Raw genomic sequence first — 113,492 nt, 5'->3', positions numbered from 1 at the left:
TTGATCTGCACGACGCAGGTCACCGACTCGTCGACCACGTACGCCGGGTCGGCGACCGGGTAGTCGGTGTGCGCCAGCGACTCGCCGTGGCCCAGCCGGCGCCACAGCTCCTCGGCGATGTGCGGGGCCAGCGGCGCGACCATCAGCACCAGCTGCTCGGCCACGGCGCGCGGCGTCGAGCCGCGCTTGACCAGGAAGTTGTTCAGCTCGATGGCCTTGGCGACGGCCGTGTTGAAGCGCAGCGCGGCCATGTCGCCGCGGATGCCGTCGATCGCCTTGTGCAGGGCGCGCAGCGTCGCCTCGTCCGGCGTCTCCTCGGTGACGACCAGTTCGCCGGTGGTCTCGGAGACGACGTTGCGCCACAGCCGCTGCAGGAAGCGGTAGGAGCCGACGACGGCGCGGGTGTCCCACGGGCGGGAGACGTCCAGCGGGCCCATCGACATCTCGTACAGGCGCAGCGTGTCGGCGCCGTACTCGTCGGCGATGTCGTCCGGCGCGACGGCGTTCTTCAGGGACTTGCCCATCTTCCCGGCCTCGCGCTTGACCGGCTCGCCCTGCCAGGAGTACTGGCCGTCGCGCTCCTCGACCTCGGTGGCGGGCACCGGGAAGCCGCGCTCGTCGCGGTAGACGTCGGCGGTGATCATGCCCTGGTTGAACAGCTTGTGGAACGGCTCGACGGAGGAGACGTGGCCCAGGTCGTGCAGCACCTTGTGCCAGAAGCGCGCATACAGCAGGTGCAGCACGGCGTGCTCGGCACCGCCGACGTACAGGTCGACGCCGCCGGCCGGCTTGGTCTCCGTCGGGCCCAGCCAGTACTGCTCGTTGGCCGGGTCGACGACCGCCGAGGAGTTGGCCGGGTCGACGTAGCGCAGCTCGTACCAGCACGAACCCGCCCAGTTGGGCATGGTGTTGGTCTCGCGGCGGTACTGCTTCGGCCCGTCGCCCAGGTCCAGCTCGACGTTGACCCAGGCTTCGTTGCGCGACAGCGGGGTCTCGGGCGAGGAGCTGGAGTCGAACGCGTCGTAGGTGCGCGGCGAGTAGTCGTCGACCTCGGGGACCTCGACGGGCAGCATCGAGTCGGGCAGCGCGTGCATGACGCCGTCCTCGTCGTAGACGATCGGGAAGGGCTCGCCCCAGTACCGCTGGCGGCTGAACAGCCAGTCGCGCAGGCGGTAGTTGACGGTGCCCTCGCCGATGCCGCGCTCGGCCAGCCAGGCGGTCACGTGGGCCTTGGCGTCGACGACGCTCAGGCCGTCCAGGGTCAGCCCGTCACCGGAACCCGCGGAGCCCTGCTCCCGGGCGGAGTTGACGATGACGGAGTCGTACGTGTCGAACGCGTCGTCCCACTGCGTCGGGTCCTCGCCGCGTCCGTCGGTCGGCTCGACGACGCAGCGCATCGGCAGGGCGAAGGCGCGGGCGAAGGCGAAGTCGCGGTGGTCGTGGGCGGGGACGGCCATGATGGCGCCGGTGCCGTAGCCCATCAGCACGTAGTCGGCGATGAACACCGGGACGGACGCGCCGCTGACCGGGTTGACGGCGTAGGCGCCGGTGAAGACGCCGGTCTTGACCTTGGCGTCGACCTGGCGCTCGACGTCCGACTTGGCGGCGGCGGTGGCCCGGTAGGCGGCGACGGCCTCGGCGGGGGTGGCGGCGCCGCCGGTCCACTCGGCGGGCACGTCCTGCGGCCAGGCGGTGGGGACGATCGAGTCGACCAGGCCGTGCTCGGGCGCCAGCACCATGTAGGTGGCGCCGAACAGGGTGTCGGGGCGGGTGGTGAAGACGGTGATCTTCTCTCCGGAACCGACCGCGAAGTCGACCCGGGCGCCTTCGGAGCGTCCGATCCAGTTGCGCTGCTGCAGCTTGATGGCCTCGGGCCAGTCCAGCAGGTCCAGGTCCTCGATCAGCCGGTCGGAGTACGCGGTGATGCGCATCATCCACTGGCGCAGGTTGGACTTGAACACCGGGAAGTTGCCGCGCTCGGAGCGGCCGTCCGCGGTGACCTCCTCGTTGGCCAGTACGGTGCCCAGGCCGGGGCACCAGTTGACCGGCACCTCCTTGGCGTACGCCAGGCGGTACTCGCTCAGCGCCTCGTCGCGCTCGGCGGCGGACAGGGACGCCCACGGGCGCCCGTCCGGGGTCTGCCGCTCGCCGGACTCGAACTGCGCGACCAGCTCGGTGATCGGACGGGCCTTGCGGGCGGCCTCGTCGTACCAGGAGTTGAAGATCTGCAGGAAGATCCACTGGGTCCAGCGGTAGTACTCCGGGTCGATCGTGGAGATCGAGCGGCGCGGGTCGTGGCCCAGGCCCAGCCGGCGCAGCTGGTGGCGCATGTTGGCGATGTTGGCCTCGGTGGAGACCCGCGGGTGGGTGCCGGTCTGCACCGCGTACTGCTCGGCGGGCAGGCCGAAGGCGTCGTAGCCCAGCGTGTGCAGCACGTTGTGGCCGGTCATCCGCTGGTAGCGGGCGAAGACGTCGGTGGCGATGTAGCCCAGCGGGTGGCCGACGTGCAGGCCCGCGCCCGAGGGGTACGGGAACATGTCCATGATGAAGCTGTGCGGCTTCGCGGCGACGTCACCGGCCGACGGGTCGGCCAGCGCACCGGTGGGGTTGGGGGCGTGGAAGGTGCCCTCCTTCTCCCAGATGTCCTGCCAGCGGGACTCGATCTCGGCCGCCAGCGCGGCGCTGTACCGGAACTGCTCGGTCGCGGTCTCGGCCGCGCCGGACGCAGGGGTCGTCTCGCTCATGGTCCTTCAAGCTCCATCGATGTCGGTTGGCGAACCGCGCAGGAGGCCGGCCCGTGGGCCCCGCCCGGGACGGGGTCGGGGGCGGAAAACAAAAAAGCCCCTCGCAGGAGGGGACGCCACGCCGACTCCGGCACCGCCCGAGGGCTCAGCCGGTCCTGGTCAGCGCGGCCGGCTAAGGAGCAGGCGCACGGTTCGCATGGGCTCAGGGTACCGCAAGCGACTCAGCGCGCTCCCGGGTATACCCGCCGGGACGGCCGCCCCGCACCAGCCTCGCCGAGCAGCCGGACCGCCACCACGGCAGCCCCACGGCGACCGTCCCACCAGGACAGCCCCACGCACCCGGAACCAGCGGCCAACCGCCGCACCACCGCCCCAACACCCCACCGCACCCGCACCCGCACCCGCACCCGCACCCGCACCACCACCCCGCCACCCTCACCGCGCTGCCGCCACCCGCCCCGCCGCGTCGAAGTCCCGCAGCGCCTTAGCCAGCCGCTCGGACTGCATCCCCGCCGCGAGCGAGCGCGCCAGCGCCGCCGTGCGGGCCGCCTCCCGCTGGTCGCCGAGCCGCCGGTGGGTCTCGGCGAGGCGCACCATCAGCAGCACCTTGGAGCGGGCCCGCCCGGGGCCGAGTCCGGCCACGGCCTCGGCGAGCAGGGCCTTCGCGAGCCGGTTCCGGCCGAGCGCCAGCCACGCTTCCCCCACCATCCCGGCGAGGGAGGCACGGGCCTCCTCCGTGCCGGGCACGCCGTCCAGTTCGGCGAAGGCGCGGGCGGCGGCGGCCTCGGCCCGCTCCGGCTCGTCCCGGCGGCCGTACGCGCGGGCGAGCCGGCCGAGCTGGCGGGCCCGGCCGGTGGGGCCGAGCGCGGCTCCGTGGGCCTCCAGGGCGGTTTCGAGTGCGGAGACGGCGTCCAGGCCGCGTCCGCCCGGGCCCTGGGTGGCGAGCACGACCAGCGCGCCGAGCACGGCGACCCCGAGCCGGGGGTCTCCGCTGACGTGGGCGGCGCGCAGGGCGGCGACGAAGGCACGCTGGGCGGCCGCGTCGTGGCCGAGGTCGTACGCGGCCCAGCCGGCCAGCCGGGCGAGCCGGCTGGCCGTGCCGTAGAGCTCGCGTCCCAGCCGTTCGTCGTACGCGCCGAGTTCCAGCAGTTTGGCCAGCATGGCGAGTTCGGCCCGGGTGGGGCCGAGGACAAGGCCGCCGCCGCAGGAGCGTTCGAGCCGCTGCTTGCTGCGGTAGGACAGGCCGAGTTCGCCGACGAGTCCGGCTTCGACGCGCAGCGCGCCCTCGCCGCCTCCGACGGGTGGCGGCGGGGAGGCGAGCCGGGCGGCGGCCTGGTCGAGGTCGGCGTTGCGGAACAGGTCGGTGAGGCGGACCGGTCCGGCGTCGGTGGCGGCTTCGCGCAGCGCGGTCTGGGCGGTGTCGGCGGTCCACGGGTCGGTGAGAAGCCGGGGCGAGAGGATCTTGGCGCCGCGGTGGCCGCCCATCCGGCCCCAGAGCTGCTCGTAGGTGACGGCGATGCCGAGGGTGCGGCTGAGGACCTCGCAGACCGCCTGGTCGTGCGGGCTGCGTGGCACCATGCCGCGGTCGCGCCACTTGTACGGGGCGGTGGAGCTGATGGCCAGGCCCGGCGGCAGCGCGAGGCTCACTTCACGGGCGAGCCGTTCCGGACTCCAGCCGAGTTGGTGGAGTATCCGGGCCAGTTCCTCGTTCCGCCTTCGCTCCAGATCGGCCATGGCACGACGGTAGCGGGATTTTGGGTGCTCCCGCCGGTGGCGGAGGCGAAACGGCGAAGAGCCGCCTCCCGAAACGGGAGGCGGCTCTCGACTGCTGTGGAGCTACGGGGAATTGAACCCCGGACCTCTTGCATGCCATGCAAGCGCTCTACCAACTGAGCTACAGCCCCTTGACCTGCGATGTCACCGGGTTCTTGGCCGTTTCCGTCCGGTTTCCCTCGGCGACATCGACTACTTTACACGGTCGGGGGCGTGCTCCAGAAATCCGTTTCCCGAGGTCCCGGCGGGGGCTCCCGAGGAGCGGCGCTCCGCGCCCCCGAGTCCGCCCCCCGCCCCCCGCCTTCCACCCTCCACCCTCCGTCCCCTGCCGCAGGACCGTCCCCTATGCACGACGGCGCCTTCCCCCTGCCGCACGACGGCGCCGCCCCCCTACCGCACAGCAGGGCCGTCCCCCTACCGCACGGCCCGCCGGCTGCGCGCGGCGAAGCCCGCGGCGGCCAGGACCGCGACGGCGTTGACCAGCAGCGTGGTCTGCAGCGCGTGTCCGGAGTCGGCGGCCGGTGCGGGCAGGTCGACCTGCCCGAGGAACACCGAGCCGAGCACCGCGACCCCGATCACCTGCCCGAGCTGGATGACCGTCACCATGACCCCGCTGGCGTCGGCCGCGTCCTCGGGCGCCACCCCCGCGAGCGCCCGGCCGAACAGCGGCGCGTACGCGCAGCCGGCGATCAGGCCGAGCGCGGCCATCTCGGCCAGCGGTCCCGCGCCGATCTCGGCGCCGCCGCCGAGCAGGACGCCCAGCAGCAGGTAGCCACCGCCGAGGAGCACCGCGGCGAGCGTCGGCAGGGCCGCGTGCAGCCGTCCGGGCAGCCGGTGCCAGTGCATGCTGGACATGCCGAAGCCGATGGCGACGGGCGCCGAGCAGAGCCCGGCCTTCAGGGCGGTGTGGCCGAGCGCGGCCTGCTGGTGCAGGGCGAAGGAGAACATGAAGCCGGCGAAGGCGGCCATGATCGCGAACAGTCCGGCCGCCGCCGGCCGCAGCCCGGGGGCGCGCAGCACCCGTCCGGGGATCAGCGGCTGCCCGCCGCCGCGGGCGATCCGGCGCTCGACCACGACGAACAGGCCGAACAGCAGCACGCTGCCCGCGATCATCGCCCAGCCCCAGGCGGGCCAGCCGAGCTCGTGGCCGAGGACGAGCGGCACCACCAGCAGGCCGAGTGCCGCGCCGAGCACCACCAGGCCGGGGATGTCGAAGCCGCGCGAGGCGTCGCCGGGGGTCCGGGGCAGCAGCCGGGCGCCGGCGGCCAGCAGCAGCACCCCGATCGGCACGTTGACGAGGAACACCGGCCGCCACCCGCTGCCGAACAGGTCGGCGCTGACCAGCACGCCGCCGAGCACCTGGCCGAGCGCCATGCCGCCGGCCAGCACCGCCGAGTAGAGGCCGAGCACCCGGGTGCGGGCGGCGCCGGTGAAGGTGCGCTGCAGCAGGCTCATCACCTGGGGCACCATCAGTGCCGAGCCGGCGCCCTGGAGCAGTCGGAAGGCGATCAGCCAGCCGGTGGACGGGGCGAGGCCGCAGGCCAGCGAGGTGGCGGTGAACGCGGCCAGGCCGATCTGGAACAGTCGGCTGTAGCCGTACCGGGCGCCCAGCCGGGCCCCGGTGATGAGCAGCACGGCGTAGGCGATGGTGTAGCCGGCGATCACCAGTTGCAGGGCGGCGCCGGAGGCGCCCAGGTCGGTCCGGATGGTGGGTACCGCGACATTGACGATGGAGACGTCGAGGACGGCCATGAACTGCCCGCACAGGACGAGCGTGAGGAGGAGCCCGGGCCGTACGGCCGGGGCCCCGGTGGTGCGTCCGGCCACGCCGGGCCGGATCTGAAGGTCCGTCATGGCCACCAGCCTGCGGCCGTGCCGGTACTGGTGGTTAGAGCCTGCTGATCCTGGTACTGGCAGCACCTGTATCGCCCGGCGGACCTGCGGCACGATGGTGGCCATGACCGTCCTGGAGGAACTGCCGACCGCCACGGGCGGGCGCGACCGCCGCCGCACCGAGCTGGCCCGTTTCCTGAAGGCCTGCCGGGCGCGGGTCACTCCCGAGGAGGTCGGGTTGCCGCCCGGGCTGCGCCGTCGTACGCCGGGGCTGCGGCGCGAGGAGGTCGCGCAGCTCGCCGGGGTCGGGGTCACCTGGTACACGTGGCTGGAGCAGGGGCGGCCGATCAACGCGAGCGAGCAGGTGCTGCTGGCGGTGGCCCGGGCACTGCGGTTGGACGGCACCGAACGCGAGCACCTGTTCCGGCTGGCCGGGATGTCCCCGTCGCCGCACGCGCAGCCGGCCCCGCCGGAGCTGAGCCCGTCGATCCAAGTGATCCTGGACTCGCTCGCCCCGCTGCCGGCGGCGGTCTCCAACACCCGCTTCGACGTGCTGAGCTACAACGGGCCGTACCGCTCGCTGTTCGGCGCCGAGCGGATGCGCCCGTCCCGTGGGGTCGCCTTCAACAGCCTCTGGTGCATGCTGACCGCGCCGCCGTGCTGCAACCCGTGCGAGAACCGTGACGAGGCGCTGCCGCGGATGGTGGCGGTGCTGCGGTCGGCCTACGGCAAGCACGTGGGCGAGCCGGCCTGGGAGCAGCATGTGCAGGAGCTGTCGGCGCGCAGTGAGCTGTTCCGGGAGCTGTGGGACCGCCAGGAGGTCGCGCCGCCGGAGACCTGGCTGCGGTTGTTCCGTCATCCGGAGCTCGGGGTGCTGCGGCTGAACGCCACCTATCTGACGATGCCGGGCGTGCCGGAGTGCTACATCGTCGTGTACGTGCCGGCCGGCCCGGAGGACCGGGAGCGGGTCGAGCTGCTCGGTTCGCTGCCGCCGGGCGGCTGGACGCACATCTGCGTGTAGCGGGGGCTTAGGGCCCGGAACGCCGGAAGGCCGCCACCCGATGGGTGACGGCCTTCCGAACTCCTGTGGAGCTACGGGGAATTGAACCCCGGACCTCTTGCATGCCATGCAAGCGCTCTACCAACTGAGCTACAGCCCCGCGACACGGGCGACCCTGGATGACCACGACCGCCGATGCGGAGTGGAGCTACGGGGAATTGAACCCCGGACCTCTTGCATGCCATGCAAGCGCTCTACCAACTGAGCTACAGCCCCGCACTTCACCGGATCTTCCGCTTCCCTTTCGGGCCGCGTTCCCTTCCGTGCGAACGAGGAAGACTCTAGCTGGTCAGGGCCGGAACTGCGAAATCCGGCCCTTCGAGGCCCCCGCACGCCCGTGTCAGACGACCGCGGCGGAGCCTCTCAGGCGTCGCCCCAGGTGTCGCCTCAGGTGTCGTCGCCGATGACCGGCTGCGGGAGCGTGCCCGCGTTGTGCTCCAGCAGGCGCCAGCCGCGCGCCCCCTGGCCCAGCACCGACCAGCAGCAGTTGGACAGTCCGCCGAAGCACTCCCACTGGGCCGGCTCCAGGTCCAGCAGCCGCCCGAGCATGGTGCGGATCGTCCCGCCGTGGCTGACCACGACCAGGGTGCCGTCGTCCGGCAGCTTGGCCGCGGCCGCCAGCACCACCGGCACCGAGCGGTCGGCGACCTCGGTGGCCAGTTCGCCGCCACCGCCGCGCCGCACCGGCTCGCCGGCCGCCCAGGCCGCGTACTCCTCCGGGAAGCGTTCGCGGATCTCGGCGTTGGTCAGGCCCTGCCAGGAGCCCGCGTAGGTCTCCCGCAGGCCCTCGTGGTGGGTCACGTCGAGTCCGGTGACCTTGGCGAGCTCGTCGGCGGTGCGTCGGGCGCGCTCGAGGTCCGAGGAGATCAGCAGGTCGGGGTGGAGCCCGGAGAGCAGCCGGGCCGCCCGCTGGGCCTGCAGCACGCCCTGGCCGGTCAGCTCGATGTCAGTGGTGCCCTGGAACCGCGATTCGAGGTTCCAGGAGGTCTGACCGTGTCGCCAGAAGACGATGCGCGGGCCGCGCGCGCCGCGGCTCAGTGCAGGTCCTCGGGCTTGCCGAAGTCGTCGGCCGGGGCGAGCGCGTTGCCGGCCTCGTCGGTGTGCGCGTCGGGGCGGTTGCGGGAGGCCAGGGCGTCCTCGGGCAGCGGCAGCTCGGGGCAGTCCTTCCAGAGCCGGTCGAGCGAGTAGAAGGAGCGCTCCTCGGAGTGCTGGACGTGCACGACGATGTCCAGGTAGTCGAGCAGGATCCAGCGGCCGTCGCGCTCGCCCTCGCGGCGCACCGGCTTGATGTCCAGCTGCTCGCGCAGCTGGTCCTCGATCTCCTCGGCGATCGAGCGGACCTGGCGGTCGTTGTTCGCGGAGGCGATCAGGAAGGCGTCGGTGATCGACAGCACCTCGCTGACGTCGAAGGCGATGATGTTGTGCGCGAGCTTGTCGGCCGCCGCCTGGGCGGCGACGGTGATGAGCTGCTGGCTGTGGTCGGTGACGGTCACGGTGTTCTTCCGGCTCGGCGGCGTGGGGCGGCGCCCCGGCACACGGCCGGGGTCGCCTTCCAGGATCTCACGCCGCCAGGGCGGGCCCGGAACCGTTTTCCGGGGCCGCCCGGCCGTGGCACCACCGCGGGCCGGGCCGTCGAACGGCCCGGCCGCCGGCTCTACTGGTTCTTCGGCGCCTGGTAGTCCTTGCCGAGGACGACCAGCAGGTCCGCGTTCTGGGTGTCCCCGGTGACCTTCTTCACCGCCGTGTCCGGCAGGCCGAGGCTGGTCGCCAGCGACTTCGCCGTGCCCTGCCGGGCGTCGTCGGTGTAGCGGATCTCACTGCTTGCCTGCGCGGCGGTCTTGGCTCCGCCGGGGATGAACGTCAGGCCCGAGTTGACGATCTGGACCTGCGCGGCGGCGGCCGCCGCGTCGTTGCCGCTGGCGTCCTGCAGCGCGACCCGGGCCGGGGCGTCGCCGACGGCCGCGGACTTCACGGTGCCGCCCAGGACGTCCTTGACCTGCTTGCCGGCGGTCGCCTCGTCCAGGCTGCCGTCCGGCTTGACGGTCAGCGCGGTGGTGCCGACGTGGCCGTCCTTCGCCTGCTGGGCGAGCTGGGCGAGCACCCCGGCGAGGGCGTCCTCGGGCAGCGAGGGGTCGAGCACCGCGTTCATCCGGTGCACGTCGTCCTTGGCGTCCTTGAACTCGGTCGGCATGGTGCGCAGCACGGCCTCCATGACCTGCCCGAACCGGGCCAGCTGGACGTCCCGGCTCTCGCCGGGGTTCTGCAGCGTGGCGTACGCGACCGCGGCCTTCCCGCTGAGCATGGTGTTCTTCCCGGCCGCGGACAGCAGCTTGCCGTCCGGCTTGCCGCCCTCGTGGGTCTCGGCGTTGGTGTCCACCCGGACGCCGCCGAGCTGGGAGACCAGCAGTTCCAGGTACGGGGTGTCCAGGCGCCAGGTGCCGGCCACCGGGGCGCCGAGCACGGTGGACAGGCCGTCCCGGGTCGCCGAGGCGCCGATGGCGTCCATGGCCTGGCCGACGGTGGTGACCGGCGGGTCGGCGGGGCCGGGCAGCCGCAGGGTGTCGGGCAGCAGCAGCACGGTGCCCTTCTTCCCGGAGGCGTCGTCGACCAGCAGCGCGCTGGACACCTTGCCCTGCAGGTCGCGCAGGTGGACGACGTTGACCTGGCGCCCGCCGGCCGCGGCGGCCGCGGTCGGCTTGTCGCCGCTGAACCACAGGTAGCCGCCGACGCCGCCCGCCGCGAGCGCCAGCACCACACCGAGGCCGATCAGCCGGTTGCGCAGCTTGCGGCGGCGCTCGGCGCGCACCTCGCTGCGGGACTCGGCGAACTTCAGCCAGTCGATGACGTCCTCGGACTCCTCCGGCTCCTCGTCGACGAAGGTGAACTCGCCCGTGGTGTAGCTGTCCTTGGGCGCCTTGCTCCCGGCCTTGCCACCGCGCGCCCCGGCGACCTGCTCGGACGGCGCCGCGGGCTCGGCTGGCGCCGCCTCGGCGGCGGGCCTGGGCACCCGCGGACGCGGCGTCACGGGTGCGGAAGGAGCGACGGGCGCAGCGGCGACGGGCGAGGCGGCCTCGGGCTGCGCCTGCGGCTCGGCGACCCCCGGGGCGGCGGCCTGGTACGGCTGCTGGTAGCCCTGCTGCCCCTGGTACCCCTGCTGCTGGTAGCCGTACGGGTCCTGGGTGTACACCGGCTGCCCGTACTGGTCGTACTGCGGCTGCTGCCCGTACGACTCGTAGGACTCGTACGACTGCTGCTGCGGGAACTGCCCGGCCTGACCGACCTCACCGGTCTGCCGGGCCTGCTGGTACCCCTCGTAGCCCTGCTGCCCCTGGTACCCCTGCTGCTGGTAGCCGTACGGGTCCTGGGTGTACACCGGCTGCCCGTACTGGTCGTACTGCGGCTGCTGCTGCTCGTACGACTCGTACGACTGCTGCTGCGGGTGCTGCCGGTACCCCTGGCCCTGGCCGTGGCCCTGCCCCTGGTACGGCTGCTGGTACTGCCCGGTGGACCAGTCCTCCGGCCGCTGCTGGCCATCGCTGCGTTCGGTCATGCGCCGCTCCTGGCTCAGGTCCCGCGCGGCGCGTACAGCGCCCGCTTGTCGATGTAGCGGACCACGCCGTCCGGAACGAGGTACCAGACCGGCTCGCCCTTGGCGACCCGGTTGCGGCAGTCCGTGGAGGAGATGGCCAGCGCCGGGACCTCCACCAGGGAGACCCCGCCCACCGGAAGCCCGGCGTCCGACAGAGTGTGCCCCGGGCGGGTGCATCCGATGAAGTGGGCCAGCGAGAAGAGTTCGTCGGAGTCGCGCCAGGACAGGATCTGGGCGAGCGCGTCGGCGCCGGTGATGAAGAAGAGGTCGGCGTCCGGGTGCAGGGCGTGCAGGTCGCGCAGGGTGTCGACGGTGTAGGTGGGGCCCTTGCGGTCGATGTCGATCCGGCTGACGGAGAACTGCGGGTTCTCGGCGGTGGCGATGACCGTCATCAGGTAGCGGTCCTCGGCCGGCGTGACGTGGCGGTCGCTCTTCTGCCACGGCTGCCCGGTCGGAACGAAGATCACCTCGTCCAGGTGGAACGCGCTCGCGACCTCACTGGCGGCGACGAGGTGGCCGTGGTGGATCGGGTCGAAGGTCCCGCCCATCACCCCGAGTCGCTTCTTCACCGGCTCCGGTCCGCCGGGATTCCCGGCCTGCTCTCCCATGCCGCCACACCTTACGCGACGCCCGTTACGGTGCGGGAACGCCCGGGTGGGGGTTGCTCGCAGACCCGGTGGGGGTTGTCCGCAGATGCGTGAGGGAGCGGCCGGCCGGTGGCCGGACGCTCCCCGAGCGGTCCCCGAACCGGGCTCAGCGGTCCCGGTTGAAACGGGTGGTGATGAAGAGCAGGAGCAGCAGGATCACCAGGGCGGCGCCACCCGTCAGGGCCGGGTTCAGGCTGTCGTGGTTGCCCCCCTCGCCCTCGGCGAGCAGGTTCAGAACGGGGAGTGCGGCAGCAGTGCTCATGGTCGTCGGGACCTTCTCGGCTCGGTTGAACGGACCTGGGGGTTGTTCCGGGCCGGTGAGGGCCCACCCGTCATCGTACGGGGGGTGGCACGGCAACCGCTCGGCGGCCCACCGCCGCTGACCGGACGTGAGCCGGTACGAGCCACCGGAAGGCGGGAGGCCAAGAACCGATGCCCGGCCGAGAGCGAGGCCGGGGGCCAGGCCGGGAGCCAGGCCGTGGGCCTAGTTGCCGCGGAAGGCGCGGGCCATCAGCCAGACCAGCAGGCCGATGCCCACGAAGGACGCGATCACGATGATCCGCAGGAAGAGGCCCGGGCCGGCCTCGTCGGAGATGGGCGCGGCCAGGCTGACAAGCGTGTCGGTGGACATCTGCGGGGCTCCTCGAACTGCTCGGTACCGCGGCCGGGTCCGGTCTCGGTGGTCCAGGGCATTCAGGGTAAACCGGCCTCACACCGGCGCCGCCCACCGACCCCTTCGGCGCGGCCGGGCCCGCACGTACGCTGGCCCGCGGGGACGAGTACGCAACCACGGACGTTGCACAGACAGTCGTTTCAGGCGAAGACCAGCGGGGGGCCGGCCAGCGGGCCGCGGCCGCCGTCGACCAGGAGGTACTCAGACCATGACCGACACGACCGCGAAGACCCCGAGCCGCCGCCGCGAGCGTTTCCCCGGGATCTCCACCCGGGCCTGGGAGCACCCGGCGGACCGCTCGGCGCTGGTCGCCCTGCGCAAGCTGTCCGGCTTCGACGACATCCTGAAGAAGCTCGCCGGGCTGGTCTCCGAGCGGGCGATCCGGCTGATGTTCCTGGCCACCGCGGTGAAGACCTCCGAGCGCCAGTTCCCCGAGCTGTACGACATGGTGCGCGACACCGCCTACGTGCTCGACCTGGAGCAGGTCCCGGACCTGTACGTGACCCAGGACCCGACGGTCAACGCGTTCACCATCGGCATCGACACCCCGATAATCGTGGTCACCAGCGGCCTGGTCGAGCTGCTCGACGAGGAGGAGCTGCGCTCGGTCATCGGCCACGAGGTCGGCCACGCGATGTCCGGCCACGCCGTCTACCGGACGATGCTGATGATCCTCACCAACATCGCGGCCCGGATCGCCTGGGTGCCGCTCGGCAACCTGGCGATCATGGCCCTCGTCACCGCGCTCAAGGAGTGGTTCCGCAAGGCGGAGCTGTCCAGCGACCGGGCCGGCCTGCTCGCCGGGCAGGACCTCCAGGCGTCCATGCGGGCCCTGATGAAGCTGGCCGGCGGGCACAACCTGGCCGAGATGAACGTCGACGCCTTCCTGGAGCAGGCAGCGGAGTACGAGAGGGCCGGCGACCTGCGCGACGGCGTGCTCAAGCTGCTCCAGCTGCTGCCGCAGACCCACCCCTTCGCGGTGGTCCGGGTCGCCCAGCTGAAGAAGTGGGCGGAGAGCGACGAGTACCGCTCGATCATGACGGGCGCCTACCCGCGCCGCGCGGACGACTCGGACACCTCGGTCGGCGAGCAGTGGAAGGCCGCCGCCGACCACTACACGACCTCGGTGAAGGAGAGCAAGGACCCGCTGATGGGCCTGCTCCGCGACGTCGCCGGCGGCGCCGCGACGGTGGGCGGCAAGCTCCGCGACACCTTCACCGGCGGCAACCGCGGCGCCTCGAACGGCTCGACCGCTTCGACCGACCACAGCGACAACTGACGGCTGACGGCTGACGGCTGACCCCAGCGGCCGCTGACCGCTGAGCACCGACGACGGCCGGTGACCCGCCCGGGTCACCGGCCGTCCGCCTCCGCGGCTCCGGCTCCCCGTCCCGTCAGCTCCCCGCCAGCACCCCGCACACCTGCCACGCCGGCCGGGCGTGGTTGCCGGGGTCGACCGCCGTCGGCGGCGTGACCACCGTGCCCTGCCCGGTGGCCAGCACCGGCTGCAGGAAGCCCGCCATCGAGGTGCCGCAGGGCGCCGGCCCGGCCTGCAGCACCGAGTCCACCAGCCGCAGCTGCGCCGAGGCCAGGTCGACCCGGTCGAACTGGAAGGTCAGCTGCCGCCGCACGGTCTCCAGGGTGACCGGCGCTCCGGCCGGGGCTCCGGCCGGCTTCAGCGCGTAGACGAAGGTGTGGTCGGTGGTGATCTGCAGCGTCCCGCTGTCCGCCTCGTCGATCCGCATCGCGCCGACCACCTTCACGGTGTCCGAGGCCAGTGCGACCTGCGCGGGGTCGAACCGGACCAGCCAGCCGGTCACCGCATGGTGCCGGTCGTCCACCGGCTGGGTCACGCTCGCGTCGAACTCCGCCTGCTCACCGGGTGTGACGAAGGCCCGCACGTCCGCGGTGGCGCCCTGGACCAGGGCGGTCGGGGCCAGCGAGGAGGAGACCAGGTAGCGCTGGACGGTGTCGAGCGCCTTGGTCACCTCGACCCGGCTGAAGTGCTCGGTGGGCGCCCCGGTCGGGGTGTTCAGCCCGACCGTGCCGTCCCCGTACCCGGGCGGCAGCGCGGCGAAGGGGTTCGCCGGGTCGGCTACCGGGTGGACGGCCGAAGCCGGGCTCAACGCGACCAGACTGACGGTCAGTTGGCTTCCCTCGGGCCGTGCCGCGAGCCCCTTCGGCGAGGTGACCCCGAAGTACACCGCGGCCCCGAAGGCGAGCAGGATGAGCAGCAGCAGGGCGAGTGCCTGGCGCGGCACGGTGCCCAGCGGGCCCAGCCGCACCCGCTTCCGGGTGGCCTTGCCGAAGGAGCCCGCCAGTCGCTCCCGGGCGGACAGCTCCTGGATCCGGGCGGCCCGGACGAACGATTCGTCGAACACGACGGACCGGAATTCGTCCTCGTTGCCGGAGCCGCCCTCGGGCGTACCCTCAGGAGGCTCTCGCGGGTCACCCATAACACCAGGGTAGGCGGACACCCGCGCCGCCACGAGGGCCCCTGCGCAGATTCCTGGGGACGCTCCGTGACCACCCGCCCCGGGCGTGCGCCCGCGCGGCGTCCCGGGCGGCGACTAGCCCGCCGGTGCGCCGACCACCAGCGACGGCTCGGCCGGCGCGGGGCGCAGGTCCACCCCGGCGCTGCTGTTGCCGGACTCCGGTCTCCGGGGCGTGCCCGAGGTGCCGCCCGTGCCCTGGTAGATCGCCGCGACCGCGACCGCCACCAGGCTCACGCCCATGATCACGGCGAGCACCCAGGCCACCGGCCGGTGCCAGCGCTGCTGGGCCACGTACCGGCCGCGGGCGCGCACCGGGTCGTAGCCGGGCCGCCACCGGCGCCGGCCCCGGCGGTCGGCCGACCGGCCCGGGCCCGACCAGGGGTCGGGGTAGAGGTGGTCCGCGTCGAGTCCGCTCGGGTACGGGCGCAGCTCCAGCGGGAGCCCGTCGCCGGCCGAGACCTCATAGCCCCAGCCCGGGCCCGCCGTCTCCGGCTCGAACCGGGCCTCGGCGGCGGCGAGTTGCCGCTCCTTGGCGGTCGGCTCGTGCACGGCGGCGGACCGGACGAAGGCCTCATCGAAGACCACGGTGGCGAACTCGTCGTCCGCACCACCGTGGTCGGCGCCGTCGGGGTACGGCAAGCCCCCCACATCCTCAGCCACGGATTCAGCGTATTACCGGTCGGGCGTTTTGTCTGTGGCTCCCGGCAGTTGGTCCGTCACACGTGTGACGGACCAACTGCCGGGTCCCGCTCAGCGGGCGTCCGGGGCCCCGCCGACAGTCTGCGCCGCCTCGCCCCGCACGTGCCCGTCACCGGTGACGATGTACTTGGTGCTGGTCAGCTCGGGCAGGCCCATCGGGCCGCGGGCGTGCAGCTTCTGGGTGGAGATGCCGATCTCCGCGCCGAAGCCGAATTCGCTGCCGTCGGTGAAGCGGGTGGAGGCGTTGACGGCCACCGTGGTCGAGTCGACCAGCTGGGTGAAGCGCCGGGCGGCGGCCTGCGAGGTGGTGACGATCGCCTCGGTGTGGCCGGAGGACCAGCGGCGGATGTGCTCGACCGCCGCCTCCAGCGAGGGCACCACGGCCGCGGCCAGGTCCAGCGAGAGGTACTCCGCGCCCCAGTCCTCGTCGGTCGCGGGCACCACGGCGGCCGGGCCGCCCTCGGCGGCCTTGAGCACCGCCTCGTCGCCGTGCACGGTCACCCCGGCCTCGGCGAGGGCGGTCAGGGCGAGCGGCAGGAAGGCGTCCGCGACGTCCTGGTGGACCAGCAGCGTCTCGGCCGCGTTGCAGACGCTGACCCGCTGCGCCTTGGAGTTCAGCAGGATGCCGACGGCCATCGCGAGGTCGGTGTCGGCGTCCACGTACACGTGGCAGTTGCCGGTGCCGGTCTCGATCACCGGGACGGTCGAGCCCTCGACGACAGTGCGGATCAGCGAGGCGCCGCCGCGCGGGATCAGTACGTCGACCAGGCCGCGGGCGCGCATCAGCTCCTGCACGGAGTCGCGGCCCTCCCCCGGCACCAGCTGGATCGCGTCGGCGGGAAGCCCGGCCGCGGCGACGGCGTCCCGCAGGACGGCGACCAGCGCGGTGTTGGAGCGGTAGGCCGAGGCCGAGCCGCGCAGCAGCGCCGCGTTGCCGGACTTGAGGCAGAGCGCGGCGGCGTCGGCGGTGACGTTCGGGCGGGCCTCGTAGATGATGCCGACCACGCCGAGCGGCACCCGGACCTGCCGCACGTCCAGGCCGTTCGGCAGGGTGTAGCCGCGCACCACCTCGCCGACCGGGTCGGGCAGTCCGGCCACGTCGCGCACGTCGGAGGCGATCGCGGCGATCCGCTCGCCGGTCAGGGTCAGCCGGTCGATCACCGACTCGGGCGTCCCGGCCTCCCGGGCCCGGGCCACGTCCTCGGCGTTGGCCGCGACGATCTCGGCGCTGCGGGCCACCAGCGCGTCCGCGATCGCCAGCAGCGCGGCGTCCTTCGCCTTGCGCGGCAGCGGGGCGAGCGCCGCGGCGGCCTCCCGGGCTCGGCGCGCTACGGCGAGGACGGGGCTGTCGGCGGTGGCGAGGTCGCTGGTCATGCCGCCAAGGGTAGCGACTGTGCCCGCCCCGCCCGCCCGCGTTTCGCCATCCGAACAGGGCCGGTCGGTACGGGTACGTGCCGCCCGTGCGAACGCGCGAACGTGCGAGGAGGTCCGGTCGGTACGCGTGGTCCGGTCAGTACGGGTAGACGCCGCCCAGTTTCGGCGACGGGGTGCCGAAGCCCTCCGCGACCCGCTTGTGGTACGTCGCCCGGTCGACCACTTCCAGCCCGACGATCTCCCACGGCGGGAGGTTGGCGGTGACCTTGTGCTCGCCCCAGAGCCGCAGCGCGATCGCCGCCGCGTCGTGCAGGTCCCGGGCCTGCTCCCAGTACCGGATCTCGGCGTGGTCGGCCGCGTAGCGGGCGGTCAGGAAGAACGAGTGGTCGTGCGCCAGCTGCTCCAGTGAGGCGCGCAGCGAGGACAGCGGGGTGACCTGCCCGGCCACGCTCAGCACCACGTGCCACAGCCGCGCCTGTTCGGGCACGGTGGGCGGCTCCGCCGCGTCCGCGCGCTGGGACCGCAGTCCGCGCGACCCGCCGGGTCCCTGCAGCGGCGGACCGGCCGGCTCGGCGGGGCCGTCCCCGCGTCCGCCGTCGATGCTGGTGAGCCGCCGGCCCGCCGTCCCTCCGGTCAGCGCTGCCTCGCGCCTGCGTTCCACCGGCGGCCTCCTGTTCGGCGATCTCGTGTCGTCCCCACCGGCCCCGTCGGCCCTTCGGCCGACCGGTTGGGCTGCGCCCCTCCTCGCCCGCGGCCGGGCCGTTCCCGGTACGGAACGGCCCGCCGTCCGCACTGTGCCGATCGGCCGGCGGCCGGTGCCGGCCCGCCGGCCGGTCAGCCGCGCAGAACGACCAGGTCGTCGCGGTGGACGACCTCGCGCTCGTATGCGGCGCCGAACTCCTGGGCCAGGTCGCGGGTGGACCGGCCGAGCAGGCGGGGCAACTCCCTCGCATCAAAGTTGACCAGTCCGCGAGCCACGATGTGGCCGTTTTCGGCAAGAAGGTCCACCGGATCACCCGCGGCGAACTCCCCGTCGACCTTGGTGACCCCGGCCGGCAGCAGTGAGGCGCCGCCGGAGACGACCGCCTCGACGGCGCCCGCGTCCAGGTGCAGGGCGCCGCGCGGGCTGCTCGCGTGGGCCAGCCAGAGCATCCGGTCGGAGGTGCGGGCGCCGGTGCGCAGGAAGAGCGTGCCGGTGGGGCGGCCGGCCAGGGCGTCGGCGGCCTGGCTGGCCGCGGTGAGCACGACCGGGATGCCCGCGCCGGTGGCGATCCGGGCCGCCTCGACCTTGGTGACCATGCCGCCGGTGCCGACCCCGGCCTTGCCCGCGCTGCCGATCTCGATGCCGTCGAGGTCGTGCGGGCCGCCCACCCGGGCGATCCGGCTGGTGCCGGGGCGGGACGGGTCGCCGTCGTAGAGGCCGTCCACGTCGGAGAGCAGCACCAGCAGGTCGGCCCGGACGAGGTGGGCGACCAGTGCGGCGAGCCGGTCGTTGTCGCCGAATTTGATTTCGGCGGTGGCGACGGTGTCGTTCTCGTTGACGATCGGCATCGCGCCCATCGCCAGCAGCTGGTCCAGGGTGCGGTAGGCGTTGCGGTAGTGGGCGCGGCGGCTGGCGTCCTCGGCGGTGAGCAGCACCTGGCCGACCCGGATGCCGTACCGGGCGAAGGAGGCGGTGTACCGGGCGACCAGCAGTCCCTGGCCGACGCTGGCGGCGGCCTGCTGGCGGGCCAGGTCCTTGGGCCGCTTGTCCAGGCCGAGCGGGGCGAGTCCGGCGGCGATGGCGCCGGAGGAGACGAGTACGACCTCCGGGGCGTCGGGGCGGTTGCGCACCTTGGCGAGCGCGTCCACCAGGGCGTCGACGCGGTCGGCGTCCAGGCCGCCGGCCGCCGTGGTGAGTGAGGAGGAGCCGACCTTGACCACGATCCGCCGTGCGGTCAGCACCTCCTCCCGCAGAGAGTCCTCGCTCATCTCGCTGTACGCCCTTCCGGTGTGGTGCGGGTACGGCGGGCCCGGGCCCGGTCGTCACTCCCGAAATCTACGCGATTCGTGCGGGTCCCCCGCAGGCTGTTTCACCGGCTGGACCCGGCCTGGTCACGGGCTTGCCACAGACCGTCCGCCAATCCGGATGGCTGGTATGGTCCCTGACCGAAAGCCAGATCGGGGGACGGCTTCTTGCCCGCTGGACCCATTTTCGTCTTCGACTCTTCGTGTCACGAGAAGGCGGCGGCGCCGCACTGGGCAGGCCGGCAACGGTTCGCGGCCGCACGCCCAGGAGAAAAGCGCATCATGCGTTCGTACACCACCAAGCTGACCGTCGCCGCCCTTTCGGTGGCCACCGCCCTGTCCCTCGCGGCCTGTGGCCCGGACAACGCCGACCCGGCCGCTCCGGCGGGCGGCTCCACCGGTGCCGCTCCGGCGCCGACCAGCGGCGCCCCGGATGCCACCGCCGGCGGTGCGGCCACCGGCGGAGGGGCGGCCACCGGCGGTGCGAGCGGCGGTTCGACCGCCGCCCCGACCGGCGGGGCCACCGGCGGCGCGGCCGCGGCCGGAGCGACCGGCGGTGCGGCCACGGGCGGTGCCGGTACGGCCGGCGCCGCGGGCGGCGGGGCCGGTGGCGGCAAGCTGCCGCAGGCCGGCACCTCGGTGAAGTTCGGCCAGCCCGCCACCGTGGACTTCGCCGACAAGACCTTCAACGCCGCCGCCAAGCTGGAGATCAACGTCACCGGCGTCGCCCCGGGCTCGCTCAAGGACTTCCAGGACGCCAAGGCCAACACCACCGGCCTGGACGGCCGCGCGCTGTACTACGTCAGCTGGACCATGAAGAACCTCGGGGACACCAAGCTGACCTTCGCCGCCCCCGATTCCAAGTTCAGGGTCTACGACGCCTCCGGCAACCTCGGGATGTTCGCCAACCCGGTCGGCTCGACCCCGATCGCCAAGTGCACCACCCCGAGCTTCTCGGGCGCCACCAAGGGCGTCGAGTTCAAGGGCTGCGACATCGTCAGCTTCCCGGCCGGCGGCTCCCCGGCGATGGTCGGCTACGGCGACTCGACCGACGTCTCCAAGGTCCAGGCGGCCTGGACCAAGTGACGCCGCGCCACCCCTGAGCACGGGAACGGCCCCCGCCACCTCGACAGGTGGCGGGGGCCGTTCGCGTCAGCCGGTCCGACCGGCTCAGTCCTCGTCGTCGTCGCCCTCGACGGCGGCCTGGCGGCCGCTGGACAGCGCCTCGAAGGCGAGGAACTCGGCCTCGGCCGCGTCCCGGCCCTTCTGCTTCTCGCGGCGGCGGTCGACCGCCGGGCGCTGGGTCTCCATGCGGTGGTCCTCACCGCGGCGACCGAGCATCTCCGCGCCGGCGGCCATGGTCGGCTCCCAGTCGAAGACGACGGCGTTCTCGTCCGGGCCGATGATGACGGTGTCGCCCTCGTGCGCCCCGACCTTCCAGAGCTTGTCCTCGACGCCGAGGCGGGCCAGCCGGTCGGCGAGGTAGCCGACGGCCTCGTCGTTGGAGAAGTCGGTCTGGCGGACCCAGCGCTCCGGCTTGACACCGCGGATGCGGTACGCGCCCTCCTCCTCGGTGATGGTGAAGCCGGCGTCGTCGACGGCCTTGGGCCGCAGCACGATCCGGGTCGACTCCTCGACCGGCTTGGCGGCGCGCGCCTCGGCGACGATCCCGCCCATCGCGAAGCTCAGCTCGCGCAGGCCCTTGCGGGAGGCGGCGGAAACCTCGAACACCCGGTAGCCGCGCTCCTCCAGGGAGGTGCGGGTCAGGTCGGCGATGTCCTGGCCGTCCGGCACGTCCACCTTGTTGAGCGCGACCAGGCGCGGGCGGTCGTCCAGGCCGCCGTACTCGGCGAGCTCGGCCTCGATGGTCTCCAGGTCGGTCAGCGGGTCGCGGCCGGGCTCCAGGGTGGCGCAGTCCAGCACGTGCACCAGCACCGAGCAGCGCTCGACGTGCCGCAGGAACTCCAGGCCCAGGCCGCGGCCCTGGCTGGCGCCGGGGATCAGGCCGGGCACGTCGGCGACGGTGTAGACGATCTCGCCCGCGGTGACCACCCCGAGGTTGGGGATCAGGGTGGTGAACGGGTAGTCCGCGATCTTCGGCTTGGCGGCGGAGAGCACCGAGATCAGCGAGGACTTGCCGGCGCTCGGGTAGCCCACCAGGGCCACGTCGGCGACGGACTTGAGCTCCATCACGATGTCGCGGGCCTCGCCGGGCTCGCCGAGCAGCGCGAAGCCGGGCGCCTTGCGGCGGGCCGAGGCCAGCGCGGCGTTGCCGAGGCCGCCGTGGCCGCCCTGGGCGGCGACGAAGCTGGTGCCGTGTCCGACCAGGTCGGCCAGCACGTTGCCCTGGCGGTCCAGCACCACGGTGCCGTCCGGCACGACGAGGACGAGGTCCTCGCCGGCCGCGCCGGTGCGGTGGCCGCCCGCGCCCGGCTTGCCGTTGGTGGCCTTGCGCTTGGGCGAGTGGTGGTACTCGAGCAGGGTGGTGACCTGCGAGTCCACGGTGAGGATGACGCTGCCGCCCTCACCGCCGTTGCCGCCGTCCGGGCCGCCGAGCGGCTTGAACTTCTCGCGGTGCACGGAGGCGCAGCCGTGGCCCCCGTTACCCGCGGCGACGTGAAGTTCGACGCGGTCCACGAAGGTGGTCATGGGTGTGCCTCCAGTGCGCGAGAGTCTGCTTGCTACCTGCGTAAAGCGTGAAGGGTGGACCGGAGAATTCCGGCCCACCCCTCACAGTGAGTCTTTATACGACTCGGGAGTCCGCGGGGACTCAGGCCTCGACGGCCACGATGTTGACGACCTTGCGGCCGCGACGGTTGCCGAACTGCACGGCACCGGCGGTCAGCGCGAACAGGGTGTCGTCGCCACCGCGACCGACGCCCGCACCCGGGTGGAAGTGGGTGCCGCGCTGGCGGACGATGATCTCGCCGGCCGAGACGACCTGGCCGCCGAAGCGCTTCACGCCGAGGCGCTGGGCGTTCGAGTCACGGCCGTTACGGGTAGAGCTTGCGCCCTTCTTGTGTGCCATATCTCGCTATCCCCTTACTTGCTGACCGAGTCGATGCTGGTGATGCGCACCGCGGTGTGGCGCTGACGGTGGCCCTGACGGCGGCGGTAGCCGGTCTTGTTCTTGTAACGCAGGATGACGATCTTGTCACCCTTGGTCTGGTCGACCACCTCGGCGTGAGTCTTCACGCCGGCCAGGACCCACGGGTCGGAGGTGACCGCGTCACCGTCGACGATGAGGATGGTCGAGAGCTCGACCGAGTCACCCGGCTTGGCCTCGATACGGTCGATCTCCAGCACGTCGCCGACGGCGACCTTGTGCTGGCGGCCGCCTGCGCGAACGATCGCGTACATGCGGTACCTGCTTTCCTTGCTCGGTCGGAACCCCCGACGCCAGCCACCTGGGTACGGACACAGGAGCCTCTCCCCGGCCCTCCGCGCGGACGCGGCGACCTCGGGAAGGTGATGTGCTCGGGAGCAATGGCGTAGACACGCCGATGGTCAAGAATACGGACCGGCAGCCCGAGGGGCAAACCGGCCCGTACGGCCCGGGGCGGGATGGCTCCCGCCCCGGGCGTGGGCACTACTCGGCCGCCGTATCACCCTCGGCGGCCGCGGCCTTCTTGGCCGCCGCACTGGTCCGCTTGGTCGCGGTCTTGCGGGCGGTGGTCTTCTTGGCCGCCGTAGCCGTCTTCTTGGCGGCGGTCTTCTTGGCGGCGGTCTTCTGCGTGGCGGTCTTCTGCGCGGCGGTCTTCTGCGCGGCGGTCTTGCGGGCGGCCCGCTTCTTCGGCGCCGGCGCCTCCTCGGCGGCAGCCTCCTCGACCGTGGCCTCGACGGCGGGAGCCTCGGCGGCCTCCGCAGCCGGGGCCTCGACGACCGCGGCCTCCGCGACGACGACCGGCTCACCCGGCGCCTCGGCGGCGGCCTCCACGGCGGCCTCCACGACGACCGGGGCGGCGGCCTCCAGTGCCGCCTCCAGCGCCGCCTCGGCCTTGGCCTGCAGCACGACGATCTCGGCGCTGCCCGGCGAACCTGCCGGAGCCGTCGCCTTGCGCACCGCGCGGCGACGCGGACGGCCCGCCGGAGCGGCCACCGGGGCTTCCTCGACGACCGGCGTCGGGGCGGCCGGAGCCTCGGCCTCGGCCGCGGCCTCGACGCCCGGGACCTCCAGGGCCAGCTGGCCCTCGATCTCCTCGCGCACCGGCTCGGCCGGCAGCTCGGCGACGGCCGCGACGGCGGCCTGCGCGACCTGCTCGGCGGCCTCGGCCACCGCCTCGGTCACGACGGCCTCGACACCCAGCGGCTCCTCCTGGCCCGCGCCGCCCTTGCCCCGGCGACGGCGCTTGCCGCCCGAGACGGCCTCGCCCGCCGGGGCGGACGGGGCGTGGACGTGGACGCTCGGCTGCTCCATGTGGACGATCACACCGCGGCCGTTGCAGTGCACGCACGGCTCGGAGAAGGACTCCAGCAGGCCCTGGCCGACCCGCTTGCGGGTCATCTGTACCAGGCCCAGCGAGGTGACCTCGGCCACCTGGTGCTTGGTCCGGTCCCGGCCCAGGCACTCCAGCAGGCGGCGCAGCACCAGGTCGCGGTTGGACTCCAGCACCATGTCGATGAAGTCGATCACGATGATGCCGCCGAGGTCGCGCAGCCGCAGCTGGCGCACGATCTCCTCGGCCGCCTCGATGTTGTTCCGGGTGACCGTCTCCTCCAGGTTGCCGCCCTGGCCGACGAACTTCCCGGTGTTGACGTCGATGACGACCATCGCCTCGGTGCGGTCGATCACCAGCGAACCGCCGCTGGGCAGCCAGACCTTGCGGTCCAGCGCCTTCATCAGCTGCTCGTCGATCCGGTAGGTGGCGAAGACGTCCACCTCGGAGGTCCACCGCTGGAGGCGCTCGGCGAGGTCCGGGGCCACGTTGGAGACGTACTCGTGGATGGTCTTCCACGCCTCGTCGCCGGAGACGATGACCTTGGTGAAGTCCTCGTTGAAGATGTCGCGGACGACCCGGACGGTCATGTCCGGCTCGCCGTACAGCAGCGCCGGAGCGTTGCCGGTCGCGGCCTTCTTCTGGATGTCCTCCCACTGCTGCTGCAGCCGCTGGACGTCGCGGGTCAGCTCCTCCTCGGAGGCGCCCTCGGCGGCGGTGCGCACGATGACGCCCGCGTCGTCCGGGACGATCTTCTTGAGGATCTGCTTCAGGCGGGCGCGCTCGTTCTCGGGGAGCTTGCGCGAGATGCCGGTCATCGAGCCCTCGGGCACGTACACCAGGTAGCGGCCGGGCAGCGAGATCTGGCTGGTCAGGCGGGCGCCCTTGTGGCCGATCGGGTCCTTGGAGACCTGCACCAGCACGGACTGGCCGGACTTCAGCACCGACTCGATCCGGCGCGGGCCGCCGTGGCCGAGCGCGCCGAAGTTGACCTCGCCGGCGTACAGCACCGCGTTGCGGCCCTTGCCGATGTCGACGAAGGCGGCCTCCATCGACGGCAGCACGTTCTGGACCTTGCCCAGGTACACGTTGCCGACGTACGAGGTGGCCTGCTCCTTGTTGACGTAGTGCTCGACCAGCACGCCGTCCTCGAGGACGCCGATCTGGGTGCGCTGGCCGTTCTGGCGCACCACCATGACGCGCTCGACCGACTCACGGCGGGCCAGGAACTCGGCCTCGGTGATGATCGGCACCCGGCGGCGGCCCAGCTCGCGGCCCTCGCGGCGGCGCTGCTTCTTCGCCTCCAGACGGGTCGAGCCCTTGATGGACTGCACCTCGTCCGGGTCGAAGGACGGCTCGGTGGAGCGGCGGCGCGGCTCGCGCACCTTCACCACCGTACGGACGCCGTCCTCGGTGGTCTCGGCGGTCTCGACGGCGCCGGCCTCACCGCTGCGACGGCGGCGGCGACGGCGGCGACGGGACGAGGACAGGCCGGCGGCCAGGTCGTCGTCGTCCTCGTCCTCCTCGTCGGCCGCGGCCGGCTCCTCGGCGGCGGGCTGCTCGACCTCGACGGCCTCGGCGGCCTCGAACTCCTCCGCCTCGCCACGGCGACGGCGGCGGCCGCCCCGGCGGCGACGGCGCGACGGACGGCCGTCCTCCTCCCACTCGCCCTCGGTCTCCGGACCGGCGGCGGGGGCCTCGACGACGGGCACCTCGACGGCCGGGGCCTCGATCGGCGCGACGGCGGCCGGCGCCTCGGCGACCGGCTTGGCGGGGGCCGACTTGGCGGGGGTCGGCTTGGTGGCGGCTGCCCTGGCGGTGCTCGGCTTGCCGGCGGCCGACTTGCGGCGGCCCGGCTCGACCCGGGCACGGACCCGGCGGCGGCGGCCGACGCCGCTGTACTCGAACTCGTCTTCCTCGTGCGCGGCGGCGGCCGGGGCCTCGACCGGCGCCGGGGCCTCGGCCTCGGCGGGCTGCTGCGGCGCGGACACCGCGGACGGCGCGACGTAGGGGGCCGGCTCCTGGAAGACCGGGGCCTGGAAGACCGCGGTGGCCGGGCGGACGGCGCGGCGGCGCACCCGGTGGTGCGGCTCGGCCTCGGCGGCCGGGGCGACGACGGGGGCCGGGGCGACGGGCTCGGCCGTCGGCGCGGCGGCGGCCTCGACGGCCTCCTCCTCGGTCTCCTCCGCGACGGCGTGCTCCTCGGCCTGCGGCTCCTCGACCGGGGCCTCGACGACCGGCGCGGCTTCGACCACGCGGCGGCGGCGGGGGCGGCGGGCCGGAGCGGCGGGGGCCTCCTCGGCCGCCGACTCGGCGGCGACGGGGGTCTCGACGGCCGGTGCCTCGACGACGGGGGCTTCGGCAGCGGGCGCCTCGACGGCGGGCGCGCCCGCCGGGGACTCGGCGCGCTTACGGGTGCGGCGGGCCCGGGCGGGCTTCTCCGCGACCGGCTCGGCAGCCGGAGCCGGGGCGGCCTGCTCCGCCGCGGGGGCCTCTGCGGCCTCCGGCGCGGTGGTCACGATCGGGGTCGCCTCCGGCGCCCCGGCCGGGGCCTCGGCGCGCTTGCGGGTCCGACGGGCCCGGACCGGCTTCTCGGCGACCGGCTCGGCGGCCGGGGCCGGAGCGGTCTCGGCCGCCGGCGCCTCGGCCGGCAGGACCGTCTCGGCCGCCTCGGCGGCCGCACCCTGCGGGGTGCCCGCCGGGCGGGAGACCGCGCGGCGACGACGGCGCGGCGGCGCGGCGGACGCGCCCTCGCTGCCGGTCGCGGCGGTTTCGTTCTGTTCCGTGGCCGCAGTCTGCTGCGGATCGGTGTTATCGAGCATGCGGGTGGATCTCCCGTCAGGCCCCCGGGCTCCGCATCCGGGCACGGCGCGACACCGGTGGGCGGCCGGCATCGCGAGATGCTCGGGCCGGACCCTTTCACGGTGCCGCCGCGCGGACGCGAGGCCGCACAGGGGCTCGTAGTCTCGCTCGGCGCCCCACGCTCGGCGGGGTGTCGAAAGTCTTCTGGTTCTGACCAGTCTTCTGAGGTTTTCCCAAGCTGCGCCGTCCCCCAACCCCGGGTGGCTCCCGGACGGGGCCCCGGGCCCACCGGCCGTCCTGGCCGGCAGGCCCCGGGTGGCAAGGCCTGTGCTGCGACGACGCTCGCTCCCCTGGGGAGCCGCGGGAACCCTGGAGAGACCATCGGGTCCAGTGAGTCACTGGACCCGGCCTCCGCCCGCTAGGCGGGCGCGGTAGCGCGCGGCCCGGCGCCCGGCTCCGAGCCGGCCTGGGCCGCGGCGCGGTCGAGCGCCAGCGGGTCGGTCACCGTGCCGGTCCCCTCGTCGAGCGGCCCCTGCGCCAGCCTGGTCACCTCTGCGGGGACCGGCGGCGCCAGGTCGGCCGTCGCACGGAGACCGGACAATACGTCGTCAGGTCGTACGGCGGGTGTGGCGTGTCGTACTACCAGGCGCAGTATCGCACAGGGACGGCCGGTCCGAACATCGAGGTCGGTTCCGGCCTCCGTGTCCGCACCGCCGTCGACCTGGGACGGGACGATCTCGAGCGCCGCCACCGCACCGCGCGCGTCGAAGACCCGCACGCCGTTCTTGGTGAGGCGTTCGACCTCGACCCGCTCCTCGGCGAGGAAGCGCGCCACCGCGCCGGCCGCCTCGTCCGGCTCGACGCCGTCCAGCCGGACCAGCCACTCGGAGGCCTGCAGGCGTTCCACGAAGTTCGGCGTCCGCACCTCGACCGCGTCGATCACGTCCAGGCCCGTCGGCAGTGACTCGTCCAGCTGCGCCCGCAGCTGTTCGGGGTCGCGGAAGGCGGCCAGGCCGATCTCCAGGTACTCCGCCTCGCTCGCCACCCCGGTCGGGGCCGCGTTCGCGTAGGAGACCTTCGGGTGCGGGGTGAAGCCGGCCGAGTAGGCCATCGGAACGGCGGACCGGCGCAGGGCGCGCTCGAAGGCGCGCTGGAAGTCGCGGTGGCTGGTGAAGCGGAGCCGGCCGCGCTTGGTGTAGCGGAGACGAATCCGCTGCACCGTCGGCGCGGGCGGCGGACCGTCGGGCGTACGGCGTGCCAGGGTCGCTCAGTCCTTAGTCAGTTGTCCCCGTCCGGCGTGGCGTGTTCCCGCCACTGTCCGGACTCTGTCACCTCAAAGGGTACGCGCCCCGCCGACCCGCTCGCTCCGCCCCTGGTCAGCCACATACCCGAGACCCCCGGCCGAAGGTTCCGGCCGGGGGTCCAGGGTGTGGGAACCGTCACCCGCCGACGACCGCCCGCCGACGACCGACGGCTACTTGTTGACGACGGTCAGCGGCAGCAGCTTCTTGCCGGTGGGGCCGATCTGGATCTGGGTGTCCATCTGGGGCTACATGGATACGGCCCCAAAACCGTGGACAGGTTCCCTGACATGGCGAAACGCTCCCGTACCGCACGTGCCGAGCACCAGAAGGCCTACACCGTCGAAGCCGAGTGGACCGCAGCAGATCTGGCGCTGCTGGAAGAACTGAAGAGAGCCGAGGCCGCCCTCCCGGTGGACGCGCCCCGAGCCCTGCTCTCGGTCCGTCTCTCCGTGCTCACGGAAGACACCACCTCCCCCGTCCGCCAGGAGCTCGACCTCCGCCGCGAGGCCCTGAACCGGGGCTGCCGGGTGGTCGGCGTGGCCAGCGACCTCAACGTCTCGGCCACGAAGGTCCCGCCGTGGAAGCGGAAGCAGCTGGGCGACTGGCTGAACAACCGGGCGCCGGAGTTCGACGTCCTCCTCTTCTGGAAGCTCGACCGCTTCATCCGCCGGCTGTCCGATCTGAACACCATGATCGACTGGGCGCTGAAGTACGGGAAGAACCTGATCTCCAAGCACGACTCGATCGACCTCACCACGGTCGTCGGCAAGATCATGGTCACGCTCATCGGCGGGATCGCCGAGATCGAGGCCAGCAACACCAGCACGCGCGTCGCGAGCCTCTGGGACTACGCGAAGACCCAGTCCGCCTGGCTGGTCGGCAAGCCGGCGTTCGGGTACACCACCGCGGAGGACGAGAAGGGGAACGTCGTCCTTGTCATCGAGGCCGACGCCCACAAGGCCCTGCACTGGTGCCGGCGGATGGCCCGCCGCGGTGTGTCCGCCCGCCGCATGGTGCGGCTGCTGAAGCGCGCGGGTCTCGCCAGCGACGGCCTCACACCGTCCACCCTCCTCCGGCAGCTGCGGAACCCCGCGCTGATGGGCTACCGGGTAGAAGAGGACAAGGTGGGCGGCGTCCGCCGATCCAAGCTCATCCTCGACAAGGACGGGAAGCCCATCCGGGTGGCCCCGGCGATCTTCGAGGACGACGACTTCCACGAGCTCCAGGCCGACCTCGACAGTCGCAGCAGGAACCAGCCGCAGCGCAAGCCGGGCGGAGCCACCAAGTTCCTCGGCGTCCTCATCTGCATCGACTGCACGACGAACATGACGGTGCAGCTGAACCACGTCAAGGGCCGGGACTACGCCTACCTTCGGTGCCAGGGCTGCAAGGCCGGGGGCGCGGGCTTCCCCAACCCCGAAGGGGTCTACGCCAAGCTCGTCAGCGACGTGCTGTCCGTCCTCGGCGACGAGGCCGTGCAGGTCCGGGAGTACGCGCGAGGTGCCGAGGCCCGGGCCCAGGTGACGCAGCTGGAGAAGTCCGTCGCCTACTACATGAAGGAGCTCGAACCCGGCGGCCGCTTCACGAAGACCCGGTTCACCCGTGAACAGGCCGAGGCGACGCTGGACAGGCTGATCGCCGAGCTCGGGGAGATCGACCCCGAGACCACCGAGGACCGGTGGGTGAACGTGGCCAACGGCAAGACGTTCCGACAGCGGTGGGAGGACGGCGGCGTCGAGGCCATGTCTGCCGACCTGCTCCGGGTCGGCGTCCGGTGCGAAGTCACCCGCACCAAGATCAAGGGCCAGCGCGCGCCGGAGGTGAAGATGAGGCTCATGATCCCCAAGGACTACCGGGAGCGCCTGGTCGTCAAGGAAGACCACTTCGCGAGCAAGCTCTGACGGCGGCGGCAGACACGCGGCAGCCCCCGGTCATCAAGGCCGGGGGCTGCCGTCGTCAGTGCTTGGCGGGGTCGTACGGCTCCTCGTTGCCGTCGTCGTCCACGATGATGATCTCGCTCCTGACGATCGGCGCCTTCGCCTGCCCCGAAGGCCCGGCCCGCTCGGCAGGGCCTCTCGGCACAGGTGCCGCGCTGGTCACCTTGTCTCACCGGACCGGTCGGAGCGGTTCACGGCGTCACGGGCCACCTCCCGGTTGGCGGCGAGATCCTCAGCGATCCCCGCAGCGATGAGCGCTTCGGCCGGGGTGTGGCCGGTTCCGACGAAGCGCCAGACGCCTTCGGCTACGGTCTCGCCGTCCCAGTCGGCGTACAAGCCGCGGGCGTGTTCGGCGCGGGCGGCTCTGAGCTGTCCATATGTAGTGGAGTAAGCCCGCGTCTTGGTGAGGCAGTGGCCGCGGTAGCCGAGCATGTGGGCCCAGGCGCGCAGGCGCAGGTGTCGCAGTTCGGGCAGACCACCGAGTCGCCAGGCGGTGGCGATGAGCGCTCGGACGTGCGGGTCGACGCGCAGCGCCTGTATCTCCGCCAAGGATTCGATGCGGCGGTCGACAGCGCCAGCGGCTTCCACGCTCTTGCTCGTGTACTTGGCGACGTAGGCCGCGACCGCGTCGTCCGTGAGTCGTCCGCCGTCCCCGTTGGTGAGGGGATGCGCGTCGAGCTGAGTGCCGAAGCGGAGCCGTCCGCCGTTGTAGGCCGCCGAGTCGGGGCACGGCAGCGCCACGGCAGCAGCTGCGGAGTGGACGGTCTCCAGAAGGAGGTCTCCCGTTGCCCAGGGCTGGGGCGGAGCAGCGGGGCCGTCCGGACCGTCGAGGCGGATGACGGCGTGGAAGTGGACGGCGCCGCGCCTCTGGTATTCGGCGACTTTGGCGGCGGAGACCCGGATCAGGGTGCGCACCTCCGACCGGCCGACGCTCCTCCGGGCGGCGAGGTGGTTGTAGAGGTTGTCGCGGAAGGCCTTCCACAGCGCAGGGGCCATGGCGTTCCACAGGATGTGGCCCGGGTAGTCGTAGCAGTCGGCGCAGAGCGGCTGCCCGATGAGCGGGTCCGTGTCCGGGTGGGTCCGGCCGCAGCCATGTCGGCCGCCGTGTTCGCAGGGTCGGCGCCGGGTGGAGTGACACATCCCCGCACGGTGAACCGGTCCGAAGGAGGGCGCGGTCAGGGTGATGAACAACCGCGGGTGCGTTCGCACCGTTTCAGGGATCCCCTTGCCACCGATGAGGCCGGAGCGGACCAGGTGGAAGGTGTCGCCGCTGTGCTCACGTGAGCAGGGCACGCAGCGGGTGGCCCGGCGGTTGCGGCAGCGGACCGCGAGCCGGCCGCCGGGTTCGGTGGCGGTGGTGAAGTGGCGCAGGACTTCGCCGGTGGCGGAGTCGATGGTGGTGGTGTACCCGGCAAGGTGGACAGGTTCGGCGCAACCACCGGTAGCGCGGATCTGCTCCAGCCAACGGTTCAGGCCGGGCATCTCACCGAGGCGAACCAAGTCTCTTTCTACGATGGGGAGTTGGCGCAGCCGCGCCTCCCGGTCGAGGAAGGCGCGGCGTGCGGCGGGGTCGTTGTACGGGTTGGTGCGGGTCATGGTGGGTGTCTCCAGGGCCAGGGTTCACCGGGCCCCGGCCGGGCCACGGGTGTGGCGGCTCGGCCGGGGGCTGCGTTGTGGTGGGTGGAGCCGGTCCGGCGGTCGGGGGTCGGGCCGCCGGTGGGGGTTGGGTGAGTTGGCACGGTGATCACGTCTTTCAGGCGGTGTGGGTGAGGCCTTGGAGGATCCAGGTGACGGCGTGGACGACGGGGTCGGTCCAGCCGATGCGGTCGAGGTGGATGCCGAGGAGGCCGACCAGGACGATGTGCCAGGTGCGCAGTTCGCCGGAGCGGACCAGGAGATAGGTGACGACGGCGAGGAAGGCGATCAGCACCGCGGTCATGTCCATCAGACGTAGACCCCTTCACTCGGTTCGTCCGTCTGGTGAAGGCCGGGCCAGGTCGGCGCGAGCCGAGCGTGCTTTCTGGCGGCTCGACGGGCCTGGTCGGGGGTGATGTGGATCGAGCGGGCCCTGATCCACCTACCGTCGGTGTCGGCAGTGATGGCGACACCCTGCTCCCCGAGGGTGATCCGCTGCGCTGCTTCCAGGGCGTCCTTGTTGAGATCGCCGAGCGCCATCTCCGCCGTGCCCGGGTCACTCACTCGGTGACAGATGCGGCCGGCCAACTGGGCACGCAGAGCGGTGACGCCGGGACCGAGGTCGGAGCCGACCCGCTGTCCGGCGATGACCAGGTGGACGCCGAGGGCCGCGCCGAGCTGGGCGAGCCTGAGCAGGTTGGTGGAGATCTCCCCGACTTCCGCCTTGTCCTCCTTGGTCGCGACCAGGTACAGCTCCGCGACCTCGTCCACGATCAGGACGACGGGTGTCTTGCGGAGCTTGGCCGGCAGATCCCAGACTGATCGGGCCCCGACCGACCGGCAGAGCTCCATCCGGGCCTCTGTCTCCGCCACCAGTTCCGCGAGCAGGTGAGCGGCTTCCGCCCGGTTGGAAGCCAGCGCCGACAGCCGCTCCTCGAACAGGGACAGCTCCATGCCGCCCTTGAGGTCGATGCCGAACAGGGCGACCCGCTGCGGGGCGAGTTCCTTCACCAGCGCGGCGATCAGGGTCGACTTGCCGGAGCGGGTCGCACCGACGATCAGCCAGTGCGGGGCGCGCCGGAAGTCGATCGCCCAGGCCCGGCCGTCCTCCAGCAGGCCGACCACCGCCCGCAGCGCGCGCTGCTTCAGCTGGTAGGGCACGACGGGTGCCCGGAGCGGGTCCCAGGCGAGCGCGGACAGGGTCACGAACCCGCGCTCATCCGAGAACACCCGGACCGCGTGGACCCGCCAGGCGTGCGTGAGGGCTTCCGCGGCGGAGACGAAGTGCTCCGGCACCTGACCGGGATGGAGCCGCACCGCGACGTCCAGGCCGCCCCGCCTCAGCTTCGGCATACCCAGCCGGGGCGGGACCGGTCGTAGCGGGTCACCGCGAACGACCATGTCTCCGACCAGGGCACGCCCGGGACGCTTGGCCGCCGCGAGGCCGAGGTTCGTGGTCAGCCTCCGCCACGTCACCCGGACCCGGACGACCGTGACCGGGTAGCCGAGCAGGCACCACCACACGTACGGGTAGCTGCGCCGCAGCCCCGGAGCCGTACTGAGCAGGATCAGCACCGTTGCCAGCAGCGCCACCCAGAGAAGCTGGAGAACGATCACCGCCGTCCCCCGTTCTCCATGGCCGCGTTGTACGCCTCGGTCTCCAGGTCCCGGGCGTGGCCGGCGGCCTTGGTGGCGACGATGGCGATGTGGTGGAAGAGCTGAGCGCCCTCGTCGTCCCGGCCGAACGGGTCGACCTCTTCGCTCAGGTCGCCGAGTTCGCGCAGCAGGCCGCGCAGCTTCACACGCGTCGCGCCGCTCATCAGGCGTCGCCGCCCTTGCGCGGGGCCGCGGGGGCCGCTGCGGGGACCGGGGTGATGGCGTCGGCGCGGAAGGACAGGCCGTGCCGGTCCCCCATCGCCCAGGAGAAGGCGGTCAGGCCGGTGACGTGCACCCGCACGCCCTCCACCACGCCGGCCGGTTCGCCGGACACGCTGATCTCGATGATCGAGGCCCGCCGGCCGTCCTGCCGGACCGCAACCCCGACCGTGTAGACGGTCTGGCCCTCCCGGTCCTTCCTCACCTCCCCGGTCTCCCGGTTCGCCACCCGCGCTTCGGGGGCAACGATGCAGGTCATCGTGCCCAGCCTGGTTCCGTCGACGGGAATGGACTGCATGAGCGCACGCTCCTTCGACACCAAGGCCGCCTGACATCAGTCGTCAAACGTACTTACCTTTGGTGAGCCGATGATGCTCCTCCTTGACGCCCCAGCGCAAGCGATTCATGCTTACGTTTAACGGCTACTGACTGACGACAGACCTACAAACGCCGCCCGAGCTGGGCAGACACCACTGACGAAGCAGCCGACCACGACACGGCACACGCGAAGCGGGCCACCCCCGGCGCCCGCACCAAGGGGTCAACACGATGGCGATCATCCGGAACGAGGCACTGCACAAGCAGGTGGCCGCAGCCATGCGACAGTCCATCGCCACCGGCGAGTGGCCGCCCGGAACGCAGCTGCCGACGGAGACCGATCTCGCCCAGAAGTACGGCGTGTCCCGACCGACCGTCAGGCTCGCCGTCGCCGCGCTCCGCAGCGAGGGCCAGTTGGACGTGAAGCAAGGCCGCGGCACCTTCGTCCGCACCGCCGTCCACGGCCCGGCCGGCAGCCTGGACCGCACCATCACCACTCAGGGCAGCACTTACTCAACGCCCATCGACGCCTGGTTCGGACACTCCGAGGAGCCCACGGTCTACCGAACCCGCACCGACGCGATCACCGCGCCGCTGCTGGAGATGGACCAGGACGAACTCATGCTCGGCTGCGACCGCCTCATCACCGACCCCACCGGCGACGGCCGCGCCCTCCACCGCCTCCTGCTCCCCATGGAACGCATCGAGGCCACCCCACTCGCCCAACAGCCCGCCGCCATCCCGGCCGAGGCCTACGCGCTCCTCGCCACCGCCGGCCACAACATCGCCTGGCACGAGCGAGTCACCGCCCGCATCCCCCAGCCCGACGAGCGCGAAGCCCTCCACCTCTCCGAAGCCGCCGTCCTCCTGGTCGCCCACCGCATCACCTACGACCAGGCCACCAGCCGCCCCCTCATCCTCGAAGAGACCCGCCTCGGCGCCGAAACCACCGCGCTCACCTACGCCATCGAGGCCCGAACCGCCAAGGCCACCAGCTAACCACCAGGCACAACCCAGCCCCCACGTCCACACCGGGCGCGGGGGCTGTCGCAACTCTTCTTCACTTACTCAAGGGGCGCGCACAGCGCGCCAGCGCGCGGCCCTGCCGCTCGCCGTCGCTCCTGTCTGCGCCCCGCTTCGGCGGCGGCCGGCCGCGCCCACCGAACGTGCAGCGGCCCAGAAAACGCCGAGGTCAGAACCCGTCGTGGCTGGGGCCGGGCGGCTCCGCGGTTTTACCCACCTCCCCGGACCGGGACCCGCGTCGAGCAAGACCGGGGGGCCACTCGGCCAAACTGCGGTCAGGCCCAAAAGCCCTGACCGAGTCGCAGCAGCTTACGGCCCCCCGATCATGCTCGACCCCAGCCCGGGCAGGACACCGGCCAAAACCGCTCCGCCGCCCGTATCTGCGGCAGCGTAAGTTTAGGAGGCCCTTCCTTGCTGGATTCTTCTGCGCGCAAACTCGAATGAGCGGTTGGGTACTGGGGAGTCAGTGGACACGATTTGAAGATATTCCGAATTCAGCTTCTGCAGCCTGTCCAGGGCGCCAGGCAGGTCGATTTCTGCCGAAACAAGCCGCAACTCAAGCTTTATTTTATGGCGCAATGTTGTGTAGGATCTTGCAGAGCTGAGAAAGTCGGTAGCCTTTTTGGTTCCGCCAAGGAAAGAGGCGGTTGCTGCTACCGCTCCAGAAACTGCAGAGAGCGCGCCCCATTCGGGGTGTGAAGCCATTGCAGAAATAAACCCAGAAATAGCAGAGGTACATGCCGGCAGGAAAGTCATGAGCCTGCCCCAAAGCTCGGCCCGTTTCGATGCCTCAAAGTACGCCTGGGCACTATACAGGCAGTTTTGATGCATTTCCTCCAGCTGGGAAATAATTGAATCAGATTGAGCTTGAGTAGGCGGTGTCGTCATGAGGACTCCTAGGAAACTGGGATGCGCGGCCCGCTGCGCAGATATCTGCACACCCATTTAAGCTCTGGAAAATATTCTTCAACGTCATTCAAGTAGCGCTCGGAGAGGTTTCCGGATTCATAAAGGGCCATCAGCAGAGCTCTTCGCATTGTGATGCTCGGCTCTTCCTCGAACTTGTGCCGAAGAAGCTGCGACTCCGCAAAGGAAGCGGCTCTGCCGAGGTACCTCCCGGCGAACTCGCGTGGAAAATCCTCACGATTTCTGTCTTCGAGGATATTCCAAGCCGAATCCTTGATTCGGGCATCGGTGAGCCCATGTCCCGTGGAGAGGAAGTAGCGGAGAATCCGCTGCTCCAGATAGGGGAAGCTTGAGCTGGCTCCGGAGGTCAAAAACCCAGAAAGCTTTCGCTGAATTTCTAGAGTCCGTCCACGGCATGCTTTCAGGTACCGAAATACTTCACCGGATACGTGTGCGAGGAAGGGGAGAGAATCCAGGCACCAGCTGACAGCGTAGTCATCCTTAAGCTTGGCCAGCCGATTTATGACAAACCGTATTGCGCTGGTGTCCAGTGAGTCGCTCTTGCTGATCTCATCGAAGTATTGGCGTACGTCGTCGCGCGCGCTAGGGGTGCCCAAATCGCAAGCCGAAGATAGGGATGCTTTGCGAGGGTCGTGAATTCGCCTCAAAGCATCCTCTGGCTCTAGGATTTCAGTTTTATGAGCAGATATAGAAAGTCGGCGCGCGCGAAGGATTCTATTGATTTCGCCGACTACATCCCGTAGCTCCGTCCAGTCCCGATGAAATATTCTCATATCGTCGGAATAGCGAAGAAAGGAAACCTCAATCTTTGCCAGAAATTCGTCGATAGGGGCAAGGTAGAGATTTGCTAGAATTCCGGAAGCATTGGAGCCCTGCGGCAAGCCCCAAGCATGATTGATCCGTTGAAAGCTAGTGAGGAACCTTGTCAGGTTCTGCGCCGTATGCCGACTTTGCATTAGGCAAGAAAGGTCATCTGCGAGAATATCGACGTCTATGTGTTCATAGAAGGATGACACGTCCAGGGTGGCCATGCGAAGCCAGCTGTCTGCCTCCAGCCGCCGCCGCGAGATTCTCTGCATGCGCCGCCAGGGTTGCAGCCAGAATTCAAGTCTATTGAATCTGTGATTCCAGCGATAGCTAAATACTTCTTTTCTGATCTGCTGATCGACTTTGGGTGCTATGGAGAAGACGAGGGCATCGTAGATCAATCGATCCCTGGCTGAGAATCGAGCAAGCGGCCGGAAAGTAATTGAGTTCTTGGGATAGTCAACAATTTCGGTATGCCGGGGGATGCAGTCGCCGTTGCGAATTGAGGACTCCAGGGTTTCCTTATATCCCTTTGACCATTGATCATCGATGTCCGCATAGCCGGCGACGTCCGGGATTTCCGAGAAATCTTGATCGCTGATCAATAGATGCTTGGCGGTAGTGAGCGCCTGGGCCAGCACCGTCTCTGCCGCTGGCTTCCCCATCGCGCACTCCCCCTGACTGAGCAATCGATAGGATGATAGAGGAATATGTGGGTGTCCAGGGCAAGAACCTTGCGGCCACGGTGGGCCTGCGTGGAGAAACGGTGACTGAGGCAGGCATCGGTACGAGGGCGGCTCTGGAGTGGGACAGCAGTCTGCCTGCTTGCGAGTGGAGTGGAAGCCGTGCCAACCAGTACTCGACTGGACTTGACCTCATCTCACGTCCTGCGTACTCGCGCGGAGCGCAGGCGTGGTTGTGGTGTAGTCGAGGGTGCGGTCGTGCCACTGGCGTGCCAGAACGGGTGGTGCGTGGCGGTCAGTCGCGGGCGCCGGCGGGGCGGCGGCCGAGGAACGTGCAGGTCGGGCGCGGCTCAGGCCAGGGCGGGTGGGCACGCCAAGCCTTGTAAAGCGGGGGTCGAGACGGTCTCCTTTCGTCTCTCATCGCTGGACCTCGACATGGTCTGAAAGACCAGGGCAGGCGAGATGCGTGCCCTGGCCCCTGTCACGTCAGCTCGTCGCGGGCGTTGGCGGCAAGACAGAGCAGCTCCTTGAGGCTCATCCACCCGTCCAGTACGCCCTCCAGGCGGACCAGCGCGCCGCCCTGTACGTCGGTGTCGGCGATCGCCCGCAGCTGCAAGCGGTCCACGCCGCACGCTGCCAGCAGAGAGTTCACCTCGTCGGCCGTCCGTCTCGCCACGCGCCAGCCGGCGGCGTAGTCCACCCCCGGCAGCCATACCCACGAGTCCGGGTCGAGGCTCGCCGCCAACTCCGCACCGAAGTCGTCGTCCCCGTCCAACTGTTCTTCAACTCCCCTGGTCAAGAACCGAACCGGCCATCCGTGCACAGACATGCCGAGGAGCCCGATACCATCGGCATCGGGTTCCGACCCACCGGACCACCCCTCTCCCGCCAAGGTTCCGGGGTGGTCCGGCACGTCTTCAGTTGTCCCTGATCAGGTCAGGTACGGTCCCGGGTCGGCTGCTCGCAGCCGAAGATCCGTCGGAACAGCTCCGCCTCGGTCAGGTCGAGCAGCGGGTCATCAACGCCAGCCATCTCCCGCCAGATCTGCCGCGTGAGCAGCAACCGCTGTTCTTCGGCGAACCCAGGCTCGGCGAACCACGCCACGGCGTCACGGTGCGCAGCCCGCCGACTTGGCGAGACGGCCCGCGCCGGCCAGGAGAACTGGCCGTTCAGCAACCACCAGGTCGAGATCCGGTCCCGCCAGGCCCGCAGGTGCCGGATCACCGGGACGTCCCGGGGCCGGCGGGGTACAGGCGGACCACGGTCGGGGTCAGGTCGAGGAAGGCCAGGGCCCGCACCTCGCCGTACGTCGCGAGCCGGTGACCGACCGACTGCGTCTCCGACGGTCCGAACAGCTCGGCGAAGTAGCCGTGCTGGTCCGGGCTGAGCGGAAGCGCGTCGAGCGTCTTCAGCAGCGCGGCCATCGCGTCCGGCAGCCTGCTGAAGCGCGCGGGCGCCGTGACACCTCGAACTTCCGCGATCACGGGGAAGGGGTACGGGGAGGCCGCCTCAGCCGCGGGCCCGCCGTGCTCTCCAAGCGGCATCACTTCCCCGACACCTCCCCCGCGCGGCGCGGGTGCCACCTGTGGACGCCGACCGTCTGACCGTTCACCACGATGGTCCGGGTCAGCGCCTTGCTCAGCCCCGCACCGCAGTAGAAGCACCGCGACGCCGCCCCGGACGCCCTCCTGCTCATTCCACACCGCCTTCCGGGCCCACCAGGGCCCAAACGATCTTTCCGATGCCTTCGGGCCTGGGCTCGAAGCCCCACTCCAGGGACAGGGCTTCCACCAGGAACAGCCCTCGTCCCGAGAGGTCTTCCGGGTCGGTGGCGCGTCGGATCGCGGGCTTTTCGCTGCTCGCGTCGTGCACCTCGATGCGCAGGTGATCGCAGACCATCTCGAACCGAACGGCGATCTCGCGCCCGGGCGAAACCCGCGCGTGCACAACCGAGTTGGTCACCAGTTCCCCCAGCACCAGCTGGCCGTCGCCCATGAGGGCCATGCCGCCCGGTACCTTCTGCAGGAACTCACGCAGGTGGTTCCTGGCCACCTTGGCGGACCGCCTGTGTCGCGTGAGCTTCTTCTCGAACGCGGGTATTCCATCGGCCGGCTTGTAGGGTTCGGAGCCGTCTTGGGGTTGTCCCGAGCTGATCACGTGCACCGCCTCCCGATGCCCAAAGGGCGGCCCGAACCTGGACGTTCCGGCCCTTGACGCCAGGTTGCCGGGAGGGAATGCGGACTTCGTACCCAAGCTGGTTACCCAATGTGGGTAAACTCACAGGTAATCAACTTCCTTGCAGCGGCTGCTGATCGACAGCGGGGGCAGTGGTGACCGAGGCTCGCGTACCGGACCGGCTCCCAGCGGGTCTGCTGTCCAACCCCGAGATGATCGCCGCGTGTCGAAGACGAGACTTCGCCGCCGTGTTCCGGTCGCTCAAGTTGGCGGGGATCTACCCGTCGCTCATCGCTCGCGCCTGTGACATGACACCGAGCCGGGTCGGTGAGGTCATGTCCGGGAAGCGCAAGATCGAGAAGATCGATCTCATCGAGCGGATCGCCGACGGCCTTCACATCCCAGGCGGCATGCTCGGCTTGGCTTCTCGGACATGGGAGCAGGAAGCCCTGGTCCCGCAGCCCCGTCGCCGCCCACCGGAGCCATCCGCCGGCGGGCAGGGCCTCAACGCGCCGATCGACCCCGAACTCTTCGTCAGTCACCTGCGCGGTGCGATGCCCGGCCACTACAAGGCCGCGAACCTGCTCGGTTCCCGCCACGCGCTCGACGCCGTGACGCGGCACGTCCAGCTGCTCGACCGTCTCCAGCAGGACGCCGGCGGTCGCGCCCGCGACGAACTCCTCACCATCGGCGCCCGCACCGCCGAGTTCCTGGGCTGGCTGAACCAGGACCTCGGGCACTTCGAGCGGGCCCTGTACTGGTCGGACCGCGCGATGGAGTGGGCTCAGGAGGCCGGCGACGACGTGATGGCCGCGTACGTGCTCTTCCGGAAGAGCAACCAGGCCACCGCCCAGCGCAACGCCCAGAAGGCCGTCAGTCTCGCCCGCGCGGCCCAACGGTCCGTCGGGGCCACACACCGAATCCGGGCACTGGCCGCGCAGCAGGAAGCGCAGGGCCACGCGATGATGGGCAACCCGCGCTTCGCGCAGGCGAAGTTCGACGAGGCTCACGAGGTCGCCGCCGCGCCGGACGACTCGCACGCCGCCGACGACGCTCTTGATCTCGCGTACTGCACGCCGACCTACATCGAGATGCAGCGTGCGAACTGCCTGATCGAGCTGGGCGACCCGCACACGGCCGTGGGCATGTTCGAGGCGGAGCTCCGGGTTCTGCCACCGGTCTACCGCAACGACCAGGGTGTCTATCTCTCCCGGCTGGCACGCGCCTACGCGGTGTCCGGTGAACCCGAGCAAGCGGCCGCCGCGGCGGACCGCGCGCTGTCGATCGCCGTCGACACCGAGTCGGCGCGCGCGATGTCAGAGCTCTCCTCCGCCGGCAAGGCCCTCCAGCGGTGGAGCGCCGTACCCGAAGTAGCCACCTTCATCAGCCGCTTGGCCCTGATGAGCAGCGGGAGCCCTCTCGACCGCTGACGGCCCTATGGGAGAGGCTGAGCCCATGGACGCACTGATCACGGCCGCCACCTCCGCAGACGAGCGTCGGCGCGGCGCCAAGATCGCCGTGCTGCCGGTCGGCAGCTTCGAACAGCACGGCGACCACCTGCCGCTGACCACCGACACCGTCGTCGCCAGCCTCATCGCCCAGCGGATCGCCACCGACTACGACCTGTTCCTCCTGCCACCCATCACGCTGTCCTGCTCCCACGAGCACGCCCACATGCCGGGGACCGTCAGCATCAGCGCCGCCACGCTCTACGCCGTGATCAACGACACATGGAAGTCCCTCCGGGGGTCCGGAGTCCCCGGCCTGTTGATCGTGAACGGCCACGGCGGGAACTACGTGCTCTCGAACGTGGTCCAGGAGGCCAACACCGAGGGCCCGCGCCTCGCCCTCTTCCCGGTCCGTGAGGACTGGCACCAGGCCCGCGAGGCCGCCCGGCTGGAGAGCAGCGGCGCCGAGGACATGCATGGCGGCGAGTTGGAGGTGTCCCTCCTCCTCCACGGCGCGCCCAACCTTGTCCGCGAGGGCATCGAGGGCGACGACCACGACGCCCCGGAGCGCCCTCACCTCCTCACCCTGGGCATGGCCGGCTACACCCGGAACGGCATCATCGGCCGCCCCTCGCTCGGGACTGCCGAGAAGGGCAAGGCACTCCTGGAGAGCCTGTCCCGCTCGGCCGCCGCCCACCTGTCACTCATCGGTGGTAGCTGAGAGCTACGGGTCATCGCTCAAAAGTGGGTGTTCGAGCCACACGAGCAAACCGCCCACCACGGTTGCGGAGTAGAGCGCAGGGCACTCCTCTGACATGGATTCAGGGTTAGCCGCTGTAGTCGGCGCGGCCATCGGCATGCTCGGGGGCGCCGGGGGTGGGTGGCTCACAGTCGTCGGTCAGGCCCGACATCAGGAGCGCCAGCAGCGCATAGATCAACAACATCGGCTGGAGGAGGTTCGCCGAGAGGCGTACAGCGCGTGCATCAGTGCGTCGAAGCAGGTGTCGGCTCGCTGGTGGCGGGTCGCGGACCGGCTCCGCACGAGCGGCACCACACCAGACCAGTGGGAGACAGAGGTTGCCCAGGCACACGCGGCCTGGGTTCCATTCAGCGCCGCGGTATCCACGGTCGCGGTCGTCGGGCCAGGTCACGTGGCAGAGGCTGCTGAGATCCTCCGGCGTGCCATGTACACGCTGGATCAAGCAGCTACCGCATGGCACGAAGCGGCACGCGAAGCAGGCCACGGCCATCTGGCCGACTTCGATAGTCGCTACATGGACGCGGTGGCCGGAAAGAGGGAACCCGGACGGATCTTCCAGCGGGCAGCCCGGGAAGCTCTCAACGCCGAGACGTGATCCGGCACGGCGACGAGCGGGCTGTGCGATCCACGGAGCAGCGACTCGCGGCCGCCCGGACCGAGTAACGCAGGAGCCCTCCCCGAACGAATCGGGGAGGGCTCTACGCGTGCTCTCAAGGGGTCAGACCCACTCGATCGAGGACTCGATGCCCGGGGCACTCCGGGCGGCGGGCAGAGGGGTCCTCCGGCCGCCTTGCCGGGCCTCCCCGGGGGTGGGGGCGGGCCCGTCCGGGGCGCGCGTCATGCCGAGCGCGCCCAGGACGAACTCCCGCTCCCCCTCCGAGAGGCTGTGAAGTAAGTCACACAGATCGCTGACCGTGTCACTCACGCCAGCCGCCTACTTCTGCTGGTCAGCGCCGCCGACTACAGTCAGCGGGAGCAGCTTCTTGCCCGTCGGGCCGATTTGTATGGCCGTGTCCATCTGCGGGCATACGCCGCAGTCGAAGCACGGCGTCCAGCGGCAGTCGTCGACCTCGACCTCCTCCAGCGCGTCCTGCCAGTCCTCCCAGAGCCAGTCCTTGTCGAGGCCGCTGTCCAGGTGGTCCCAGGGCAGCACCTCCTCGTAGGTGCGCTCGCGGGTGGTGTACCAGTCGACGTCGACGCCGGTGCCGGCCAGGCCCTTCTCGGCGCAGGCCATCCAGCGGTCGTACGAGAAGTACTCGCGCCAGCCGTCGAAGCGGCCGCCGTCCTCGTAGACCGCGCGGATGACCGCGCCGATCCGGCGGTCGCCGCGGGACAGGAGGCCCTCGATGATGCCCGGCTTGCCGTCGTGGTAGCGGTAGCCGATGTTCTTGCCGTACTTGCGGTCGCCGCGGATCGAGTCGCGCAGCTTGGCCAGGCGGGCGTCGGTGGCCTCGGCGGACAGCTGCGGGGCCCACTGGAACGGGGTGTGCGGCTTGGGCACGAACCCGCCGATGGAGACGGTGCAGCGGATGTCGTTCTGGCCGGTGACCTCGCGGCCCTTCTGGATGACGTTCTTCGCCATCTCGCCGATCTGGAGCACGTCCTCGTCGGTCTCGGTGGGCAGGCCGCACATGAAGTACAGCTTCACCTGGCGCCAGCCGTTGCCGTAGGCGGTGGCGACGGTGCGGATCAGGTCCTCCTCCGACACCATCTTGTTGATCACCTTGCGCATGCGCTCGCTGCCGCCCTCGGGGGCGAAGGTGAGGCCCGAGCGGCGTCCGTTGCGGGACAGCTCGTTGGCGAGGTCGATGTTGAAGGCGTCGACGCGGGTGGACGGCAGCGACAGGCCGATCTTGTCCTCGGTGTAGCGGTCCGCCAGGCCCTTGGCGATGTCGCCGATCTCGGTGTGGTCGGCGCTGGACAGCGACAGCAGGCCGACCTCCTCGAAGCCGGTCGCCTTCAGTCCGCGCTCGACCATCTCGCCGATGCCGGTGATGCTTCGCTCCCGCACGGGGCGCGTGATCATGCCGGCCTGGCAGAAGCGGCAGCCGCGGGTGCAGCCGCGGAAGATCTCCACGGACATCCGCTCGTGCACGGTCTCCGCGAGCGGGACGAGCGGCTGCTTGGGGTAGGGCCACTCGTCCAGGTCCATCACGGTGTGCTTGGACACCCGCCACGGCACACCGGGGGCGTTCGGCACGACACGGGCGATCCGGCCGTCGGCCAGGTACTCCACGTCGTAGAACCTCGGCACGTAGAACCCGCCGGTCCGGGCGAGGCGCAGCAGCACCTCGTCGCGCCCGCCGGGGCGGCCCTCGGCCTTCCAGGCCCGGATGATCTCGGTCATGTCGAGGACGGCCTGCTCGCCGTCGCCGACCACCGCGCAGTCGATGAAGTCCGCGATCGGCTCCGGGTTGAAGGCCGCGTGGCCGCCGGCGAGGACGATCGGGTCCTCGTCGGTGCGGTCCTTGGCCTCCAGCGGGATGCCGGCCAGGTCGAGCGCGGTCAGCATGTTGGTGTAGCCGAGCTCGGTGGAGAACGAGAGGCCGAACACGTCGAAGGCCTTCACCGGGCGGTGGGCGTCGACGGTGAACTGCGGGACGTCGTGCTCGCGCATCAGCGCCTCGAGGTCCGGCCAGACGCTGTAGGTGCGCTCGGCGAGCACGCCCTCGCGCTCGTTCAGCACCTCGTAGAGGATCATGACGCCCTGGTTGGGCAGGCCGACCTCGTAGGCGTCGGGGTACATCAGCGCCCAGCGGACGTCGCAGGCGTCCCAGTCCTTGACGGTCGAGTTGAGCTCGCCGCCGACGTACTGGATCGGCTTCTGGACGTGCGGGAGGAGGGCCTCCAGGCGTGGGAAGACCGATTCGACAGTCATGTACTAGGAACCCTTACGACGTGATTCGGTGCCGCGAGTCGGCACGGGAGGGGTGACCCTCAAGGGTAGCCCAATCCGGGGACGGGCCGGTTTGCCCCGGAGCACGGGCCCTCCGTGCCCCGGCGCGACCGGCCGTTCGGCACCCGCCCCGGCACGCGCAGTGCGCGCCCGCCGCCCGGCGCCGTCCGCCGTTGACATGCCCGGACGGCCCGTGCGGTACTGACGGGGCTCCGCCAAGGAGGCCTGTGCCCCTTCCGGACAAGGGAGTTGGGTCGTACGCTCGGCCCTCGTCGGAGTTCCCCCCGGCGCTGCCCTCTCCCGCCCCCCGCACACGGCCCCGTCCACCCTCACCAGGCCCGTCCCGTGTCCGCCCGGCCGCCGTCCCCGGCCCGCGGTGCCCCGTCCTCCGCCCGCGCTCCGTGCCCGGCGGCGCACCACCGCGTCCGCGCCCCGGCGGCCGTACGATCCGTACGACCGGCGCAAGGAGAACCATGACCGACACCGGTCGGCGGATCCGCCCCCTCCGACCCCTCGACGCCCGGCCGGCCCGCTACCCCACGCCGGCCCAGGCCGAGTGCGCCGCCCGGCGGCTCGCCCTGCGCCATCCGGACCGCTGCCGGCTGCGCGAGGTGGGCCGCTCCCGGGCCGGGCGCCCGCTGCTGCTGCTCTCGGTCGACCGCGGCCCGCGCGCCGTGCTCGTGGTCGGCGGCCCGCACCCCAACGAGCCGGTCGGCACCGCCGGGGCGGTCCGGCTGGCGGAGCTGCTGCTGGACCGCCCCGCCCGCCCCGGCCTCTCCTGGCACCTCCTGCTCTGCCTCGACCCGGACGGCGCCGCGCTCAACGCCGGCTGGCTGGACGGCCCGCTCTCCATGCGTCGCCACTACGAGCACTTCTTCCGCCCCGCCTTCGAGGAGCAGCCCGAGCTGCTGCCCGCCCCCGGCTCCGGCCGCCCGCCGATGCCGGAGAGCCTGGCGCTGACCGGCCTGATCGACGAGTTGCGCCCGTTCCTGCAGTGCTCGCTGCACGGGGTGGACTTCGGCGGCGCGTTCGTCCAGCTCACCGGCCCGGTGCCGGGCCTGGCCGAGCGCTTCGCGCGCTCCGCCGAACGGGCCGGCCTCCCGCTCGACGTGGATTCCTACGACGCGATCGGCTGGGCCAGCCCCGCCCCCGGCACGTACCTCATGCCCGCCCCGGGCAGTTCCGGGGTCTCCCGGGCGCTGCCGGACGAGCCCGAGCTGTCCACCTGGTCCTACGCCGCCCGGCACGGCGCGGTCACGGCCGTCCTGGAGGTCCCGATGTGGGCCGTGGACGCGGTCGGCGACGCCCGCCCCCACCCGGCCGGAGCGCGGGCCGTGACCGCCGCCGCCCGCGACCTCACCGCACGCGCCGAGGAGCTCACCGCCCTGCTCCCGTGGGTCCCCGCGCACGGCCACGAGGCGTACGGCCCGCTGGTGCGCACCGCCGAGTTCAGCCTGGCGGTGGCCCCGCGGGTGGCCGAGGAGTGGCTGGAGCGCTGGCGCCCCGAGCCGCTCTCGTCCTCGCGGGTGACCACCGCCGGGCTGGTGGCGGCCCGTCTGCCGCTGCGGGTCGCGTCGATCCTGCTGCGGCTGCTCGCGGACGCCCGGGGCCCGGGCGCGGAGGCCGCCCGCGAGCGCGCCCGCGCCGTCGTCACCGACAGCCTGGAGCGGCTGCGGCACCGCTTCGGCGCCCGCTGGGTGCCGGTCCAGGAGCAGCTGGCCCACCAGACCCGGGCCGTCCTCACCGCCGCCGACTGTCTGCTCCAGTCGACCTGACGCGCCGTCGGCAACGCGCTGGTCCGGCTCACCCGCGAGGACGCGAAGGGGCCGGCCCGGGATTCCCCGGACCGGCCCCTTCGCACACCCGCTCAGGCCCCTCGGACTGCTGCGACTGCTGCGACTGGTGCGACCGGTGCGACTGCTCAGGCCGCTATCGGCCGTTGGCTGCGAACCGCCTGGAGCAGCCCGATGGCCATCCAGTTCGCGAACATCGAGGACCCGCCGTACGAGACGAACGGCAGCGGGATGCCCGCGACCGGCATGATGCCCAGGCACATCCCGATGTTCTCGAAGGCCTGGAAGGACAGCCAGGCGATGACCCCGGCCGACACGATCGTGCCGTACAGGTCGGTCGCCTGCCGCGCGATCCGGCAGGCCCGCCACAGCACCACGCCGACCAGCAGGATGATCGCCAGTGCCCCGACGAAGCCCAGCTCCTCACCGGCGACGGTGAACACGAAGTCGGTCTGCTGCTCCGGCACGAACTGCCCGGTGGTCTGCGTCCCGTGGAACAGCCCCTTGCCGGTCAGCCCGCCGGAGCCGATCGCGATGCGGGCCTGCGCGGTGTTGTAGCCGACGCCGTTCGGGTCCAGCTGCGGGTTGGCGAAGGCGGCGAAGCGGTCGATCTGGTACTTGCTCAGCAGGCCGAACTTCCAGATCGCCACGCATCCGGCGGCGCCCATCACCAGCAGCCCGAGGACCCAGCGGTTCGCCGCGCCGGAGCCGAGCAGGATGCCCAGCACGATCGCGGCCATCACCATCACCGAGCCGGCATCCGGCATCAGCAGCACTATGCACATCGGCAGCCCGGCCCAGACCAGGCCGCGGAACACGGCCCGGTGCGAGGGGAACTCCCGTTCCCCCGCGTCCACCTGGTCCGCCAGCACGACCGCCATCGCCAGCACGATCCCCAGCTTCGCGAACTCGGCGGGCTGGATCGAGAAGCCGCCGCCGAGCTGGATCCACGAGTGCGCGCCGTTGATGGTCGAGCCCAGCGGGCTGAGCGTCGCCAGCAGCAGCAGGATCACGGCGACGTACAGGAACGGCACGATCGTGCGGAAGCGACGACTCCCTATCGCTATCACCACGGCGCACAGCACCAGCCCGACCACGAAGTTGGTCAGGTGCCGGTACAGGAAGTACTGCGGGTCCCCGTGGGTGAGCGAGTCGCGTCCGCGGGTGGCCGACCAGACCAGCAGCGAGCTGCCGGCCGAGAGGGCCAGCGCGGCCAACAGCAGTATCCAGTCCAGCCGCCAGAGCGGGGAGTCCTTGGCGAGGGCCTTGGAGACCCCGCGGCGCTGCGGGGCCAGCCGCAGCTGGCGGTAGGAGCCGTAGGAGGTCATGCCCGTCCCCTTCCCGGGCTTCGGCCGGGTTCGAGCGCGGCGTCGGCCGCGGTGTAGATCGCCGGACGGTCGGTCGGCGGTGCCTGGTCGAGGAAGGCCGCTGCCGGGGCCGGGTCCGCCTGCGCCGACGCCGCGTCGAGCAGCACCGGAGCCGGAGCCGAAGCCGGGGCCGGCACCAGGGCCGAAGCTTCCGCCACCTGGTCGGCAGAGGCCGACACCGGGGCCGACACCGGGGCCGGGTCGCCGGTGTAGGACGCCGGCTTGATGATCGCGGTGCCGTCCGGGTTGAACTTCGGCAGCTCGCCCTGCGGGACGGGCAGCAGCGCCTTGCCGTTGTCGATGTTGCCCTTGTCGTCCACGCCGTACAGCGCCTGGTAGATCCGGCGGACGGAGTCACCGGAACCGCCGGAGCCGGTGCCGCCCTGGCTGATCGTCATGATGATCGCGTAGTCCTTGCTGTACGTGGCCAGCCAGGAGGTGGTCTGCTTGCCCTCGACCTCGGCGGTGCCGGTCTTGGCGTGCAGCGCGATCTTGTCCTGCGGCCAGCCGGCCTGCGAGAACTTCCAGGCGGCAGTACCGCTCTTGACGACGCCCTCGGTGGCCTGGTTGATGTAGCTCAGCAGCTTCTGGTCGCCGGGGAACTTGGCGTCCGCCTGCGGGGCGATCTCGCGGACGAGATCCCCGCCCGGGCTTATCACCGCCTTGGCGATGGTCGGCCGGTAGAAGGTACCGCCGTTGGCCAGCGCCGAGTAGATCCGGGCCATCTGGACCGGGGTGACGAGGGTGTCGCCCTGGCCGATGGCGAAGTTGACGGCGTCACCGGCGCGCATCTGGTAGCCGTCGACGCAGTTCTCCCGGGCGATCTGGTCGGAGAAGCTGTTGCCGCCCTTCTTGGCCTGCGCGCACCAGGCGTCCTTGTTGTTGTCGTAGAAGGACTGCTTCCACTGCCGGTCCGGCACCCGGCCGGTCACCTCGGACGGCAGGTCGATGCCGGTCTTGGCGCCGAGGCCGAACTCGTGGGCGGTCTTGAAGAACCAGTCGCCCGGGTCCTTCTTCGGCTTGATGCCGCCGTCCTTCAGCCACTGGTCGTTGGCCAGACCGTAGAAGACGGTGTCGCAGGAGACCTCCAGCGCCTTCTCCAGCGTGATGGAGCCGAAGCTCTCGCTCTCGAAGTTCTTGAACTCGCGGCCGCCGATGGTCATGCTCTTGGGGCACGGGTAGGTGCCGTCCAGCGAGTAGCCGGCCTGCACGGCGGCGGTGGTGGAGATGACCTTGAAGGTCGAACCGGGGGCGGACTGACCCTGTATGGCCCGGTTCAGCAGCGGGAAGTTGGACTCCTTGCTGGTCAGCGACTGGTAGTCCTTGCCGCTGATGCCGCCGACCCAGAGGTTCGGGTCATAGGTCGGGGCGCTCGCCATGGCGATGATCCGCCCGGTGTGCACGTCCATCACCACGGCGGCGCCGGAGTCGGCCTCGTAGTTGCGGTTGGTGACCTTGTCGAAGGTGTTCCGGGCGTCCGCGATGGCCTGCGCCAGGTTGTCCTCGACCACCTTCTGCACCCGGGCGTCGATGCTGGTGACCAGGTTGTCGCCGGTCTGCGGGGCGACGGCACCAGCAGTGCCGATCACCCGGCCGAGGTTGTCCACCTCCAGCTTGGTGATGCCGGCGGTGCCGCGCAGGTCGCGGTCGTACACCGACTCCAGGCCGGCCCGGCCGATCTGGTCGGCCGGCAGGTAGCGGTCCAGGCCGCTCTTGTCGGCGGTCTTGCTGACCTCGTCGTCGGTGACCGGCGAGAGGTAGCCGAGCACCTGGGCCAGGTTGGCGCCCTCGGCTCCGGTGTAGCGGCGCACGGCGGTGGGCTGCGCGGTGATCCCGGGGAAGTCCTCGCGGCGCTCCATTATCTGCATCGCCTGCTGGGTGGTCGCTTCCTTGGTGACCGGGATCGGCTGGTAGGGCGAACCGTTCCAGCAGGGCTGCGGGGTCTTGGCGTCGCAGAGCCGGACCTTCTCCTGCACGTCCTTGGCGGGCATCCCCAGCACCTCGGCCAGCCGGGCCAGCACCGCCTTGCCGCCGTCCTTCTGCTGCAGCAGCGAGGTGCGGCTGACCGAGACCACCAGCCGGGTCTCGTTGCCGGCCAGTATCCGCCCGGAGGCGTCCAGGATCTCGCCGCGGACGGCCGGCTCGACCACCTCGCGGATGTGGTTGCCGGTCGCCTTGGCGGTGTACTCCTTGGCGTTGCGGATCTGCAGGTACCACAGCCGCCCGCCGAGGGTGGCGAGCAGCGACAGCACCAGGATCTGCAGCACCACCAGACGGATCGTCACCCGCCGGGTGCGGCCGGTCTCGGGGATGTTGCTCACGTCTCGTGCGCTCCAGGATGCGGGGAAGTCGGGAGGTCGGGGGCCGGGCCGGTTACGGGCGGCGGGCGAAGCCGGGCACGCGCCGCTTCTTGTAGGACGGGCCGGACGAGACCTCGCGGGTGGTGCGGTAGCGGGCCAGCGAGCCGAGGCCCAGGCCTGGGCCGCTCTGGTCGTCGTCGGCGGCGGTCACCGGGTCGCGCCCGAAGCGGCGGCCGAGCAGCATCACCAGCGGCACCACGAACGGCGCCAGCAGCAGGTCGTACAGCAGGGCGCTGATCACCAGGCCGACGAGGCCGACGTGCCGGGCCGCGGTGTCGCCGACCAGGGCGCCGACCATGGCGTACAGCAGGGTGGAGGCGACGGCCGCGGCGCCCACCACCAGCAGCGAGCTCGCGACGGAGCGCTGGCGGCCGTGGTCGGGGCGCAGCAGCCCGGCGGCGTAGCCCATCAGGCAGAGCACGAGCGCGTAGCGGCCGATCGCGTGGTCGGAGGGCGGCGCGACGTCGGCCAGCAGGCCGGCCGCGAAGCCGACCAGGCAGCCGCCGGTGGGCCCGTAGACCATGGCGAGGCCGACCACGACGAGCAGCAGTATGTCCGGGGTGGCTCCCGGGAGCTGGAGTCGGCCGAAGACGCTGACCTGGAGGATCAGGCCGAACAGGATCAGGCCGGCGGAGACGGGGATGCGGGCGAGGCGCATGGCTCAGTTCCCCCCAGTGGGCTTGGCGGGCGCGGCGGCGGGGGCTTGTCCCGGGGTGGGCGCGGCGGGGGCGGGGGCCGGCGGCAGGACGGCGTCGCGCGGGTCGGCGCGCGGCGGCACGACCACCACGCCGACCAGGTCCAGGCGGGTGAACTGGACGAAGGGCTCGACCAGGACGGTCTTGGTCAGCTGGCCCGCGTTGGCCTGGACCTCGGTGACCTTGCCGACCGGGACGCCGGGCACGAACGGGCGGCCGCTCTGCGAGCCGAAGGTGACCAGCCGGTCGCCGGCCTTGACCTGGGCCTTGCCGTTGAGGAGGGAGACCTTCATCGGGCTGTCGCCGCCGCCGGAGGCGAAGCCGATCTCGCCGGTGCCCTCCAGGCGGGTGCCGGCCGAGAAGCCGGGGTCGGAGGCGAGCAGCACGGTGGCGGTGGTCGGGCCGACGGTGGTGATCCGGCCGACCAGGCCCTGGCCGTTGATCACGGTCATGTCGCGGGTGAGGCCGTCGTCGCTGCCGGCGTCGATGGTGATGGTCCAGGAGAAGCCCTGGGCCGGGCCGATCGCGATGACCTGGGCGGCCTTGACGGTGTAGCCGCCGGCGCCGGCGGTGCGCAGCAGGTCGTCGAGTTGCTTGGTGCGCCCGGTGGCCATGTCGGAGGAGGCGAGCTTCTGCCGAAGTTCGGTGTTCTCGCGGGCGAGCTGGTCGGTGCGGCCGTTGTTGGTGGCGGCGTCCCGGAAGGCCCGGACGGTGTTGGCGACCGGGTCGACGACGGTGGCGGCGCCGCGCTCGACCGGGCCGAGGACGCCGGCGGCCGCGTGTCGGGCGGGGCCGAGCGGGGAGTCCTCACCGCCCTTGATGTCGACGGTGATCAGCGCGAAGGCGACGGCCACCAGCAGGATGAGCAGTAGCCGGCTCTCTCGTGTGTCCCTCACGGTGCTGGTACTGCCCCTTCGTACCTGGCGGCCGCCCGGGGCTGTGGGGCCCGGGCGGCGGCCCGTTCAGTCGTGTCGGATGTTGTGCTGTGGTGCTAACGGCGCGGCTGTGCGTCGAGTACCTGCTGGAGCGCCTCGAACTCCTCGACGCACTTGCCGGAGCCGAGTGCGACGGAGTCGAGCGGGTTCTCGGCGATGTGGATCGGCATGCCGGTCTCGCGGCGCAGCCGCTCGTCGAGGCCGCGCAGCAGGGCGCCGCCGCCGGTGAGCACGATGCCGCGGTCCATGACGTCGCCGGCCAGCTCGGGCGGGCACTGGTCGAGGGTGGTCTTGACCGCGTCGATGATCGAGTTGACCGGCTCGTCGATGGCTTCGCGGACCTCGGCGGCGGAGATGACGACGGTCTTGGGCAGGCCGCTGACCAGGTCGCGGCCGCGGATCTCGGCGTGCTCGTCCTTCTCGCCTTCCAGGCCGAAGGCGCTGCCGATGCTCATCTTGATCTGTTCGGCGCTGCGCTCACCGAGGAGGAGCGAGTACTCCTTCTTGATGTGCTGGACGATCGCGTTGTCCAGTTCGTCGCCGGCCACCCGGATGGACTGGGCGGTGACGATGCCGCCGAGGGAGATCACCGCGACCTCGGTGGTGCCGCCGCCGATGTCGACGACCATGTTGCCGGTGGGCTCGTGGACGGGCAGGCCGGCGCCGATGGCGGCGGCCATCGGCTCCTCGATGATGTGCACCTGGCGGGCGCCGGCCTGCGAGGAGGCCTCGATGACGGCGCGGCGCTCGACGCCGGTGATGCCGGAGGGGACGCAGACGACGACGCGCGGGCGGGCGAGGTAGCGGCGGCGGTGGATCTTGAGGATGAAGTACCGCAGCATCCGCTCGGTGATCTCGAAGTCGGCGATCACGCCGTCCTTGAGCGGGCGGATGGCGACGATGTTGCCCGGGGTGCGGCCGATCATCTTCTTGGCTTCGGCGCCGACGGCGAGGATGCCGCCGGTGTTGGTGTTCACGGCGACGACCGACGGCTCGTTCAGGACGATGCCCTTGCCCCTGACGTACACCAGCGTATTGGCAGTTCCGAGGTCGATCGCCAAGTCGCGGCCGATGAACGACAGGTTGCTCGCCATGGGGTGTGGGTGCCTTCCCGGGCTCGGAGTTCATGAGGGGTGGACGACTGCGTGCGCCCACGCTTGGGCGGAGACCAGCTGAGCTGCCTTACCGGGCCCTTGAGTCGCGTCCATCGTAGTCACGCCGCACGGTACGGACGTCGACGTGGGGCATACCGTCCATTGTCCGGAGCGTGATCGCTTCTCCGAGGATTGGGACGCCGTGTCGGCCCCCCCAGTTCCCTATTTCACGATAAGAATGCCCCGGCCGGGCCAATGGTCCCGACCGGGGCAGTCCCAAGGTCCTCCGGGCGTTGTCGCCCGGCCCGACTCAGGCGTGCGCCGGGAAGAAGATCTTGATCTCGCGCTCGGCGGACTCCGGGGAGTCGGAGGCGTGGATCAGGTTCTCGCGGGTGATCGTCGCGTAGTCGCCGCGGATGGTGCCGGCCCCGGCCTCCAGCGGGTTGGTGGCGCCGGCCAGCATGCGGATGCCGCGCACGACCTCCTCGCCCTCGACGATCAGCGCGAGCGACGGGCCGGAGGTCATGAACTCCAGCAGCGGCTCGTAGAACGGGCGGCCGACGTGCTCCGCGTAGTGCTGCTCCAGCGTCGCCCGGTCGAAGGTGCGCAGCTCGATCGCGGCGAAGCGCCAGCCGGCCTTGCGCTCGATGCGGCTGATGATCTCGCCGGCCAGGCCGCGGCGGACGGCGTCGGGCTTGAGCAGGACGAGAGTGCGCTGGGACACGGTGCGTCTCCTGGGGATTCGGTTCGGCAGACAGTCGGGTCGACGAGTGGGCCGACACGGCAGAGATTACCTTGCGTACACGGCGTGTCGGTGCGCTGGTCCGGGGCCCTAGGCGGGTACGGCGGCGGCCTCGGTGGCGGCGGCGCGGGCGGCCTTGAACGCGTCCACCTTGCGGCCGTAGTGCACCGAGCACCACCACAGGCCGGCGAAGACCACGCCGAGGCCGAACATGGTCGGCAGGACGAAGCCGCTGGCGATCAGGCCGATCTGCAGCGCCCATCCGATCTGCACCGCGCCGGGGCGGTTGATCATGCCGCAGAGCGCGATGCACAGGGCCATCGCAATGCCGCTGACCGTCCAGATCTCCCCGGTGGAGACGTCGGTGAGCCGCATCGCGACCAGCGCCGCGAACATGACCAGGAGTGCCTCGCCGATCAAGGTCGAGGAGCAGAGCGTCCTCATGTCACTTCCTCCCGAGCAGCAGGCGGGCCTCGCCCACCGTGATGACCGATCCGGTGACCAGCACGCCGGCGCCGCCGAGGTCGCCCTCCTCCTCGGCCAGGGTGACGGCGGCGGCGATGGCGTCGTCGAGGCGGGGCTCGACCTGGACGCGGTCCTCGCCGAAGACCTCGACGGCCAGGGCGGCGAGCGCGTCGACGTCCATCGCGCGGTGGGTGGAGTTCTGGGTGATGACGACCTCGGCCAGGATCGGCTCGAAGGCCTCCAGCACGCCGGCCACGTCCTTGTCCCCGGAGGTGCCGATCACGCCGACGAGCCGGGTGAAGCCGAAGGACTCGGTGAGGGCGGCGACGGTGGCGCGGGCGCCGTGCGGGTTGTGCGCGGCGTCCAGGACGATCGTGGGGCTGCGGCGGACGATCTCCAGGCGGCCCGGCGAGGAGACGCCGGAGAAGGCGTGGCGGATCTTGTCGACGTCGAGCTGTCCGCCGCGGGCGCCGCCGACGCCGAAGAAGGCCTCGACCGCGGCCAGGGCGAGCGCCGCGTTGTGCGCCTGGTACTCGCCGTGCAGCGGGATGAAGATGTCCTCGTACTCCTCGCCGCCGAGTCCGCGCAGCGTGACCAGCTGGCCGCCGACGGCGAGTTCGCGGCGGATCACGCCGAACTCCAGGCCCTCGCGGGCGACCGTGGCGTCCACCTCGACGGCGCGGCGCAGGATGATCTGGGCGGCGTCCAGCTGCTGCTGGGCGACGACGGCGACGGCACCGGACTTGATGATCCCGGACTTCTCGACGGCGATCTCGCCGGTGGTCTCGCCGAGCTTGTCGGTGTGGTCGAGGCCGATCGGGGTGATCACGGCGACGGCGGAGTCGATGACGTTGGTGGCATCCCAGGAGCCGCCCATGCCGACCTCGACCACGGCGACGTCCACCGGGGCATCGGCGAAGGCGGCGTAGGCCATGCCGGTCAACACCTCGAAGAAGGACATCGGCACCGGCTGCGCCGCATCGACCATCTGCACGTAGGGCTCGATGTCGCGGTAGACCTCGACGAAGCGCTCCGGGCTGATGGGGGCGCCGTCCAGGCTGATCCGCTCGGTGACGGACTCCACGTGCGGGCTGGTGTAGCGGCCGGTGCGCAGCTCGAAGCCGTTGAGCAGCTGCTCGATCATCCGGGCGGTGGAGGTCTTGCCGTTGGTGCCGGTGATGTGGATGGAGGGGAAGGACCGCTGGGGCTGGCCCAGGATGTCCATCAGCGCCTCGATCCGGTCGAGCGAGGGCTCCAGCTTGTTCTCCGGCCAGCGCTGGGAGAGTTCCGTCTCCACGTCGCGCAGGGCGTCGCCGGTGCCGTTGTCGGCGGGGCGGATGGTGTACGGGTTCGGGTCGGCCTTGTCGCTCACGACCACAGTCTACGGAGCGGTGGCGGGCCGTCCTCACAGGGTGAGAGCCGGGGTGAGAACGGCCACTTTGCCCCGTCTTTGCCACTACCGCCCAGTTTGATCCCTTTACTATTCATTTAGCGATCTGCAATAAAGCATCGATTCGCAACCAACAGGAGTCGCCAGCCTTTGATTACGAGGAGCACCGCGCCATGCCCGACGCCCTGCACGACTGGATCACGCTGCGCCAGGACGCCATCGTCTGGGTCGCCGGACTGATCTCGCTGGCCCTCGTGGGCTACATGGTGCTCGTCTTCGGACGCTTCCTCGTGTACTGGGCCGGCTCCCGCCACGCCTTCCGGCACAACCGGCCCGCCGAGCCCGGCGACCCCGCCGCCTTCCGCTGGCACCTGGTGATCCCCTGCCGCGACGAGGAGGCCGTGGTCACCCAGACCCTGGACGGCCTGCGGACCAGGGCGCCCGAGGCCCACCTGTGGGTGATCGACGACGACAGCGAGGACGCCACCCGCGACCTCGTGCTCGCCGCGGCCGCCCGCGACCCGCGCGTCCACCTCGTCCAGCGCCGCCGCCCGCACGCCCGGATCGGCAAGGGCGCCGCCCTCAACGCCGCCTACCGGGAGATCTCCGCCTGGCTGCCGGAAGGCACCGACCGCTCCCGCGTGGTGATCGGCGTGGTCGACGCCGACGGCCGGCTCGACCCGGGCACCCTCGCCCAGGTCTGCAACGACAAGGCACTCGGCCGCCCCGACACCGGCGCCGTCCAGATCGGCGTCCGGATGCGCAACGCCGACGACGAACACCCGCTGCCCGGGCGCGGCCGCGCCGCCAACGCCCTCGCCCGCGCGCTCGTACGGATGCAGGACGTCGAGTTCCAGGCCAACAACGCCGGCATGCAGCTGCTGCGCCGCCGCACCGGCAGCGTCGGCCTCGGCGGCAACGGCCAGTTCGTCCGGCTCACCGCCCTCGACTCGCTGACCGTCGAGGAGGGCCGGGCCGGCCGCCCCTGGCCCGAGCGCGCGCTGCTGGAGGACTACGAGTCCGGGCTGGACCTCCGGCTGGCCGGCTGGCGGCTCACCCACGTCACCGAGACCCAGGTCTCCCAGGAGGGCCTGGTCTCGCCGCGCCGCTTCCTCACCCAGCGCACCCGCTGGGCCCAGGGCAACATGCAGTGCCTGCGCTACACCGGCCGGGTGCTGCGCTCCCCGCACTACACCTGGTCCGGCAAGGCCGAGGTGATGTACACCTTCCTGCAGCCCGTGGTCTGCGTGCTGCTGGTGCTGCTGGTCCCGCTCTCGCTCGGGATCACCACCGCCGGGCTGGTGCTCTTCCCCGCCGAGACCGCCGACTTCCGGCTCCGCTTCGGGCCGTGGATGCTGCTCGCCTTCGTCCTCGCCACGCTGCCGATGGTCTTCTGGGGCCTCGCCTACCGCAAGGCCGTCCACCCCGACCGCGGCCGGCTCACCGGGCTGCTCTGGGGCGTCCTGGTCTGGCTCTACGCCTACCACCTCTTCGTGGTCGCCGCCCGGGCCGCCGTCCGGCTGCTGCTCGGACGCAACGGCTGGGCCAAGACCCGCCGCAACGCCGAGAAGGTCACCCTCGGCGCCCCCGCATGAGCATGTGCCTGCCCCCGTCCAGCGTCGCCGTCGTCCTCGGGACCCGCCCCGAGCTGGTCAAGCTCGCCCCGCTGATCCACGAACTCGGCGACGCCACCCGACTGGTGCACACCGGCCAGCACTGGGACGAGGCGATGTCCGGCCGCTTCCTGCGCGACCTGGACCTGCCCCGGCCCGAACTGCTCACCGGCGTCGGCGGCCGCCCCCGGGCCGGCCAGATCGCCCAGTCCCTGGGCCAGCTGGACGCCGCCTTCGCCGAGGACCGCCCCGCCGCCGTGGTCGTCCAGGGCGACACCAACGCCACCCTCGCCGGGGCACTGGCCGCCAACGCCCGGGAGATCCCGCTGGTCCACGTCGAGGCCGGGCTGCGCAGCTTCGACCGAGCGATGCCCGAGGAGCACAACCGGGTGATGGTCGACCACGTCTCCGACCTGCTCTGCGCCGCCACCGCGGACAACGTCGCCAACCTGCGCGCCGAGTCCCTGGCCGAGGACCGGATCGAGCTCACCGGCAACACCGTCGTCGAGGTGGTCCGCCGTCAGCTGCCGGACGAGGCCGCCCGCGCCGCGCTGCTCGCCGCGTACGGGCTGCGCCCGGACGGGTACGTCCTGGCCACCGTGCACCGCCCGGAGAACACCGACACCGCCGAGGCGCTCGGCGCCGTACTCGCCGAGCTGGACCGGACCGCCCGGGCCGGCACCCCGGTGCTGTTCCCGATGCACCCGCGCACCCGGGCCGCCGTCGAGCGCTTCGGCCTGGACGGCCTGCTCGCGCGACTGGCCGTCACCGGCCCGGTCGGCTACGCCGACTTCCTGGGCCTGGCGAGCCACGCGGCACTGCTGGTCTCCGACTCCGGCGGCGTGCAGGAGGAGTGCACCGTGCTCGGCCGTCCACTGCTGGTGGTGCGCCGCTCCACCGAGCGCCCGGAGGCAGTGGCGGCCGGCTTCGCCGCGCTGGTGGCGCCCGGCGAGGAGCTTGGCGGACTGGCCCGCGCCTGGCTCTCCGACACCCCCGAGCGCCTCACCCGGCTCGCGGCCACCCCGAGCCCGTACGGCGACGGCCTGGCCTCGGCCCGGATCGCCGCGCTGACCGCCGCGCTGACCGCCGCGCTCGCCGAGTCCGCGCCTGGGTCCGAGTCCGGGTCCGCCGGGGCCCCGGCGCCGCTTCTGGCCGCCTAGCTCCCTCTTGACAGCCGGATTGGTCTACTCCACCTTGTGAGGCAAGTCTCCTTTCCCGACAGGGACTTGAGTTGTCGGTAGCTCCCGCAATCGCACCATCGACACCCCGGACCGCGCTCCCCCACGAAGCGCCGCCGGGCCTCCCCCACTGGAGACGGAGTCATGCCACCTGCCCGACACCGGCGCCCGCGCGCCGTCCACTCCCTGCTCGCCGGAGCGAGCGCCGTCGCCCTCGGCCTGAGCGGGCTCGTGCTCGCCGGCGGCACCGGCGCGCACGCCGCCGACACCGACCTGATCACCAACGGCGGCTTCGAGACCGGGAACCCGACCGGCTGGACCTGCACCGGCGGCACCGTCCAGAGCACGACCGCGCACTCCGGCCGGTACGCCCTGCAGTCCACCCCGGGCGCGGGCGACACCGGCGAGTGCACCCAGACCGTCGCGGTGAAGCCCTCGTCGTCGTACACGCTGAGCTCCTGGGTCCAGGGCTCGTACGTCTACCTGGGCGCCCGCGGCACCGGCGGGACCGATCCGAGCACCTGGACGTCCTCGCCGGGCTGGGCCCGGCTGAGCACGAGCTTCACCACCGGCCCCGACACCACCGGCGTCACCGTCTACCTGCACGGCTGGTACGGGCAGCCGGCCTTCCTCGCCGACGACGTCTCGCTGCTCGGCCCCGGCGGCCCGCAGCCCTCCCCGAGCCCGACCGCCACCGCCACCCCGAGCCCGAGCCCGAGCCCGACCGCCACCCCGACCGGCACCACAACCCCCACCGCCACCGGGAGCCCGACCGCCACCTCGACGGGCCGGCCGCCCGACCTGCCGAAGCACATCCTCACCGGCTACTGGCAGAACTTCGACAACGGGGCCACCGTCCAGCGGATCAGCGACGTCCCGGCCGCCTACGACGTCATCGCGGTCTCCTTCGCCGACGCCACCGCCACCCGCGGCGGGCTGAGCTTCACCCTCGACCCCGCCCTCTCCTCCCGCCTCGGCGGCTACACCGACGCCCAGTTCAAGGCCGACATCGCCGCCAAACGGGCGGCCGGGAAGCGGGTGGTGCTCTCGATCGGCGGCCAGAACGGCACGGTCTGGGTCGGCGACTCCGCCTCCGCCGCGAACTTCACCAGCACCGCGTGGGCGCTGATGCAGAGCTACGGCTTCGACGGGATCGACATCGACCTGGAGAACGGCATCAGCGCCACCTCCATGAGCCAGGCTCTGCACGCCCTGGCGGCGAAGGCAGGCAGCGGATTCATCCTCACCATGGCGCCGCAGACCATCGACATGCAGTCGACTGGTATGGAGTACTTCAAACTGGCGCTGAACGTGAAGGACATCCTCACCATCGTCAACATGCAGTACTACAACTCCGGCGCGATGAACGGCTGCGACGGCAACGTCTACGCGCAGGGCACCGAGAACTTCCTCACCGCGCTGGCCTGCATCCAGCTCAAGGGCGGGCTGCGGCCCGACCAGGTGGGCCTCGGGGTGCCGGCCTCGACCAGCGCGGCGGGCGGCGGCTACCTCGGCGCCGGCACCGTCGTCAACGCGCTGGACTGCCTGGCCTCCGGCACCGGCTGCGGCAGCTACAAGCCCGACGCCACCTGGCCCGGCATCGGCGGTGCGATGACCTGGTCCACAAACTGGGACGCCAGGGCGGGCAACCCGGTCGCCGGCACCATCGGCGCCCACCTGCACGCCATGCCGTAGGCGCGGCAGGCAGCAGCCTGCGGCGGGCCCGGCGCGGGGCTCAGACCCCGGCCCGGGCCTCCGGCACGTGCGCGGCACCGCCGTGCCGACGGCGCAACTCGGCGGTGATCTCAGCCAGTTCACCCTCGGGCAGCAGCGGCAGCATCATCGCGACGCCCTGCAGCAGACCGCCCAGCAGGAAGGTGGTGTCGGCCGTCGAGGCGACCAGGCCGCGGACCTCGGCCACCTCGCCGGCCGCCACCGCCTCGATCAGCCTGGCGGCGTCCGCGCCCTCCTCGTCCACCGCGACCGCGCCGGTGTCGGCCGGGGCCCGCCGGGCCATCGCCCGCAGCACCCTGTCGCCGACCTCGGGGGCGTACGCCTTGCGGACGGCCTCGGCGGCGATCCAGGTGAGCAGGGTGGTCACCTCGCGCTCGGCCTGCTCGGCGAACAGCAGGTCCAGCTCCTGGTCGAACGCGAGCTGATTCCCGTGCCGGAAGGCGAGCAGCAGGGTCGCCGCCCTGGCCTTCGCCTCCTCGACCATCTCGGCAGGCAGTTCGTCGGCCAACTCCTCGGTCACCACCACGCCGTGCCCTCCCGTCCGTCGCCCATCAGGGACACCCCGCAGGAACGCTCAGCGGAAACGTCCTTCGGAAACTCCGTGCACACCGTACACATCCGAACCTGCAAACTTCCGCGAACGCGCGCGGGCAAGACCGGAATCAATTCGCTCGGAATAGGACCTCACCCGGTCCAGGATGAATATTCGCCGGAAGGGAGCAATGTTCCTGCGCTATTAGGCGTAATGAAAGCGTCCCGCAGCGGAACCGGCAGCGGAGACCGCGAAACGCCGAGGGGCCGCACCCCGCGCGTCGCGGAGTGCGGCCCCTCACGGGCCGGTACGGGCTCAGCCCTGCGGCAGCGCCGCGAGCTGGGCGGTGATCCGGGCGATGTCGGCCTCGGCCGCCTCCTGGCGGACCTTGATCTTGGCGACCACCTCGTCCGGCGCCTTGGCGAGGAACGCCTCGTTGCCGAGCTTGGCGGTGGTCTGCGCCTTCTCCTTCTCGGCGGCCGCGAGGTCCTTGGCGAGGCGCTTGCGCTCCGCCGGGACGTCGATGGTGCCGGAGAGGTCCAGCGAGACGGTGGCGCCGGCGACCGGGAGCGAGGCGGTGGCCACGAAGCCCTCCTCGGGGACGGTCAGCCGCAGCAGCGAGCGGATCGCGTCCTCGTGGACGGCCAGCACGGTGCCGTCGAGGTCCAGCTGGGCCGGGACGCGCTGCCGGTCCTTGAGGCCCTGGCTCACGGCGAACCGGCGGACCTCGGTGACCACCTGCTGCAGCGTGGCGATCTCCGCCTCGGCCGCGGCGTCACGGTAGCCGCTGTCGGTCGGCCAGTCGGCGATGACGACCGACTCGGCCCCGGTGAGCGTGGTCCACAGCGTCTCGGTGACGAAGGGCACGATCGGGTGCAGCAGCCGCAGGGTGACGTCGAGGACCTCGCCGAGCACCCGGCGCGCGGCGTCGGCCTGCGGGCCGCCCTTGGCCAGGGTGGTCTTGGAGAGTTCGACGTACCAGTCGAAGACCTCGTCCCAGGCGAAGTGGTACAGCGCCTCGGAGAGCTTGGAGAACTGGTAGTCCTCGTACAGCCCGTCCACCTCGGCGACGGTGCTGTTGAGCCGCGACAGGATCCAGCGGTCGGCCGCGGTCAGCTCCTCCGGCGCGGGCAGCGGGCCCTCGACGGTGGCGCCGTTCATCAGCGCGAAGCGGGTGGCGTTCCAGATCTTGTTGGCGAAGTTGCGGGCCGCCTGGACCCAGTCCTCGCCGATCGGCACGTCGACGCCCGGGTTGGCACCGCGCGCGAGCGTGAAGCGCAGCGCGTCGGAGCCGTACTTGTCCATCCAGTCCAGCGGGTTGACGACGTTGCCGAAGGACTTCGACATCTTCTTGCCGTTCTGGTCACGGACCATGCCGTGCAGCGCGATGGTGTGGAACGGCGGGGTGCCGTCCATCGCGTAGAGACCGAACATCATCATCCGGGCGACCCAGAAGAACAGGATGTCGTAGCCGGTGACCAGGACGGAGTTCGGGTAGAACTTCGCGAGGCTGTCGGTCTGCTCCGGCCAGCCGAGCGTGGAGAACGGCCACAGGCCGGAGGAGAACCAGGTGTCCAGGACGTCGGTGTCCTGGTGCCAGCCCTCGCCGGTCGGCGGCTGCTCGTCGGGGCCGACGCAGACGATCTCGCCGTTCGGGCCGTACCAGACCGGGATGCGGTGGCCCCACCACAGCTGGCGCGAGATGCACCAGTCGTGCAGGTTGTCGACCCAGTCGAAGTACCGCTTCTCCATCTCCTGCGGGTGGATCTTGACCTTGCCGTCGCGGACCGCGTCACCGGCGGCCTGGGCGAGCGGGCCGACCTTGACCCACCACTGCATGGACAGCCGCGGCTCGATGGTGGTCTTGCAGCGCGAGCAGTGGCCCACCGAGTGGACGTACGGGCGCTTCTCGGCGACGATTCGGCCCTCGGCGCGCAGCGCGGCGACGATCGCCGAGCGGGCCTCCAGGCGGTCCAGGCCGAGGAAGGGGCCGTGCACGGTGATGACGGCGTGCTCGTCCATGACGGCGATGTTCGGCAGGTCGTGCCGCTGGCCGATCTCGAAGTCGTTCGGGTCGTGCGCGGGCGTCACCTTGACAGCGCCGGTGCCGAACTCCGGGTCGACGTGGGCGTCGGCGACGATCGGGATCCGGCGGCCGGTCAGCGGCAGCTCGATCTCGGTGCCGACCATGTGCTTGTAGCGCTCGTCCTCCGGGTGGACGGCGACCGCGGTGTCGCCCAGCATCGTCTCGGCGCGCGTGGTGGCGACGACGATGGAGTTCTCGCCCTCGCCGTAGCGGATCGAGACCAGCTCGCCGTCGTCGTCCTGGTACTCCACCTCGATGTCCGAGATGGCGGTCAGGCAGCGCGGGCACCAGTTGATGATGCGTTCGGCGCGGTAGATCAGCTCGTCGTCGAAGAGCTTCTTGAAGATGGTCTGGACGGCCTGGGACAGGCCCTCGTCCATGGTGAAGCGCTCGCGGGACCAGTCCACGCCGTCGCCCAGGCGCCGCATCTGACCGGAGATCTGGCCGCCGGACTCCGCCTTCCACTTCCAGACGCGCTCGACGAAGGCCTCGCGGCCCAGGTCGTGGCGGGACTTGCCCTCCTTGGCGAGCTCGCGCTCGACCACGTTCTGGGTGGCGATGCCGGCGTGGTCCATGCCGGGCTGCCACAGGGCCTCGAAGCCCTGCATGCGCTTGCGGCGGACCAGGGCGTCGATCAGCGTGTGCTCGAAGGCGTGGCCCAGGTGCAGGCTGCCGGTGACGTTCGGCGGGGGGATGACGACGGTGAACGGCGGCTTCTCGCTCTTCGCGTCGGCCGTGAAGTAGCCACGCTCTACCCAGCGCTCGTACAGCTCGCCCTCTACGTCCGCGGGGGTGTAGGTCGTCGGGAGGGTTGCTGCTTCGTCCCCGGTGGTGCTCACGGGGCGCTGGTTCGTCGTGTCGGTCACGACGCACAGTTTACGTAACCGGGGGGGCGGGTTACGAACCGCTTTCGGTCCGCGGACGCGCCACGCCCGAACGGGCCCCGGACGGGCACCGTGCGGTACCGTGCCCGGGCACTCGTCCGGTTGACCGGACGTGCACGGAACGACTCCACACCACGACAGGCCGCGGGTGCGGCGGGGGAGCACAGAGCAGATGTACGGCCAGGGACAGCAGTATCCGCAGGGTCAGCCGCAGCCGCAGCCTTACGGGGGCCCGCCGCAGTACGGCCAGCCGCCGCAGCAGCAGCCCTACGGCGCCCCGCAGCCCCAGTACGGCTACCCGCCGCAGCAGCCCTACGGCGCGCCCCAGCAGCCGTACGGCGTGCCGCCGCAGGCGCCGTACGGGCAGCCGGGCTACCCGGTGGCGCCGCCGCCGAAGGGCAAGGGCGGCCTGGTGATCGGTCTGGTGATCGGCGCGCTGGTGCTGGGCGGCGGCGGTTTCGCCGCCTGGAAGTTCCTCGGCGGCGACGCGGGCGGCAAGTACAAGATCACCGCCCCGCAGACCCTGGCCGACGGCTACGTCCAGAAGTCGGCCAAGGAGCAGGCCGCCGACATGAGCAAGCCCGGGGCGTCCAAGTTCGGCACCGACCTGCAGGTCCTGGTGGCCAGCTACAGCAAGGGCTCGGACGCGCTGGACACCTTCTCGGTGGTCGGCGTCTACGGCAACCTCAACGACCCCGCGCAGATCATCGAGGACTCCAAGAAGGACGGCGACGGCCTGTCCACGACGATGACCGACTTCCCGGCACAGGACGCCAACAACTCCTCGGCGAAGCTCTCCTGCGGCACGTCGACCATGCTCGGCAAGCCCGGCCCGACGATCTGTGTGTGGGCGGACAAGTCCACCACCGGCCGGGTCTCCTTCACCAAGGTCAGCCTGAGCGGCAGCAGCGGCCAGCCGCTCACCGCCGAGCAGGCGGCCGCCAAGACGCGGACGATCCGCGACGCCATGGTCGTCGCCAAGTAGCACCCCCCTTCGCATGACCGGCGTCGGTGCGTGACGGGCGTCGGTCAGGCGCTCTTCTCGCGGCGCTCGCGCTTGATCATGTCGCGCGGGACGAGGGTGGGGATGGCGTGCTTGGAGACGACGTCCCCGGTGACCACCACGCGGGCGACGTCCTGGCGCGAGGGGACCTCGTACATCACGGACATCAGCACCTCCTCCATGATGGCCCGCAGACCGCGCGCGCCGGTGCCGCGCAGGATCGCCTGGTCGGCGATCGCCTCCAGCGCGTCCCGGGAGAACTCCAGCTCCACGCCGTCCAGTTCGAAGAGCTTGCGGTACTGCTTGACCAGCGCGTTGCGCGGCTCGGTGAGGATCTGCAGCAGCGCCTCGCGGTCCAGGTTGTGCACGCTGGTGATCACCGGCAGACGGCCGATGAACTCGGGGATCATGCCGAACTTCACCAGGTCCTCGGGCATCACCTGGCGGAAGTGGTCGCTGGCGTCCGACTCCCGCTTGGAGCGGATGTTGGCGCCGAAGCCGATGCCCTTGGCACCCGCGCGGCCCTCGATGATCCGCTCCAGGCCGGCGAACGCGCCGCCGACGATGAACAGCACGTTGGTGGTGTCGATCTGGATGAACTCCTGGTGCGGGTGCTTGCGCCCGCCCTGCGGCGGCACCGAGGCGGTGGTGCCCTCCAGGATCTTCAGCAGGGCCTGCTGCACGCCCTCGCCGGAGACGTCCCGGGTGATCGACGGGTTCTCGCTCTTGCGCGCGACCTTGTCGATCTCGTCGATGTAGATGATCCCGGTCTCGGCCTTCTTGACGTCGTAGTCGGCCGCCTGGATCAGCTTGAGCAGGATGTTCTCGACGTCCTCGCCGACGTAGCCGGCCTCGGTCAGCGCGGTGGCGTCCGCGATCGCGAACGGCACGTTGAGCATCCGGGCCAGGGTCTGCGCCAACAGCGTCTTGCCGGAGCCGGTGGGGCCCAGCAGCAGGATGTTGGACTTGGCCAGCTCGATGGCGTCCTCGCGGCCGTTGCCGCCGCTGCGGCCCGCCTCGCCGGCCTGGACCCGCTTGTAGTGGTTGTAGACGGCCACCGACAGCGCCTTCTTGGCGAGGTCCTGGCCGACCACGTACTGGTCCAGGAACTCGTAGATCTCGCGCGGCTTCGGGAGTTCCTCGAAGCGCACCTCGGAGGTCTCGGCGAGTTCCTCCTCGATGATCTCGTTGCACAGGTCGATGCACTCGTCGCAGATGTACACGCCTGGGCCGGCGATCAGCTTCTTCACCTGCTTCTGCGACTTGCCGCAGAACGAGCACTTGAGCAGGTCGCCACCGTCTCCGATGCGTGCCACGAGGTGCTTCCCCTTCGCCAGGGGCCCCGCAGGGGTTCCGGGGCCTGGTGCTGTGGACCGTCAACGCCGACGGCGCTCGGTCTCGCTATCCGACGGTACTCTGCCGGGCCCGTGATTCCGTCCTCTTCGCCGGGTCTGCCCTACGCCCTGGGCGAATTGATACCGAACAGATGCCGTGCCACGGACCCGCCGACGGGTTGGGGCGGGACGCGCACCAGGGGTGCGCGCCCCGCCCCGGGGGTTCCCTCCCGCCCGTCTGCGGGCGCGGAGGGAGCCGACCTCAGGAGGTCAGCGACGTCTTGCGGGTGGAGATGATCTGGTCGATCAGGCCGTACTCGGCGGCCTCCTCGGCGGTCAGGATCTTGTCGCGCTCGATGTCCTCGCGCACCTGCTCCACCGACTTGTTGGAGTGCTTGGAGAGCATCTCCTCCAGCTGCTCGCGCATCCGGAAGATCTCCTTGGCCTGGATCTCCAGGTCGGACACCTGGCCGCGGCCGGTCTCGGTGTACGGCTGGTGGATCAGGATCCGGGCGTTCGGCAGCGCCATCCGCTTGCCGGGGGTGCCGGCGGCGAGCAGCACGGCCGCGGCGGAGGCCGCCTGGCCCATGCAGACCGTGGTGATGTCCGGCTTCACGTACTGCATGGTGTCGTAGATGGCCGTCAGGGCCGTGAACGAGCCGCCGGGCGAGTTGATGTACATCTGGATCTCGCGGTCCGGGTCCATCGACTCCAGGCACAGCAGCTGCGCCATGATGTCGTTCGCCGAGACGTCGTCGACCTGCGAGCCGAGGAAGATGATGCGCTCCTCGAACAGCTTGGCGTACGGGTCGTACTCGCGGATGCCCTGCGTGGTGCGCTCCACGAAGCGCGGGACGATGTAGCGGCCCTCGGCGCGCATGTCCTCGACGCGGGCCTGGGCGGCCGACAGGCTGGGGATGTTCATGGGGGTTCTTGTCCTCCGGGGCGTTGGGGCTGTGGTCTCGTTGGCCGGGCCGAGGCTCAGGCGCCCGTGCCGCCGCCGCCGGGGACGTCCGCGGCGCTGTGCATGATCGCGTCGATCAGGCCGTACTCCAGGGCCTCCTCCGGCGTGAACCAGCGGTCGCGGTCGGAGTCCCTGGTGATCTGCTCGAAGGACTGGCCGCTGTGGAAGGCGATCAGCTCGGACATCCGCTTCTTGGTGCGGAGCAGCTGCTCGGCCTGGATACGGATGTCCGTGGCGGAGCCGCCGAGGCCCGCGGAGGGCTGGTGCATCAGGATGTTGGCGTTCGGCAGCGAGAAGCGCTTGCCCTTGGCGCCGGCGGTGAGCAGGAACTGGCCCATCGAGGCGGCCATGCCCATCGCGATGGTGACGACGTCGTTCTTGATGTACTGCATGGTGTCGTAGATCGCCATGCCGGCCGAGATCGAGCCGCCCGGGGAGTTGATGTAGAGGAAGATGTCCTTGTCCGGGTCCGCGGCCAGCAGCAGCAGCTGGGCGGTGATCTTGTTGGCGATGTCGTCGTCGACCTGCTGGCCGAGGAAGATGATCCGCTCGTTGAGCAGTCGGTTGTAGACCTGGTCGCCAAGGCCGCCGAGTACGTCACCAGCGGCGGCGTGCGGCGCCATCGGGCCAGGCATCTGCATCTGCGGGAACGTCACTTAGCCACCTGCTCAGTCGATTTGGACGGTCGATCCACGGCCGTCACGATGTCGCACAGCTTCCGGGTATCACGTCGTGATTGTTGCTGTCCAAGGACCCTAACGCGCAGGCCCGGCCGCAGAATCCCTCACGCAGAACTGTTCGCTGTGAGCGCAGGGTCGCGGCGTCCCGCGGGAGGGAAGACAGCGGGCCCGGACACCATGACGGCGTCCGGGCCCGCTGTGTGCCTCAGGAGGCTGCCGGGGCTCAGGCCTCGGTCTTCTCCTCGGCGGTCTCCTCGGCGGCGGCGGCCTCGACGGTCTCGCCCGTCTCGTCCTCGTCGTCGAAGTTGATCTCGTTGCCCTCGGTGTCGACGACCTTGGCGGCCTCGACCACGGTGGCCAGCGCCTTGCCGCGGGCGACCTCGCCGACCAGCAGCGGCACCTGGCCACCCTGGACGACCTGCTGCGCGAACTGGTCGGGGGTGAGACCCGAGCCGGCGGCGCGGCGGATGAGGTGCTCGGTCAGCTCCTCCTGGTTAACACCCAGCTCCTCGTCGGCGACGATCTGGTCCAGGACGAACTGGGTCTTGATGCCCTTCTTCGCCTGCTCCTCGATCTCCGCGTCCCACTCCTCGCGGGACTTGCCCTGGGTCTCCAGGTAGGCCTCGATGTTCAGGCCCATCGGCTCGAGCTGGTGGTGCTCGACGTTGTGCTTGCGGGTCTCGATCTCGTCCTTGAGGAGCTTCTCGGGGTACTCGATCTCAACCAGCGCGAGCAGCGCGTCCAGCACCTTCTCCTGGGCCTGGGTGGCCTGGTCGTACTCCTTCATGCGCTCCAGGCGCTTGCGGGAGTCGGCGCGCAGCTCCTCCAGGGTGTCGAACTCGCTGGCCAGCTGGGCGAACTCGTCGTCCAGCTCCGGCAGCTCCTTCTCCTGGACGGCGGTCACGGTGACGGAGACCTCGGAGGTCTTGCCCGCCTGGGTGCCACCCTTGAGCTCGGTCTCGAAGGTCTTCTCCTCGCCGGCGGACAGGCCGATGACAGCCTCGTCGATGCCGTCGATCAGGCGGCCCGAGCCGATCTCGTAGCTGACGCCGGTGGCGGTGCCGTCCTCCGGCACCTCACCGTCGACCTTCGCGACGAGGTCCACGACCACGATGTCGTCGGCGGCCGCGGCGCGCTCGACGTCCTTGACCGACGAGAAGCGCTCGCGCAGCTGCTCCAGCGACTTCTCGATGTCCTCGTCGGAGACGACGATCGGGTCGACGGTCACCTCGATGGAGGAGAACTCCGGCAGGGTGATCTCCGGGCGGATGTCCACCTCGGCGGTGAACTTCAGGTCACCGCCGTCGGCGATCTGCTCGACACCCTCGATGTTGGTGATGTCGGGCTGGCCGAGGACCTCGATCTTGCCCTCGTCGACGGCCTGCGTGTAGAAGCGCGGCAGGGCGTCGTTGACGGCCTCCTCCAGCACGGCGCCACGGCCGAAACGCTGGTCGATGACGCGAGCCGGGATCTTGCCCTTGCGGAAGCCCGGAACCGTGACCTGCTGGTTGATCTTCTTGTACGCCGCGTCGAGGCTGGGCTTGAGCTCCTCGAAGGGCACCTCGACGGTGAGTCGAACCCGGGTCGGGTTCAGAGTCTCGACGGCGCTCTTCACGGTTAGGTCTCCTAGGGGCTTGCGGTCAGGTTGTCTCCGCCCGGCCCCCGCCGTCCGGCCGGAGCCGTACGGGTGGGTCGGACGAGACGGGCGATGGGCGGTTGGAGCTGCATCTCCCGTGGGGTGGACGGTGAGCTTGACTCCTCGCCCTCGTGCGGTTGACCTGGGTGGACGCCGCAGGGACTACCGCCAGCGCCCCATCCTACCGGTACCACGAAAGGCGCACGCCAGGCGCCGCCGTACCGGCGAACAGAACAGGGCCCCGCCACGGTTGGCGAGACCCTGCCGCACTGTCGGGGTGGCCGGATTCGAACCGACGGCCTTCCGCTCCCAAAGCGGACGCGCTACCAAACTGCGCCACACCCCGTGGTGCCGAGAGGAAGCGTACACGGCGGGCCTGTTCGGCTCGCCGCACTATTCGCGCGCGGGCGCGACGGCGGCGACATTGCGCGCGGGCGCGCAGGGGGTGCTCGAAATGGGGTGTGCACGCGGGGCGCCGGACCAGGTACGCTGTTCCCCGAACTTCCGGCCGGTCACGGCTGGGGGATCGCGCGGGCGTAGCTCAATGGTAGAGCCCTAGTCTTCCAAACTAGTCACGCGAGTTCGATTCTCGTCGCCCGCTCCTCGTCCGGCCCCGGTGCGCATTCCGCGCACCGGGGCCGGCTGCGTTTCCGGGGCCTCACGGGCCTCACGGGCCTCCCGCGGCCTCCCCCGGCCCTCCCCCGCGCGGCTCAGAGCCCGAGGCGGGTGGCCCGGGCGGCGGCGCGGTCGAGCAGCAGGTGGACGTCGCCCTCCCGGGTGGCGGGGCGGTCGTTGTACTCGTCCGGGGAGCGCGCCGGGCGGCCGGTGCCGTGCAGCACCTCCATCAGCTGGACCCGGGCGGTGCGGACGGTGACCGGGGTGCCGTAGCCGTACGCCAGCACGGCGGCCTGGGCGCCGAGCAGGCAGACCCGGCCGGCCTCGTCCCACATCGCGCCCTGCAGCCAGCCGTGGGCGCCGATGTAGCGGGAGGCGAGCCGGAGGTGGTCGGCCGCGGTGACCGGGACGGGGCGGGCGGGGCGGCGCAGCGCCCGGTCGAGCAGGGTGGCCCGGGGGACCGGGTGGCCGGCGTGCCAGGGCTGTGGGGCACTGCCGTACGGGCAGACGTACGGCAGCAGGGTGCGGGCGGGGGCGGGCAGCGAGGCGAGGTAGGCCTCGATCTCGGCGACCAGGCCGGAGCCGTCCGGGCCGGACAGCAGTGGTCGGGCCGGGGGCGGAGGGGTCGTCAGGTCGGTGGTGCGGGGCATGCGGGCTCTCCGGGCGGAAGGCTTGCGGGTTCCGCTGCCCAAAGTGGGGCATTCAGAACATTTCCGCGACCGGAGGGCCGGAGAGTCCGGATGGTTTCCCCGCTGGGTTCCGGGCCGATAGCCTCGGCGGCGTTCGAGCGCAGTTCGAGCGCGAGCTCAGCGGCCGCGCTCCCGAAGTGGAGGAGTCCCGGTGCGTCCACACGAGCGACTGGCCGTCATACAGCTCTGTGTGGTCCGGGAGATGGCGCGACTGGGCCAGGTGTTCCGCCTGGACGGCGAGGTGGTGCGCGGTCCGGGCACCACGGCGGTGGCGGTGCGTGAGCACCCGGGGGACGGCGGCGCCGGGCACGTGGACCTCGGCTTCGTGCTGCAGCTCGGCCGGGCGGACGCGCCGGTGGTGTGGGACTGCGCGGCCGGCCTCGGCAAGACCGAGGAGGAGAAGCTCGCCAACGCGGTGAAGATGTGGGCGACCACCACCGCCTCGGTGCTGGTCGAGCTCGCGGAGGGGCGCGGGGTCCATGCCGACCGCCCGGACCTGCCCGAACTCCCGGGCTGGCGCGCGGTCCAGGGGCCGGCGGCGGTGTTCGGCTTCGGCAACGAGCACTTGGCGGGCTGGCTCGCCGAGAACCGGGTGCTGCCGGCGCTGGCGCCCGCGCTGCGGTCGGAGCTGGCCGGGCCCGGGCCGGTCGGGGTGAAGCTCTTCCTGGGCGGGAAGGCGGGGGACGACGTCGCCGAGGTCCGGGTGGGCGGCGAGGTGTCGGAGGCGGCGTCGGCGGCGCTACGCGCGCTGGACTGGCCCCGGGGCGAACGGCTGTGCTGGGCACGGATGTTCGTCCTGTTGACGGCCGAACGGGAAGCACCGGAGCAGGCCGCGTCGGCGGGTGCCGTGGCACCCGCACGGATGCGTGTCCCGGCCCCGGCGGCGGCGCGCGCCCGGGGTCTGTTCGCTCGCTGGCGGGAGGCCAGACGGGTCGGCCGGTGACTGTTGTTCGCCCGCTCGCCTCCGGGCGCTCGGGATCCGGTGCCGACGGTCGTCGGCACCGGCGCGCTCTTCGGTTCGGGGTGGCGATGCGCCCGGATCAGCCTCCGGTGATGCTGGAGATGCTGTGCGCGAGGTTCGCCAGCAGGGAGTTGATTGAGGTCGCGACCGTGGTCTCGTGCAGCATGAAGCCGAACAGGGCGGCGACGATCGCGTGCGGGATCTTCAGCTGCTTGTTGCGGATGAAGATGATGCACAGGATCGCGAACAGGACCAGCGCGGAGACGGAGAGTGCCACCCGGACTCACTTCCTCGTTTTCATAGCGGGGTGCCACCACCCGGCGACACCAGCGAAAGCCGGACCCCGGCATGTCCCACGGTCCCGAGGCGGAATCGCGGACCGTCCGACACACCGCCGGTGAGGGAGCCCACGGTCGACCGCTGTCTGTCGTGCCGCACGTGCCGCCCCCTATCCCCCGAATCCTGAACAGTCCCGCCCGGACTCAGTGTGGTCGACCGTGCCGATTGCGTAAAGGTCTGACAGTCAGCCCAACGCCGTTATCCTGCGATGCGAGACGAGTTTCCGCCGACCGGGAGGATAGCCGAGCCGTCCTGACGGATCGTCGGCGGGGCTGTGCTGAGCGGCCGGGAAGCGGTCGGGGGCGGTGAACGGAAGCCGCTGGTCCGGTCTGCCGACGGGCCGTCCGATTTGGCCGAAGATCAGCTGCCCGGCTTGACAGTCACTGCCCGCGGCATGTGCCCGGAGACCCGCGGTCGCGCGGACGCTCAGCCGCTCAGTCGCGCCAGAGCAGCAGCACCGCGCGGTCGTCGTTGATGTCCCGGGCGACCGTCTCGATCAGTCCGGCCGCGGCACCCGCGCCCGCGCCCCCGCCGCCGCCCGGCACCAGCCGGTCCGCCTCCCCCATCAGCCGGTCCATGCCCTCCGTGAGGTCCCGGCCCGGCGCCTCGACCATGCCGTCGGTACACAGCAGCAGGACGTCGCCCCGGTTCAGCCGGCCGCGCACGCCCTCGAACTTGGCGCCGTCGTAGATCCCGAGCAGCGGGCCCTCGGCCTCCTTGACCTCCCAGCGGCCGGCGCCCGCGAGGCGCTGCATGCCCGGCAGGTGCCCGGCCGACAGCAGCTCGTACTCGCCGGTGTCCAGGTCCAGCACCAGGTGGACGGCGGTGGCGAAGCCCTCCTCCCAGCACTGGCGAAGCAGGTAGCCGTTGGCGGCGGGCAGGAAGTCGTGCGCGGGCAGGGAGCCGACCAGGCCGCCGAAGGCGCCGGAGAGCAGCAGCGCGCGGGAGCCGGCGTCCATGCCCTTGCCGGAGACGTCCGCCAGGACCACCTCCAGCAGCCGCCGGCCGGGGCCGGTCCGGGCGGCGACCACGAAGTCCCCGGAGAAGGACTGGCCGCCGGCCGGGCGCAGCGCCATGTCCGCGTGCCAGCCGTCCGGCAGCTCGGGCACCCGGCTCTGCACCCGCAGCCGCTCGCGCAGGTCGAAGAGCATGGTGGAGCCGCCCCACCAGGGCACGCCGACCCGGGCCCGGAACTGGGCCAGCAGCAGGCCGCCCACCCCGGCGGCGCCGACCACCAGGGCCGCGCCCGGGGTGACGCCGTAGACGTAGGCCTCCGGGTTGTCGCTGGCGACCCGCTGGCCGGTGTGGATCACGGACTCGGCGGACAGCCCGAGCGCGGCCAGCGCGTAGAGCACCACCAGGCTGCCGGGGCGCAGCAGCAGCGCGCCGGCCAGGATCGGCAGGACCAGGGAGGTGGGCGGGGCCCAGTCGGGGAGCCAGATGTTGAGCAGGATCAGCAGCGGGACGAGCAGGGCGAGCGCGCAGAGCACCGGCCAGTCGGCGGCGCCGCCGCGGAAGTAGTCGACACCGGCCGTGCGCAGCCTTCGGCGGACCCGGCGGAGCTTCTTGCGCAACCGGGCCGTCACGGGGTCGGACGCCGGGGCGGCGCCGGGCCTCGTCGCAGTCGTCTGGGGCGGTGCGCCCGGCGGTCTGCCAGCCATGGGGCACGACCCTATCCACGGGCACGGCCCGGCGTCGACGGCTCGGACGCGGACGGGGGCGCCGGAGTGCGGGGCGCTCGGCGGGATTCGGCCGATGGACGTGGTGGCGGGCGGGCCGTCAGGAGGCGTACGCCCGTTGGGCGGACGAAACCTGCGGGCGGCGTGTGCGCCCCGCGCGCGGGATCGTGCGCGCGCCGGTGGCCTGTGGCCGATCCCACAGGGCGGGCAGGGCCGGGGCGCCCGGGACGGCGGCGGCCGGCCGCACGGGAGGGTGCGGCCGGCCGTGGAGGACGGGGGTGGGGGGAGATCAGCCCTGGGGGTGGTGGGCCGGGATCGGCGGAAGCTCGCCGGTGGTCTCGTACTCGCTCAGCATCTCGATCCGGCGGGTGTGCCGCGGCTCGCCGCTGTAGGGGGTGTTGAGGAAGACCTCGACGAACTTGGTGGCCTCCTCCTGCGTGTGCATGCGGCCGCCGATGGAGATCACGTTGGCGTTGTTGTGCTGGCGGCCGAGCTCGGCGGTCTGGGTGCTCCAGGCCAGCGCGGCCCGGACGCCCTCGACCTTGTTGGCGGCGATCGCCTCGCCGTTGCCCGAGCCGCCGATCACGATGCCCAGCGCCTCGGGGTCGGCGGCGGTGCGCTCGGCGGCGCGCAGGCAGAACGGCGGGTAGTCGTCCTCGGCGTCGTAGATGTGCGGCCCGCAGTCGACCGGCTCGTGGCCCGCCTCCTTCAGCCACTCCACGAGGTGGTTCTTCAGTTCGTATCCGGCATGGTCGGAGCCCAGGTACACGCGCATGCCATGAGTGTGGCATGCGCGTGCGCCCGGGCCCGACAACGGGGGCCGGGGCCCGCCCACCGGACGGACGACGCGGGCTTCAGCGCCGGCCGAGGAGCTTCCAGGCCAGCGGCAGGGCACCGGCGGCGAAGGCGGCCTTGAGGGCGTCGCCGACCAGGTACGGGTAGAGGCCGAGCTCGGCGGCGCGGGCGAGCGACACGTGCAGCGACAGGGCCAGGTACGGGACGCCGACCGCGTAGATGGCGAGGCTGCCGAGGACCATGGTGACCGCGGTGTTCACCGGGGTGCGGTCGGCGCCACGGCGGGCCAGCGCACCGGTCAGGGCGGCGGCGAGGACGAATCCGAGCACGTAGCCGAACGAGGGCATCGCCCAGCCGGAGGTGCCCTCGGCGAACCAGGGCAGGCCGGCCATGCCGGCGAGCAGGTAGAGGGCGAGCGAGGCCACGCCGCGGCGGGCGCCGAGCGCGGTGCCGACCAGCAGGGCGGCGAAGGTCTGGCCGGTGACCGGCACCGGCGAGCCGGGGACGTTCACCGACAGCTGGGCGGCCACGCCGGTCAGCGCGGCGCCGCCGGCCACCAGGGCCAGGTCGCGGACCTGGCCGCCGAGGCGGGTGGCGGCGGCGGGCAGCAGGTCGGCGAGGACGGCGCGGCGCCCTATCGAGGTGCCGGCAGTCGGGGTGGTGGCAGTGGCCATCGGGGGGCTCCTCCGTGGGGCCGGGTGAGTGAACACCTGTGAACCTACGTGGTGATCCACTGCGCGACCGTTCACGGTTTCGGACAAAGCCCCGCCCTCGGGTGTTGTCGGAACCGGCCCGAAACGACGCGCGGTCACGCCTCGGCCACTCCGTGTGGCCGCCCGGTCCGCAATGTGGGCCCGGGCCGGACGTGCTTGGCATGGACAGAGGTGGCCCCGGATATTGGACAACTCATGCCGCATACCGCACAGTCTGGAACCGCCCCTATGGCCCCCACCTCCGCGCCCCCGGCGTCCGGGACCGCCGATGCCACCCAACCGGCGTCGGGTAGCCAGCAGCTCTCCCACGGGCTGAAGCAGCGCCACCTGTCGATGATCGCCCTCGGCGGTGTGATCGGCGCGGGCCTCTTCGTCGGCTCCGGCGCGGGCATCGCGGCCGCCGGCCCGGCAATCATCCTGGCCTTCGTGCTCTCCGGCCTGCTGGTCATGCTGATCATGCGGATGCTCGGCGAGATGTCCGCGGCCCGCCCCGCCTCCGGCTCGTTCTCGGTGCACGCCGAGAAGGAGATCGGCCCGTGGGCCGGGATCACGGCGGGCTGGATGTACTGGGTGATGCTCTGCTGCGGCGTCGCCGCCGAGGCCACCGCCGCCGGGAAGATCGTCAACGGCTGGGTGCCGGGCGTCTCCTCCTGGGTCTGGGTCGCCCTGTTCATGGTCTTCTTCTGCGCCAGCAACCTCACCGCGGTGAAGAACTTCGGCGAGTTCGAGTTCTGGTTCGCCACCGTCAAGGTCGCCGCGATCATCGCCTTCCTGGTGCTCGGCGGACTCGGCATCGCCGGGGTGATCGGCCCCGGCACCCCCGGCACCGGCAACCTCACCGGCCACGGCGGCTTCCTGCCCACCGGCGTCAGCGGACTGATCGTCGGCCTGCTCGCCTCGGTCTTCGCGTACGGCGGTCTGGAGACCGTCACCATCGCCGCCGCCGAGTCCGACGACCCCAAGAAGAACGTCGCCAACGCCGTGCGCACCGCGGTGTGGCGGATCGCGATCTTCTACATCGGCTCGATGGCCCTGGTGGTCACCCTGGTCTCCTGGAAGGACCCGGCGGTCGTCGCCGACGGCCCGTACGTCACCGTGCTGCGCCACCTCGGGGTGCCCGGCGCCGGGGCGATCATGCAGGTCGTGGTGCTGATCGCACTGCTGTCCGCGATGAACGCCAACATCTACGGCGCCTCCCGGATGGCGTACTCGCTGGTCGGCCGCGGCCAGGGCCCCAAGGCGCTGGCCAAGGTCAGCGGCGGGGTGCCGCGCCGGGCCGTGCTCGCCTCCTGCCTGTTCGGCTTCGGCGCCGTCCTGGCCGCCAAGTTCTGGCCGGACACCGTGTTCACCTGGCTGATGAACACCACCGGCGTGGCGATCCTGGTGGTCTGGCTGTTCATCTGCGTGGTCCAGCTGCGGATGCGACGCCGGCTGGAGCGCGAGACGCCCGAGCTGCTCACCGTGAAGATGTGGGGCTACCCGTACCTGACCTGGGTCGCGATGGCCGGCGTGGCCGGCATCCTCGCGCTGATGACCACCACCGAGGGCAACCGGCAGCAGCTGTACGCGGCCGGCGTACTGGTCGCGGTGCTGGTCGTCTCCGGTCTGCTCAAGCAGCGCCGGGACGCCGCCGCCGGCTGAGTCCCGCACATGCGACAGGGCCCGGTACCGACGCTCGGTACCGGGCCCTCTCGCGTCGCCGTCGCCGGCGTCACAGCCACTCGACGCCGGGGCTACCCGAAGCCGGAGCTGCTCGACGCCAGGGCTACTCGAAGGACGGGCCTGCCGTCCGGGTGCGCTTGATCTCGTAGAAGCCGGGGGTGGAGGCCACCAGCAGGGTGCCGTCCCACAGGCGGGCCGCGGCCTCGCCCTTCGGGGCGGGGGTGACCACCGGGCCGAAGAAGGCGACCCGGTCGCCGTCCACGCCCTCGACCGCGATCACCGGGGTGCCGACGTCCTCGCCGACCAGGGTGATGCCCTCCTTGTGGGAGGCGCGCAGGGCTTCGTCGTACTTGTCCGTGTCGGCCGCGTCGGCCAGCTCGGCGGGCAGGCCCGCGGCCACCAGGGCGGCGGTTATGGTCTCCCGGTTCTGCGGCAGGCCCTGGTTGTGGAAGCGCAGGCCCAGCTCGGTGTAGAGCCGGCCGAGCACCTCCTCGCCGTGCTGTTCGGCGGCGGCGATGCACACCCGCACCGCGCCCCAGGCGTTGTCCAGCAGGGCCCGGTAGTTCTCCGGGAGGTCCCGGTGCTCGTTCAGCACCGACAGGCTCATCACGTGCCAGCGCACGTCGACCGGGCGCAGCTGCTGAACCTCGATCAGCCAGCGGGAGGTCATCCACGCCCACGGGCAGGCCGGGTCGAACCAGAAGTCGGCGGTCTTGCGCTCAGCGGCAGTCGTCACTGCGAGTCGTCCTTCGTCAGGTGATCCGGGCAGGGGTGAACTCCCCCAGAGGCTCAACACCCGCCCGGCGCCGCTGATTCCGGTACCGACGCGTCGGTCTGTGCAATGGTACCGACGGCGAGGAGCGTGAAAGGATGTCCCCGCGTGCGCGGAGGACACCGCGCACCGAGACCGCACCACCCACCCGCGCACCACCGTGCGAGCCGGACAAAGGAGTACCGCCGTGCCGGGCAAGAACCTCAGCCGCGACGAAGCCCAGCAGCGGGCCAGCATCCTGGCCGTGGACGGCTACCGCGTCCGGCTCGACGTGACCTCGGCCCCGGACCCGGCCGCCGCCACGTTCCGCTCCGCCACCACGATCACGTTCCGCTGCTCCGAGCCCGGCGCGGACACCTTCCTCGACCTGCTGGCCCCGGCCGTCCGCGCGGTCACCCTCAACGGGCGCGCCCTCGACCCGGCCACCGCCTACGACGGCGCCCGGGTGCACGTCGACGGCCTCGCCGCCGAGAACGTGCTGACCATCGAGGCGGACTGCGCGTACAGTCGCACCGGCGAGGGCCTGCACCGCTTCGTCGACCCCGTGGACGGCGAGACCTACCTCTACACCCACTACGAGCCGGCCGACGCCCGCCGGGTGTTCGCGACCTTCGAACAGCCCGACCTGAAGGCCCCGTTCACCTTCACGGTGACCGCCCCGGCCGCCTGGGACGTCTGGTCCAACGCCCCGCACGAGGGCGTCACCGCCGAGGACGCCACCGGGCAGGACGGCACCGGGCAGGGCGGCGGTCGCACCTGGGAGTTCGCGCCGACCAAGCCGATCTCCACCTACCTCACCGCGGTCGTCGCCGGCCCGTACCACGTCGCCCGCGACCACTACAGCCGCGAACTCGCCGACGGCACCACCCTGGAGATCCCGCTCTCCGCGATGTGCCGCAAGTCCCTCGCCCCGTACTTCGACGCGGACGAGATCCTCGGCGTCACCAAGCTCGGACTCGACTTCTTCCACGAGGAGTTCGACTACCCGTACCCCTTCGGCAAGTACGACCAGGCCTTCGTCCCCGAGTACAACATCGGCGCGATGGAGAACCCCGGCTGCGTCACCTTCCGCGAGGAGTTCGTCTTCCGCTCGAAGGTCACCGACGCCGCCTACGAGGGCCGGGCCAACGTCATCCTGCACGAGATGGCGCACATGTGGTTCGGCGACCTGGTCACCATGCGCTGGTGGGACGACCTGTGGCTGAAGGAGTCCTTCGCCGACTTCATGGGCTCCTACGGCCTGATCGGCGCCCGCACCCGCTACTCCTCCGCCTGGGTCACCTTCGCCAACCAGCGCAAGGCCTGGGCCTACCGGCAGGACCAGTTCCCCACCACGCACCCGATCACCGCGGACATCCGCGACCTCGAGGACGCCAAGCTCAACTTCGACGGCATCACCTACGCCAAGGGCGCCTCCGTCCTCAAGCAGCTGGTGGCGTACGCCGGTTCGGAGGCCTTCTTCGAGGGCGCCCGCCGCTACTTCAAGCGCCACGCCTTCGGCAACACCGAACTCACCGACCTGCTGGACATCCTGGAGGAGACCAGCGGCCGCGACCTCAAGGCCTGGGCCGCCGCCTGGCTGCAGACCGCCGGCGTCAACGCGCTCACCCCGCAGGTCACCACCGATGCCGAGGGCCGGATCACCGAGCTCGCCGTCCTGCAGGACGGCGATGTCCTCCGCCCGCACCGGATCGCGGTCGGCCTGTACGACCGGGACGCCGACGGCGCCCTGGTGCGCACCGCGCGGATCGAGCTGGACGTCACCGGCGCCCGCACCGTCGTCACCGAGGCGGCCGGCCGCCCCCGCCCGGCGCTCGTCCTGCTCAACGACGACGACCTGACCTACTGCAAGATCCGCTTCGACGGGGACTCCCTGGAAACCCTGCGCACCGGCCTCGGCGACATCCACGACGAGCTGTCCCGCGCCCTCGCGTGGTCCGCCGTCTGGAACCTCACCCGGGACGGCCTGATGCCGGCCCGCGACTACGTCGCCCTGGTGCTGCGCTTCGCCGGCCAGGAGGGCAACATCGGCGTGCTGCAGTCGCTGCACGGCCAGGCCAAGACCGCCGTCGACCTGTACGCCGACCCGGCCTGGCGCGGCGAGGGCGGCCGGCTGCTCGCCGACGGCGCCCTGCGCGAGCTGCGCGACGCCGTCCCCGGCAGCGATCACCAGCTGGCCTGGGCCCGCTTCCTCGCCCAGACCGCGGGCGGCGCCGAGCACCTCGGCCTGGTCCGCGGCCTGCTGGCCGGCAGCGCCCGGATCGACGGCCTGGACGTCGACCAGGAGCTGCGCTGGTCGCTGTGGCTGGCCCTGGCCGCCGCCGGCCAGGCCACCGACGAGGAGCTGGCCGCCGAGCTGGCCGCCGACAACACCGCGAGCGGCAGGCGCCAGTACACCCAGTGCTTGGCCGCCCGGCCCACCCCGGAGGCCAAGGCCGCCGCCTGGTCGGCCGTGGTCGACTCGGACGAGCTGCCGAACGCCCTGGTCGAGGCCAACATCGCGGGCTTCGCCCTGCCCGCCCACCGCGACCTGACCACCCTCTACGCGGCCCCGTACTTCAAGCTGCTGGAGAAGATCTGGGCCGATCGGACCATCGAGATCGCGATCCGCTTCGTCGCCGGCTTCTTCCCGGGCGCCCACACGGACGAGCAGACCCTGGCCGAGGCCGACGCCTGGCTGGACGGGCACCCGCAGGCCGCGCCGGCGCTGCGCCGCCTGGTGCTGGAGCGCCGTGACGACCTGGCCCGCGCGCTGCGGGCGCAGGCCTGCGACCGGGCCTGACGGTCCTCGCGCGAAGGGGGCCCACCCGTGCGGTGGGCCCCCTTTTGCATGGCGTGCCCAAGGCGGTGCTGCCTGCGGAGGCCGGTGCGGCACGCGGAAGTCGGTGCCGGTGCTGCCTGCGGAGGCCGGTGCGGCATGCGAAAAGGGCCGGACCGCGGTGTGCGGTCCGGCCCCTTCAGGCGCTAGGCGTCGGCTCAGCCGATGAGCGAGCGCAGCACGTACTGCAGGATGCCGCCGTTGCGGTAGTAGTCCGCCTCACCGGGGGTGTCGATGCGGACGACCGCGTCGAACTCCTTGACGGCCCCGTCCGCGGCGACGGCCGTGACCTTGACGGTCTTCGGGGTGCGGCCCTCGTTGAGCTCGGTCACGCCGGTGAAGGAGAAGGTCTCCTCGCCGGTGAGGCCGAGGGAGTCGGCGTTCTCGCCCTCCGGGAACTGCAGCGGCAGGACGCCCATGCCGATCAGGTTCGAGCGGTGGATGCGCTCGTAGGACTCGGCGATGACGGCCTTGACGCCGAGCAGCGCGGTGCCCTTGGCGGCCCAGTCGCGGGACGAGCCGGAGCCGTACTCCTTGCCGGCCAGGACGACCAGCGGGGTGCCGGCGGCCTGGTAGTTCTGCGAGGCGTCGTAGATGAACGACACCGGCGCGTCGGCCTGGGTGAAGTCGCGGGTGTAGCCGCCCTCGGTGCCCGGCGCGATCTGGTTGCGCAGGCGGATGTTGGCGAAGGTGCCGCGGATCATCACCTCGTGGTTGCCACGACGGGAACCGTAGGAGTTGAAGTCGCGCTTCTCGACACCGTTGGCGGTCAGGTACTGCGCCGCCGGGGTGCCCGGCTTGATGTTGCCGGCCGGGGAGATGTGGTCGGTGGTGACCGAGTCGCCCAGCTTGGCCAGGACGCGGGCGCCGGCGATGTCGGTCACCGGGCTCGGGGTCTTGGCCATGCCCTCGAAGTACGGGGGCTTGCGGACGTAAGTGGACTCGGCGTCCCACTCGAAGGTGTTGCCGGTCGGGACCGGGAGCGACTGCCAGCGGTGGTCGCCGGCGAAGACGTCCTGGTAGCCCTTGTCGAACATGGCCTCGTCGATGGAGCCGGCGACGGTGTCGGCGACCTCCTGCTCGGTCGGCCAGATGTCGGCGAGGAAGACGTCGTTGCCGTCGGCGTCCTGGCCCAGGGCGTCCTTGGTGATGTCGACGTTCATGTTGCCGGCGAGGGCGTAGGCGACCACCAGCGGCGGGGAGGCCAGGTAGTTCATCTTGACGTCGGGGTTGATCCGGCCCTCGAAGTTGCGGTTGCCGGAGAGCACCGAGACGACCGCCAGGTCGGCCTCGTTGACGGCGGCCGAGACCTCCTCGGGCAGCGGGCCCGAGTTGCCGATGCAGGTGACGCAGCCGTAGCCGACCAGGTTGAAGCCCAGCTTCTCCATGTACGGGAGCAGGCCGGCCTTCTCGTAGTAGTCCATGACGACCTTGGAGCCGGGCGCCAGGGTGGTCTTGACCCAGGGCTTGACGTGCAGGCCCTTCTCCACGGCCTTCTTCGCCAGCAGGGCGGCGCCCAGCATGACGGAGGGGTTGGAGGTGTTGGTGCAGGAGGTGATCGAGGCGATCACGACCGCGCCGTTGTCGATCTCGTAGGTCGAGCCGTCGGGGGCGGTGACGGCGGTCGGCTTCGAGGCCTCGGCGGAGTAGGTCGGCAGCGCCTCGGCGAACTTGCTCGCGGCCTCGGCCAGGATCACGCGGTCCTGCGGGCGCTTCGGGCCGGAGATCGACGGGACGACGGTGGAGACGTCCAGCTCGAGGTACTCGGAGTAGACCGGCTCGACCGACGGGTCGTGCCAGAGGCCCTGCTCCTTGGCGTAGGCCTCGACCAGGGCGAGCTGCTGCTCGTCACGGCCGGTCAGGCGCAGGTAGTTGATGGTCTCGGTGTCGATCGGGAAGATCGCGCAGGTCGAGCCGAACTCCGGCGACATGTTGCCGATGGTGGCGCGGTTGGCCAGCGGGATCGAGCCGATGCCGTCGCCGTAGAACTCGACGAACTTGCCGACCACACCGTGCTTGCGCAGCATCTCGGTGATGGTGAGCACCAGGTCGGTGGCGGTGGTGCCGGCCGGCAGCTCACCGGTCAGCTTGAAGCCGACCACGCGCGGGATCAGCATGGAGACCGGCTGGCCGAGCATGGCGGCCTCGGCCTCGATGCCGCCGACGCCCCAGCCCAGCACGCCCAGGCCGTTGACCATGGTGGTGTGCGAGTCGGTGCCGACACAGGTGTCCGGGTAGGCCTGGCCGCCGCGGACCATGATGGTGCGGGCCAGGTGCTCGATGTTCACCTGGTGGACGATGCCGGTGCCCGGCGGGACGACCTTGAACTCGTCGAAGGCGGTCTGGCCCCAGCGCAGGAACTGGTAGCGCTCCTTGTTGCGGCCGTACTCGATCTCGACGTTCTGGGTGAACGCGTCCTTGGTGCCGAACTTGTCGGCGATGACCGAGTGGTCGATGACCAGCTCGGCCGGGGCCAGCGGGTTGATCTTGGCCGGGTCGCCGCCCAGCTCCTTGACGGCCTCACGCATGGTGGCGAGGTCGACCACGCACGGGACACCGGTGAAGTCCTGCATGATCACGCGGGCCGGGGTGAACTGGATCTCCTGGCTCGGCTGGGCGTTGTTGTCCCAGTTGCCGAGGGCGCGGATGTGGTCGGCGGTGATGTTCGCGCCGTCCTCCGTGCGGAGCAGGTTCTCCAGCAGCACCTTGAGGCTGTACGGCAGCCGCTCGGAACCCTCGACGGCGGAGAGCTTGAAGATCTCGTACGACTCGTCGCCCACCTGCAGCGAGCTGCGGGCGTCGAAGCTGTTCGCGGACACGACTGACTCCTTCTGGGTGCTTCGTGCGATATCCGGCCGCCACGCGGTGGTAAGGTCAGCCTTACTTAGGCCGACCTTGCCCGCATCGCCGGTGAGCGCCTCTCGGCAAGTATCTTGATGTCGAGATATATCGTAAGGGGCAGTTATCTCGATGTCGAGATAAACCATAGTGCATGCCGTGACTCACTCGTCGTCCGGGCCGCGCCGCTTGCGCTCCAGCCTGATCAGCCAGACCGCACCCGCCACCACCGCGGCTGCCATCAGCAGCACCACCACAAGCTCACCACCGGAACCGCCGGTCGGCGAGGGGGCGATGTCCGCCAGCAGGATCGTCCTCATGTCTTCACCTCCGCTCCATCCGCGCTCCGATCGGTAGGCGCCTGCTCCGCGCCGAGGCCCAGAACCAGCATCAGCAGCACCGGGAACTCCAGGTACGCGTGGTAACCGGCCAGCGCCGCATACAGCGACCGGCCCTGCGCGTAGTCCACCGCGAACAGCAGCGCCAACAGCACGCCGGCCCCCGCACCCAGCGCCCACGCCCGCACACCGCGCAACGCGGGCACCCGGGCGTCGAAACGCTCCGCCGCCTCCGGCGCGTACCGGGGCAGGAACCAGACCCAGACGACGTAGTGCATCGTCTGCAGGAAGGCGAACACCGCCAGGAAGCGCAGGCCCGCCTCCGGCGTCAGCCAGGCCGGCGGGGTGTAGGCGGCCGCCAGCCGGTCCGTCCAACCGCCCGGGCGCTGCGACAACAGGCCGTCCAACAGGCCGCTCAGCAGCAGGGCCGGCACCAGCAGCACCCAGACGCCCTGCAACACCAGGAACGCCGCCCGCCCCCGCCGCAGCCGGCGCGACCACTCCGCCAGGAACAGCAGCGGCACCACGTTGTGCAGGTGGGCCAGCACCACGAAGTGGTACGCCGGAAAGGCCAGCGAGGCCGCCCCGGCCCCGACCAGCAGCACCGCGCTCCCCGCCAGCAGCCGCGGCCGACCGCGCAGCCCGTACCGGCAGGCCGCCGCCAGCAGACCGTAACCGAGCAGGATCTCCGCCCCCTGGGACACCCGGGAGGGCGGCAGCAGACGGCACACCACGATGCCGGTCACCAGCGCCAGCAGCAGCCGCAGCAGCGGGCCGGCCAGCACAGTGGCGAAGCGGCCCGCCACGTAGCGCAGCTCCAGCACGTTGTGCAGCAGGCCGAAGGCGGCCAGCCCCAGCACCGCCAGGCCGGTCGGCGCCCGCAGGGCCAGCGTCAGCGCCACCGCCGCCGACAGGGCGAAACCCGCGAACGGCGCGACGCCCAGGCGGGCCGCCGGCCCGGGCGCGGGCCACACCGGCGCGGCCGTCGACGCCGGTACGGGTGCGACCTCGGTGGCCATGGTCCCCTCCCCGTGGCACGATCCCCGCCGTGCCCTACGCCCTCGCCCTGGCCCTGACCCTGCTGGTCGAGGTCCCCGCCTACACCGTCGCGCTCACCCGGGCCGGCGGCCTGCGGGCGTCCCGCGCCGCCGTTGCCGCCGTCCTGGTCAACCTGGCGACGCACCCGCTGCTGTGGCACTCCCTGCGGCCGTATTCCACCGGGCCCGCCGCAGCGTACTGGACCGCCTTCGGGCTCGGCGAGGCCTGCGTCTGCCTGGTCGAGGGCGCCCTGCTCACCCTGCTCACCGGACTGTCGCCGCGCACCGCACTCCCCTGGGCCGCCTCCGCCACCGCCAACGCCGCCTCGATGCTCGCCGGCCTCCTGCCCGGGCTCCTGCCGGGACTCCTGCCCGGAGTCCTCCTCGGACGCTGAACCGCGGTCGACATCCGCCTCCGCGGGCCGAGTCCGGGGCCGGGTACGGTGACCCGTGACGTGACCGGCAGAGGGGGCCTTCGATGATCGTGGTGGACGCGTCCGCGCTGGTGCTGGCACTGGCCGACGAGGGCCCGCGCGGGGCCGCCGCCCGGGCCGAACTCGCCGCCGACGGCGAGTGGTTGGCGCCCGAGCACATCGTGGTCGAGGTGATGCAGTCGCTGCGCGGGCTCTACCTCGCCAAAGAACTGACCGCCGAACGGGTCGCCGAACTCACCGGCGAGCTGGCCGCGGTGGCGATCCGCAAGGTCGAGGTGGCGCCGCTGCTCGGCCGGATCTGGGAGCTCAAGGACAACCTGACCCCGGACGACGCCGCCTACGTCGCGGTCGCCGAACGGTACGGGGCGCCGCTGATCACCGCCGACCTGCGGCTGATGCGGGCCAGCGGGCCGCGCTGCGAGATCCGGGGGATCCGGCGCGAGTCGGCCTGAGGGCGGTTGCCGGCCCTCCCGGCCGGCTCTCCCTCACGGGCCGGCGGTGTCCTTCGGGGGCCGGGGCCGTTAGCAGGGTGACCGTCGCCCTGTCCGTGGAAGGCCCGACCGATGACCGCTCCGCTCGCCGCCGCCCTGCTGCCACTGGCCCTGCTCGCCCCCGCCGCCTCGCCGGTCTCCGTCGTCGAGGCCGACTTCGACCCGGCCACCGCCTTCGTCCCGCCGGCCGCCATCAGCTACGCGGACGACCTGGTGCCGTACGGCTCGCATGCCCGGGTCGTCACCGACCGCTCGCTGCCCGGGCGGACGGTGCTCACCCTGACGGTGTCCGGGCTCGCCCCCGACCACGAGTTCCCGGCGCACCTGCACACCGGCAGCTGCGGGGCCGCCCCGGCATCCTCCGGGCCGCACTACCAGGACGTGGCCGACCCGATGCAGCCGTCCACCGACCCGGCGTTCGCCAACGCGCGCAACGAACTGCGACTGGTGCTGCGCACCGACGGGAGCGGTGAGGGCACTGCCACGACCGCGGTGGACTGGCAGCCGCGGCAGGGCGAGGCGCGCTCACTGGTGCTGCACGCGGGCACCCCGGCCGGCCCGCACGCGGCGGGCGACCGGGTGGCCTGCGTCAAGCTCGCGAAGTAGCCCGCAGGAGCTTCTCGAGACTTCTCGAGCCTTCTCGAGACGTGGACCGCGGCAGCCGGCGGTGCCCCGAAGCGGCCCGCCCGCTCAGGAGCCGAGGGTGGCGACCAGGACCGCCTTGATGGTGTGCAGGCGGTTCTCGGCCTGGTCGAACACGATGGAGTGCGGCGATTCGAACAGCTCGTCGGTGCACTCCAGCTCGGTCATGCCGGTCGCCTCGTACATCTGCCGTCCGACCACCGTGCCGAGGTCGTGGAAGGCGGGCAGGCAGTGCAGGAACTTCACGGCCGGGTTGCCGGTGGCCCGGACCGTGTCCATGGAGACCTGGTAGGGCTTGAGCTGCTCGATCCGCTCGGCCCAGACCTCCTTGGGCTCGCCCATCGAGACCCAGACGTCGGTGTAGAGGAAGTCGACGCCGGCCACGCCCTCGGCCACGTCCTCGGTCAGGCTGATCCGGGCGCCGGTCGACTCGGCCAGGGCCTGCGCCGACTTCTGCACGTCCTCGGTCGGCCAGAGCGCGCGCGGGGCGACGATCCGGATGTCCATGCCGAGCAGGGCGCCGCTGACCAGCAGCGAGTTGCCCATGTTGGAGCGGGCGTCGCCGAGGTAGGCGAGGGCGACGTCGGTCAGCGGCTTGACGGTGTGCTCGGTGACGGTGAGCACGTCGGCCAGCATCTGGGTGGGGTGCCACTCGTCGGTGAGGCCGTTCCAGACCGGGACGCCCGCGTGCGCGGCGAGCTCCTCGACGACCTCCTGGCCGTGGCCGCGGTACTGGATGCCGTCGAACATCCGGCCGAGCACCCGGGCGGTGTCCTTGATGGACTCCTTGTGGCCGATCTGCGAGGCCGACGGGTCCAGGTAGGTGGTGGTGGCGCCCTGGTCGTGGGCGGCGACCTCGAAGGCGCAGCGGGTGCGGGTGGAGGTCTTCTCGAAGATCAGCGCGATGTTCTTCCCGCGCAGCCGGGGCTGCTCGGTGCCCGCGTACTTCGCCGCCTTGAGCCCGGCGGCGAGGTCCACCAGGAAGCGGAACTCCTGGGGCGTGAAGTCGAGCTCCTTGAGGAAGTGCCTGTTCCGGAGGTTGAAGGCCATACCGGGCTCCTGGGGTGACGGGACGAGGGGAAGGCTGGCAAGTGTATACGATACTCGGAATTTCTATACAGAAGCGGAGCGGGTGAGGGGAGCCCCACCCGATGGGACTCCCCTCACCCGCGTTCCGGAGCCGCTGCCGCTACAGGCGCGGGTCGACCGGCTCGGACTCCAGCGCCAGCACCGCGAAAACCGGCTCGTGCACCCGCCACAGCGGCTCCCCCGCCGCCAGCCGGTCCAGTGCCTCCAGGCCCAGCGCGTACTCGCGCAGCGCCAGCGAGCGCTTGTGGCCCAGCGCGCGCTGCCGCAACCGGTCGAGGTGCTCGGTGTAGTCCGGGCCGTAGATGATCCGCAGGTACTCCCGGCCACGCACCTTCACCCCGGGCTGCACCAGCCCGCCCGGACGGCCCTCGCCGCGAGACGTCCGCACCAGCGAGGCCAGCGGCTTGACCACCATGCCCTCGCCGCCCGCCCCGGTCAGCTCCTCCCACCAGGCGGTGGCGGCGGCCGTCGAGGCCTCGTCCTCGGTGTCCACCAGGATCCGGCCGGTGCGGCGCAGCACGGGCTCCTCCGCATCGTCGGCGGCCACCAGGCCGTCGATCCAGGCCAGGTGCTCGTCGTGCGGGCGCACCGCGAGGTTCGCCCCCTCGGCGGCCAACAGCTGGAACGGCGCCAGCCGGACGCCCGACAGGCCCTCGGTCGGCCAGCAGTAACGCCGGTACGCCTCGGTGAACGCCCGCGCGTCGGCGGAGCGCTGCCGCTGGCGGGCGGTCAGCCCGGCCAGGTCCAGGCCTCGCCCGGCCGCACGCTCCAGCGCGGACAGCACCTCCGGCAGGGCTGCGCCCGCCGCCGCGCCGACCGCCGCGTACTGACGGCGCAGCAGCTCCACCGCCTTCAGCGACCACGGCATCAGCTCGGCGTCCAGCAGCAGCCAGCCGGTGCCCAGTTCCTCGAAGAGGCCGGCGCGCTCGGCGGCCGCCCGGACCCGGTCGAGCACGGCGGCGGTCAGCCCGTCGTCGGCGAGGAACGCGCGGCCGGTGCGGGTCCAGATCGCGCCCCGGCCGGCCACGCCGAAGCGGCGCTCCAGCGCGGCCCCGTCCCGGGCGACCAGCAGCACCGCGCGCGAGCCCATGTGCTTCTCCTCGCACACGAGGTGCCGCACACCGTCCGCGCGGTAGGCGAGGAAGGCCTCCTCCGGGTGCTCCAGATAGCCGTCCCGGCGGGAGGTGGCGCTCGGCGCCATGGTCGGCGGCAGGTAGGCGAGCAGCCGCGGGTCCAGCGCGAAGCGGCTCATCACCTCCAGTGCGGCCGCCGCGTTCTCCTCCCGGACGGCGACCCGCCCGTGCAGGGCCGTCTCGACGATCCGGCGCCCCGCCACGTCGGCGAGGTCCAGCGGACGGCCCTCGCGGGCGCCCGGCGCGTCGGTGATCAGCGGGCGCACCGGGGCGTACCACTCGCGCTCGGCCTCGACGCTCACCAGCTCGCGCTCCGGGTAGCGCAGCGCGGTCAGGCTGCCGCCGAAGACGCAGCCGGTGTCCAGGCAGATGGTGTTGTTGACGAAGCTCGCCGTCGGCACCGGGGTGTGGCCGTAGACCACCAGCGCCCGGCCGCGGTACTCCTCCGCCCACGGGTAGCGCACCGGCAGGCCGTACTCGTCGGTCTCGCCGGTGGTCTCCCCGTACAGCGCGTGCGAGCGGACCCGGCCCGAGTTGCGGCCCTGGTACTTCTCCGGCAGACCGGCGTGGCAGACCACCAGGGCGCCGCCGTCCAGCAGGTAGTGGCTGACCAGGCCGCGCATGAAGGCACGCACCTGGGCCTTGAACTCCTCGGACTCGCCCGCCAACTGGTCCAGCGACTCCTGCAGGCCGTGCGAGACGGTGACCTTCCTGCCGTCCATCGCCCGGCCGAGCTTGTTCTCGTGGTTCCCGGGCACGCAGATCGCGTGGCCGGCCGCCACCATGCCCATCACCAGGCGCAGCACGCCCGGGGTGTCGGGGCCCCGGTCGACCAGGTCGCCGACGAAGACGGCGGTCCGGCCCTCGGGATGCGCGGCGTCCACCGGGCGGCCCTCGGCGTCCCGGGTCAGGGCGTAGCCGAGACGGGTCAGCAGCGTCTCCAGCTCGGAGCGGCAGCCGTGGATGTCACCCACGATGTCGAACGGGCCGGTGAGGTGGCGCAGGTCGTTGTAACGCTTCTCCAGCTCGATCCCGGCCGACGCGACCTCGGCCTCGCCGCGCAGGACGTGCACCTTGCGGAAGCCCTCGCGCTCCAGGCCGCGCAAGGAGCGGCGCAGCTCGCGGTTCTGCCGCGGGATGACGTGGGCGGGCAGTTGGCGGTCCGGACGGGACCGGTTGCGCTCGGCGCACACCCCCGGCGGGACGTCCAGGACGATCGCGATCGGCAGCACGTCGTGCTCGCGGGCGATCCGGACCAGCTGGCGGCGCGCCTCGGGCTGCACGTTGGTGGCGTCCACGACGGTCAGCCGGCCGGCCGCCAGGCGCTTGCCGACGATGTAGTGCAGGAGGTCGAAGGCCTCGGCAGAGGCGGACTGGTCGTTCTCGTCGTCGGCGACCAGGCCGCGGCAGAAGTCGGAGGAGACGACCTGGGTGGGCAGGAAGTGGCGGCGGGCGAAGGTGGACTTGCCCGCGCCGCTGGTGCCGATCAGGACGACGAGGGAGACGTCGGTGACGGGGAGGCGGCGGGGGGCGGCGCTCTCGGCCGTTTCGTCGACTGCGGCGTCGGTCATCGGGGGTCGCCTCCTTCGGGCGTCGTCGTGGCGGTGGTCGTGGCTGCGGCGGTCGACGCTGTGTCGGTCGTGGCTGCGGCGGTCGTCGCTGTGTCGGTCGACGCTGTGTCGGTCGACGCTGCGGCGGTGAACAGGGCGAGCTGGGTCGGTGCGCCGACCTCCCCGTCCTGCGGGCCGACCGGGCGCAGCAGCACGGTGTAGCCGTAGGCGGCCGCGACCTTCTCGGCCCAGGCGCGGAACTCGGCGCGGGACCACTCGAAGCGGTGGTCGGCGTGCCGGACGCTGCCCGCCGGCAGGGTGTCCCACCGGACGTTGTACTCGGCGTTCGGCGTGGTGACCACGACAGCCCCCGGACGGGCGGCGCCGAACACGGCGTACTCCAGGGCGGGCAGCCGCGGCAGGTCCAGGTGCTCGATCACCTCGCACAGCACCGCCGCGTCGAAGCCCTTCAACCGGGCGTCGGTGTACGTCAGCGCGCCCTGCGCCAGCTTCACCCGGGCGGCCTGCCGCTCCGGTAGGCGCTCCAGGCGCAGCTTGCGATTGGCCGCCTGCAGTGCCCGTACGGATACGTCCACGCCGAGGATCTCGGTGAACCGGGTGTCCTTCAGTAGTTCTCCGATCAGCTCGCCCTGGCCGCAGCCGAGGTCGGCGACGCGGGTGGCGCCCGTCTCGCGCAGGGCGTCGAGGATCGCGGTCCGGCGCTGCTCGGCGAGGGACGGCGGGCGGGGCTGCGCCGGCTCCGCGTGCTCCCGGCCGTCCTGCCGGCCGGTCAATCCGGCGGTCTCCTCGCTGCGCTCCCCGCCGTTGTCCCCACCGGTCTCCTCCGCAGGCCGGTCGTCGACCGCGTTGTCGATCTCCTCGGCCTCGCGGTCGTCCGCCTCCGCGAGCCGGGCCAGCTCCAGGCGCTCCATCGCGGCCCGGGTCAGCGACCAGCGCCGGGCGAGGTAGCGGCGGGTGATCAGGGCACGCTCCGGGTGGACGGCCAGCCAGCCCTCGCCGGCGGCGAGCAGCTTGTCCACCTCGTCCGGCGCGACCCAGTAGTGCTTGGCGCCGTCCAGCACCGGCAGCAGCACGTAGAGCTGCTGGAGCGCGTCGGCGAGCCGTACGGTGTCGGAGGCGAGTGCGATCCGCACGTACCGGGAGTCGCCCCACGCCGGGAACGCCTCGTCCAGCGCGATCGCCGTCGCCTCGACCCGCCAGCCCAGCGGCTCGAACAGCCGGGCCACCATCGCCGGGCCGCCGCCCTCGCCCGCGCCGTTCGCGGGCACGGCGGGCAGCTCAATCCGCAGCGGGCGGGTCTGCCCCGGCAGTTCGGGGCGGGCCGGGCAGGCGCCCTTCATCGCCGACCGGAACACCGTCCGCAGCGCCACCGCGAGCAGCGAGGACGCGGCGTACGGGCGGTCGTTGACGTACTGGGCGAGCGCGAAGTCGGGCGAACCGCCTCGCCCCTTGCCGTCGCCCCGGCCCTTGCGGACCAGCGCGACCGGGTCGATGTCCAGCAGCAGCGCCGCCGTGCAGACCTCGTCCCCCGCCTCGGGGTAGAAGACGTGGGCCTCGCCGTGCGACGTCGTGAACCGCTGGACCTTGCCGGGGTGCTTGTGCAGCAGGAACCCGAGATCCGTGGCCGGGTTCTCGGCGCTGCCGGTGGTGGAGATCGACATGAACACCCGCCGAAGTATTGCCCAGCGGACAGGCCCTGAGCACCGGGTTTTCCCGTCCCGCACCCCGGTGGCCAGGACATCCGTCGGGCACGGCCGCACGGTGGGCAGGTCCGCACGGTGGGCGTGTTCGGCACCGGGGCCCAGCATTGGTTAACGTGCACGATGTGACTGCTGAATCCACCTCCCTCGCATCGACCTCCCCGGCGAACGGCGCCGTGGCCGCCGGTCTGGCCACCATCGCCGCCGACGGCACCGTCCTCGACACCTGGTACCCCGCCCCCGTGCTGGCCGCCGAGCCCGGCCCGGCCGGCACCGTCCGGCTGACCGCCGAGCAGGCCGAGGCCGAGCTCGGCGCCGGCGCGGCCGAGGCGCTGCGCGCCGACGCGCGCCGTGGCGTCGAGGTGGTCGCCGTGCGCACCACCATCGCCTCGCTGGACGAGAAGCCGCTCGACACGCACGACATGTACCTGCGCCTGCACCTGCTCAGCCACCGCCTGGTCAAGCCGCACGGCCAGAACCTGGACGGCATCTTCGGCCTGCTGGCCAACGTCGCGTGGACCAGCATCGGCCCCGTCCCGGTGGACAAGGTCGAGCAGGCCCGCCTCGCGGTGCGCGCCCAGGGCGGCCAGCTGGCCGTGTACGGGATCGACAAGTTCCCGCGGATGACCGACTACGTCGCCCCGACCGGTGTGCGCATCGCCCACGCCGACCGGGTCCGGCTCGGCGCGCACCTGGCCGTCGGCACCACCGTGATGCACGAGGGCTTCGTCAACTTCAACGCCGGCACGCTGGGCACCTCCATGGTCGAGGGCCGGATCAGCGCGGGCGTCGTCGTCGGCGACCACAGCGACATCGGCGGCGGCGCCTCGATCATGGGCACCCTGTCCGGCGGCGGTAAGCAGGTCGTCTCGGTCGGCGAGCGCTGCCTGCTCGGCGCCAACGCGGGCATCGGCATCTCGCTCGGCAGCGACTGCGTGGTCGAGGCCGGCCTCTACGTCACCGCCGGCACCCGGGTCACCACCCCGGACGGCACGGTGGCCAAGGCCGTCGAGCTGTCCGGCCAGGACAACCTGCTGTTCCGCCGCAACTCGCAGACCGGCGCGGTGGAGGTCATCGCCCGCTCCGGCTCCTGGGGCGGCCTGAACGCGGACCTGCACGCCCACAACTGACCTACGGGCAGAGGCGGTTGGGGTTCGGTGCCGCTCGGCGCCGGACCCCGTTCGCGTTTCCGGGCGCCCGGCGGCTCACACCCCTCGGGGCTTGCGGTGGCGCCCCGGCGCCTTCTTCGGCCGCTGCACCGGGCGGGCGGGGCGCAGCAGGCCGTCACCCTCGATCCCGTGCAGGATCCGCTGGGCGGCGGCGTAGTCCTCGGCCACCGTCTCCGGCAGCCACTGGTAGCCGTCCCAACGCACGATCAGCCTCGGTTCGCCCGGCGCCACATGGGCGCCCCGCTGTCTGCCCACGAGCCGTACGGCCCGCAACTGACCGACCGGCCGCAGCCGTTGCTCCCGCCTGGCCGCCCACGACGCCAGCGATTCCTCCTCGTCCATCGCCCCAGTCTGGCGTCCGGATGCCGTAGGCCGACACCCGCGTCACTCGACCGGGCGACGGGCGTTCCGGCCCGTTTCTCCCTCCGCTCCCTCGCGTATCTCCTGTCCCTTCTGTCCGTTCTTGGCTCTCCGGTCCTCGACTCCCCGGTTCTCGGCTCTCCGGTCTCACGTACTCCTGAGGATCACGAGCCGCTGGGTCGCCCGGGTCATCGCGACATAGCGGTCGACGGCTCCCTCGATGCCTCCTCCGAACGCCTCCGGATCGACCAGGACGACCAGGTCGAACTCGAGCCCCTTCGACAGCTCCGGGGTCAGCGACCGGACCCGGGGCCGGTCCCGCGTCCGGTCCCGGACGTCCGGTGCGCCGATCACACAGGCGACACCCTCCGCGTGCTCCGCGAGCCAGCCGTCCAGGACGTCGTCCAGCTCCGACACGGACCCGTGCACGACGGGGATGCCGCTGCTGCGGACGGAGGTCGGCACGTTGGCGTCCGGCAGTGCGGCCCGGATGGCGGGCTCGGCCTCGGCCATGACCTCCTCCGGCGTCCGGTAGTTGATGCTCAGCGAGGCGACCGTGGTCCGGGCGAGTCCGATCCGCTCCAGCCGCTCCGGCCAGGACTCCGCGAAGCCGTGCCGGGCCTGCGCGCGGTCCCCGACGATGGTGAAGCTCCGGGACGGGCAGCGCAGGAGCAGCATCTGCCACTGCGCGTCGGTCAGTTCCTGGGCCTCGTCCACGACGATGTGCGCGAACGGGCCCGCCAGCGGCTCGGGGTCGGCGACGGGCAGGGCGGTCTCGTCGACGAGGGTGTCCTGGAGATCGCGTCCGCGCAGCATCGTCACCGCTCCCTCGCCGTCGTCGTCGGCCTGGAGCAGGTCCCCGATGACGTCGGCCATGCGGGCGCGCTCGGCGGCGGCCGCGGCCTCGCGCCGGCGCTGCCGCCCGGCCGCCTCCGGGTCGCCGAGCCGCTGCCGGGCGGCGTCCAGGAGCGGGAGGTCGGACAGCGTCCAGGCCTGGGGCGCGTCCTTGCGCTGCAGCTTGCGGACCTCCTCGGGGTCGAGCCACGGCGCACACATCCGCAGGTAGGCGGGCACCGACCAGAGGTCGCCGACCAGGTCGGCCGCTTCGAGCAGCGGCCACGCGCGGTTGAGGGTCTCCACCAGCTCCCGGTCCTGCCGCAGCGACCGGCGGAACAGCTCGGGCGACACCTCCTCCTCGTCCGCGTCCAGCTTCTCCATGAGGATCGTGGCGAGCTCCTCCCAGATCTGCTCGCGCGCCTCATTGTGCGGGCTGCCCGGGTCCGGCGCGTCGAAGGCGTCGGACCAGTCCTCGGCGCTCAGCCAGACGTCGGACCAGTAGGTCGTGACCGCCATTCCCTCGGTGGGCGGCTCCTCGTAGAACCGGACGGCCTTCTCGATCGCCTTCACCAGGTCGACCGAGGACTTCAGCCGGGCCACCTCCGGATCGGCCTCGACCCCCGCCTTCGCCCCCTCGGCGACGAGGTCCCGCACGGTGCAGGTCCGCACACCGTCCTCGCCGAGGCTCGGCAGGACATCGGCGACGTAGTCCAGGTACGGCTGGTGCGGGCCGACGAACAGCACGCCGCCGCGCCGGTGGCCGAGCCGCGGGTCGGAGTAGAGCAGGTAGGCGGAGCGGTGCAGCGCGACGACGGTCTTGCCGGTGCCCGGGCCGCCGTCGACCACGAGGGCGCCCCGGGAGCCGGCCCGGATGATGGCGTCCTGGTCGGACTGGATGGTGGCCAGCACGTCCCGCATCCGGGCCGAGCGGTTGCCGCCCAGGCCCGCGATGAACGCGGACTGGTCGTCCAGCGCGGCGTGCCCCTCCAGGGCCTCGGCGGTGAACACCTCGTCCCAGTAGTCACCGATCCGGCCGCCGGTCCAGCGGTACCTGCGTCGGCTCACCAGCCCCATCGGGTCGGCGTGGGTTGCCGCGAAGAACGGTTCGGCCGCGGGCGAGCGCCAGTCGACCAGCAGTCGGCGCCCCTCGCCGTCGGTAAGGCCGAGCCGCCCGATGTACACCGGCTCGGGGTCGTCCGCGCCGACGACGTGCCCGAGGCACAGGTCCAGGCCGAAGCGGCGCAGGGCGCGCAGCCGACCGGTCAGCCTGTGGACCTCGATGTCCCGGTCCATCGCCTCCCGGCCCAGACCGCCCGGAGCCCGGCGCAGGGCGTCGAGGCGGTCGGACAGCTCGGCGATCGCCTGCTCGAGGCTCTCCGCGACGGCGGCGAAGTGCCGCTCGTCGCCGCCGATCAGCGCCGGGTCGGCCTTGGCGACGAGGCGGTCGGGAAGGTCGAACGCGCTGGTGGTCAGGGGGGTCATGGCATCAGCTCCGATCTGAGGCCTGCGATTGTGCGGCACCACGGGGGCCTTGCCGCAAGACCCCCCATGCGCTATACGTTGAGAGTGGCAAGGGGTGGGTACTCCCCCTTCTCCGCCTTCCCCCACCTCCGTTTCTCCTCACCGCCGTGCCGGTCCGCATCGCGCTGCGCCAGGCCGCCGCCTAGCCCAGGCCGTGGCGGGGCGGCAACCCCGGCTCACCCGGGAGGCTTACGGCGTACCGGAGTCGGACCGCATCGGGTGGTGCCCGGTGACCCGCCACCGGCGCGGGTCGTTGGCCGTTGCGGCACACCGCACCACCGATCCGAAGAGGTCCCGCCATGTCCGAACCATCTGCCACGCCGCAGCTCCCGAGCAGCCCGACGGGCTCGGCCGACGGCGCCTGGGCCGGGCCCGCCACCCCCAAGAGCCTGCTGGACCGGATGCAGGAACTACTCGCCTCGGTCACCGCGGATCTCGCCGCGCTGCAGTCCTCCGGCGCCCGGAACGCCGACCCCATCGCCTTCCCGACCATCGACCCCACCCCCTACCCGACCGGCACGGACACCTCCGAGGCCACGGCCGCGCCGGGCACCCGGTAGCCGGCCGCGCGCTGCCGTTCCGTCGGCCCGCCCTCACCCGGCGGGCCGATGTCGTCCGACGGACGGCCGCCGTCGAGTGCTCCTTCGCCGTCCGGTGCCCCTTCGCCGTCCGGCGGTCCGAGGCGGACGACGAGTAACGGCGAACCGCAGTCGGCCCGTTCGGGTTCCGCCCCGCCGAGCGCCACACACTCCGTCCCCTCGACCCGGACCGCCGCCTCCCGCAGCCGCCCGGCCAGGTCCTTGCACTCCGACACCGCGTCAACACCGTCGATGCACGTCCAGTAGAGGCTCTCGGTGTCGGCCCCGCAGGCCAGCACCACGAGCGTCTCCCCGACCTCCTGCAGCAGCCCGTCCAACGCCCCCAGAGCCGCTGCCGGCTCCCCGAGTTCGGTGAGCCGCGCGGCCCGGCCGCCGCTCACCAGGGCGGCCCGGACGACGGAGCGGTCCAGGCAGAGCGCCGCATGCGCCCCGGCCTCGGAGAGCCGCTGGCCCAGCCCGGTGAGCTCCTCGTGCTCCGACTCCGCCAGCCGGGCGCCCACCGCCTCGGTGAGCAGCGCCGCCTGCCGCGCCTCGGCCAGCACATCCGGTACGTGCCTGGCCTCGGTCAGGGCGTACCGGGCCGTCTTGATCAGTCGCAGTGCCTCCATGGCCACCGCTCCTCTCGCTCGCTGTCGCCGTCGACCCGGGCCGCCGAGGGGGCGGCCGGGTGGTCACGGCGTAAGCGTGCAAGGGAGGGCGCGGGCCCGCATCCGTCTTGTCAGAAGCTGTGGACAAGTCCGGGGTTGTGGATAACTTCTGTCCCTCACAAGGGTTGGTCGCCCACGTCCGAGTTGACGTCAGCCGATCCGTCCGGCACCGGGAAGCGGTGCTCGTTCCGCTCGATCTTGGCCGCGAGGGCCTCCAGGGGGTCCACCCCGACCGCCGTACAGAACTGCAGCAGGTACGCCAGCACGTCCGCGACCTCGTCCCGCACCCGGTGCGCGCGCTCCGGCTCGGACATCACCGCGGCCGCCTGCTCGGGCGTCAGCCACTGGAAGATCTCCAGCAGCTCCCCCGCCTCGACGCTCAGCGCCGCCGCCAGGTTCTTCGGCGTGTGGAAGGGCTCCCACCGCCGGGCCGCCGCGAAGTCCACCAGCCGCTGCCGCAGGGCCTCCAGGGTCGGCTCCCCCGGTCCCGTCACTCGTTCGCTCACCCCTCCAGGTCTACCCCATCGCCGCCCGCCGCCGGCCCGGGCCCCTCCACCGCCGACCGCTCCCCCTCTGCGGCCCCGTCCGTCCCCTCCCCGCGTCCGACCTGGACCGGCACCCGGCCCGTCTCCGGCCGCAGCACCGTGAACCCCGAGTCCGGGTCCCTCCGGCACCCGACGACCACCACCGCACCCGACCGCACCTCGCCCGCCCGAACGTCCCCCGACCGAACGTCCCCCGAGCGCACCTCGCCCGCGCCGCCCAGTGCCTCCCGCGCCGCCGCCGGCTCCTGCAGCGCGGCCACCACCCGGAGCTGGCTGCGCTCCGCCATGTCCCGGGCCAGTCGCAGCAGCGAGGCGGCCTGCTCGGTGGAGAGCCCGGCCCCCAGGTCCTCGGCCAGCACGATGAGCTGCCGGTGCGCCCACGGCACCTCGGCGGCCACGTCGAGGTCGAGCACCCCGGCCCCGGTCAGCAGCACCGCGGCGAAGGCGAGGTGGCGCAGCATGCCGTCGGAGGCCTGGTCGGCGCCGGTGCGCCCGAGGACGCCTTCGTCGAAGACGGCCAGGACGCGCCGCACGCCCGCGTCGCTCTCGCGCTCGGCCACGGTGAGCCCGAGCAGTGGGTGCGGCGCGGCAGACTGCACGACGCGCAGCAGCTGCCCGTACCGGCGCGGGCACTCATTGCCCAGCCGGGCGATGACGGCGGAGATGTTGGCGGCGTTGCCGCGCAGCCGGGCCTGCGGGTCGGCCCGGGCCCAGCCGCGCATCAGGGCGGGGACGGGGTGCAGCGGGAAGACCTCGCGCAGCGCGGTGAGCAGGTCCTCGGTGGCGGCCAGGACCAGGCACTCGCCGGCCGAGGAGCCCGCGACCCGCAGCGGCAGCTGCGCGGTGATCATGGTGCCGCTGGGGAAGGGCGCCCGAATGTCGCCCTGCCGGGTGTCGTTGTGCCAGCAGACGTTGACCCGCCGGTTGCGGACGTCCTGCTCGCCGGTGTCCACGAGGGTCCGGCCGTCGAGGGTGAGCGACTCCCGGGCGATCCGGACCGGGCCGTCGGTGCGGATCACGACGTCGAGCCGGATCCGGCCGTGCGGGGAGCGGACGGTGCAGCCGAGGATGATCGCGTCCCGCCCGTGCGGGACGCAACCGTCCAGTCCGCCCCGGACGGGCAGTGCGAGTGGGCCGGTGCGGTCGGGCAGCCCGTCCAGCGAGTCGGCGATCTCCTCGCCGAGCGCGAGCCGGGACAGCACCGCCAGCGCGTCGAGGGCGTTGGACTTGCCGACCCCGGCGGGCCCGTGCAGCACGGTGAGGGGCGCGAGGGGCAGGACCGCACGCCGGTAGGACTTGAACGAGGTGAGCCGGAGCTCCTCGACGGTGGGGCGTGGCACGGGCGGCCGGTCGGGCCCTGGGGCGTCCGGTCGGAGGGGGGCCGGCCCGGCAGGCCTGGTGGCGTCGCGGTTCACCCGTCGGACGTTAGCCTCAGGCCGACCGGCAGAAACGTGCCTGCACGGCAGATTCATCCCAACGTGGCGCCCCACCCCGACCCGCTGACCGCCCACCCCGCTCGCGCCCCGAAGCGGCCCGAGCTGCCCCGAAGCGCTCAGCGCCGGTAGGCGGCCACCGTCACCGAGGCGGTCACCTCGACCGGGTCCGGCAGCGCCGCGAGCGCGGCACCGAGCCGCTCCGGATCGGTGTGCCAGGCGCTGGGCCCCATGCCGACGACGGTACGCACGTCCTGCGGGCCGAGCCGCAGCGTGAACTCGACCTCCCGCCGCCCCACCGGCGTCAGGTAGGGGCCGAGCTTCTCGTCGATCCGCCGCTGCTTCTCCTCGTCCACCGACAGCAGCCCCAGGGCGTCGACGAGTTCGCGCAGGTGTCGGGCGGTGGGCGAGACCAGCAGCAGGGTGCCACCGGGGCGCAGCACCCGCCGGATCTCCGGCCCGTTGCGCGGGGCGAAGACGTTGAGCATCAGCTCGGCGGAGCCGTCGAGCAGCGGCAGCGGGCGCCAGGCGTCGCAGACGACGGCGCCGATCCGCGGGTGCGCCTTGGCGGCGCGGCGCAGCGCGTACTTGGAGATGTCGAGGGCGGCGCCGACCCGGTCGGGCAGGGCGTCGAGGACGTGGGCCAGGTAGTGGCCGGTGCCGGCACCGAGGTCGGCGACGAGCCCGTCGGGCTCACCGGCGGGCGCGGCGGCGGCGGCCTCAGTGGCGGCCTCGGCGAGGGCGTCCGCGATGGGCCGGTAGTGCCCGGCGGCGAGGAAGTCGGCGCGGGCGGCGACCATCTCGGCGGTGTCCCCGGTGCCGGTGTGGGCGTCGCCGGCGAGGAGGCTGACGTAGCCCTGCTTGGCGAGGTCGAAGCTGTGCCCGGCGGTGCAGCGCAGGCTGCGGTCGTGCCGGGTGAGGGCCTGCGCGCAGAGGGGACAGGCCAGGTAACGCTCGATGTCCTGCAGCAACGTTCCGTCTTCTCTCGCCGTGCGCCCCGGCCGGTCGGGGCGCCAGCCAGCCTAACGACCCGTCCTGCCTGTCCGTGCGAACCGGCCCGGCGTCCGGCCTGGTACCCCGGCCCCACCAGCAGCCGGCCCGGCTCCGCCGGCGTTCACCCCCGCCCCACCAGCGGTCGCCCCTGCTCCGCCGCGACCCGCAGCGCGAGCCCGGCGAGCGCCTCGGGCGCGCCGGGCCGACCCCGGACCCCGGGGAAGGCGTTGACATCGACGATGACGGGCTCGGCCGGCCCGTCGAGCAGGTCGACCCCGTACACGTCGAGCCCGAACACCTCGCCCACGCGCAGCGCGAGCGCGGCCCGCTCGGCGGGCGGCTCCCAGTCCGCCGCCGCCCCCGACTCCCCCGACTCGGAGGCGAGCTCGGACCGCCGCCGGGCGGCGAACACCTGCCCGTCGATCACCCACAGCTTCTGGTCCCAGCCGGTCCCGGGGACGAACGGCTGGGTGACGACGGGCTCCTCGGCCCAGCGCTCGGCAAGTTCGCGCAGCCCGTCCGGGCCGTCGACGCGCGCGACCAGGTCGCGCCGCCGGCTGTGCCGGCTCTTGACCACGAACGGGTATCCGGGGACGGCGAGTTCGCCCAGTCGTCCGGCGTCGACCGTCGCCGTGAACGGCAGTCCGGCGGCACGCGCGAGGTCGGCCATCCGCACCCGGTCCTGGCAGAGTTCCGTCGCCGCCGCCGAGTTGACCACCGGCGCGCCCCGTCGCTCCAACTCACCGGCCAGCGCCAGCGCTTGGGGCGTACGAGCCTTGAGCAGGTAGACATCCGCAAGTCCCGCAAGGTCCGCGAGTCCCGGGGCCTCCCCGACCGGCCCCGCGGGCGGAACGGCCACCACCTCGTGGCCGCGCTCCACCAGCAGCGCGGCGGTCGCCGCCAGCACCGGGTGCCCCGGGTCCCCGGCGATCAGCCCGACCCTCACAGCAGCTCCCCCTCGCCGAAGCCCAGTTGCCCGTACGGCACCCCGCCCGCCGACACCAGTGCGGCGGCGGGCTCGCCGGGCACCGAGACGGCCGTCCCGCTGCGCGCGAGCCGCAGCACCGCCCGGGCGACCCTCGCCACGGCGTCCGGCACCTGCCGGAAGCTCGGGAAGTCGTTGATGTCGACCACCACCGGCCCGTCCGGCCCGAGCAGCACGTCGACCCCGAACAGGTCCAGCCCGAACACCTCGCCGACCTGCGCCACGATCCGCGCGACGCTCGCCGGCAGCGGCACCTGCCGCTCCCGCACGCCCTGCCCGGGGTGCAGCGGGGAGGAACGTTCCGTCGCGAAGAGGTCGCCGTCGACGCAGTACACCTTGAGGTCGGTGCCGGAGTTCGGCACGTACGGCTGCGCGATCAGCAGCCCCTCCCCGGCCAGCTCGGGCCCGACCTCGAAGAGGTGGTCGGGGTTGCGCACCAGCCGGACGGCGCGCCCTGAGCTGCCGTCGGCGGGCTTGACCACCAGCGGGTACTCGGCCGCCGGGATCTCCGCGAGCCGCTCCCACCGCGCGGCCGCGTACGTCACCGGGACGGGCAGCCCTCGGGTACGGCCGATCACCGCGGCGAGCGCCTTGTCCCGGACGCCGCGGATCGAGCGCACGTCGTTCACCGTGGTGAGGCCGACGGCGGCGGCCGCCTCCAGCAGGGTCAGCCCGGGCCCGCCGGAGACGGTCTTGAGCACCCAGGCGTCGTGGCTGCCGGCCCGGACCGCCTCGGAGATCGCCAGCAGCGAGTCCCCGGGGCGCAGCACGTCGACCCGGTGCCCCCACGCGGTGAGTTGGCGTGCCACATCGAGCGGCATGCCGTCGTGCCGGTAGTGTTCCTCCACCAGAAAGCAGAGCCTCATGGGCCTGTCTTCCCCCTTGCCTCGCCGAGTTCAGACGTCCGCCGTCCCCCTCGGCAGAGCTGTAAAAGCATCAGCATGCACGCTGTGTGCGCACAAGATCGCTGCGGACCGGTAAGCGTTCGGCAACAATCGCCGCCCGAAGCGCTCCCGTCCGACCCCCGACCGGCCGGATCGGCGCCCGCAAATCGGTGGCAGCCCACCCGCGCGCCTGCTTGGATGCACGCCGTGACTTCTGACGATCATGCTCCCGACCGCCCGCTGCTCGACGAGATCGAGCACTACTACGACGCCGTACCGCGCAGCGCCGCCCGTACTGAGGACTTCGGCCCGCTGACCCTCTTCGTCCGCAAGGGCGAGACCGGCTGGCACTACTACGCCCGCCCGACGCTCGGTCACGACGGCCCGGCCGCCACCGCCGAGGATGTCCGCCGGGTGCTGGATCGGCAGCGCGAGCTGGGCGTTCCGGAGGCCTTCGAGTGGGTGGCCGAGCAGAACCCCGAGCTGCGCGCGGCGGTCGAAGCGGCGGGCCTGACGGTGCACGAGCACCCGCTGCTGGTGCTGGGCCCGCAGGACGAGCCGGCCCCTCCGCCGGTACCGGCGGAGGGGGTCGAGGTGCGGGTACTGGCCGCGGACGCGCCCGAGCTGGCCGAGGCGGTGGCCGTTCCGCACGTGGCGTTCGGCGCCCCGGGCACCGCCATCGGCGCGGCCGGCGCGGCCGAACTGGCCGAGAGCGCGGCGAGGTTGACGGCCGATGGCGGGGTGGCGCGGACCGTGCAGCGGATCACCGACGGCGTCACCGCCCTGGCCGCCGCGCTGGACGGCAGCGACGTCCTGTCCGCCGGCCAGTACAACCCGGTGGGCCCGGTCGGCGAGCTGGTCGGCGTGGGCACCCTGCCCTCCGCCCGTCGGCGCGGCCTGGGCCTCGCGGTCACGGCGGCCCTGGTCGCGCACGCCCGGGCCAACGGCGTACGGACGGTGTTCCTGTCCGCCTCCGACGAGGACGTCGCCCGGATCTACCGCCGGGCCGGCTTCCGCCTGTTCGCGACGGCCCTGATCGCGGAGCCCGCGTCGCCCCAGGCCTAGCCGGGCCGGGCCGGGGACGCAGCGGAGACACGCCCCGGCGCGACACGACGGCAACGGCGGGGACAGCAGCCACGATGTGGTCGACGGGGCCGATGGGGACGACGGCCACGAAGGTCAGTCGTCGTCCTCGTCCTCCTCGTCCGCCCCGGTGACACCCTCCCCCTCGGCCTCGTCCACCACCCACGCCGCCAGCCGCTCGGCGACGCCGGACACCCCGAGCCGTCCCTCGCGGATGGCCCGGGAGAGGCTGCGCACCTCGCGGGCGGTGGTGGCGACGGTGCAGCCGCTGGCGACGAGGTAGGCGTACGCGACGGCGGTCGCGAAGAGCTCGTTGGTCTTCTCCAGGGCCGGCACCCGGATCAGCTGGTGCATCAGCGCCGCGGCGCGGTCCTGCGGCTCGGGGTAGACCGCGATGTCGAATATCTCGGCCTGGTGCCGGGTGACGGCCGCGAGCAGCGAGCCGTAGTCGGTGACCTGCGGGTCACCGGGCGTGTACTGCTCGGCGGTCATGAGCAGCCACGAGAGGTCGACCTCCAGTTTCAACGGCGCACGTCCTGGATATCGCCCGGCTCCCCGAACTCGGCGAGGAAGGCCGACTCGTACTCCTTCATGAACTGCGCGGCCGCGTCGACGAAGGCCCGGCCGGACTCGCCCATGTCCTGCTGGACCAGGCGCTCGATGTACTGGTTCATGCTGATCCCCTGCTGCTCCGCCCGTTCCCGGGCCATCTCCGCGGTCGTGGCGTCCACACGGACGTTCAGCTGCTTCTTGGCCATGCCCTTCAAGCTAGCGCTGAAGTGCTAGCACAACAAGGGCGCACGCCCACCGCCCGCACACCTGCCGCACGCCCCCACGCAACCTCCCCGTCACCGAAGCCGTGGCCGAACCCGCCATCCGCAGCCGAAGCCGTCACCCGCCACCGCTCCGGGCCGCCCATCTCCCATACCCGCCCACCGCCGCCCCACCCCCGGCAGGAGGAGCGAGACTTGAAGAGTCCTTCACCATCCGGGACTCTGAACTCCCCTGAGCGATCCACTGAGCGGCACCGACCGGTGTGGAGGCCGGCAATGACAGCCATGTTCGACCAGGAGCTGCGCGAGCAGCTCGCCCAGGCCCGCCGGGACCTCATGGCGGCGCGGGCCGAAGGGGACGCCGACGGCGTCCAGGCGTACGAGGGCCGGGTCGCCTCGCTCCTCCGGCTCGCCTCCCAGCACGGCATCGACCTTCCGCACAGCGCCGACGAGGAGGAACACAACGAGCCCTGACCGGCCCGGCCCGGCCCGCCCTGTCTTGCCCTGCCCCGCTGTGCAACGACGAGGAGGCGGCACCCGCCGAGCGGGTACCGCCTCCTGAGTCCGACCAGCGTCAGACCGACCGAACCTACCGATGAGGCCGAATCGGCCGATTAGGCCGAACGGGTCACTCCCCGGTCGGCTCCAGGATCGCCACGCACTCGAAGTGGTGCGTCATCGGGAACAGGTCGAAGGCCCGCAGCGACACCGGCCGGTAGCCGCCCTCGCTGAAGAACTTCAGGTCCCGGGCGAGCGCCGCCGGGTCGCAGGCCACGTACGCGATCCGGCGCGCCTCCAGGCCGACCAGGTGCGCCACGGTCTCGCGCCCGGCGCCCGAACGCGGCGGGTCCAGGACGATCAGGTCGGTGGCGGTGATGCCGGTGCGCGGCAGCAGCGTCTCGACCCGGTCGCACTCGATCCGCACGTTGTCCAGCGCGGCCAGGTTGTGCCGGGCGTCGACCACGGCCTGCTTGGCGGACTCGATGCCGAGCACCGCGCCCTCCTCGCCGACCCGGTCGGCCAGCGCGCCCGCGAACAGGCCGACGCCGCAGTACAGGTCGAGCGCGTTCTCGCCCCACTGCGGGTCCAGGCCGTCCAGCACGGCGTCGACCAGGGTGTCCGGCGCCTCCGGGTGGATCTGCCAGAAACCGCCGTTGCTGATCCGCCAGGTCCGCCCGGCCGCCCGCTCGCGCACGAAGCTGCGCCCGTGCACCCGGTGCACGTCACCCTGCTCGTCCACCCGGGCGATCGACACCGGTTTGTCCAGCTCGACCAGCGGCAGCTGGGCGCCGGGCCGCGGGGTCAGCACCACCTGGCGGTCCGAGGAACCGGACGCGGCGAACACCTCGACCGAGGCCACGCCCGGCCAGTCCCGGGCCTCGATGCCCAGCTCGGTGACGCCCTCGGCGGCGATCAGGCAGCGGTCCACCGGCTGCAGGTCGTGCGAGCGGTGCTTGCGCAGGCCGACCTTCCCGGTCTCCGGGTCCACTGCGTACTGGACCCGGGTGCGCCAGGCCGGCACCTCCCCGGCCTGGAGCTTGCCGCCGACCGGCTCGACGCTGCCGTCCCAGCCCGCCTCGGCCGGGGTGAGCCCGGCCAGCTTGGCCAGCTGCTCGGTCAGCACCGCCGCCTTGAGCTTGCGCTGCCCGCCCGGGGTGACGTGCTGCCAGTCACAGCCGCCGCACTTGCCGGGCCCGGCGAACGGGCACGGCGCCTCGATCCGCTCCTTGGCCGCCTCCAGGACCTCCACCGCGTCGGCCCGCAGGAACCGCGAGGTGGTGGTGCCCTCGGTCACCAGCGCGACGACCTTCTCACCGGGCAGCGCGTGCCGCACGAACAGCACCCGCCCCTCGTGCCGGGCCACGCAGTGCCCGCCGCCGTGCGCGACCGGGCCGATCTCGACCTCGTACCGCTGTCCGGCCAGCGGCTCGCCGGACGGCGTCTCGGATCGCGGCACCCGCGCGGCGGTGCGCAGGGCCTTCGGCGGCCGCACCGCCTGCTTGCGCGGCGCCTTCCGAGCGGCGCCGCCGGTACCGGCGGCGCCCTTCTCGGCACCCTTGCCGCTCGCGCCCTTCGCAGCGCCCTTGCCGGCGCCCTTGCCGGCCGTGCCCTTGCCCGCGTTCTTGCCGCCCGCGTCCCGGACCGGCTTCCGGTCCTCCGACGGGGTCGGTTCCCCCGGAACGACCGGCGCGGTGCGCGCGGTCAGGCCGTCGCGGTCGGTGGCCTCCGGACGGGACGGCCGGCCCCAGCGCGGCCGGGCGACCTGCCCGGGCTTGGAGCCGCCCCGGTGGGAGCCCTTGCCGGAGGAGCCCGAGGAGCGGGGCGGAGTGTTGCGCGTCACTGGGAGGAGTCCTTGCTGCGGTCGGAGGTGTCGCCGGCGCTCGCACCGGTGGAGACGGAATCCTTCGACTTTACGGCCTTCGGCGCCCGAGGCTCGCCACGCCGGACGGCACCCGGCGCCGACCAGGCCTTCTGCGGCTTGCGCCGCTCCGAGGACTCCAGCTGCCAAGGCACCGAGGTGACCATCACACCGGGCTTGAACAGCAGTCGGCCCTTGAGCCGCAGCGCGCTCTGGTTGTGCAGCAGGTGCTCGTACCAGTGGCCGACCACGTACTCGGGGATGTAGACCGAGACCACGTCGCGCGGGCTGCTGCGCCGCAGGTTCTTCACGTAGTCCAGGATCGGCCCGGTGATCTCGCGGAACGGCGAGTCCAGCACCTTGAGCGGCACCTCGATGCCGCGCTCGTCCCACTCCTGCCGCAGCGCCGCCGTATCGGCCGGGTCCACGTTGACCGTGAGGGCCTCCAGGGTGTGGGCGCGGGCCAGCTTGGCGTACGCGAGGGCGCGCAGCGCCGGCTTGTGCAGCTTGGAGACCAGCACGATGGCGTGCACCCGGGTGGGCAGCACCACGTCGTCCGCCTCCTCGGCGGCGATGAGCTCCGCGGAGACCCGGTCGTAGTGGCGCCGGATGCCCTTCATCATCACGAACAGCACGACCATCGCCGCGATCGCGATCCAGGCGTGGCTGATCTTGGTGACCAGGACGACGATCAGCACGGCCATGGTCATCACCAGGCCGAAGGTGTTGATCGCCCGGCTGCGCTGCATGTGGCGGCGCTTGACCGGGTCGGTCTCGGTGCGCAGCAGCCGGGTCCAGTGCCGGATCATGCCGGACTGGCTCATGTTGAAGGAGACGAAGACGCCGACGATGTAGAGCTGGATCAGCCGGTTCGGGTCGGCGTCGAAGGCGATGACGAACAGGATCGCGGCGATCGCCAGCAGGATGATGCCGTTGGAGAAGGCCAGCCGGTCACCGCGGGTGTGCAGCTGGCGCGGCAGGTAGCGGTCCTGGGCCAGGATCGAGCCGAGCACCGGGAAGCCGTTGAAGGCGGTGTTGGCGGCGAGCACCAGGATCAGGCCGGTCACGGCGGCGACGAAGTAGAAGCCGGGCGTGAAGTTGTTGAAGACCGCCTCGCTGATCTGGGCCAGCGCGGTCTTCTGGTGGTAGTCGGACGCGGCGCCACCGAGCTGCTCGGCGGGGTTCTCGGCCATCTGGACGCCGGTGAGGCGGGCCAGCCAGATGATGCCCATGAACATCACGACGGCGATGCTCGCCATCATCAGCAGCGTGGTGGCGGCGTTCTTGCTCTTGGGCTTGCGGAAGGCCGGCACGCCGTTGGAGATCGCCTCCACGCCGGTGAGCGCGGCGCAGCCGGAGGAGAAGGACTTCAGCAGCAGGAAGACCATCGCGAAGCCCGCCAGCGAACCGTTGCCGGGCGTGGGCATGAGGTGGAAGCCGGAACTCTCGGCGGGCATGTCCTGGCCGAGCGCGAAGTGCCGGAACACCCCGTAGCCGACCATCCCGATGACGCCGATCATGAAGGCGTAGGTGGGAACGGCGAAGGCGGTACCGGATTCGCGCACACCGCGCAGGTTCATGCCCATCAGCAGGACGACCACGATCACCGACAGGGTCAGTTCGTGGCCGCGGAGCGAGGGAACGGCGGAGACGACGTTGGCGACGCCCGAGGTGGTGGAGACCGCCACGGTGAGCACGTAGTCGACCATCAGGGCGGCCGCCACCACCAGGCCCGAGTTGGGCCCGTGGTTCACGGTCGCGACCTCGTAGTCGCCGCCGCCGCTCGGATAGGCGTGCACGTTCTGCCGGTACGAGGCCACCACGGCGAGCATGACGATCGCGACGACGAGGCCGATCTGCCACGAGAAGTGAATCGCCGAGGTGCCCGCGATGGACAGGGTGAGCAGGATCTCCTCGGGGGCGTACGCGACCGAGGAGAGCGCGTCCGAGGCGAACACGGGCAGCGCGATCCGCTTCGGGAGAAGGGTCTCGCCCAGTTTGTCGCTGCGCAGCGCGCGCCCGATCAGGATGCGTTTCGGAAGGTCTTTCGGCATAGGCACGTTAAGGAATCGTAGGGGCTTCCCGGACAAGGCTCCGCCGTTTGTCCCCCCCTTCGTCGCGACTGCGTTCTATGGACCGGCTAGCGTGTCGGATACGAGTCGGTGGGCAACACTCGGATTGTCGGGTGTTGCCGAGACCGGCGCCCCACGAGAACGCTCGTCCCGGACAGCCGGGCGAGAAAGGGAGATGAACGGTGTTTGCGCAGGTCAGTACCCCGACGGAACGGGTGAGGTAGCGCCGGTGCACATCGTCATCATGGGCTGCGGCCGCGTGGGGTCCGCCCTCGCGAGAGCGCTGGAGAAACAGGGCCACTCGGTGGCCGTGGTCGACCAGGACCCGACCGCGTTCCGCCGGCTGGGCGCCGGGTTCAACGGGCGCCGGGTGACCGGTGTCGGCTTCGACCAGGACACCCTGCGCGAGGCGGGCATCGAGGAGGCCGGCGCGTTCGCCGCGGTCTCCAGCGGCGACAACTCCAACATCATCGCCGCGCGGGTGGCCCGGGAGAACTTCGGCGTCGAGAACGTCGCCGCCCGGATCTACGACCCCCGCCGCGCCGAGGTGTACCAGCGCCTGGGCATCCCAACCGTGGCGACGGTCCGCTGGACCGCCGACCAGATGCTGCGCCGGCTGCTGCCGAGCGGCGCCGAGCCGCTGTGGCAGGACCCGAGCGGCGGCGTGCAGCTGGCCGAGGTCGCGTACGACCCGCGCTGGGTCGGCCACCGGATCGGCCTGCTGGAAGAGGCCTCCGGCACCCGGGTGGCGTTCGTCACCCGGCTCGGCGAGGGCGTCCTGCCCACGCCGCAGATGGTGGTGCAGGAGGGCGACCTGGTGCACGTGATGCTCCGCCGGGCCGACCTGACGGCCGTCGAGGCCGCGTTCGCGCAGGGGCCGAAGGAGGAGGGTCACTGATGCGGGTCGCCATTGCCGGGGCCGGTGCCGTGGGCCGCTCGATCGCGGGCGAGCTGCTGGAGAACGGCCACGAGGTCCTGCTGATCGACAAGAACCCCAACTCCATCTCGGTGGAGCGGGTGCCGATGGCGGAGTGGCTGCTGGCCGACGCCTGCGAGATCACCTCGCTGGACGAGGCCGCCCTGCAGCGCTGCCACGTGGTGATCGCCGCGACCGGCGACGACAAGGTCAACCTGGTCGTCTCGCTGCTCGCCAAGACCGAGTACGCGGTGCCGCGGGTGGTCGCCCGGGTGAACAACCCCAAGAACGAGTGGCTCTTCAACGAGTCCTGGGGTGTGGACGTGGCCGTGTCCACGCCGCGCCTGATGTCCGCCCTGGTCGAGGAGGCGGTCAGCGTCGGCGACCTGGTTCGCCTGATGCGCTTCAGCCAGGGCAACGCCAACCTGGTCGAGCTGACCCTGGCCTCCGACACCGAGCTGGTCGGCACCCGGGTCGGCGACGTGGCCTGGCCGCAGGACACCGCGCTGGTGACCATCATCCGCGAGGGCCGGGTGCTGGTGCCGGGCAAGGACGACACCCTGGAGGGCGGCGACGAGCTGCTCTTCGTCGCCGCCCAGGAGCGCGAGGAGGAGCTGGAGGAGCTGCTGTCGGCCACCTCCGGCGCCCAGTAGGACCGTAGGACCCCGAAACACGGCTGAGGGCCCGCACCCGTTCGGGTGCGGGCCCTCAGCCGTGCGGAGACGGCTACTTCGCCGGCTCCTCCTCCTCGTCGTCCAGCGGCGCCTTGATCGGCGGCGGCGCCTTCAGCAGGATCTGCCACGTGACGTACATCGCCAGCAGCATCGGCGGGATGCCGAGGGCGACCTTCAGCCAGCCCAGCAGGTTGACGTTGTGGGTGAAGTACAGCGGGAAGAGGATCACCGGCTTGAGGCCCATGATCACAACCCAGGCCCAGGTCGCCTTGGTGTAGGCGGCGAGCCGGCCCGGGTTCTCCTTGCGCCAGGTGAACATCTCGCCGGTGATCGGGCCGAGCATCACCCCGATCATCGGCCAGCGCACCAGCGCAGAGACCGCCAGGGCGAGGCTGTAGGCGACGTTCCAGAGCAGGCCGGGCAGGTAGAAGTCCTCGGCCTTGCCGCTCTTCATCGAGATCCAGGCGCCGAGTGCGACGCCGAACACCCCGCTGAAGGCGTGCTGGATGGTCTCCCGCTTCGCCAGCCGGGCCACCACGAACAGGGCGCTCAGACCGAGCGCGGCCCAGGCCGAGGTGCTGACCTGGTGGGTGAGGTTGTACGTGACGATGAAGACCAGGCCGGGCAGCGTCATGTCGATCATGCCGCGCACGCCGCCGAAGGCCTTCATGACCGTGTCGGCGGCCTCCTTGGAGGCGGCCTTGCGGGCGGCTTCCGCGGCCGCCGCGTCGTGGGCCAGGTCGAGCTGGGCGGCATCGCCGCCGGGCTGGTTGCTCACGCTCATTCGCTCCCGTGTCCGACCGGACGCAGCTCGTAGCGGGGGTTGAACAGCACGCGGCGCCCGCGCGCGTGGCTGATCCGACCGCTGGCGACCAGCCTGCGGCCGGGCTCTATGCCCGCGATCGAGCGACGGCCGAGCCAGACCACGTCCAAGGCCTCGGTGCCGTCGAAGAGTTCGGCCTCGAGGGCCGGCACCCCGGCCCGCGGACGGAGCGTCACCGTGCGCAGCGTGCCCGCGACGGTGACCAGGTCGCGGTCCGCGCAGCCGGCGATCGGCCTGCATCCCGACTCCGCGGCGCTCTCCTGACGCAGGTCCTCGGCGTCCAGTTCCTCAGCCGAGGAGGTCAGCCGACTGAGCATGCGGCGGAACCGCCCCTGCGGCTGGCCACTGCTGTTGTCACCACTCATGTCGGAAGGGTACCGGTTTCCGGGCCCCCGGCGGCAGGTCGTACGGCCGCCGGGGGCAACGGCGGTCAGCTCTCGAACCGGTATCCCATTCCCGGTTCGGTGATGAAGTGGCGCGGGTGCGAGGGGTCCCGCTCCAGCTTCCGGCGCAGCTGGGCGAGGTAGACCCGCAGGTAGTTGGTCTCGGTCCGGTAGGCCGGACCCCACACCTCCTGCAGCAGCTGGGTCTGGCTGACCAGCCGCCCCGCGTTGCGGACGAGGACCTCCAGCAGGTGCCACTCGGTCGGGGTGAGGCGTACGTCGGCGCCGTCCCGGTTGACCTTCTTGGCGGCGAGGTCGACCGTGAAGCTCTCGGTGACGACCAGCGAGTCGGCCTCCCCGGCCACCGGCTCGGCCCGCCGCACCGCGGCCCGCATCCGGGCGAGCAGCTCATCCATGCCGAACGGCTTGGTGACGTAGTCGTCGGCGCCGGCGTCCAGGGCCTCGACCTTCTCGTCCGAGGCGTGCCGGGCCGACAGCACGATGATCGGCACCCGGGTCCAGCCGCGCAGCCCGCGGATCACCTCGACCCCGTCCATGTCGGGCAGGCCGAGGTCGAGGACGACGACGTCCGGATGGCGGGCCGCGGCCAGTTCCAGGGCGCTCGCGCCGTCATGGGCCGCGTCCACCTCGTACTTGCGGGCCTTGAGGTTGATCACCAGCGCGCGGACGATCTGCGGTTCGTCGTCCACGACGAGGACCCGGGTCATTTACGGGCTCCGCCTTTCAGGGCTTGTCGTGAGTTGAGGACTGTGGAACGGGATTTCGGCTTTCGGCTTTCCTTCTCATGTGATCAGCTCCGAGACCGCGCCGCTCCCGCCACCGTTCGGCTCACCCGGCTCCGGCGGCTCGGGCGACTCCGCCGGCTCGGGCGGCCGCTCGACGGCCGGCAGGCTGACGACCATGGTCAGACCGCCGCCGGGGGTGTCCTCGGCGGTGACGCTGCCGTCCATCGCCTCGACGAAGCCGCGCGCCACCGCGAGCCCGAGACCCACGCCGGCGCCGCGCGGCGCGTCGCCGTAGCGCTGGAACGGCGCGAAGATCTTCTCCTTGGCCTCCTCGGGCACCCCCGGCCCGCGGTCGACGATCCGCAGCTCGACCCGGCCCGGCACCCCCGGCTGCACCAGCGCATCGGCCTTGACCAGCACCTTGACGCCGTCCGGGCTGTACTTGACGGCGTTCTCCACCAGGTTGGCCAGCGAGCGCTCCAGCAGCCCACCGTCGGCCCGGATCATCGGCAGCGTCTCCGGCACGTCCAGACGGACGGAGTCCGGCGGCACCCCGCCGAGCGCGTAGGGCACCACCTCGTCCAGGTCGGTCTCCTGGATCAGCGGGGTGACGGTCCCGGTCTGCAGCCGGCTCATGTCGAGCAGGTTGTTGATCAGGTGGTCCAGCCGGTCGGCGCCGTCCTCGATCCCGGCCAGCAGCTCGGCCTCGTCCTCCGGATCCCAGTCGACGTCCGCCGAGCGCAGCGAGCTCACCGACGCCTTGATACCCGCCAGCGGGGTGCGCAGGTCGTGCGAGACGGCGGCCAGCAGGGCCGTACGGATCCGGTTGCCCTCGGCCTCCCGCCTGGCCGCGACGGCCTCCCGGGACAACCGGCGGCGCTCCAGCACCACGGCGGCCTGCGCGGCGAAGGCCCCGAGCAGACGCCGGTCCGCCCCGGGCAGCACCCGGCCGCGCAGCACCAGCGCCAGGCTCTCGCCGACCGGGACGTCCACGTCGGCCGTCTCCGGCCGCTCCGGCGGCCGCGGCCCGGCGGTGGCCACCGGCACCCAGGAGCCGAGCGGCTCCGGCCGCTCCAACAGCGCGGCGCTCTCCTGCCCGAAGGTCTCCCGGACCTGCTCCATCAGCGCGGTCAGCACCCCGTCCCCGTTCGGCGCGCCCCGCAGCACCGTGCCGGCCAGCGCGCTGAGCGTCTGCGCCTCGGTCTGGCTGCGGGCCGCCTGGTGGGTCCGGCGAGCCGCCAGGTCCACCACGGATGCCACCGATATGCCGACGATGGTGAATATCGCCACGGCCATGATGTTCTGCGGCTCGTTGATGGTGAAGGTGTGCAACGGCGGCGTGAAGTAGTAGTTCAGCACCGAGGAGCCGACCAACGCCGAGCCGATCGCCGGCAGCAGCCCGCCGACCAGCGCCGCGCACACCGTCAGCGACAGGAACAGCAGCATGTCGGTGGAGAGCCCCAGCCCGCCGATCGCCGTCAGGACGATCGCCATCAGCGGCGGACCGGCCAGGCCGATCAACCAGCCGGCGATGGTCCGGGTCCGGCCCAGGTCGGTGATCCGGCGGACCGGAATCCTGCCGCGCCCGTGCCCGGCGTGCTCGTGGGTGACCATGTGGACGTCGATGTCCCCGGCCTCCCGGGTCACCGTGGTGCCGACGCCCGGCCCGTACAGGTACTGCCAGGCGGGCCGCCGACTGGTGCCCAGCACGATCTGGGTGGCGTTCACGCCCCGGGCGAAGTCCAGCAGCCCGGCGGCCGGGTCGTCACCCAGTACGGCGTGAAAGGAGCCGCCGAGGCTCTCCACCAGCGCACGCTGCTCGATCAGCGTCTGCGGCGAGCCGGAGCCCACCAGGCCGTCCGAACGGGAGATGTGCACGGCGAGCAGCTCACCGCCGGAGACCCTGGCCGCGATCCGGGCCGCCCGGCGGATCAGCGTCGCCCCCTCGGCTCCGCCGGTGAGGCCCACCACGATCCGCTCCCGGGCCTGCCAGGTGCCCTCGATGCCCTGCTCGGCCCGGTACTTCTGCAGGTACTCGTCCACCCGGTCGGCGGTCCACAGCAGCGCCAGCTCGCGCAGCGCGGTCAGGTTGCCGGGGCGGAAGTAGTTGGCGAGCGCCGCGTCGATCTTCTCCGGCGCGTACACGTTCCCGTGCGCCAGCCGCCGCCGCAGCGCCTGCGGGGACATGTCCACGAGCTCGATCTGATCGGCCCGCCGGACCACCTCGTCCGGGACCGTCTCGCGCTGACGCACTCCGGTGATGCCCGCGACGGCGTCGCCGAGCGACTCCAGGTGCTGCACGTTCACGGTGGAGATCACATCGATCCCGGCCGCCAGCAGCTCCTCGACGTCCTGCCAGCGCTTCTCGTTGCGGCAGCCGGGCACGTTGGTGTGCGCCAGCTCGTCCACCAGCGCCACCTGCGGGCGACGGGCGAGGACGGCGTCCAGGTCCATCTCGGAGAACCGCGCGTTCCGGTGCACCACCTGCTGCCGCAGCACGACTTCCAACCCGGCGACCATGTCCGCAGTACGCCGGCGGCCGTGGTCCTCCACGAACGCCACCACGACGTCCGTGCCGCGCTCGTGCCGCCGGTGCGCCTCGGCGAGCATGGCGTACGTCTTACCGACCCCGGGGGCCGCCCCGAGGTAGATGCGCAGCCTGCCTCGTCCCATGAGCACCATTCTTGATCCGGCCATGCCCGGGAGCCACCCCCGGACACCTGTTCCCCGCCCCTTCGAGACTACGGCGTGAGCAGCGATTTTCCGCTGATCAATGCACTGATCAGGCGGTTTTAGCGGCATATTGACGGTGGACCAGCCACTTGGCGGGGGTCACTCGGCAGGGGCCGGCCGGCGGGGTCCGGCCGATTTCCGGGAAACGCGAAGAACCCCCATCCGGGATCCGGATGGGGGTTCTTCTGAAAGATTGTTCGGCGGCGTCCTACTCTCCCACAGGGTCCCCCCTGCAG

General features: G+C 71.9%; 99 protein-coding genes and 5 tRNA genes (1 of these 104 running past the window's edge). 26 read left to right on the top strand and 78 right to left on the bottom strand.

Going from position 1 to position 113,492, the window contains the following annotated elements; genetic code table 11:
- The 4 genes from leuS to ACIBEC_RS36155 all read right to left on the bottom strand — a co-directional run.
- On the bottom strand, positions 1-2,744 hold the 5' portion of the coding sequence (gene leuS / locus ACIBEC_RS36170; protein ID WP_360509498.1) for a leucine--tRNA ligase. 163 nt of this gene lie to the left of the window's left edge; only the first 2,744 of its 2,907 coding nucleotides appear in the window; the start codon lies at positions 2,742-2,744; the stop codon falls past the left edge of the window.
- A 435-nt stretch (positions 2,745-3,179) separates the two neighbouring features.
- On the bottom strand, positions 3,180-4,478 hold the full coding sequence (locus ACIBEC_RS36165) for a hypothetical protein (RefSeq protein ID WP_360509500.1): 1,299 nt from the start codon (positions 4,476-4,478) through the stop codon (positions 3,180-3,182).
- 97 nt (positions 4,479-4,575) lie between these two features.
- Positions 4,576-4,648, bottom strand: a tRNA-Ala gene (locus ACIBEC_RS36160).
- 283 nt (positions 4,649-4,931) lie between these two features.
- Positions 4,932-6,371, bottom strand: coding sequence for an MFS transporter (locus ACIBEC_RS36155; protein WP_360509502.1), 1,440 nt, complete (start codon positions 6,369-6,371; stop codon positions 4,932-4,934).
- A 103-nt stretch (positions 6,372-6,474) separates the two neighbouring features.
- Between ACIBEC_RS36155 and ACIBEC_RS36150 the strand changes: the two genes are divergently transcribed.
- Complete coding sequence (locus ACIBEC_RS36150) at positions 6,475-7,371, top strand: helix-turn-helix transcriptional regulator (protein ID WP_360509504.1); 897 nt, start codon at positions 6,475-6,477, stop codon at positions 7,369-7,371.
- 66 nt (positions 7,372-7,437) lie between these two features.
- On the opposite strand, the gene ACIBEC_RS36145 is transcribed toward ACIBEC_RS36150, so the two are convergent.
- From ACIBEC_RS36145 to ACIBEC_RS36110, 8 genes are all read right to left on the bottom strand, one after another.
- Positions 7,438-7,510, bottom strand: a tRNA-Ala gene (locus ACIBEC_RS36145).
- 43 nt (positions 7,511-7,553) lie between these two features.
- Positions 7,554-7,626, bottom strand: a tRNA-Ala gene (locus ACIBEC_RS36140).
- 171 nt (positions 7,627-7,797) lie between these two features.
- Positions 7,798-8,448 (bottom strand): histidine phosphatase family protein, encoded by a 651-nt coding sequence (locus tag ACIBEC_RS36135; RefSeq protein ID WP_360509519.1) that lies wholly within the window; start codon positions 8,446-8,448, stop codon positions 7,798-7,800.
- Positions 8,445-8,903 (bottom strand): ribosome silencing factor, encoded by a 459-nt coding sequence (gene rsfS / locus ACIBEC_RS36130; protein WP_360509506.1) that lies wholly within the window; start codon positions 8,901-8,903, stop codon positions 8,445-8,447. The genes ACIBEC_RS36135 and rsfS overlap by 4 nt, the downstream gene beginning before the upstream one ends.
- 161 nt (positions 8,904-9,064) lie before the next feature.
- On the bottom strand, positions 9,065-10,960 hold the full coding sequence (locus tag ACIBEC_RS36125) for a LytR C-terminal domain-containing protein (RefSeq protein ID WP_360509508.1): 1,896 nt from the start codon (positions 10,958-10,960) through the stop codon (positions 9,065-9,067).
- Between the two features lie 14 nt (positions 10,961-10,974).
- Entirely contained in the window at positions 10,975-11,607 is a 633-nt protein-coding gene (gene nadD / locus ACIBEC_RS36120) for a nicotinate-nucleotide adenylyltransferase (protein WP_360509510.1), read from the bottom strand.
- Positions 11,608-11,752: 145 nt separating this feature from the next.
- Complete coding sequence (locus ACIBEC_RS36115) at positions 11,753-11,908, bottom strand: hypothetical protein (protein WP_224284513.1); 156 nt, start codon at positions 11,906-11,908, stop codon at positions 11,753-11,755.
- Between the two features lie 222 nt (positions 11,909-12,130).
- Positions 12,131-12,277, bottom strand: coding sequence for a hypothetical protein (locus ACIBEC_RS36110; RefSeq protein ID WP_360509512.1), 147 nt, complete (start codon positions 12,275-12,277; stop codon positions 12,131-12,133).
- 250 nt (positions 12,278-12,527) lie between these two features.
- Here ACIBEC_RS36110 and ACIBEC_RS36105 point away from each other — a divergent pair, with 250 nt between their 5' ends.
- Positions 12,528-13,598 (top strand): M48 family metallopeptidase, encoded by a 1,071-nt coding sequence (locus ACIBEC_RS36105; RefSeq protein ID WP_360509514.1) that lies wholly within the window; start codon positions 12,528-12,530, stop codon positions 13,596-13,598.
- 115 nt (positions 13,599-13,713) lie between these two features.
- Here the strand turns inward: ACIBEC_RS36105 and ACIBEC_RS36100 are convergent, their stop codons facing one another.
- The 5 genes from ACIBEC_RS36100 to proB form a co-directional block, all read right to left on the bottom strand.
- A complete protein-coding gene (locus ACIBEC_RS36100) occupies positions 13,714-14,775 on the bottom strand; it encodes a hypothetical protein (protein WP_360509515.1) in 1,062 nt (353 codons plus the stop codon).
- 114 nt (positions 14,776-14,889) lie between these two features.
- On the bottom strand, positions 14,890-15,474 hold the full coding sequence (locus tag ACIBEC_RS36095) for a hypothetical protein (protein WP_360509517.1): 585 nt from the start codon (positions 15,472-15,474) through the stop codon (positions 14,890-14,892).
- A gap of 90 nt (positions 15,475-15,564) precedes the next feature.
- Positions 15,565-16,887: a glutamate-5-semialdehyde dehydrogenase gene (locus ACIBEC_RS36090; protein ID WP_360504168.1), complete on the bottom strand. Its 1,323-nt coding sequence runs from the start codon at positions 16,885-16,887 to the stop codon at positions 15,565-15,567.
- A gap of 136 nt (positions 16,888-17,023) precedes the next feature.
- A complete protein-coding gene (locus tag ACIBEC_RS36085) occupies positions 17,024-17,548 on the bottom strand; it encodes a hypothetical protein (RefSeq protein ID WP_360504166.1) in 525 nt (174 codons plus the stop codon).
- Positions 17,549-17,721: 173 nt separating this feature from the next.
- On the bottom strand, positions 17,722-18,858 hold the full coding sequence (gene proB, locus ACIBEC_RS36080; RefSeq protein WP_360504164.1) for a glutamate 5-kinase: 1,137 nt from the start codon (positions 18,856-18,858) through the stop codon (positions 17,722-17,724).
- A gap of 318 nt (positions 18,859-19,176) precedes the next feature.
- Here proB and ACIBEC_RS36075 point away from each other — a divergent pair, with 318 nt between their 5' ends.
- Positions 19,177-19,980: a hypothetical protein gene (locus ACIBEC_RS36075; RefSeq protein ID WP_360504162.1), complete on the top strand. Its 804-nt coding sequence runs from the start codon at positions 19,177-19,179 to the stop codon at positions 19,978-19,980.
- Between the two features lie 84 nt (positions 19,981-20,064).
- Here ACIBEC_RS36075 and obgE read toward each other — a convergent pair whose 3' ends face one another.
- The 5 genes from obgE to ACIBEC_RS36050 form a co-directional block, all read right to left on the bottom strand.
- Positions 20,065-21,543: a GTPase ObgE gene (gene obgE, locus ACIBEC_RS36070; protein ID WP_360504160.1), complete on the bottom strand. Its 1,479-nt coding sequence runs from the start codon at positions 21,541-21,543 to the stop codon at positions 20,065-20,067.
- A gap of 121 nt (positions 21,544-21,664) precedes the next feature.
- Entirely contained in the window at positions 21,665-21,922 is a 258-nt protein-coding gene (rpmA, locus tag ACIBEC_RS36065; RefSeq protein ID WP_030233756.1) for a 50S ribosomal protein L27, read from the bottom strand.
- 14 nt (positions 21,923-21,936) lie between these two features.
- Positions 21,937-22,254, bottom strand: coding sequence for a 50S ribosomal protein L21 (rplU, locus tag ACIBEC_RS36060; protein WP_360504158.1), 318 nt, complete (start codon positions 22,252-22,254; stop codon positions 21,937-21,939).
- Between the two features lie 229 nt (positions 22,255-22,483).
- Entirely contained in the window at positions 22,484-26,152 is a 3,669-nt protein-coding gene (locus ACIBEC_RS36055; RefSeq protein WP_360504156.1) for an Rne/Rng family ribonuclease, read from the bottom strand.
- 398 nt (positions 26,153-26,550) lie between these two features.
- Complete coding sequence (locus ACIBEC_RS36050; protein WP_360504154.1) at positions 26,551-27,351, bottom strand: TIGR03936 family radical SAM-associated protein; 801 nt, start codon at positions 27,349-27,351, stop codon at positions 26,551-26,553.
- Positions 27,352-27,723: 372 nt separating this feature from the next.
- On the opposite strand from ACIBEC_RS36050, the gene ACIBEC_RS36045 reads away from it, so the two are divergent.
- Complete coding sequence (locus ACIBEC_RS36045; RefSeq protein WP_360504152.1) at positions 27,724-29,337, top strand: recombinase family protein; 1,614 nt, start codon at positions 27,724-27,726, stop codon at positions 29,335-29,337.
- Between the two features lie 55 nt (positions 29,338-29,392).
- On the opposite strand, the gene ACIBEC_RS36040 is transcribed toward ACIBEC_RS36045, so the two are convergent.
- The 6 genes from ACIBEC_RS36040 to ACIBEC_RS36015 form a co-directional block, all read right to left on the bottom strand.
- Positions 29,393-29,518 carry a hypothetical protein gene (locus ACIBEC_RS36040; protein ID WP_360504150.1) on the bottom strand — a complete coding sequence of 42 codons (126 nt, stop codon included), beginning with the start codon at positions 29,516-29,518 and terminating at the stop codon, positions 29,393-29,395.
- 14 nt (positions 29,519-29,532) lie between these two features.
- Positions 29,533-30,969, bottom strand: a complete 1,437-nt coding sequence (locus tag ACIBEC_RS36035) for a replication initiator (protein ID WP_360504148.1) — start codon at positions 30,967-30,969, stop codon at positions 29,533-29,535.
- 157 nt (positions 30,970-31,126) lie between these two features.
- Positions 31,127-31,318 carry a hypothetical protein gene (locus ACIBEC_RS36030; protein WP_360504146.1) on the bottom strand — a complete coding sequence of 64 codons (192 nt, stop codon included), beginning with the start codon at positions 31,316-31,318 and terminating at the stop codon, positions 31,127-31,129.
- A complete protein-coding gene (locus ACIBEC_RS36025) occupies positions 31,318-32,625 on the bottom strand; it encodes an FtsK/SpoIIIE domain-containing protein (RefSeq protein WP_396289831.1) in 1,308 nt (435 codons plus the stop codon). Before ACIBEC_RS36025 ends, ACIBEC_RS36030 begins: the two co-directional genes overlap by 1 nt.
- Positions 32,622-32,828, bottom strand: a complete 207-nt coding sequence (locus ACIBEC_RS36020) for a hypothetical protein (RefSeq protein ID WP_360504144.1) — start codon at positions 32,826-32,828, stop codon at positions 32,622-32,624. The genes ACIBEC_RS36025 and ACIBEC_RS36020 overlap by 4 nt, the downstream gene beginning before the upstream one ends.
- Entirely contained in the window at positions 32,828-33,181 is a 354-nt protein-coding gene (locus tag ACIBEC_RS36015; RefSeq protein WP_360504142.1) for a hypothetical protein, read from the bottom strand. The genes ACIBEC_RS36020 and ACIBEC_RS36015 overlap by 1 nt, the downstream gene beginning before the upstream one ends.
- 251 nt (positions 33,182-33,432) lie before the next feature.
- On the opposite strand from ACIBEC_RS36015, the gene ACIBEC_RS36010 reads away from it, so the two are divergent.
- Entirely contained in the window at positions 33,433-34,200 is a 768-nt protein-coding gene (locus ACIBEC_RS36010; protein WP_360504140.1) for a GntR family transcriptional regulator, read from the top strand.
- A gap of 420 nt (positions 34,201-34,620) precedes the next feature.
- Here ACIBEC_RS36010 and ACIBEC_RS36005 read toward each other — a convergent pair whose 3' ends face one another.
- The 6 genes from ACIBEC_RS36005 to ACIBEC_RS35980 all read right to left on the bottom strand — a co-directional run bounded on the left by ACIBEC_RS36005 (position 34,621) and on the right by ACIBEC_RS35980 (position 38,798).
- Positions 34,621-35,112 (bottom strand): hypothetical protein, encoded by a 492-nt coding sequence (locus ACIBEC_RS36005; protein WP_360504138.1) that lies wholly within the window; start codon positions 35,110-35,112, stop codon positions 34,621-34,623.
- Between the two features lie 8 nt (positions 35,113-35,120).
- Positions 35,121-36,623: an RNA-directed DNA polymerase gene (locus ACIBEC_RS36000; protein ID WP_360504136.1), complete on the bottom strand. Its 1,503-nt coding sequence runs from the start codon at positions 36,621-36,623 to the stop codon at positions 35,121-35,123.
- A gap of 499 nt (positions 36,624-37,122) precedes the next feature.
- The gene (locus ACIBEC_RS35995; RefSeq protein ID WP_360504134.1) at positions 37,123-37,416 is read right to left on the bottom strand and encodes a hypothetical protein; all 294 of its coding nucleotides are present in this window, start codon (positions 37,414-37,416) and stop codon (positions 37,123-37,125) included.
- A 161-nt stretch (positions 37,417-37,577) separates the two neighbouring features.
- Positions 37,578-37,745: a hypothetical protein gene (locus tag ACIBEC_RS35990; RefSeq protein ID WP_360504132.1), complete on the bottom strand. Its 168-nt coding sequence runs from the start codon at positions 37,743-37,745 to the stop codon at positions 37,578-37,580.
- A gap of 116 nt (positions 37,746-37,861) precedes the next feature.
- Positions 37,862-38,125 carry a hypothetical protein gene (locus ACIBEC_RS35985; RefSeq protein ID WP_360504130.1) on the bottom strand — a complete coding sequence of 88 codons (264 nt, stop codon included), beginning with the start codon at positions 38,123-38,125 and terminating at the stop codon, positions 37,862-37,864.
- 208 nt (positions 38,126-38,333) lie between these two features.
- The gene (locus ACIBEC_RS35980; protein WP_360504128.1) at positions 38,334-38,798 is read right to left on the bottom strand and encodes an ATP-binding protein; all 465 of its coding nucleotides are present in this window, start codon (positions 38,796-38,798) and stop codon (positions 38,334-38,336) included.
- Positions 38,799-38,971: 173 nt separating this feature from the next.
- On the opposite strand from ACIBEC_RS35980, the gene ACIBEC_RS35975 reads away from it, so the two are divergent.
- The 3 genes from ACIBEC_RS35975 to ACIBEC_RS35965 all read left to right on the top strand — a co-directional run bounded on the left by ACIBEC_RS35975 (position 38,972) and on the right by ACIBEC_RS35965 (position 41,619).
- On the top strand, positions 38,972-40,246 hold the full coding sequence (locus ACIBEC_RS35975) for a hypothetical protein (protein WP_360504126.1): 1,275 nt from the start codon (positions 38,972-38,974) through the stop codon (positions 40,244-40,246).
- A gap of 25 nt (positions 40,247-40,271) precedes the next feature.
- Positions 40,272-40,985: a creatininase family protein gene (locus ACIBEC_RS35970; RefSeq protein ID WP_360504124.1), complete on the top strand. Its 714-nt coding sequence runs from the start codon at positions 40,272-40,274 to the stop codon at positions 40,983-40,985.
- Positions 40,986-41,448: 463 nt separating this feature from the next.
- A complete protein-coding gene (locus ACIBEC_RS35965) occupies positions 41,449-41,619 on the top strand; it encodes a hypothetical protein (protein ID WP_360504122.1) in 171 nt (56 codons plus the stop codon).
- A 339-nt stretch (positions 41,620-41,958) separates the two neighbouring features.
- On the opposite strand, the gene ACIBEC_RS35960 is transcribed toward ACIBEC_RS35965, so the two are convergent.
- Positions 41,959-43,902 carry a TIGR03960 family B12-binding radical SAM protein gene (locus ACIBEC_RS35960; RefSeq protein ID WP_360504120.1) on the bottom strand — a complete coding sequence of 648 codons (1,944 nt, stop codon included), beginning with the start codon at positions 43,900-43,902 and terminating at the stop codon, positions 41,959-41,961.
- A gap of 491 nt (positions 43,903-44,393) precedes the next feature.
- Between ACIBEC_RS35960 and ACIBEC_RS35955 the strand changes: the two genes are divergently transcribed.
- Positions 44,394-45,695, top strand: coding sequence for a M14 family zinc carboxypeptidase (locus tag ACIBEC_RS35955; RefSeq protein WP_360504118.1), 1,302 nt, complete (start codon positions 44,394-44,396; stop codon positions 45,693-45,695).
- Positions 45,696-45,841: 146 nt separating this feature from the next.
- Here the strand turns inward: ACIBEC_RS35955 and rodA are convergent, their stop codons facing one another.
- The 8 genes from rodA to ACIBEC_RS35915 all read right to left on the bottom strand — a co-directional run bounded on the left by rodA (position 45,842) and on the right by ACIBEC_RS35915 (position 54,743).
- Positions 45,842-47,041: a rod shape-determining protein RodA gene (rodA, locus tag ACIBEC_RS35950; RefSeq protein WP_360504116.1), complete on the bottom strand. Its 1,200-nt coding sequence runs from the start codon at positions 47,039-47,041 to the stop codon at positions 45,842-45,844.
- A complete protein-coding gene (gene mrdA / locus ACIBEC_RS35945; protein ID WP_360504114.1) occupies positions 47,038-49,401 on the bottom strand; it encodes a penicillin-binding protein 2 in 2,364 nt (787 codons plus the stop codon). The genes rodA and mrdA overlap by 4 nt, the downstream gene beginning before the upstream one ends.
- 52 nt (positions 49,402-49,453) lie before the next feature.
- Positions 49,454-50,098 (bottom strand): rod shape-determining protein MreD, encoded by a 645-nt coding sequence (gene mreD, locus ACIBEC_RS35940; RefSeq protein WP_360504112.1) that lies wholly within the window; start codon positions 50,096-50,098, stop codon positions 49,454-49,456.
- Between the two features lie 3 nt (positions 50,099-50,101).
- Positions 50,102-51,031 carry a rod shape-determining protein MreC gene (gene mreC, locus ACIBEC_RS35935; protein WP_360504110.1) on the bottom strand — a complete coding sequence of 310 codons (930 nt, stop codon included), beginning with the start codon at positions 51,029-51,031 and terminating at the stop codon, positions 50,102-50,104.
- 95 nt (positions 51,032-51,126) lie between these two features.
- Positions 51,127-52,152 (bottom strand): rod shape-determining protein, encoded by a 1,026-nt coding sequence (locus ACIBEC_RS35930; RefSeq protein ID WP_360504176.1) that lies wholly within the window; start codon positions 52,150-52,152, stop codon positions 51,127-51,129.
- A 322-nt stretch (positions 52,153-52,474) separates the two neighbouring features.
- A complete protein-coding gene (gene ndk / locus ACIBEC_RS35925) occupies positions 52,475-52,888 on the bottom strand; it encodes a nucleoside-diphosphate kinase (RefSeq protein ID WP_360504108.1) in 414 nt (137 codons plus the stop codon).
- A 108-nt stretch (positions 52,889-52,996) separates the two neighbouring features.
- Positions 52,997-53,350: a DUF4233 domain-containing protein gene (locus tag ACIBEC_RS35920; protein ID WP_360504106.1), complete on the bottom strand. Its 354-nt coding sequence runs from the start codon at positions 53,348-53,350 to the stop codon at positions 52,997-52,999.
- A gap of 1 nt (position 53,351) precedes the next feature.
- Positions 53,352-54,743 carry a folylpolyglutamate synthase/dihydrofolate synthase family protein gene (locus ACIBEC_RS35915; protein WP_360504104.1) on the bottom strand — a complete coding sequence of 464 codons (1,392 nt, stop codon included), beginning with the start codon at positions 54,741-54,743 and terminating at the stop codon, positions 53,352-53,354.
- A 191-nt stretch (positions 54,744-54,934) separates the two neighbouring features.
- Between ACIBEC_RS35915 and ACIBEC_RS35910 the strand changes: the two genes are divergently transcribed.
- From ACIBEC_RS35910 to ACIBEC_RS35900, 3 genes are all read left to right on the top strand, one after another.
- Positions 54,935-56,356: a glycosyltransferase family 2 protein gene (locus ACIBEC_RS35910; RefSeq protein WP_360504102.1), complete on the top strand. Its 1,422-nt coding sequence runs from the start codon at positions 54,935-54,937 to the stop codon at positions 56,354-56,356.
- A 2-nt stretch (positions 56,357-56,358) separates the two neighbouring features.
- On the top strand, positions 56,359-57,534 hold the full coding sequence (gene wecB, locus ACIBEC_RS35905; protein WP_396289847.1) for a non-hydrolyzing UDP-N-acetylglucosamine 2-epimerase: 1,176 nt from the start codon (positions 56,359-56,361) through the stop codon (positions 57,532-57,534).
- A gap of 162 nt (positions 57,535-57,696) precedes the next feature.
- On the top strand, positions 57,697-59,247 hold the full coding sequence (locus ACIBEC_RS35900; protein ID WP_360504098.1) for a glycosyl hydrolase family 18 protein: 1,551 nt from the start codon (positions 57,697-57,699) through the stop codon (positions 59,245-59,247).
- 40 nt (positions 59,248-59,287) lie between these two features.
- Here the strand turns inward: ACIBEC_RS35900 and ACIBEC_RS35895 are convergent, their stop codons facing one another.
- Both ACIBEC_RS35895 and ACIBEC_RS35890 read right to left on the bottom strand, forming a co-directional pair.
- A complete protein-coding gene (locus ACIBEC_RS35895; protein ID WP_360504096.1) occupies positions 59,288-59,812 on the bottom strand; it encodes a hypothetical protein in 525 nt (174 codons plus the stop codon).
- Positions 59,813-60,133: 321 nt separating this feature from the next.
- Complete coding sequence (locus tag ACIBEC_RS35890) at positions 60,134-62,770, bottom strand: valine--tRNA ligase (protein WP_360504094.1); 2,637 nt, start codon at positions 62,768-62,770, stop codon at positions 60,134-60,136.
- A 190-nt stretch (positions 62,771-62,960) separates the two neighbouring features.
- Here ACIBEC_RS35890 and ACIBEC_RS35885 point away from each other — a divergent pair, with 190 nt between their 5' ends.
- Positions 62,961-63,773 carry a hypothetical protein gene (locus ACIBEC_RS35885; protein ID WP_360504092.1) on the top strand — a complete coding sequence of 271 codons (813 nt, stop codon included), beginning with the start codon at positions 62,961-62,963 and terminating at the stop codon, positions 63,771-63,773.
- Positions 63,774-63,817: 44 nt separating this feature from the next.
- Here ACIBEC_RS35885 and clpX read toward each other — a convergent pair whose 3' ends face one another.
- From clpX to ACIBEC_RS35860, 5 genes are all read right to left on the bottom strand, one after another.
- A complete protein-coding gene (clpX, locus tag ACIBEC_RS35880) occupies positions 63,818-65,107 on the bottom strand; it encodes an ATP-dependent Clp protease ATP-binding subunit ClpX (protein WP_045696864.1) in 1,290 nt (429 codons plus the stop codon).
- Positions 65,108-65,387: 280 nt separating this feature from the next.
- Positions 65,388-66,050 carry an ATP-dependent Clp protease proteolytic subunit gene (locus ACIBEC_RS35875; protein ID WP_218204740.1) on the bottom strand — a complete coding sequence of 221 codons (663 nt, stop codon included), beginning with the start codon at positions 66,048-66,050 and terminating at the stop codon, positions 65,388-65,390.
- Positions 66,051-66,106: 56 nt separating this feature from the next.
- On the bottom strand, positions 66,107-66,724 hold the full coding sequence (locus tag ACIBEC_RS35870) for an ATP-dependent Clp protease proteolytic subunit (RefSeq protein ID WP_380303373.1): 618 nt from the start codon (positions 66,722-66,724) through the stop codon (positions 66,107-66,109).
- Between the two features lie 268 nt (positions 66,725-66,992).
- Complete coding sequence (gene tig, locus ACIBEC_RS35865) at positions 66,993-68,384, bottom strand: trigger factor (protein ID WP_360504090.1); 1,392 nt, start codon at positions 68,382-68,384, stop codon at positions 66,993-66,995.
- A 293-nt stretch (positions 68,385-68,677) separates the two neighbouring features.
- Positions 68,678-68,751, bottom strand: a tRNA-Pro gene (locus ACIBEC_RS35860).
- 184 nt (positions 68,752-68,935) lie between these two features.
- Here ACIBEC_RS35860 and ACIBEC_RS35855 point away from each other — a divergent pair.
- Positions 68,936-69,006 (top strand) — tRNA-Gly (locus tag ACIBEC_RS35855).
- A 109-nt stretch (positions 69,007-69,115) separates the two neighbouring features.
- Here the strand turns inward: ACIBEC_RS35855 and ACIBEC_RS35850 are convergent.
- Positions 69,116-69,670: a hypothetical protein gene (locus ACIBEC_RS35850; protein WP_360504088.1), complete on the bottom strand. Its 555-nt coding sequence runs from the start codon at positions 69,668-69,670 to the stop codon at positions 69,116-69,118.
- Between the two features lie 190 nt (positions 69,671-69,860).
- On the opposite strand from ACIBEC_RS35850, the gene ACIBEC_RS35845 reads away from it, so the two are divergent.
- Positions 69,861-70,652 (top strand): DUF6348 family protein, encoded by a 792-nt coding sequence (locus ACIBEC_RS35845; protein ID WP_360504086.1) that lies wholly within the window; start codon positions 69,861-69,863, stop codon positions 70,650-70,652.
- Positions 70,653-70,749: 97 nt separating this feature from the next.
- On the opposite strand, the gene ACIBEC_RS35840 is transcribed toward ACIBEC_RS35845, so the two are convergent.
- From ACIBEC_RS35840 to ACIBEC_RS35825, 4 genes are all read right to left on the bottom strand, one after another.
- Positions 70,750-70,947 (bottom strand): hypothetical protein, encoded by a 198-nt coding sequence (locus ACIBEC_RS35840; protein WP_360504084.1) that lies wholly within the window; start codon positions 70,945-70,947, stop codon positions 70,750-70,752.
- Between the two features lie 496 nt (positions 70,948-71,443).
- Entirely contained in the window at positions 71,444-72,670 is a 1,227-nt protein-coding gene (locus tag ACIBEC_RS35835; protein WP_360504082.1) for a PP2C family protein-serine/threonine phosphatase, read from the bottom strand.
- Between the two features lie 307 nt (positions 72,671-72,977).
- The gene (locus tag ACIBEC_RS35830) at positions 72,978-73,463 is read right to left on the bottom strand and encodes a ribose-5-phosphate isomerase (protein WP_360504080.1); all 486 of its coding nucleotides are present in this window, start codon (positions 73,461-73,463) and stop codon (positions 72,978-72,980) included.
- Between the two features lie 79 nt (positions 73,464-73,542).
- The gene (locus ACIBEC_RS35825; RefSeq protein WP_360504078.1) at positions 73,543-74,157 is read right to left on the bottom strand and encodes a biotin transporter BioY; all 615 of its coding nucleotides are present in this window, start codon (positions 74,155-74,157) and stop codon (positions 73,543-73,545) included.
- A gap of 267 nt (positions 74,158-74,424) precedes the next feature.
- Here ACIBEC_RS35825 and ACIBEC_RS35820 point away from each other — a divergent pair, with 267 nt between their 5' ends.
- Positions 74,425-75,837, top strand: coding sequence for an amino acid permease (locus ACIBEC_RS35820; protein WP_396289820.1), 1,413 nt, complete (start codon positions 74,425-74,427; stop codon positions 75,835-75,837).
- Positions 75,838-75,961: 124 nt separating this feature from the next.
- On the opposite strand, the gene ACIBEC_RS35815 is transcribed toward ACIBEC_RS35820, so the two are convergent.
- On the bottom strand, positions 75,962-76,594 hold the full coding sequence (locus ACIBEC_RS35815) for a DsbA family protein (protein ID WP_360504076.1): 633 nt from the start codon (positions 76,592-76,594) through the stop codon (positions 75,962-75,964).
- 223 nt (positions 76,595-76,817) lie between these two features.
- Here ACIBEC_RS35815 and pepN point away from each other — a divergent pair, with 223 nt between their 5' ends.
- Positions 76,818-79,412 (top strand): aminopeptidase N, encoded by a 2,595-nt coding sequence (pepN, locus tag ACIBEC_RS35810; RefSeq protein ID WP_360504074.1) that lies wholly within the window; start codon positions 76,818-76,820, stop codon positions 79,410-79,412.
- A gap of 194 nt (positions 79,413-79,606) precedes the next feature.
- Here pepN and acnA read toward each other — a convergent pair whose 3' ends face one another.
- The 3 genes from acnA to ACIBEC_RS35795 form a co-directional block, all read right to left on the bottom strand.
- Complete coding sequence (acnA, locus tag ACIBEC_RS35805) at positions 79,607-82,267, bottom strand: aconitate hydratase AcnA (protein WP_360504072.1); 2,661 nt, start codon at positions 82,265-82,267, stop codon at positions 79,607-79,609.
- A gap of 183 nt (positions 82,268-82,450) precedes the next feature.
- Positions 82,451-82,606 (bottom strand): hypothetical protein, encoded by a 156-nt coding sequence (locus ACIBEC_RS35800; RefSeq protein WP_360504070.1) that lies wholly within the window; start codon positions 82,604-82,606, stop codon positions 82,451-82,453.
- A complete protein-coding gene (locus tag ACIBEC_RS35795; RefSeq protein ID WP_360504068.1) occupies positions 82,603-83,643 on the bottom strand; it encodes a hypothetical protein in 1,041 nt (346 codons plus the stop codon). The genes ACIBEC_RS35800 and ACIBEC_RS35795 overlap by 4 nt, the downstream gene beginning before the upstream one ends.
- A gap of 29 nt (positions 83,644-83,672) precedes the next feature.
- On the opposite strand from ACIBEC_RS35795, the gene ACIBEC_RS35790 reads away from it, so the two are divergent.
- From ACIBEC_RS35790 to ACIBEC_RS35780, 3 genes are all read left to right on the top strand, one after another.
- Positions 83,673-84,056 (top strand): hypothetical protein, encoded by a 384-nt coding sequence (locus ACIBEC_RS35790; RefSeq protein ID WP_360504066.1) that lies wholly within the window; start codon positions 83,673-83,675, stop codon positions 84,054-84,056.
- A gap of 83 nt (positions 84,057-84,139) precedes the next feature.
- The gene (locus tag ACIBEC_RS35785; RefSeq protein WP_360504064.1) at positions 84,140-84,547 is read left to right on the top strand and encodes a type II toxin-antitoxin system VapC family toxin; all 408 of its coding nucleotides are present in this window, start codon (positions 84,140-84,142) and stop codon (positions 84,545-84,547) included.
- 111 nt (positions 84,548-84,658) lie between these two features.
- Positions 84,659-85,192, top strand: coding sequence for a superoxide dismutase family protein (locus ACIBEC_RS35780; protein WP_360504062.1), 534 nt, complete (start codon positions 84,659-84,661; stop codon positions 85,190-85,192).
- An 84-nt stretch (positions 85,193-85,276) separates the two neighbouring features.
- Here ACIBEC_RS35780 and argF read toward each other — a convergent pair whose 3' ends face one another.
- From argF to ACIBEC_RS35765, 3 genes are all read right to left on the bottom strand, one after another.
- Complete coding sequence (gene argF, locus ACIBEC_RS35775; protein ID WP_360504060.1) at positions 85,277-86,278, bottom strand: ornithine carbamoyltransferase; 1,002 nt, start codon at positions 86,276-86,278, stop codon at positions 85,277-85,279.
- Positions 86,279-86,417: 139 nt separating this feature from the next.
- Positions 86,418-89,021 carry a polynucleotide kinase-phosphatase gene (locus ACIBEC_RS35770; protein ID WP_360504058.1) on the bottom strand — a complete coding sequence of 868 codons (2,604 nt, stop codon included), beginning with the start codon at positions 89,019-89,021 and terminating at the stop codon, positions 86,418-86,420.
- Positions 89,018-90,688 carry a 3' terminal RNA ribose 2'-O-methyltransferase Hen1 gene (locus tag ACIBEC_RS35765; RefSeq protein ID WP_360504057.1) on the bottom strand — a complete coding sequence of 557 codons (1,671 nt, stop codon included), beginning with the start codon at positions 90,686-90,688 and terminating at the stop codon, positions 89,018-89,020. Before ACIBEC_RS35765 ends, ACIBEC_RS35770 begins: the two co-directional genes overlap by 4 nt.
- Before the next feature lie 158 nt (positions 90,689-90,846).
- On the opposite strand from ACIBEC_RS35765, the gene dapD reads away from it, so the two are divergent.
- Positions 90,847-91,851: a 2,3,4,5-tetrahydropyridine-2,6-dicarboxylate N-succinyltransferase gene (gene dapD, locus ACIBEC_RS35760; protein ID WP_360504055.1), complete on the top strand. Its 1,005-nt coding sequence runs from the start codon at positions 90,847-90,849 to the stop codon at positions 91,849-91,851.
- 75 nt (positions 91,852-91,926) lie between these two features.
- On the opposite strand, the gene ACIBEC_RS35755 is transcribed toward dapD, so the two are convergent.
- Entirely contained in the window at positions 91,927-92,232 is a 306-nt protein-coding gene (locus ACIBEC_RS35755; RefSeq protein WP_360504053.1) for a DUF6087 family protein, read from the bottom strand.
- Positions 92,233-92,397: 165 nt separating this feature from the next.
- Positions 92,398-94,569, bottom strand: a complete 2,172-nt coding sequence (gene helR, locus ACIBEC_RS35750; protein ID WP_360504051.1) for an RNA polymerase recycling motor ATPase HelR — start codon at positions 94,567-94,569, stop codon at positions 92,398-92,400.
- Between the two features lie 338 nt (positions 94,570-94,907).
- On the opposite strand from helR, the gene ACIBEC_RS35745 reads away from it, so the two are divergent.
- A complete protein-coding gene (locus ACIBEC_RS35745; RefSeq protein WP_360504049.1) occupies positions 94,908-95,168 on the top strand; it encodes a hypothetical protein in 261 nt (86 codons plus the stop codon).
- On the opposite strand, the gene ACIBEC_RS35740 is transcribed toward ACIBEC_RS35745, so the two are convergent.
- The 6 genes from ACIBEC_RS35740 to ACIBEC_RS35715 form a co-directional block, all read right to left on the bottom strand.
- Positions 95,114-95,815: a DUF6099 family protein gene (locus ACIBEC_RS35740; RefSeq protein ID WP_360504047.1), complete on the bottom strand. Its 702-nt coding sequence runs from the start codon at positions 95,813-95,815 to the stop codon at positions 95,114-95,116. The genes ACIBEC_RS35745 and ACIBEC_RS35740 overlap by 55 nt on opposite strands.
- Positions 95,816-95,970: 155 nt before the next feature.
- A complete protein-coding gene (locus ACIBEC_RS35735) occupies positions 95,971-96,360 on the bottom strand; it encodes a nucleotide pyrophosphohydrolase (RefSeq protein ID WP_360504045.1) in 390 nt (129 codons plus the stop codon).
- A complete protein-coding gene (locus ACIBEC_RS35730; RefSeq protein WP_360504043.1) occupies positions 96,357-97,739 on the bottom strand; it encodes an ATP-binding protein in 1,383 nt (460 codons plus the stop codon). The genes ACIBEC_RS35735 and ACIBEC_RS35730 overlap by 4 nt, the downstream gene beginning before the upstream one ends.
- A gap of 212 nt (positions 97,740-97,951) precedes the next feature.
- On the bottom strand, positions 97,952-98,803 hold the full coding sequence (locus ACIBEC_RS35725; protein WP_360504041.1) for a putative RNA methyltransferase: 852 nt from the start codon (positions 98,801-98,803) through the stop codon (positions 97,952-97,954).
- Between the two features lie 143 nt (positions 98,804-98,946).
- Positions 98,947-99,771: an alpha-L-glutamate ligase gene (locus tag ACIBEC_RS35720; protein WP_360504039.1), complete on the bottom strand. Its 825-nt coding sequence runs from the start codon at positions 99,769-99,771 to the stop codon at positions 98,947-98,949.
- Positions 99,768-100,676 carry an ATP-grasp domain-containing protein gene (locus ACIBEC_RS35715; RefSeq protein WP_360504037.1) on the bottom strand — a complete coding sequence of 303 codons (909 nt, stop codon included), beginning with the start codon at positions 100,674-100,676 and terminating at the stop codon, positions 99,768-99,770. The genes ACIBEC_RS35720 and ACIBEC_RS35715 overlap by 4 nt, the downstream gene beginning before the upstream one ends.
- Before the next feature lie 225 nt (positions 100,677-100,901).
- On the opposite strand from ACIBEC_RS35715, the gene ACIBEC_RS35710 reads away from it, so the two are divergent.
- Positions 100,902-101,759 (top strand): GNAT family N-acetyltransferase, encoded by an 858-nt coding sequence (locus tag ACIBEC_RS35710; RefSeq protein ID WP_360504035.1) that lies wholly within the window; start codon positions 100,902-100,904, stop codon positions 101,757-101,759.
- A gap of 114 nt (positions 101,760-101,873) precedes the next feature.
- Here ACIBEC_RS35710 and ACIBEC_RS35705 read toward each other — a convergent pair whose 3' ends face one another.
- On the bottom strand, positions 101,874-102,302 hold the full coding sequence (locus ACIBEC_RS35705) for a fic family toxin-antitoxin system, toxin component (RefSeq protein WP_224284003.1): 429 nt from the start codon (positions 102,300-102,302) through the stop codon (positions 101,874-101,876).
- Entirely contained in the window at positions 102,299-102,535 is a 237-nt protein-coding gene (locus ACIBEC_RS35700) for a toxin-antitoxin system HicB family antitoxin (protein WP_360504033.1), read from the bottom strand. Before ACIBEC_RS35700 ends, ACIBEC_RS35705 begins: the two co-directional genes overlap by 4 nt.
- A gap of 291 nt (positions 102,536-102,826) precedes the next feature.
- On the opposite strand from ACIBEC_RS35700, the gene ACIBEC_RS35695 reads away from it, so the two are divergent.
- Positions 102,827-103,024, top strand: coding sequence for a hypothetical protein (locus ACIBEC_RS35695; RefSeq protein ID WP_360504031.1), 198 nt, complete (start codon positions 102,827-102,829; stop codon positions 103,022-103,024).
- Positions 103,025-103,178: 154 nt separating this feature from the next.
- Here ACIBEC_RS35695 and ACIBEC_RS35690 read toward each other — a convergent pair whose 3' ends face one another.
- Positions 103,179-104,507 carry a class I SAM-dependent RNA methyltransferase gene (locus ACIBEC_RS35690; protein ID WP_396289844.1) on the bottom strand — a complete coding sequence of 443 codons (1,329 nt, stop codon included), beginning with the start codon at positions 104,505-104,507 and terminating at the stop codon, positions 103,179-103,181.
- A 380-nt stretch (positions 104,508-104,887) separates the two neighbouring features.
- Positions 104,888-106,963 carry an APC family permease gene (locus ACIBEC_RS35685; RefSeq protein ID WP_360504170.1) on the bottom strand — a complete coding sequence of 692 codons (2,076 nt, stop codon included), beginning with the start codon at positions 106,961-106,963 and terminating at the stop codon, positions 104,888-104,890.
- 247 nt (positions 106,964-107,210) lie between these two features.
- Here ACIBEC_RS35685 and ACIBEC_RS35680 point away from each other — a divergent pair, with 247 nt between their 5' ends.
- Positions 107,211-107,879: a TrkA family potassium uptake protein gene (locus ACIBEC_RS35680; protein WP_360504029.1), complete on the top strand. Its 669-nt coding sequence runs from the start codon at positions 107,211-107,213 to the stop codon at positions 107,877-107,879.
- Entirely contained in the window at positions 107,879-108,550 is a 672-nt protein-coding gene (locus ACIBEC_RS35675) for a TrkA family potassium uptake protein (protein WP_030060763.1), read from the top strand. Before ACIBEC_RS35680 ends, ACIBEC_RS35675 begins: the two co-directional genes overlap by 1 nt.
- Positions 108,551-108,623: 73 nt before the next feature.
- Here the strand turns inward: ACIBEC_RS35675 and ACIBEC_RS35670 are convergent, their stop codons facing one another.
- The 4 genes from ACIBEC_RS35670 to ACIBEC_RS35655 all read right to left on the bottom strand — a co-directional run bounded on the left by ACIBEC_RS35670 (position 108,624) and on the right by ACIBEC_RS35655 (position 113,196).
- Positions 108,624-109,355 carry a DUF3159 domain-containing protein gene (locus tag ACIBEC_RS35670; protein WP_396289809.1) on the bottom strand — a complete coding sequence of 244 codons (732 nt, stop codon included), beginning with the start codon at positions 109,353-109,355 and terminating at the stop codon, positions 108,624-108,626.
- A complete protein-coding gene (locus ACIBEC_RS35665) occupies positions 109,352-109,759 on the bottom strand; it encodes an OB-fold nucleic acid binding domain-containing protein (RefSeq protein ID WP_360504025.1) in 408 nt (135 codons plus the stop codon). Before ACIBEC_RS35665 ends, ACIBEC_RS35670 begins: the two co-directional genes overlap by 4 nt.
- A gap of 65 nt (positions 109,760-109,824) precedes the next feature.
- The gene (locus ACIBEC_RS35660) at positions 109,825-110,505 is read right to left on the bottom strand and encodes a response regulator (RefSeq protein WP_049657530.1); all 681 of its coding nucleotides are present in this window, start codon (positions 110,503-110,505) and stop codon (positions 109,825-109,827) included.
- 75 nt (positions 110,506-110,580) lie between these two features.
- Positions 110,581-113,196 (bottom strand): sensor histidine kinase KdpD, encoded by a 2,616-nt coding sequence (locus tag ACIBEC_RS35655; RefSeq protein WP_360504023.1) that lies wholly within the window; start codon positions 113,194-113,196, stop codon positions 110,581-110,583.
- Between the last annotated feature and the right edge of the window lie 296 nt (positions 113,197-113,492).

The sequence above is a fragment of the Kitasatospora sp. NPDC051164 genome (assembly GCF_044455625.1).
Classification (GTDB): domain Bacteria; phylum Actinomycetota; class Actinomycetes; order Streptomycetales; family Streptomycetaceae; genus Kitasatospora.
This window is presented reverse-complemented; position numbering and strand designations above follow the sequence as displayed.

Excerpts from the sequence above, each read along its gene's own strand:
- ACIBEC_RS36165 (WP_360509500.1), bottom strand. The coding sequence starts at position 4,478 with ATGGCCGATCTGGAGCGAAGGCGGAACGAGGAACTGGCCCGGATACTC.
- ACIBEC_RS36155 (WP_360509502.1), bottom strand. The coding sequence starts at position 6,371 with ATGACGGACCTTCAGATCCGGCCCGGCGTGGCCGGACGCACCACCGGG.
- ACIBEC_RS36150 (WP_360509504.1), top strand. The coding sequence starts at position 6,475 with ATGACCGTCCTGGAGGAACTGCCGACCGCCACGGGCGGGCGCGACCGC.
- ACIBEC_RS36125 (WP_360509508.1), bottom strand. The coding sequence starts at position 10,960 with ATGACCGAACGCAGCGATGGCCAGCAGCGGCCGGAGGACTGGTCCACC.
- nadD (WP_360509510.1), bottom strand. The coding sequence starts at position 11,607 with ATGGGAGAGCAGGCCGGGAATCCCGGCGGACCGGAGCCGGTGAAGAAG.
- ACIBEC_RS36115 (WP_224284513.1), bottom strand. The coding sequence starts at position 11,908 with ATGAGCACTGCTGCCGCACTCCCCGTTCTGAACCTGCTCGCCGAGGGC.
- ACIBEC_RS36110 (WP_360509512.1), bottom strand. The coding sequence starts at position 12,277 with ATGTCCACCGACACGCTTGTCAGCCTGGCCGCGCCCATCTCCGACGAG.
- ACIBEC_RS36105 (WP_360509514.1), top strand. The coding sequence starts at position 12,528 with ATGACCGACACGACCGCGAAGACCCCGAGCCGCCGCCGCGAGCGTTTC.
- ACIBEC_RS36100 (WP_360509515.1), bottom strand. The coding sequence starts at position 14,775 with ATGGGTGACCCGCGAGAGCCTCCTGAGGGTACGCCCGAGGGCGGCTCC.
- ACIBEC_RS36090 (WP_360504168.1), bottom strand. The coding sequence starts at position 16,887 with ATGACCAGCGACCTCGCCACCGCCGACAGCCCCGTCCTCGCCGTAGCG.
- proB (WP_360504164.1), bottom strand. The coding sequence starts at position 18,858 with ATGAGCGAGGACTCTCTGCGGGAGGAGGTGCTGACCGCACGGCGGATC.
- ACIBEC_RS36075 (WP_360504162.1), top strand. The coding sequence starts at position 19,177 with ATGCGTTCGTACACCACCAAGCTGACCGTCGCCGCCCTTTCGGTGGCC.
- obgE (WP_360504160.1), bottom strand. The coding sequence starts at position 21,543 with ATGACCACCTTCGTGGACCGCGTCGAACTTCACGTCGCCGCGGGTAAC.
- rpmA (WP_030233756.1), bottom strand. The coding sequence starts at position 21,922 with ATGGCACACAAGAAGGGCGCAAGCTCTACCCGTAACGGCCGTGACTCG.
- rplU (WP_360504158.1), bottom strand. The coding sequence starts at position 22,254 with ATGTACGCGATCGTTCGCGCAGGCGGCCGCCAGCACAAGGTCGCCGTC.
- ACIBEC_RS36055 (WP_360504156.1), bottom strand. The coding sequence starts at position 26,152 with ATGCTCGATAACACCGATCCGCAGCAGACTGCGGCCACGGAACAGAAC.
- ACIBEC_RS36045 (WP_360504152.1), top strand. The coding sequence starts at position 27,724 with ATGGCGAAACGCTCCCGTACCGCACGTGCCGAGCACCAGAAGGCCTAC.
- ACIBEC_RS36035 (WP_360504148.1), bottom strand. The coding sequence starts at position 30,969 with ATGACCCGCACCAACCCGTACAACGACCCCGCCGCACGCCGCGCCTTC.
- ACIBEC_RS36030 (WP_360504146.1), bottom strand. The coding sequence starts at position 31,318 with ATGGACATGACCGCGGTGCTGATCGCCTTCCTCGCCGTCGTCACCTAT.
- ACIBEC_RS36020 (WP_360504144.1), bottom strand. The coding sequence starts at position 32,828 with ATGAGCGGCGCGACGCGTGTGAAGCTGCGCGGCCTGCTGCGCGAACTC.
- ACIBEC_RS36015 (WP_360504142.1), bottom strand. The coding sequence starts at position 33,181 with ATGCAGTCCATTCCCGTCGACGGAACCAGGCTGGGCACGATGACCTGC.
- ACIBEC_RS36010 (WP_360504140.1), top strand. The coding sequence starts at position 33,433 with ATGGCGATCATCCGGAACGAGGCACTGCACAAGCAGGTGGCCGCAGCC.
- ACIBEC_RS36005 (WP_360504138.1), bottom strand. The coding sequence starts at position 35,112 with ATGACGACACCGCCTACTCAAGCTCAATCTGATTCAATTATTTCCCAG.
- ACIBEC_RS36000 (WP_360504136.1), bottom strand. The coding sequence starts at position 36,623 with ATGGGGAAGCCAGCGGCAGAGACGGTGCTGGCCCAGGCGCTCACTACC.
- ACIBEC_RS35970 (WP_360504124.1), top strand. The coding sequence starts at position 40,272 with ATGGACGCACTGATCACGGCCGCCACCTCCGCAGACGAGCGTCGGCGC.
- ACIBEC_RS35965 (WP_360504122.1), top strand. The coding sequence starts at position 41,449 with ATGTACACGCTGGATCAAGCAGCTACCGCATGGCACGAAGCGGCACGC.
- ACIBEC_RS35960 (WP_360504120.1), bottom strand. The coding sequence starts at position 43,902 with ATGACTGTCGAATCGGTCTTCCCACGCCTGGAGGCCCTCCTCCCGCAC.
- ACIBEC_RS35955 (WP_360504118.1), top strand. The coding sequence starts at position 44,394 with ATGACCGACACCGGTCGGCGGATCCGCCCCCTCCGACCCCTCGACGCC.
- rodA (WP_360504116.1), bottom strand. The coding sequence starts at position 47,041 with ATGACCTCCTACGGCTCCTACCGCCAGCTGCGGCTGGCCCCGCAGCGC.
- mreD (WP_360504112.1), bottom strand. The coding sequence starts at position 50,098 with ATGCGCCTCGCCCGCATCCCCGTCTCCGCCGGCCTGATCCTGTTCGGC.
- ACIBEC_RS35920 (WP_360504106.1), bottom strand. The coding sequence starts at position 53,350 with ATGAGGACGCTCTGCTCCTCGACCTTGATCGGCGAGGCACTCCTGGTC.
- ACIBEC_RS35910 (WP_360504102.1), top strand. The coding sequence starts at position 54,935 with ATGCCCGACGCCCTGCACGACTGGATCACGCTGCGCCAGGACGCCATC.
- wecB (WP_396289847.1), top strand. The coding sequence starts at position 56,359 with ATGTGCCTGCCCCCGTCCAGCGTCGCCGTCGTCCTCGGGACCCGCCCC.
- ACIBEC_RS35900 (WP_360504098.1), top strand. The coding sequence starts at position 57,697 with ATGCCACCTGCCCGACACCGGCGCCCGCGCGCCGTCCACTCCCTGCTC.
- ACIBEC_RS35885 (WP_360504092.1), top strand. The coding sequence starts at position 62,961 with ATGTACGGCCAGGGACAGCAGTATCCGCAGGGTCAGCCGCAGCCGCAG.
- ACIBEC_RS35875 (WP_218204740.1), bottom strand. The coding sequence starts at position 66,050 with ATGAACATCCCCAGCCTGTCGGCCGCCCAGGCCCGCGTCGAGGACATG.
- ACIBEC_RS35870 (WP_380303373.1), bottom strand. The coding sequence starts at position 66,724 with ATGCCTGGCCCGATGGCGCCGCACGCCGCCGCTGGTGACGTACTCGGC.
- ACIBEC_RS35850 (WP_360504088.1), bottom strand. The coding sequence starts at position 69,670 with ATGCCCCGCACCACCGACCTGACGACCCCTCCGCCCCCGGCCCGACCA.
- ACIBEC_RS35835 (WP_360504082.1), bottom strand. The coding sequence starts at position 72,670 with ATGGCTGGCAGACCGCCGGGCGCACCGCCCCAGACGACTGCGACGAGG.
- ACIBEC_RS35830 (WP_360504080.1), bottom strand. The coding sequence starts at position 73,463 with ATGCGCGTGTACCTGGGCTCCGACCATGCCGGATACGAACTGAAGAAC.
- ACIBEC_RS35825 (WP_360504078.1), bottom strand. The coding sequence starts at position 74,157 with ATGGCCACTGCCACCACCCCGACTGCCGGCACCTCGATAGGGCGCCGC.
- ACIBEC_RS35820 (WP_396289820.1), top strand. The coding sequence starts at position 74,425 with ATGGCCCCCACCTCCGCGCCCCCGGCGTCCGGGACCGCCGATGCCACC.
- ACIBEC_RS35800 (WP_360504070.1), bottom strand. The coding sequence starts at position 82,606 with ATGAGGACGATCCTGCTGGCGGACATCGCCCCCTCGCCGACCGGCGGT.
- ACIBEC_RS35795 (WP_360504068.1), bottom strand. The coding sequence starts at position 83,643 with ATGGCCACCGAGGTCGCACCCGTACCGGCGTCGACGGCCGCGCCGGTG.
- ACIBEC_RS35785 (WP_360504064.1), top strand. The coding sequence starts at position 84,140 with ATGATCGTGGTGGACGCGTCCGCGCTGGTGCTGGCACTGGCCGACGAG.
- ACIBEC_RS35780 (WP_360504062.1), top strand. The coding sequence starts at position 84,659 with ATGACCGCTCCGCTCGCCGCCGCCCTGCTGCCACTGGCCCTGCTCGCC.
- argF (WP_360504060.1), bottom strand. The coding sequence starts at position 86,278 with ATGGCCTTCAACCTCCGGAACAGGCACTTCCTCAAGGAGCTCGACTTC.
- ACIBEC_RS35770 (WP_360504058.1), bottom strand. The coding sequence starts at position 89,021 with ATGACCGACGCCGCAGTCGACGAAACGGCCGAGAGCGCCGCCCCCCGC.
- ACIBEC_RS35755 (WP_360504053.1), bottom strand. The coding sequence starts at position 92,232 with ATGGACGAGGAGGAATCGCTGGCGTCGTGGGCGGCCAGGCGGGAGCAA.
- helR (WP_360504051.1), bottom strand. The coding sequence starts at position 94,569 with ATGACCCCCCTGACCACCAGCGCGTTCGACCTTCCCGACCGCCTCGTC.
- ACIBEC_RS35745 (WP_360504049.1), top strand. The coding sequence starts at position 94,908 with ATGTCCGAACCATCTGCCACGCCGCAGCTCCCGAGCAGCCCGACGGGC.
- ACIBEC_RS35740 (WP_360504047.1), bottom strand. The coding sequence starts at position 95,815 with ATGGAGGCACTGCGACTGATCAAGACGGCCCGGTACGCCCTGACCGAG.
- ACIBEC_RS35715 (WP_360504037.1), bottom strand. The coding sequence starts at position 100,676 with ATGAGGCTCTGCTTTCTGGTGGAGGAACACTACCGGCACGACGGCATG.
- ACIBEC_RS35700 (WP_360504033.1), bottom strand. The coding sequence starts at position 102,535 with ATGGCCAAGAAGCAGCTGAACGTCCGTGTGGACGCCACGACCGCGGAG.
- ACIBEC_RS35695 (WP_360504031.1), top strand. The coding sequence starts at position 102,827 with ATGACAGCCATGTTCGACCAGGAGCTGCGCGAGCAGCTCGCCCAGGCC.
- ACIBEC_RS35685 (WP_360504170.1), bottom strand. The coding sequence starts at position 106,963 with ATGCCGAAAGACCTTCCGAAACGCATCCTGATCGGGCGCGCGCTGCGC.
- ACIBEC_RS35675 (WP_030060763.1), top strand. The coding sequence starts at position 107,879 with ATGCGGGTCGCCATTGCCGGGGCCGGTGCCGTGGGCCGCTCGATCGCG.
- ACIBEC_RS35670 (WP_396289809.1), bottom strand. The coding sequence starts at position 109,355 with ATGAGCGTGAGCAACCAGCCCGGCGGCGATGCCGCCCAGCTCGACCTG.
- ACIBEC_RS35665 (WP_360504025.1), bottom strand. The coding sequence starts at position 109,759 with ATGAGTGGTGACAACAGCAGTGGCCAGCCGCAGGGGCGGTTCCGCCGC.
- ACIBEC_RS35660 (WP_049657530.1), bottom strand. The coding sequence starts at position 110,505 with ATGACCCGGGTCCTCGTCGTGGACGACGAACCGCAGATCGTCCGCGCG.
- ACIBEC_RS35655 (WP_360504023.1), bottom strand. The coding sequence starts at position 113,196 with ATGGGACGAGGCAGGCTGCGCATCTACCTCGGGGCGGCCCCCGGGGTC.